Origin of the sequence: Mesorhizobium sp. M0848, from assembly GCF_040319805.1 — a bacterium.
In the GTDB taxonomy this organism is placed as follows: Bacteria; Pseudomonadota; Alphaproteobacteria; order Rhizobiales; family Rhizobiaceae; genus Mesorhizobium.
In genome coordinates this window covers 278,347-393,689 of record NZ_JAMYOM010000001.1, presented here as the reverse complement: position 1 = coordinate 393,689, position 115,343 = coordinate 278,347, and the positions used below count along the sequence as shown (strand labels likewise).

The 115,343-nt window shown below is 59.9% G+C and carries 87 protein-coding genes and 1 pseudogene (2 of these 88 only partly in view); 47 read left to right on the top strand and 41 right to left on the bottom strand.

What is annotated here, in order from left to right; all coding sequences use genetic code 11:
• Positions 1-622: the beginning of a DNA cytosine methyltransferase gene (locus NKH95_RS01870; RefSeq protein ID WP_352890835.1), read on the bottom strand. The gene continues 1,742 nt to the left of window position 1, outside the view; only the first 622 of its 2,364 coding nucleotides appear in the window; the start codon lies at positions 620-622; its stop codon lies off the left edge, out of view.
• A gap of 190 nt (positions 623-812) precedes the next feature.
• On the opposite strand from NKH95_RS01870, the gene NKH95_RS01865 reads away from it, so the two are divergent.
• From NKH95_RS01865 to NKH95_RS01850, 4 genes are all read left to right on the top strand, one after another.
• On the top strand, positions 813-1,106 hold the full coding sequence (locus tag NKH95_RS01865; protein WP_352890833.1) for a helix-turn-helix domain-containing protein: 294 nt from the start codon (positions 813-815) through the stop codon (positions 1,104-1,106).
• A 118-nt stretch (positions 1,107-1,224) separates the two neighbouring features.
• Positions 1,225-2,364 (top strand): hypothetical protein, encoded by a 1,140-nt coding sequence (locus NKH95_RS01860; RefSeq protein WP_352890831.1) that lies wholly within the window; start codon positions 1,225-1,227, stop codon positions 2,362-2,364.
• Positions 2,365-2,390: 26 nt separating this feature from the next.
• Positions 2,391-2,750 (top strand): hypothetical protein, encoded by a 360-nt coding sequence (locus NKH95_RS01855; RefSeq protein ID WP_352890829.1) that lies wholly within the window; start codon positions 2,391-2,393, stop codon positions 2,748-2,750.
• Positions 2,747-3,037: a hypothetical protein gene (locus NKH95_RS01850; RefSeq protein ID WP_352890827.1), complete on the top strand. Its 291-nt coding sequence runs from the start codon at positions 2,747-2,749 to the stop codon at positions 3,035-3,037. Before NKH95_RS01855 ends, NKH95_RS01850 begins: the two co-directional genes overlap by 4 nt.
• 419 nt (positions 3,038-3,456) lie before the next feature.
• Here the strand turns inward: NKH95_RS01850 and NKH95_RS01845 are convergent, their stop codons facing one another.
• Positions 3,457-3,918: a hypothetical protein gene (locus tag NKH95_RS01845; protein ID WP_352890825.1), complete on the bottom strand. Its 462-nt coding sequence runs from the start codon at positions 3,916-3,918 to the stop codon at positions 3,457-3,459.
• Between the two features lie 229 nt (positions 3,919-4,147).
• Here NKH95_RS01845 and NKH95_RS01840 point away from each other — a divergent pair, with 229 nt between their 5' ends.
• A complete protein-coding gene (locus NKH95_RS01840; RefSeq protein ID WP_352890823.1) occupies positions 4,148-4,831 on the top strand; it encodes a hypothetical protein in 684 nt (227 codons plus the stop codon).
• Complete coding sequence (locus tag NKH95_RS01835) at positions 4,831-5,211, top strand: hypothetical protein (protein WP_352890821.1); 381 nt, start codon at positions 4,831-4,833, stop codon at positions 5,209-5,211. The genes NKH95_RS01840 and NKH95_RS01835 overlap by 1 nt, the downstream gene beginning before the upstream one ends.
• 103 nt (positions 5,212-5,314) lie before the next feature.
• On the opposite strand, the gene NKH95_RS01830 is transcribed toward NKH95_RS01835, so the two are convergent.
• Positions 5,315-5,908, bottom strand: coding sequence for an SOS response-associated peptidase (locus tag NKH95_RS01830; RefSeq protein ID WP_352890869.1), 594 nt, complete (start codon positions 5,906-5,908; stop codon positions 5,315-5,317).
• A 66-nt stretch (positions 5,909-5,974) separates the two neighbouring features.
• Complete coding sequence (locus tag NKH95_RS01825; RefSeq protein WP_352890819.1) at positions 5,975-6,238, bottom strand: DUF982 domain-containing protein; 264 nt, start codon at positions 6,236-6,238, stop codon at positions 5,975-5,977.
• 209 nt (positions 6,239-6,447) lie between these two features.
• On the opposite strand from NKH95_RS01825, the gene NKH95_RS01820 reads away from it, so the two are divergent.
• The 6 genes from NKH95_RS01820 to NKH95_RS01795 all read left to right on the top strand — a co-directional run bounded on the left by NKH95_RS01820 (position 6,448) and on the right by NKH95_RS01795 (position 16,634).
• Positions 6,448-7,986, top strand: a complete 1,539-nt coding sequence (locus tag NKH95_RS01820; RefSeq protein WP_352890817.1) for a hypothetical protein — start codon at positions 6,448-6,450, stop codon at positions 7,984-7,986.
• The gene (locus NKH95_RS01815; protein WP_352890815.1) at positions 7,904-8,395 is read left to right on the top strand and encodes a hypothetical protein; all 492 of its coding nucleotides are present in this window, start codon (positions 7,904-7,906) and stop codon (positions 8,393-8,395) included. Before NKH95_RS01820 ends, NKH95_RS01815 begins: the two co-directional genes overlap by 83 nt.
• A 172-nt stretch (positions 8,396-8,567) precedes the next feature.
• Positions 8,568-9,194, top strand: coding sequence for a hypothetical protein (locus tag NKH95_RS01810; RefSeq protein ID WP_352890813.1), 627 nt, complete (start codon positions 8,568-8,570; stop codon positions 9,192-9,194).
• A gap of 609 nt (positions 9,195-9,803) precedes the next feature.
• The gene (locus NKH95_RS01805; RefSeq protein ID WP_352890811.1) at positions 9,804-14,651 is read left to right on the top strand and encodes a protein NO VEIN domain-containing protein; all 4,848 of its coding nucleotides are present in this window, start codon (positions 9,804-9,806) and stop codon (positions 14,649-14,651) included.
• 2 nt (positions 14,652-14,653) lie between these two features.
• Positions 14,654-16,375 carry a UvrD-helicase domain-containing protein gene (locus NKH95_RS01800; RefSeq protein ID WP_352890809.1) on the top strand — a complete coding sequence of 574 codons (1,722 nt, stop codon included), beginning with the start codon at positions 14,654-14,656 and terminating at the stop codon, positions 16,373-16,375.
• Between the two features lie 115 nt (positions 16,376-16,490).
• Positions 16,491-16,634 carry a hypothetical protein gene (locus tag NKH95_RS01795; RefSeq protein ID WP_352890807.1) on the top strand — a complete coding sequence of 48 codons (144 nt, stop codon included), beginning with the start codon at positions 16,491-16,493 and terminating at the stop codon, positions 16,632-16,634.
• Positions 16,635-16,893: 259 nt separating this feature from the next.
• On the opposite strand, the gene NKH95_RS01790 is transcribed toward NKH95_RS01795, so the two are convergent.
• From NKH95_RS01790 to NKH95_RS01780, 3 genes are all read right to left on the bottom strand, one after another.
• Complete coding sequence (locus NKH95_RS01790; RefSeq protein ID WP_352890805.1) at positions 16,894-17,511, bottom strand: hypothetical protein; 618 nt, start codon at positions 17,509-17,511, stop codon at positions 16,894-16,896.
• Positions 17,512-17,756: 245 nt separating this feature from the next.
• Positions 17,757-18,914 carry an ImmA/IrrE family metallo-endopeptidase gene (locus NKH95_RS01785; protein WP_352890803.1) on the bottom strand — a complete coding sequence of 386 codons (1,158 nt, stop codon included), beginning with the start codon at positions 18,912-18,914 and terminating at the stop codon, positions 17,757-17,759.
• Entirely contained in the window at positions 18,911-19,207 is a 297-nt protein-coding gene (locus NKH95_RS01780; RefSeq protein ID WP_352890801.1) for a hypothetical protein, read from the bottom strand. Before NKH95_RS01780 ends, NKH95_RS01785 begins: the two co-directional genes overlap by 4 nt.
• A 175-nt stretch (positions 19,208-19,382) precedes the next feature.
• On the opposite strand from NKH95_RS01780, the gene NKH95_RS01775 reads away from it, so the two are divergent.
• The 4 genes from NKH95_RS01775 to NKH95_RS01760 all read left to right on the top strand — a co-directional run bounded on the left by NKH95_RS01775 (position 19,383) and on the right by NKH95_RS01760 (position 22,227).
• Entirely contained in the window at positions 19,383-19,634 is a 252-nt protein-coding gene (locus NKH95_RS01775; protein ID WP_023723761.1) for a multiubiquitin domain-containing protein, read from the top strand.
• Positions 19,594-20,799: a ThiF family adenylyltransferase gene (locus tag NKH95_RS01770; RefSeq protein ID WP_352890798.1), complete on the top strand. Its 1,206-nt coding sequence runs from the start codon at positions 19,594-19,596 to the stop codon at positions 20,797-20,799. The genes NKH95_RS01775 and NKH95_RS01770 overlap by 41 nt, the downstream gene beginning before the upstream one ends.
• Positions 20,796-21,203, top strand: coding sequence for a ubiquitination-like system serine protease family protein (locus NKH95_RS01765; protein WP_352890796.1), 408 nt, complete (start codon positions 20,796-20,798; stop codon positions 21,201-21,203). The genes NKH95_RS01770 and NKH95_RS01765 overlap by 4 nt, the downstream gene beginning before the upstream one ends.
• A 298-nt stretch (positions 21,204-21,501) precedes the next feature.
• Positions 21,502-22,227 (top strand): hypothetical protein, encoded by a 726-nt coding sequence (locus NKH95_RS01760; RefSeq protein WP_352890794.1) that lies wholly within the window; start codon positions 21,502-21,504, stop codon positions 22,225-22,227.
• A gap of 230 nt (positions 22,228-22,457) precedes the next feature.
• On the opposite strand, the gene NKH95_RS01755 is transcribed toward NKH95_RS01760, so the two are convergent.
• From NKH95_RS01755 to NKH95_RS01745, 3 genes are read right to left on the bottom strand one after another with little or no spacing between them, the layout of a single operon-like run.
• Positions 22,458-22,790, bottom strand: coding sequence for a hypothetical protein (locus NKH95_RS01755; protein WP_352890792.1), 333 nt, complete (start codon positions 22,788-22,790; stop codon positions 22,458-22,460).
• Positions 22,787-23,635 carry a helix-turn-helix domain-containing protein gene (locus NKH95_RS01750; protein WP_352890790.1) on the bottom strand — a complete coding sequence of 283 codons (849 nt, stop codon included), beginning with the start codon at positions 23,633-23,635 and terminating at the stop codon, positions 22,787-22,789. Before NKH95_RS01750 ends, NKH95_RS01755 begins: the two co-directional genes overlap by 4 nt.
• Positions 23,636-23,646: 11 nt before the next feature.
• Positions 23,647-24,024, bottom strand: coding sequence for a hypothetical protein (locus NKH95_RS01745; RefSeq protein WP_352890788.1), 378 nt, complete (start codon positions 24,022-24,024; stop codon positions 23,647-23,649).
• Between the two features lie 189 nt (positions 24,025-24,213).
• Here NKH95_RS01745 and NKH95_RS01740 point away from each other — a divergent pair, with 189 nt between their 5' ends.
• On the top strand, positions 24,214-25,131 hold the full coding sequence (locus NKH95_RS01740; RefSeq protein WP_352890786.1) for an NADP-dependent oxidoreductase: 918 nt from the start codon (positions 24,214-24,216) through the stop codon (positions 25,129-25,131).
• Between the two features lie 61 nt (positions 25,132-25,192).
• On the opposite strand, the gene NKH95_RS01735 is transcribed toward NKH95_RS01740, so the two are convergent.
• Complete coding sequence (locus NKH95_RS01735; protein WP_352890785.1) at positions 25,193-28,585, bottom strand: TM0106 family RecB-like putative nuclease; 3,393 nt, start codon at positions 28,583-28,585, stop codon at positions 25,193-25,195.
• Between the two features lie 408 nt (positions 28,586-28,993).
• Here NKH95_RS01735 and NKH95_RS01730 point away from each other — a divergent pair, with 408 nt between their 5' ends.
• The 4 genes from NKH95_RS01730 to NKH95_RS01715 all read left to right on the top strand — a co-directional run bounded on the left by NKH95_RS01730 (position 28,994) and on the right by NKH95_RS01715 (position 33,911).
• Complete coding sequence (locus NKH95_RS01730; RefSeq protein ID WP_352890783.1) at positions 28,994-30,448, top strand: FAD-binding oxidoreductase; 1,455 nt, start codon at positions 28,994-28,996, stop codon at positions 30,446-30,448.
• 270 nt (positions 30,449-30,718) lie between these two features.
• Complete coding sequence (locus NKH95_RS01725) at positions 30,719-31,525, top strand: FAD-dependent oxidoreductase (RefSeq protein ID WP_352890781.1); 807 nt, start codon at positions 30,719-30,721, stop codon at positions 31,523-31,525.
• A 10-nt stretch (positions 31,526-31,535) separates the two neighbouring features.
• Positions 31,536-33,248 carry a thiamine pyrophosphate-dependent enzyme gene (locus NKH95_RS01720; protein WP_352890779.1) on the top strand — a complete coding sequence of 571 codons (1,713 nt, stop codon included), beginning with the start codon at positions 31,536-31,538 and terminating at the stop codon, positions 33,246-33,248.
• 333 nt (positions 33,249-33,581) lie between these two features.
• Positions 33,582-33,911, top strand: coding sequence for a hypothetical protein (locus NKH95_RS01715; RefSeq protein ID WP_352890777.1), 330 nt, complete (start codon positions 33,582-33,584; stop codon positions 33,909-33,911).
• Between the two features lie 370 nt (positions 33,912-34,281).
• On the opposite strand, the gene NKH95_RS01710 is transcribed toward NKH95_RS01715, so the two are convergent.
• Positions 34,282-40,002 carry a hypothetical protein gene (locus NKH95_RS01710; protein WP_352890775.1) on the bottom strand — a complete coding sequence of 1,907 codons (5,721 nt, stop codon included), beginning with the start codon at positions 40,000-40,002 and terminating at the stop codon, positions 34,282-34,284.
• Positions 39,995-48,790: a hypothetical protein gene (locus tag NKH95_RS01705; protein ID WP_352890773.1), complete on the bottom strand. Its 8,796-nt coding sequence runs from the start codon at positions 48,788-48,790 to the stop codon at positions 39,995-39,997. The genes NKH95_RS01710 and NKH95_RS01705 overlap by 8 nt, the downstream gene beginning before the upstream one ends.
• Before the next feature lie 825 nt (positions 48,791-49,615).
• Between NKH95_RS01705 and NKH95_RS01700 the strand changes: the two genes are divergently transcribed.
• Positions 49,616-50,860: an endonuclease/exonuclease/phosphatase family protein gene (locus NKH95_RS01700; RefSeq protein ID WP_352890771.1), complete on the top strand. Its 1,245-nt coding sequence runs from the start codon at positions 49,616-49,618 to the stop codon at positions 50,858-50,860.
• 214 nt (positions 50,861-51,074) lie between these two features.
• Here NKH95_RS01700 and NKH95_RS01695 read toward each other — a convergent pair whose 3' ends face one another.
• From NKH95_RS01695 to NKH95_RS01685, 3 genes are all read right to left on the bottom strand, one after another.
• The gene (locus NKH95_RS01695; protein WP_352890768.1) at positions 51,075-51,545 is read right to left on the bottom strand and encodes a hypothetical protein; all 471 of its coding nucleotides are present in this window, start codon (positions 51,543-51,545) and stop codon (positions 51,075-51,077) included.
• Between the two features lie 195 nt (positions 51,546-51,740).
• On the bottom strand, positions 51,741-53,474 hold the full coding sequence (locus tag NKH95_RS01690; RefSeq protein ID WP_352890766.1) for an amidohydrolase family protein: 1,734 nt from the start codon (positions 53,472-53,474) through the stop codon (positions 51,741-51,743).
• 419 nt (positions 53,475-53,893) lie between these two features.
• Complete coding sequence (locus tag NKH95_RS01685; protein ID WP_352890764.1) at positions 53,894-54,211, bottom strand: hypothetical protein; 318 nt, start codon at positions 54,209-54,211, stop codon at positions 53,894-53,896.
• A 540-nt stretch (positions 54,212-54,751) separates the two neighbouring features.
• Here NKH95_RS01685 and NKH95_RS01680 point away from each other — a divergent pair.
• Positions 54,752-55,156 carry a hypothetical protein gene (locus NKH95_RS01680; RefSeq protein ID WP_352890762.1) on the top strand — a complete coding sequence of 135 codons (405 nt, stop codon included), beginning with the start codon at positions 54,752-54,754 and terminating at the stop codon, positions 55,154-55,156.
• Complete coding sequence (locus NKH95_RS01675) at positions 55,153-56,535, top strand: hypothetical protein (protein ID WP_352890760.1); 1,383 nt, start codon at positions 55,153-55,155, stop codon at positions 56,533-56,535. Before NKH95_RS01680 ends, NKH95_RS01675 begins: the two co-directional genes overlap by 4 nt.
• A 232-nt stretch (positions 56,536-56,767) precedes the next feature.
• On the opposite strand, the gene NKH95_RS01670 is transcribed toward NKH95_RS01675, so the two are convergent.
• Positions 56,768-58,084 (bottom strand): tyrosine-type recombinase/integrase, encoded by a 1,317-nt coding sequence (locus NKH95_RS01670; RefSeq protein ID WP_352890758.1) that lies wholly within the window; start codon positions 58,082-58,084, stop codon positions 56,768-56,770.
• 593 nt (positions 58,085-58,677) lie between these two features.
• Between NKH95_RS01670 and NKH95_RS01665 the strand changes: the two genes are divergently transcribed.
• Positions 58,678-64,215, top strand: a complete 5,538-nt coding sequence (locus NKH95_RS01665) for a trifunctional serine/threonine-protein kinase/ATP-binding protein/sensor histidine kinase (protein WP_352890756.1) — start codon at positions 58,678-58,680, stop codon at positions 64,213-64,215.
• Here the strand turns inward: NKH95_RS01665 and NKH95_RS01660 are convergent.
• The 6 genes from NKH95_RS01660 to NKH95_RS01630 all read right to left on the bottom strand — a co-directional run bounded on the left by NKH95_RS01660 (position 64,184) and on the right by NKH95_RS01630 (position 70,008).
• The gene (locus NKH95_RS01660) at positions 64,184-64,558 is read right to left on the bottom strand and encodes a response regulator transcription factor (RefSeq protein ID WP_352890754.1); all 375 of its coding nucleotides are present in this window, start codon (positions 64,556-64,558) and stop codon (positions 64,184-64,186) included. The two genes, NKH95_RS01665 and NKH95_RS01660, sit on opposite strands and share 32 nt — an antisense overlap.
• Positions 64,559-64,572: 14 nt before the next feature.
• Positions 64,573-64,992, bottom strand: coding sequence for a response regulator transcription factor (locus tag NKH95_RS33415; protein ID WP_502895151.1), 420 nt, complete (start codon positions 64,990-64,992; stop codon positions 64,573-64,575).
• A 232-nt stretch (positions 64,993-65,224) separates the two neighbouring features.
• Positions 65,225-65,863 (bottom strand): response regulator transcription factor, encoded by a 639-nt coding sequence (locus NKH95_RS01645; protein ID WP_352890866.1) that lies wholly within the window; start codon positions 65,861-65,863, stop codon positions 65,225-65,227.
• A gap of 880 nt (positions 65,864-66,743) precedes the next feature.
• On the bottom strand, positions 66,744-68,300 hold the full coding sequence (locus NKH95_RS01640; RefSeq protein WP_352890748.1) for a DHA2 family efflux MFS transporter permease subunit: 1,557 nt from the start codon (positions 68,298-68,300) through the stop codon (positions 66,744-66,746).
• Positions 68,297-68,821, bottom strand: coding sequence for an isoprenylcysteine carboxyl methyltransferase family protein (locus NKH95_RS01635; protein WP_352890746.1), 525 nt, complete (start codon positions 68,819-68,821; stop codon positions 68,297-68,299). Before NKH95_RS01635 ends, NKH95_RS01640 begins: the two co-directional genes overlap by 4 nt.
• The gene (locus NKH95_RS01630; RefSeq protein ID WP_352890744.1) at positions 68,818-70,008 is read right to left on the bottom strand and encodes a type III polyketide synthase; all 1,191 of its coding nucleotides are present in this window, start codon (positions 70,006-70,008) and stop codon (positions 68,818-68,820) included. The genes NKH95_RS01635 and NKH95_RS01630 overlap by 4 nt, the downstream gene beginning before the upstream one ends.
• 335 nt (positions 70,009-70,343) lie before the next feature.
• On the opposite strand from NKH95_RS01630, the gene NKH95_RS01625 reads away from it, so the two are divergent.
• Complete coding sequence (locus NKH95_RS01625; protein ID WP_352890742.1) at positions 70,344-71,129, top strand: alpha/beta fold hydrolase; 786 nt, start codon at positions 70,344-70,346, stop codon at positions 71,127-71,129.
• 128 nt (positions 71,130-71,257) lie between these two features.
• A complete protein-coding gene (locus NKH95_RS01620) occupies positions 71,258-72,124 on the top strand; it encodes an MBL fold metallo-hydrolase (protein ID WP_352890740.1) in 867 nt (288 codons plus the stop codon).
• A gap of 171 nt (positions 72,125-72,295) precedes the next feature.
• On the opposite strand, the gene NKH95_RS01615 is transcribed toward NKH95_RS01620, so the two are convergent.
• Positions 72,296-72,646, bottom strand: a complete 351-nt coding sequence (locus NKH95_RS01615) for a DUF1330 domain-containing protein (protein ID WP_027043691.1) — start codon at positions 72,644-72,646, stop codon at positions 72,296-72,298.
• A gap of 178 nt (positions 72,647-72,824) precedes the next feature.
• Here NKH95_RS01615 and NKH95_RS01610 point away from each other — a divergent pair, with 178 nt between their 5' ends.
• Positions 72,825-73,337, top strand: coding sequence for a hypothetical protein (locus NKH95_RS01610; protein WP_352890737.1), 513 nt, complete (start codon positions 72,825-72,827; stop codon positions 73,335-73,337).
• Between the two features lie 22 nt (positions 73,338-73,359).
• Here NKH95_RS01610 and NKH95_RS01605 read toward each other — a convergent pair whose 3' ends face one another.
• Together NKH95_RS01605 and NKH95_RS01600 are read right to left on the bottom strand one after the other, a co-directional pair.
• The gene (locus tag NKH95_RS01605) at positions 73,360-73,755 is read right to left on the bottom strand and encodes a hypothetical protein (protein ID WP_352890735.1); all 396 of its coding nucleotides are present in this window, start codon (positions 73,753-73,755) and stop codon (positions 73,360-73,362) included.
• A gap of 179 nt (positions 73,756-73,934) precedes the next feature.
• Positions 73,935-74,156, bottom strand: a complete 222-nt coding sequence (locus NKH95_RS01600; protein ID WP_352890733.1) for a hypothetical protein — start codon at positions 74,154-74,156, stop codon at positions 73,935-73,937.
• A gap of 289 nt (positions 74,157-74,445) precedes the next feature.
• On the opposite strand from NKH95_RS01600, the gene NKH95_RS01595 reads away from it, so the two are divergent.
• From NKH95_RS01595 to NKH95_RS01585, 3 genes are all read left to right on the top strand, one after another.
• Positions 74,446-74,718: a hypothetical protein gene (locus NKH95_RS01595; protein WP_027043693.1), complete on the top strand. Its 273-nt coding sequence runs from the start codon at positions 74,446-74,448 to the stop codon at positions 74,716-74,718.
• A 1,216-nt stretch (positions 74,719-75,934) separates the two neighbouring features.
• A complete protein-coding gene (locus NKH95_RS01590; protein ID WP_352890731.1) occupies positions 75,935-76,777 on the top strand; it encodes a formate/nitrite transporter family protein in 843 nt (280 codons plus the stop codon).
• A gap of 217 nt (positions 76,778-76,994) precedes the next feature.
• On the top strand, positions 76,995-77,669 hold the full coding sequence (locus NKH95_RS01585) for a sigma-70 family RNA polymerase sigma factor (RefSeq protein ID WP_352890729.1): 675 nt from the start codon (positions 76,995-76,997) through the stop codon (positions 77,667-77,669).
• Between the two features lie 190 nt (positions 77,670-77,859).
• Here NKH95_RS01585 and NKH95_RS01580 read toward each other — a convergent pair whose 3' ends face one another.
• On the bottom strand, positions 77,860-78,504 hold the full coding sequence (locus tag NKH95_RS01580) for a response regulator transcription factor (protein ID WP_352890727.1): 645 nt from the start codon (positions 78,502-78,504) through the stop codon (positions 77,860-77,862).
• 286 nt (positions 78,505-78,790) lie between these two features.
• Positions 78,791-78,928, bottom strand: coding sequence for a hypothetical protein (locus tag NKH95_RS01575; protein ID WP_352660892.1), 138 nt, complete (start codon positions 78,926-78,928; stop codon positions 78,791-78,793).
• A 91-nt stretch (positions 78,929-79,019) separates the two neighbouring features.
• On the opposite strand from NKH95_RS01575, the gene NKH95_RS01570 reads away from it, so the two are divergent.
• Together NKH95_RS01570 and NKH95_RS01565 are read left to right on the top strand one after the other, a co-directional pair.
• Positions 79,020-80,087 carry a helix-turn-helix transcriptional regulator gene (locus tag NKH95_RS01570; protein WP_352890724.1) on the top strand — a complete coding sequence of 356 codons (1,068 nt, stop codon included), beginning with the start codon at positions 79,020-79,022 and terminating at the stop codon, positions 80,085-80,087.
• Positions 80,088-80,183: 96 nt separating this feature from the next.
• Complete coding sequence (locus NKH95_RS01565) at positions 80,184-82,472, top strand: FdhF/YdeP family oxidoreductase (RefSeq protein ID WP_352890864.1); 2,289 nt, start codon at positions 80,184-80,186, stop codon at positions 82,470-82,472.
• Positions 82,473-83,287: 815 nt separating this feature from the next.
• Here NKH95_RS01565 and NKH95_RS01560 read toward each other — a convergent pair.
• A complete protein-coding gene (locus NKH95_RS01560; protein WP_352890722.1) occupies positions 83,288-83,575 on the bottom strand; it encodes a hypothetical protein in 288 nt (95 codons plus the stop codon).
• Positions 83,576-83,597: 22 nt separating this feature from the next.
• On the opposite strand from NKH95_RS01560, the gene NKH95_RS01555 reads away from it, so the two are divergent.
• The 4 genes from NKH95_RS01555 (at position 83,598) to NKH95_RS01540 (ending at position 89,637) form a co-directional block, all read left to right on the top strand.
• Positions 83,598-84,326 (top strand): alpha/beta fold hydrolase, encoded by a 729-nt coding sequence (locus NKH95_RS01555; RefSeq protein WP_352890862.1) that lies wholly within the window; start codon positions 83,598-83,600, stop codon positions 84,324-84,326.
• A gap of 380 nt (positions 84,327-84,706) precedes the next feature.
• Positions 84,707-87,880: an efflux RND transporter permease subunit gene (locus NKH95_RS01550; protein WP_352890720.1), complete on the top strand. Its 3,174-nt coding sequence runs from the start codon at positions 84,707-84,709 to the stop codon at positions 87,878-87,880.
• Between the two features lie 101 nt (positions 87,881-87,981).
• Positions 87,982-89,127, top strand: coding sequence for an efflux RND transporter periplasmic adaptor subunit (locus NKH95_RS01545; RefSeq protein WP_352890718.1), 1,146 nt, complete (start codon positions 87,982-87,984; stop codon positions 89,125-89,127).
• Between the two features lie 276 nt (positions 89,128-89,403).
• A complete protein-coding gene (locus NKH95_RS01540; RefSeq protein ID WP_352890715.1) occupies positions 89,404-89,637 on the top strand; it encodes a hypothetical protein in 234 nt (77 codons plus the stop codon).
• A 164-nt stretch (positions 89,638-89,801) separates the two neighbouring features.
• Here NKH95_RS01540 and NKH95_RS01535 read toward each other — a convergent pair whose 3' ends face one another.
• From NKH95_RS01535 to NKH95_RS01525, 3 genes and pseudogenes are all read right to left on the bottom strand, one after another.
• Positions 89,802-90,122, bottom strand: coding sequence for an ATP-binding protein (locus tag NKH95_RS01535; RefSeq protein WP_352890713.1), 321 nt, complete (start codon positions 90,120-90,122; stop codon positions 89,802-89,804).
• A complete protein-coding gene (locus NKH95_RS01530) occupies positions 90,119-90,250 on the bottom strand; it encodes a hypothetical protein (RefSeq protein WP_352890711.1) in 132 nt (43 codons plus the stop codon). The genes NKH95_RS01535 and NKH95_RS01530 overlap by 4 nt, the downstream gene beginning before the upstream one ends.
• Before the next feature lie 240 nt (positions 90,251-90,490).
• Positions 90,491-91,111, bottom strand: a pseudogene (locus tag NKH95_RS01525) (response regulator transcription factor); the annotation flags it as partial.
• Between the two features lie 490 nt (positions 91,112-91,601).
• Here NKH95_RS01525 and NKH95_RS01520 point away from each other — a divergent pair.
• The gene (locus tag NKH95_RS01520; RefSeq protein ID WP_352890709.1) at positions 91,602-91,898 is read left to right on the top strand and encodes a hypothetical protein; all 297 of its coding nucleotides are present in this window, start codon (positions 91,602-91,604) and stop codon (positions 91,896-91,898) included.
• Positions 91,899-92,166: 268 nt separating this feature from the next.
• Positions 92,167-93,693: a Do family serine endopeptidase gene (locus NKH95_RS01515; RefSeq protein WP_352890707.1), complete on the top strand. Its 1,527-nt coding sequence runs from the start codon at positions 92,167-92,169 to the stop codon at positions 93,691-93,693.
• Between the two features lie 255 nt (positions 93,694-93,948).
• Here NKH95_RS01515 and NKH95_RS01510 read toward each other — a convergent pair whose 3' ends face one another.
• Positions 93,949-95,007, bottom strand: coding sequence for an AraC family transcriptional regulator (locus NKH95_RS01510; RefSeq protein WP_352890705.1), 1,059 nt, complete (start codon positions 95,005-95,007; stop codon positions 93,949-93,951).
• A gap of 1,429 nt (positions 95,008-96,436) precedes the next feature.
• A complete protein-coding gene (locus NKH95_RS01505) occupies positions 96,437-97,339 on the bottom strand; it encodes a hypothetical protein (protein WP_352890703.1) in 903 nt (300 codons plus the stop codon).
• Between the two features lie 76 nt (positions 97,340-97,415).
• On the opposite strand from NKH95_RS01505, the gene NKH95_RS01500 reads away from it, so the two are divergent.
• Positions 97,416-97,850, top strand: a complete 435-nt coding sequence (locus NKH95_RS01500) for a hypothetical protein (RefSeq protein WP_352890701.1) — start codon at positions 97,416-97,418, stop codon at positions 97,848-97,850.
• Between the two features lie 932 nt (positions 97,851-98,782).
• Here NKH95_RS01500 and NKH95_RS01495 read toward each other — a convergent pair.
• Both NKH95_RS01495 and NKH95_RS01490 read right to left on the bottom strand, forming a co-directional pair.
• Complete coding sequence (locus NKH95_RS01495) at positions 98,783-101,923, bottom strand: efflux RND transporter permease subunit (RefSeq protein WP_352890699.1); 3,141 nt, start codon at positions 101,921-101,923, stop codon at positions 98,783-98,785.
• Complete coding sequence (locus NKH95_RS01490) at positions 101,920-103,092, bottom strand: efflux RND transporter periplasmic adaptor subunit (protein ID WP_352890697.1); 1,173 nt, start codon at positions 103,090-103,092, stop codon at positions 101,920-101,922. The genes NKH95_RS01495 and NKH95_RS01490 overlap by 4 nt, the downstream gene beginning before the upstream one ends.
• A gap of 219 nt (positions 103,093-103,311) precedes the next feature.
• On the opposite strand from NKH95_RS01490, the gene NKH95_RS01485 reads away from it, so the two are divergent.
• From NKH95_RS01485 to NKH95_RS01470, 4 genes are all read left to right on the top strand, one after another.
• Entirely contained in the window at positions 103,312-103,836 is a 525-nt protein-coding gene (locus NKH95_RS01485) for a hypothetical protein (protein ID WP_352890695.1), read from the top strand.
• A 577-nt stretch (positions 103,837-104,413) separates the two neighbouring features.
• The gene (locus NKH95_RS01480) at positions 104,414-105,703 is read left to right on the top strand and encodes an HlyD family secretion protein (protein ID WP_352890693.1); all 1,290 of its coding nucleotides are present in this window, start codon (positions 104,414-104,416) and stop codon (positions 105,701-105,703) included.
• Entirely contained in the window at positions 105,700-107,286 is a 1,587-nt protein-coding gene (locus NKH95_RS01475; protein ID WP_352890691.1) for a DHA2 family efflux MFS transporter permease subunit, read from the top strand. The genes NKH95_RS01480 and NKH95_RS01475 overlap by 4 nt, the downstream gene beginning before the upstream one ends.
• A gap of 41 nt (positions 107,287-107,327) precedes the next feature.
• Positions 107,328-108,827, top strand: a complete 1,500-nt coding sequence (locus tag NKH95_RS01470; protein WP_352890689.1) for an efflux transporter outer membrane subunit — start codon at positions 107,328-107,330, stop codon at positions 108,825-108,827.
• A gap of 140 nt (positions 108,828-108,967) precedes the next feature.
• On the opposite strand, the gene NKH95_RS01465 is transcribed toward NKH95_RS01470, so the two are convergent.
• A complete protein-coding gene (locus tag NKH95_RS01465) occupies positions 108,968-109,264 on the bottom strand; it encodes a hypothetical protein (protein WP_352890687.1) in 297 nt (98 codons plus the stop codon).
• Positions 109,265-109,656: 392 nt separating this feature from the next.
• On the opposite strand from NKH95_RS01465, the gene NKH95_RS01460 reads away from it, so the two are divergent.
• A complete protein-coding gene (locus NKH95_RS01460; RefSeq protein WP_352890685.1) occupies positions 109,657-109,998 on the top strand; it encodes a hypothetical protein in 342 nt (113 codons plus the stop codon).
• Positions 109,999-110,324: 326 nt separating this feature from the next.
• Here NKH95_RS01460 and rpoH read toward each other — a convergent pair whose 3' ends face one another.
• From rpoH to NKH95_RS01440, 4 genes are all read right to left on the bottom strand, one after another.
• Entirely contained in the window at positions 110,325-111,221 is an 897-nt protein-coding gene (gene rpoH, locus NKH95_RS01455; RefSeq protein ID WP_352890683.1) for an RNA polymerase sigma factor RpoH, read from the bottom strand.
• A 126-nt stretch (positions 111,222-111,347) separates the two neighbouring features.
• Positions 111,348-111,722 (bottom strand): response regulator transcription factor, encoded by a 375-nt coding sequence (locus NKH95_RS01450; RefSeq protein WP_352890681.1) that lies wholly within the window; start codon positions 111,720-111,722, stop codon positions 111,348-111,350.
• A gap of 114 nt (positions 111,723-111,836) precedes the next feature.
• Positions 111,837-112,508, bottom strand: a complete 672-nt coding sequence (locus NKH95_RS01445; protein WP_502895150.1) for a response regulator transcription factor — start codon at positions 112,506-112,508, stop codon at positions 111,837-111,839.
• Positions 112,505-113,941 carry a sensor histidine kinase gene (locus NKH95_RS01440; RefSeq protein ID WP_352890679.1) on the bottom strand — a complete coding sequence of 479 codons (1,437 nt, stop codon included), beginning with the start codon at positions 113,939-113,941 and terminating at the stop codon, positions 112,505-112,507. The genes NKH95_RS01445 and NKH95_RS01440 overlap by 4 nt, the downstream gene beginning before the upstream one ends.
• 391 nt (positions 113,942-114,332) lie before the next feature.
• On the opposite strand from NKH95_RS01440, the gene NKH95_RS01435 reads away from it, so the two are divergent.
• Both NKH95_RS01435 and NKH95_RS01430 read left to right on the top strand, forming a co-directional pair.
• On the top strand, positions 114,333-114,914 hold the full coding sequence (locus NKH95_RS01435) for an HdeD family acid-resistance protein (protein ID WP_352890676.1): 582 nt from the start codon (positions 114,333-114,335) through the stop codon (positions 114,912-114,914).
• Positions 114,915-115,178: 264 nt separating this feature from the next.
• Positions 115,179-115,343 carry the start of an oxalate decarboxylase family bicupin gene (locus NKH95_RS01430; protein WP_352890674.1) on the top strand. It continues 1,062 nt past the right edge of the window, so the window shows 165 of its 1,227 coding nt (coding positions 1-165); its start codon is at positions 115,179-115,181; its stop codon lies beyond the right edge, outside the window.

Sequence of the window (115,343 nt, the reverse complement as noted above, 5' to 3'; positions counted from 1 at the left end):
ATCGGACTGCGTTGAGTTCATCCAAAAACATCCGATCCACAGTGGCGATTGCATCGAGGAACGAGGGAAACGCACCGTTTTGCAGCCCATGCAACAATGCCTTCAGTGGGGTGTCACCCAACACGTTGGCCGCATGCTGTAAATAGAATGTTAGAAACTCAGCCTCGTTCGTGAACTCTGTCAGATCCGTAATGCGACCGATGGGGTGGTCTCCGTGACCGACTTGTACAGCATTGCGGTTGAGTGTCGCTATAGGGGCCGCCTGATTGTCGAGCGCCAGAATCGTGCGAAAGTATTTGCCGTCACCCAACAGATCGAAGCCGAGACTGAGCCCTCCACAACCCGAAAAGATGTCAACCACGAGACGGGGCTGCTTCGGTGGTTTCGCAGCTTCTTCATCGACTCCGTCGACTTCGATCTTGGTCCCGGCGGTCGGCAGCACGAACACGTTGGACGGCTCGCGTCGGCCTGCGAGCCAATTTTCATACTTTCGAGCGGAGTCGCTCCGTACATGCTCACCAGCCAGGTGGTTTTGGAGGGTGGCTGTACCCACTCCAATTGCAGCTGCCGCAGCCTTCAAGGCCGTACCACGCTTTTCCATTGCTTCGGCGACACGACTCATAAGTGAGCCGGGCGCCGGAGGCGTAGGATTATGATTCGTCATCTTCCCCATTTTCGCATGATACCCAACCTTTCGGGCCGGGGTGAAATTTTTTGCCGTTAAAACGGGGCTTTGCGAGGTGCCCCAATGGCGGGCGTATACACACTGCCAGTGTGTAGCGTATTGTGCGATCTGAGGCAAGATTCTGTATATGGGGACGAATGATGAACTTCTGGCTGCCGGCCAAGAAATAAGACGGTGCAGGATGTCTCAAGGCTTGAGCCAGGAGCAGCTTGCCGAGCGAGCTGGATTGCATCGGAATTACATTGGTTTCCTTGAGCGTGGAGAGCGTAACGCGAGCCTGAGAACGTTGTTGGCCGTGGCCACCTCACTTGGCGTCAGTCTCGGCGAGCTCTTCGCCAACGTTCCAAAAGCTGATACCCTCAAGCTGACCTCCAAAAATAGACGCAAGGCTTTGATTCGCCGACCTGAGCCAAGACAATGAACAATGCTCCCTTTGGGTATGCGATTTGGCCCTGATTTCATTCTGGAGAGATCGACCCGAGGAGATTCGACGGCTGGATCTGCGGCAAATACTTGCGCTAGCCGGAGACGGACATCTCTTGGACGAAACGGAATGTTCAGTCGAACTTCGAGCTTTTCTTTCAGAAGTTGAGGCCGAGGAATTAGAACGCTACGTGACTGAGTGTCTTGCGCCGACCGCCGGCAGAAGTCGCCAAAAGATCCGCCGGCGGTTTGATGACAGCGGATTTGTGCTTCAGGATGTCGTCAACGAAATCGGCCGCCGCCTTGATTTCGCGGTGACCAACGGCGTTTATCAGGGGCGACCTCACCTGACGGGGTTTGACGGGATATGGCGTGACGGGTCAGGTACCGACCTCGTCATCGAAGTCAAAACCACAGACACATACAGCATTTCTTTGGACACCGTGGACCGATATCGTCGCGACCTTATCGAAAAGGGCGTAATCGCTGACGGTAGTGCAGTGCTCTTCATAGTGGGACGCGACGACACAGGCGCCCTTGAGGCTCAAATCCGCGGCTCGCAACATGCGTGGACGATGCGTATGATCGGCGCCGCCAGCCTCATCCGACTGCTTCACGTAAAGGTCAATGCCGAGTCGCCATTCGTCGTCGACAGGATCCGATCGATAGTAAGGCCGATCGAATACACACGTGTAGACCGAATTGTCGACCTGATGTTTGAAGTGCGCGCTGATACGGATGATCCGGCGCCGGAGCCTGAGAGTTCCGATATCATCCAGTCCTCCGACATCCAAGGAACTTCACCAAGATCTCATCGGGCATCTGCTCCGACAGCCGGAATCGAGTCACTCAGGCAGGCCGCCGCCGACGTGGTTTCTGAATACCTGATTGTTCGTCTTACCAGGAGGCGGCGATCATCTTTCGAAACCGCAAATGACGCCGTGCGAGCGGTCGTCTCGGTCTCCAAGCGATATAATCGCGACTACCAATCTTATTGGTATGCATTCTACGACACCCAGCGAGCTTACCTGACTGATGCGACGTCAGGATATCTCGTCCTTTGTGCGGCCGATACTGGTCGCGTGTGGACGGTGCCTGTCTCCGTTATCGAACCTCTTGTGAGAAGTATGAACTCGACCACCCGGGCAGATGGCCAGATATACTGGCACGTGCTGACCAAGCTGGCCGGCCATGACTGCGTGCTGGTCGCAGGAGATCAGGAACTCACTCTTACGCCCTACGAGGCCTCGCGGTAAGACGCAAGCGGAGTTTGAGTACTCGCTTGTTCGGTAACGACGGCTACAATCTGATCGTCCTTAAGCGAGTTTGGGGCGACCTGCAGATCCGAGCCGCCGGCCTTGCGCTTGCACCCGGTTTCCGCGATCCTGACAAGATGCGACGTTCACCTCTTGGATTTTTGCTGGCGCTGGGAAAAGGACGGTTGGCCCAAACCGGAGCGGAGGATTGGGAACCGGTGTCGACGGTCGCCACAGGCTGTGTTCCCGAGGTGTACTACCCGCCAGAGGAGTTGGAACGGCAGCGTGAGAACACGAGGCGAGCAACCGAACACGCCACCGCCTACATCACCGCAGAATTGGAAAAAGGCAAAAGGGCGCAGAGAACGGCGCCACAGCAGATATGACCCGCATATCCTTTGCCGAGGAGCTTGAAAGCGCCGCAGATCGCATAAAGGACATGTCGCGGCCGGATCTGCAGATCATCCTTCGTCGCGCGGCTTTGATGCTCGGGAATGTTGCTGGCGTTTGCCTGGAGCCGGCGACTGAGGATGCACTTAACGACATAGCTGCCGAGATGAAAGTGGGCCGATCCGACCTCATACAGATTGTGTTGCGCGAGTGGCTGGAGACGAACGCCTATCTCCCCGTGCGCGCCATTGACGAGGAGAGCGAAACCGACGGAAGTGCGTAGTGGTGATGGCGCCATCCTCATTCGTCTTGCCGGACGACGCGTGCTCACTGGCTAATCTCCGCGCCGGCGATCGGCGGCGCTCTAAGGAAGAACGGCGTATAAACCGCAGTCCTGCGCGCGGCCGCAACAGCGGATCGCTGTCGCGCGTAGGACGGAGGAAATTCGCCCCCGCCGCAGGCGGTGAACGGGACAGCCGTAGGAGCGTCAGCATAGCGCCGGCCGCAGGACGGGACGCGGGACCGACTGTCCCCGTCCGCGGCGGTCCGCATGTTTCTTGCGTCAGGATGGAAGCCGACCGGCCGAGATCGCGCAAAGTTCCAGTTCTCGACAGTCCGGTCGCTGATCGGCGACGATGCGATAGGATTGACCAGTACCACCGACGGGTTTGCAGAGAAGAAATCGATCGGGTCTTGCTCCTCTCAATTGCGTGGCAGCTTATGAATTTCCAGCCTGACAGGCCCGCCCCTGTCACAACTCGTGCAGAAAAGCGCGCGCTCGACCGAACTGAACAGAGCGCCTCCTCCATAGCGCTTGATGAGGCCGGCAGGCTTCACCGTTGCATGGTGCGAACAGGATCTGCACCAAGCCCGCAACACATGCCATTCGCGAAGATCTCCGAGCGCCACATCGAGGCCGGCGTGAACGCTGCCGTCGATGATGGTCTGTGGCGAGATCTTCATCTCGCCTGGTGTCAGGATTTTCTCCATGACATGCCGACTGTTGTAGTGGATCAGCAACATGCCCGGCCGACGCCGGATGGCGGCTTGCCAGGCTGCCTGGCTGACCGTTGAATCGGGGGAACGCGAAATGGTTTCTGCCAAAGCCTGCTCCTCGCGATCCCAGACCTCGATCCGAAAATTGTCTTCCGCTGTTTTCGCCATAGCTTCGCCGGCCAGCGCGATTGACGCCGAGCCATGGTCCTTTGCTGCTCCAGATCACACTGAAATAAGGAACATATTCCTGTCTCGTCAAGGGCGCGCTTGACTCTTTGTTCTCATTTTGTTCACATTGGCCGGGTTAGACCATAGGAGGCGAGCCATGGAACTTCGCTTGAACATTGAGGACGCAACACCCCAAGAGCTCGCACGCGGCATCGCGGCAGCCGAAGCAGTGTTTTCACGCGCCGGCATTACGGCTTTGCAAGGCGCGGAAGGGCTGTTTGCGTTGGAAGGGTGGGATATCAAAGGCTTTCCGGAAGACGACGAGCCTACCGAGGACGAGAACCGGGCCGCCACAGTCTGGCTGGAGGCCGACGAGGCTGCGGCGGCGGCATGTTGTGCGGGCTGGCCGGAGGACAAGGTTCCCCACCATCAGGTCATGGAACTGATCAACGTTCCCCGCACGAAGTTGCAAGCCGAGGCGATTCCAGACACCTGGCCAGAACGGAAGCAACTCTATCCTGACGTCGTCAAGCGGCTGGAGTTCACGCCCGGCCCCGACCGCCAGATCGATTTCGATATTGCCTTCGTTCTCGGTTGGGTTCCCGAGCGGCCGACGCTGGATCGCGTTGAGCCCCTTTCGGAAGATGGAGACCGTATCCCCTTCTTCACCAGCGACCTTGCCCAGGTCGAAGAGATGGCTCGCAAGGCGCTCAAGGATTGGACAATCGAGATTGACCGGGATCCCTGTGATGCCCACGTTTTCGACCCTGCGGCCGGCGATGACGATGATGAATTGCGCATCGCGGCTTGGCGTGATTTCGACGGCTCCTTGCATATGGAGAAGCCGCCGGCAAATCCTGCAGTCGCGCTGACGCTGGCAATGATGCGCGGCCAGTCAATGCATTTCGAATAGTGGTCAAACGCAGTCGGGGCTCACCAACGCCATCGGTCATAGACCGCGACTGGCCACATCAGGTTGCGCTGCCGGATGACCTCTGCACCGACCCGAACTTCACCATGATCGCGACGTTCTGCCAGGAACGAGGGCTTAAGCACCAGACGCGGCATGTGCAGGCGATATGGCCGAACGGCAAATATGAAACCTATCGGCTCCATTGCTTCACCGATGCGGCATCAGCAAAGGCGTTCCTTGATCACTTCGAGGGACTGATGTTCGATCCGAGGCGGGATCGGGAGAATGGAAAGGTGCGAGGCGTCTGGCGCCGCACGGGCGAATACACGCCGGTTCTCGACCTCGGGCCGCTCAGCGTGCCGGAGATCTTGCGCAGCTAATGCATGTCGCCCAAAAGTGTGGCCCGGGTTTGCGGCAACGACATGCACAAGCAAAGACCCAAAGCGTGTCCCCTGAATCCGTTCAAACGCGATGCGCTTTAAGTCACGAGCTTTCGGGGCGAACTGTCTCGACCGAGAGCGATCCGGCCGGAAGCGGCCGCAAGAGCTCAGCCTCAGGCTTTGTCAAATTGATCCAGGCCGCCCAATTCTCGGGCTGAAGGACCACAACCTGCCGATTGTGATATGGCACGACATCCGGTCCGGGATCCGTTGTCAGCATGGTGAAGCTGGGCGGCTTGTTGCCGACAGCTTCTTGCCAAAGCCCTGCGACGGCCATGAACGGAGAGCCGTTTAGCGTGAAGCGATGTTTCGCCTTCGGATATTTCGTGCCTGTAAATTCGAAGAATGCGGACGCGGGAATGAGGCAGCGTTTGCTGTTTCCGAATTGCCGGCCTTCGGAGCGGAAGTTGAACACGGGGCCGCCCTTTGGTCCGGCAGGCGGAAATCCGAACGTCATCGAGGCGAGTTCGATCGCATCGCCGGCAGCGCGCATTATGGGTGCCGGATCATTGATGCGGACGTCGTCTGCCTTTGGCAAATCGAGTTCGCTCTGAGAGCTGGGGATCTTGAGCGCCAGGGACGCCATCATCCGGCAATACTCAGCCCAAATGACATGCTGTTCGTAATCGTTGCACATGGACGGCTCCAGAATGGGGCGATTCACACTAGGGCATACTGAGACGCGATGGAAAGCGGCTGGCACTCAACCCCACGGATCCCGTTCAACCAGAATATCGGCCTCCTTTGCAGCCTCAAGGAAGGCCTTGCGAGCGTCGCGGGTTTCTTTGAGCCCCTCGAGAACGCCAAGGCAGGCTTTGCGGGCTGCGACATGCCTCTTGCCGGTTATCGCCGGCCATCGGTTCAGCAATATGTCCGCTGCCTGGGCTACTCGCTCAACGGTATAGACCGTGTTCCGAGACCTGCCGAGGGCCACGCGTACAGGCTTTTCAAACCGTTGGCCTTGCATGCAACCTCCTGAGCGCGAACACGACTCAATTCGCCATCAGGAGATAGGTTCCTGTTCTGGAGCGAAGCCGACACAGTACGGCTCGGTAGGACGCAATTGACGTCGTGCGCAGGCCGCTCTCTGCCATTTCCTGCGATGCGCACAGAACGGCCCTGACTGGTCAATTGCCGACGGATTGTCTACCAGCAACCTGATTGGAGGGGATGGCCATGCGATGGGATGACAAGAAGACGCCGGCGCTGTGGGGGTTGTTCTATCGGCTCGGATCGGGTGCCAGCCGAGGCAAGGGGCGCAGGATCATTGTCTTCGAGTCAGATGCTGTTTCCACCGGGCTCGTTCACGAGGCAATCGACGAACTTCGCGTCGAGGAGAACTTCAGGCTCGCTACCGCCGAGGACCTGGTTGCTATTGCTGCCCTCGTCGGGAGAGCAGTAAAGAACGGCGACGCCGCGACGGCCGGACTGATCAGCGGACTGCAGGGCGTGGTGAACCAACGATGGGACCTCGCGAGAGAGCTTGCGGCTGTTTCCTTGGCATACGGGCAGCGCCGACGACAGGTGATGCTGGCGCTCCCACAGCTGGTAGCCTCTCCGGAGATGCTCGATGCGATTTGCGACGTTCTTGAGGATGACGATCTCACCTATCTGGGCAGCGATCTCAACTTCGCCTCGCTTTCGGTGCCGACACGCGATCAGATCCGGCGCTTGCTGACACTTGCCCACAAGGAAATCGGTCGCGATCTCGCCGCCGTCGCGATGCGTTCGATGAGCAGACTCCAAGGCTGGTCCTCTTGGTTGAAGCTCCTCGGTTTTCTCTTCATCCATCCGGAGCTTGCTGGGCCGAGACGACCGATCAAGCCCCACTATGACACCGACCGGCACAATGGGCCTCTGCCGCCGGCGATGTCGGAGTTATGGGACGTACTGATCTCCGACGCACGGGTGCGAGATGTCGCCCGAATGGTGCAGGACCTTGATGGCGTGCTGAGGAACGCACCACCAGATATGCGAACCGTCTATTCGAACGACATGCTTTCGCTGATCGGGAACAACGGCGACCTGCGCAAGGCCGCGATCGAAGCTCTGTTATGGTTCGGAAGGGGACGGAGCGGCGACTTCGCCCTCTACACCGTCACGGAGATGGTACGTTCGGACGACGCTGCGCTTGTGCAGGAACTGACGAACCATCCCGATCGCGAAACGCAGTATCGCGCCAAGCAGGTCGCGCTGGCCATCGATCAGGAATTTGGTGAGGGGCGTGCATGGCCCAAGCCGAAACGGATCGGGGTCGCCGATCGCCTCTATGGCCTAACCCTGTCGCAAAACGACGGAGCGCAGAATGGGCGCACATGGTTGGGCGACAATCTGCTGGAGAGCATGATCGAGCGGACGGTCTTGGATCTCGAGACGCAGGTCGCCAAAGAATACCCTCTTCATCACGGTGTCGGGGAAGAGAAGCTGATGGAGCGCTTCTTTACTATGCCTGTCGGATCGGTTCGAGGCTCTCGATCTGGCCTTCCTGGACACAGCCAGAGCCTTGGGTCGTGGACGACGAACGAGCGTCCGGCTGCAGTATCGCTCGATCGACAAGTCGGAGGAGGGCAAGCCCGGCATAGCCAGAGCTGGGCAAGAAGGACCATCGAAGACTTTCGCGGCGGATTTATGCTTGATCATCGATCCGCACCTGAACGGAAAACCGCTAGGACGACGTGCAACGCTTGTGCAGGCGAAGCGCCTCTATCCGCGTGATCGAGCCGATGCGTCCAAGGGCTGGAACCACTCGTACCAGTTGGATACGCAACAGACCACCGATCTCGTCCGTCAGACAAATTCGTCGATCTTCCTTTTCCAGGGGCCGGGGCTCGGCGGCCGCGGTCTGCCCGTGCTGCCCGCCCAATTGGTGAGCGACCTGGCGTACAACCAGAGCGCCACAGGAAACGTGCTCGCCGCGGATGCCGTCGGCACCGCGTCGCGGTCGTTCGCGGACTGGTTCACCTACGACCTGCTGGCACTGCGTGTCGGCGACCCGTACGCGCCTCTCGTGGCCAAGGCTGAAAAATCCTTGGGGTCCATGCCCTACGACCTTTTCCGCTACGGCGCCGTGGAAGTGCAGGTGATCGTGGACGAACCAATCAAGGGCGGTGACATCGAATCATAGGCGGTGCAGATAGCGCCGGAGGCGAGCAGATCGCGAGCCTGATCTGGGTGGGGTGCAGATAGATGAAGATCCCTGGCAACAGTGCCAAGCGGCGACCGCTGTTGCGCGGATCTGCTCAGCGTGCCGCAGCGTGTCACTCCCTCTAACTCACATGTCTATTTGGAGCATAGGTATGGTCGGTGAGATCGATTTGGTGAATGTCGGGGCGGCGTCTGGAAGGTTCTTTCGGCTCTACCACGCGCACTGTGTCTCACCGAATCCTGATACGCTGTTTTCGTTGCTTGAGGCCGGACACAGTCTGAACGATCGACTGAAGGTTGGAGTAGACCTCGATTTCTTCGATGTTCAGGAATTTACGGCGCTCAAGTGCCTTAGGAACTACTTCCATCACCAACAGGAATTGCGGCACGTCATCAGGCTCGTTCCGATCGGGGACTACCCGATCGTGGCGGATTTGATGACATTGTGCCTCGTGCCGGGCGATATCGTCACCGCGGCGATTGAAGAGACAAGAGGACGGCGCCAAGAAGAAACGCGGCAAGCCTGTCATGACGTGTTCCACTGGTATGGCACGCTCGTGAACATCAACCCGTCCCTGTTCAACTTCGTAGTCTTGGCTTACGAGCGTCTGAAGAATCGAGGTGTCCCACTAGCTGGAGAAGCGGTTGAAGAATTCGAGGCCAGTTATCACCGTGAAGAAGAGAATGGCCTTCCGCACATTGTCGACGGAAGACTGGCGACGCTGGCTGGAGACATCAACGAACTCTTGACTGACATTATGAACACTAAAGGGTTCTAACGGCTGGAATAACGTTCATTCGCGCGGCGCGAACGGCTCCAGTTCACCTGCGGTCGCCAAACCGCCCAGTGCGCCGACAAATCAGGACTCGGAGGCCACCAGATTCGAGATTCGGCCGCGCCATCGTTCCGAGCCTGCGCCGGCCAGGCTTGGCTAGGCGCATGCTACTATTTCCAGTCGTCGCCCCAAATCATCACCGTTTGACCGGGCGCGATCCCGCGATACTGCCACACGGGCGGGAAGTACGTGATGGCCGACACGTTGGACCACGGTCATGTCGTTTTGAACAAATAAGCTTGGCCCATCTCCGCTTGTAGGTCGAGCATGAGGTTGACCACCTGGGCGTTGGGCGAATTCTCACTGTCATGCCCAATCGAATTTGTGCTTCCAACCAAGCATTCGCGAACTAGTCGGGTCGTCAGGGTCTGGCAGGAACTGTGGACCGTGTCACCTCGCCCTAATCTTTAAGCGTTGGCACCTTTCGCGGGGCTCGTAAGATTGCTACTCGACTATGTGGCGTTCTTGCTTGTCCCGTTGAGGGACGTCGGGGTCTTGGCGCTGCCAGCGGTTGGGGTGTTGCCGTTTGTTGGAAGACCTCGGGGGGTAAGCATGCTGAACGCGGAAGAGGTGACGGATCCCTCGAAGCCTATCACACTCAATTACGAGGCGGATCTGCTGGGCAACATCCAGCAGGCTTTGGCTGGTCTCCAAGGCTTCGGGATCATGGCGCTCGAGCTCATCCAAAATGCGGATGATGCAGGAGCAGATAGTCTGGTCTTCGACGTGACTGATGGAGGCTTGTTCGTCCGGAACAACGCGGAATTCTCGACATGCGGTCTTCGCGAGATCCGTTGTCCGTGGGAGCGGGACGGCGACCCTGAAGACCATAAACGCGCGTGCAATTTTCACGCGATCTCGCGCATGGGTAGCCGAAACAAGATCCGGGTCGCCTCGCAAATCGGACGGTTCGGCATCGGCTTCGTCTCCGTCTATCAGGTAACCGATGCCCCTATCGTGCGGTCGACAGGGATCGAGATGCAGCTGATCCCGATTGACGGCTCGGGCGTAACGACGGTGATTCCCCGGAGCCAAGGAACCGAGTTCGAATTATCATGGGCCGCCTTAGCGTCTGACACGCGCAAGGGCCTGAACGCATCGCCGACACCCCCTGATGTCGTCCCGCTCGTCGTCGATGCGATCGCAGAGGTCATGGTACGGGGACTCTTCTTTCTTCGCAGTCTCCAGAGGATCGAGCTTTTCAGAAACGGAGACCTCGTACGCTCTGCGTCCATCGCCCGGGATGGGGGTGTTGTCGACCTTGAGATCAAGCCGGAGGGCCGACATGAGAGATGGAAGATCCTGACGCGCGATGCGTCCGACCTGGCGACTGAGCGGGGAATATTTGACGACTTTCCGACGCTCCTTGAGCTGGACCGTTCGCCGATCGTAAGCATCGCCCTGCCGATCCACGAGGAGCCGGTGGAGGGCCTGCTCTATGCCTATTTGCCGACAGAGCAGGCGTCCGGTCTCCCGCTGCACATCAATGCCGACTTCTTCCCACATCCGACAAGGCGCACCATCACTTTGACGGGAGAGCAGCACGAGCGGTACTGGAACGAGCTGCTCCTCGATACGGCCGCCCGGGCACTAGCGGAGAGCTTCGAGGCGGTACGGGATCTCATCGGCCCGCGCAGGTTATGGGCGTTGGCCGCCTCTGCGTATGGCCTGAAGGACAAGCCGTCATTCAACTCCTTTTGGCTGGAGATGCAGGTGGTCGCGAAGACGTCGCGCAGTGTGCTGACCGTCGACAACGAAATGGCACTGCCGAGCGAGTGCCATCTTCCAGAACAGCTTCTCGCTGAGGGCCAGGCCGCGCTCGCTTCGATTGGCTTGAAGCTCCTTCATCCGGACCTCCGTCCTTTTTGGTCGGTATTTCAGACTCTGGCGGCGTCGCCCTTGCGTCTGGCCGCACTCGTCGCCGCCCTCGAGACTGCCGAGATCACAGCAGAATCGCCCCACCTCCGGAACCTTTGGGCTGCCGTCGATGCAATTTTGACCCAATCGAAGGGGCGCCCGGACCTTCCGACGCTGGTCGGCCGGCTGAAAGCCGTCAAGTTCATCCTCGACACCGAAGGCATGCCCGCTTCGATCGCCGACCTCTATCGTCCGACGGTGGGCATCTCGACGAAGCGAATCCATCGGTTTCTTCCACGAACGCCTCTGGTTCACCACGACGTCCTCGCGCTCGAGGCTCTTGCGGCATTGATTGACGTATACCGCTTCGACGACTTCGCCCGCGATTTTGCGACAGCGATCCCCGACGAAGAGACCGCAATCGCCGTGATTGGCCTCGGCGATGACGGTCAGCGGGAGCTCTACGATCTACTGCCCGCGTTCGTTCTGGATGGCGTTACCACGGCCTCCTGCGCCCGCGTGGCAAACACACCGCTCCTGCGAACACGTTCGGGATTCGTGGAACCCTCGCGCGGGCAGCTGCCGGGCGGGTTCGTAGATCCGGTCGGATATTTCGAGCTCGTCGACACGCGCTTGATGTCCGACGCCGTGCAGGCCTTTGCCAAGGATCATCTTCGCGTCGATGTGCTCACATTCCAAGCATATATCGACGACCATCTCGAGGACATCCTCAAGGAGGAACCGAGCCAGGAACAGTATATTGCGCTGCTGAATGAAATCCTGAAGCATCGCGCTGAACTGGATGCGGGTGGTGGCCTGCGGTCGCTAGCTGGCCTGCCCTTCGTCCGCACCCGGACCGGAACATATGTCCGGCCATCCGAGTGCTACTTCTGGTCGCCGACGATCGATGCGCTGCTGGGTGGCGACGAGCGATATTTCGTAGACGAGAATTGGATGCCTCCCGGCCAGGCTGCCGCTCGATTCCAGGATGTTCTGGAAGGCCCGCTGGGCATGCGCAGGACGGTCTCCATCGAGCATCTCGTCTCTCGCATCGATGCTGTAGCTTCGACTGGCACCATCGACGAGATTGCAGACCGGACCCAGCCAATCGTCCGCCATATCCTGGACCGCTTCGCTCGCCTGACCGCTGAAGAGCGCACTGCGCTCGAGCAGCTCAGGACGATCTCATGGCTGCCAGCTTCGCTGAACGGAGAGCGCGTTGGCGGAAACCGTTTTGCCCCGACTCTGCTCTATCGATCGTTCCGTGCCGCGGGCTATGCGTCGCAGGTAAACGTTGTTGATTTGCCAATCCTGCGAGGTGGTGGGCAGACCAGTCGTTCGCTTGTCGACTTCCTCGACTTCCTGGGACTGAAACCCGAGCCTCCGACAGAGGTCATCGTCGCCCACCTTGAACACTGTATGGAGAACGGCACTCCTGCGTCCGACGTCGTCTACGCCATGCTGAGCGAGCGGCTGGGCGGCGAAGGTGCGGCGTCCATCGATAGGCTGTCCGGAACCGCGTTCATCTACGATCCAGAGTTGGACGAGTATTTCCGTACGGATCAGGTCTTTTGGGAGCCGACCTATTTCCGAGGTTACTGGCACGCCCCCAGCCCTCGAATGCGGTTGCGCGAACCGCTGTATCGTCATCTCGGTGTCGAAGACGTTCCAACAGCCGCGAACTATGTCGCACTTCTAAAAGGCATCGCGACAAAGGCGATCATCAGCGAGATCGACGCGGATGTGCATCGGCGATGCCTCGCATGGCTCGCCAACGCGCTTGAGCGGGACGACCAGGATGCTCTGACGGAACTCCGGGCCGTCGGTCAAGAGCCTGTTCTTCTCAACCTGCTCGGCGTGACCATCTGGCCTGATGAAGCCGCTTGGCTGGATTCGCCTGTCCTTGTCGAACCATTCGCCGGCGCCCTCGACGAGCGACTTGTGTCGCCGCCCGCAGTGTCACGGATCGCGGCTACGCGCCTCTATAGGGAACTCGGAGTCGCCGGGCTCTCGGAAATCGCACGCCTCGCATTGGCCGAACTCCCTGATGGGATTCCTGCACCAGAGGCGACGGAACGTCTGCAGGCGCGCGGCGACCTTCTGCTTTGGCTGGCACCGAACGTGGAGTTTCATGATCGGCTGCGAAGCATCCTCTCTCGTATCGAGGTACAGACGGTAGAGCGGCTTCAGGTTCATGTTGAGATCGTCGAATATGATCCCGTCGTGCGTTCCCCCGTGAGTCAGGCCGACGCCTATTTCGACGCTAAATCTTCCATCCTCTATGTCCGGGCTGGACCAGGAGAGAGTTTCGACTGGTCGGCCGCCTTCAAGGCAATTTTCTCGCCGTTGGAGCAACTCACCATCGGGGTCGACATGCCGCCGGTGATCATGACGGCAGCCTATCTTGTGACCATGCCGACCAGAGATGGCGCGGAGCGTGCACTCAGGAATGCGAACTATCATCCGCCAGAAGGGCCATACGAGCATCTGCCGGAGACTGAAGAGCTCCGAGACACCCAGGACGATGACGTCGTTCAGGTATTTGAGGACGATGAGGAAGCACCCGGCTCTGGGGAAACGCAAGGCCCTGTCGACGAAAAGCCGTTCGACAAGGGTGCTGCAGGAGAAGGGGCAGGTGATGGTCACGCTGAACATCTATCGCCGCAGAAAGAAGACGAAGAAGCCCAGACTGAAGAGGTCGCGGGCACCGATGGGACGGGCGATGCGACCGGCCCGGAAGCGGCGACGCCGCCTCGTACCGGTGAAGGCGGTGACGCTGAATCCGAGGACGCACCCTTTTTGTCCAAAGCCGATCAAGGCGGGTTCGGAGCTGAACCGGGCGAATCCTCGGACGATGAAACATCTGGCGGCAGAGGCTGGGGGGCGCGACCGCGCGACCGGCAAGGTCCTTCAAGGGCCGAACGCCAGGAGCGGCGGTCTCGCCTGCTATCCTATGTGAATGCCACGCCTCGAGAGGACGGTTCCGGCGACCAACGAATGTCGGCCGAGGACATCGGTCCGCTGATCGACGACGGGGCAATCGAAGCAGTCCTCAGGTACGAGAAGCGGGCGGGCCGCGATCCGATCGAGCAGCCGCACAATAACCCGGGCTTCGACATCGTGTCGGATTTGCCGCGTCGTCTGATCGAGGTGAAAGGCCTCGAGGGGGAGTGGACGGAGCGTGGCGTGAAACTGTCACACGTACAGTTCGCGATGGCCCAGGCCTATCCGGGTGAATATTGGCTCTACGTGGTGGAGCACGCGCGTGATCTCAAGAACCAACGGGTTCATGCGATTGCCAATCCCTTTTCCAAGGTCGTCGAATACTGGTTCGATCATGGGTGGAAGGGTGTGGTCGAAGAGGTCGTTGCGGCGGCAGACCTCAACCTGGAGATTGGCGTCAGGTTGAGGCATCCCCTGTGGGGTATCGGCACCATCGAACAGATCAATCGCCACGGGCTCGCGATCTCACTTCTGATGAATTTCGGTGATGAGTCAGGCAAGCTGATCCCATTCAACTCCAGTCTCGAATTCGTGGACTGACGATGGCGATCTGCATTCCACCGCTTGATGATGCATCGACCGAATCCTCAGGCGAAAGGCAACTCTATGAGGGGTTCCGGAGGGGGCTGGGTGACGACTTCCTCGTTCTTCATTCGGTCAAGTGGATCGCAAAACCGCGCGGAACGGGGCCACGCGACGGGGAGGTCGATTTCCTCATTTGTCACCCGCGCCACGGCCTTCTGATCATCGAGGTGAAGGGCGGCGGTGTGGTCCTTGACTACGCGACCGGCCGCTTCACGTCGGTCGATCGGCGTGGTGAAGAGCACGCGATCAAGAACCCCTTCGAACAGGCAATGAAGGGGAAATTCGCGATCCTTGAGAAGCTTAGGGAGAGCCCGTTCTGCCAGAGGCTGGGCTTGGGACGGTTCTCGCTGGGGCATGCCGCGTTCTTCCCGGATGTCGACCGTGTCGACAGGCTCGTGGGGCCAGACGCGCCTCAGGAGATCATCGGTGGCCGGCAGGACCTGTCTTCGATATCGCAGTGGGTCGAGCGGGCCTTTGCATATTGGCAGGATGCCGGCAGCCAGGGGCGATCTTCGGAGTTGGGAGCACGTGGCGTCGAAACCTTGCGGCGGATATTCGCTCGTGTATCGACGACCCGACCGTTGGTGTCGGCACGGCTCGCCCAGGAAGAGCAGAACCGCATCGAGCTCACAGCGCGACAATCCGCGATACTGGACGTGCTGTCGCGGCAGCGACGCGTGATGATCGCGGGCGGAGCGGGTACTGGAAAGACGCTCATTGCCCGCGAGAAGGCGGTACGATCCGCTGGAGAAGGCCTGAAGACGCTTCTTGTCTGCTACAATCGCGGGCTCGCCGATCATCTTCGCGAGCAGTGTGCGGGCATCGAGGGGCTCGACGTCGCCACCTTCCATCAGCTCTGCAAGCGCTGGATCGACAAGGCGAAGGCCGAACTGGGTCGCGATCTGATGGTCGAGGCGCGACACGACTATCCAGGGGGAACGGAGTTCGACCATCACCAGCCAATCGCCCTGGCGCTCGCCATCGACGCATTCGGGCCGCACTATGACGCGATCGTTGTGGACGAGGCCCAGGATTTTGGTGACGAGTTCTGGATGCCGATCGAGATGATGCTTTCGGATCATGCTCACGGTCTTTTGTACGTGTTCCTCGATGAGAACCAGGACATCTATGGCCGCTCGGCGGCCATACCGATCCCCGGCGAACCGATGCTGCTCGACAGGAATTGCCGCAACACCACGACCATTCATGCCGCTGCATATCGATATTATCGCGGTGCCAAGATCGAGGCCCCGAGAATCGAGGGAGTGGACGTCGAAGTGTTGGCCGAGCCGGACGTCACTCGTCAGGCTCGCGCCATCGCCGCGCTGATTACTCGCATGGTCGCGGAGGAAGTCATTGCGCCACACGACATCGGCGTCCTCCTGTGCGACGGCCGGGCGCGCTCGACCTTCGAACGTGCGCTCGCGGCGACTACCATTCCGAAAACCGCGCGATGGGGCCATATCGAGGGGTATGGACCGGGCTCAATCACGGTGGATACTGTGGCCAAGTTCAAAGGGCTGGAGCGGTCGATCATTATCCTTTGGGGTCTGGATGCGTGCGATCCGGTCGCCGACCGAGAGACACTCTACGTGGGCATGTCCCGGGCGAAGTCACTGCTTTTCCTGTGCGGTACCGTTCAGGCCTGTAGCCGGGCACTCAGCACCGCTGCGACTTAGGCGGCAGCATGCGGGCAACAGTGGCACCGCAGGCTGGGGCGAAATTCAATCCAGACATTGCGCCCCAGCCTGGATCGATCACTGCCCTGGCGTCACAGCGCTGATGAGCCTCAACATGCTGATCGAGACGGAAGGACGCAACTACACGCCGGCCAAATATTCGGCGTGGCTCGATGAAGCCGGATTCCGGCACATCGAGACGGTATGGTTCGACGCACCCGCCGCGAACGGCGCCGTGATCGGCCGCAAATCTGATTGAACAGTCGCACGCGTGATCTTCGAAGGTGAGCTTTCAGGAATCAGCAAAGCAATCTCAACGGCCGATATGAGGGCTTCAGATAGGCAGCTTTGGGCCGAGACCAGTCCGTCCGTTTTCGGACAAACACTGGCTGAAGCGGACGGTCCGCTGACGCCGAGATACGAAAGGCATTGAAGAGTGCGCGATCGCAGACCGCGAAGCTCGGCAACAATGGTTGTGGTTGGTCGCGAGCCGCCGCCAAGTATTGCGACATTCAAATTCATGGGCGCCGCTCAAACGCCAAGGCGGCAACGTTTTCATTAAACTGTTCGATACGATTGCAGAGCTGCGCTGCTTCGTCTCGGGTGTAGCTGCTGGCAGGATCTCCTTGTAAAATGCGTTCAATGTCATATCGAATGCCCATTTTCCCGAAGGGCCCGTACAGAACGTTATCCAACCTATGAGAAAACGCGATGTTTTCCGGCTGACCGAGCATCATATCGCGAGCCGCTGTGAGACTCGCGATTATCACCTCAACTTCTTCGTCCGTCTCCTGCAACCCGGACGCCAGTGCGGCCATCGTAGCGGAATCACCTTTGCCCTCAGCGACCTTGCGCAGTTCGCCCCACATACCGGTATGAAAGAAAGAGAGCAGGCCTGCTTTACCGGCGTGCTCGTAGTTCGCCTTAGAGATAACGAAGCTCTGCAAATCACGTAGCGCTATTTCGTGGGCTTCGAGCGTACTGCCAATGCGGTTCACACTTCGCGTTATTCGTTTCTCCCAGCGCTCGCGGATGCGATCAGCTAGCGGGGGATGTGAGTGTCGGTAGAGTTCGGTTAAGCCAGAGCCCGCGACAGGAATAAATGTTTCGATGGCTGCCTCTACCACACGGCGCATTATGCCACGCCCAAGAAATGCGACTTGAGGGGGTACTATCGGTCGGTAATGTGGACCGGGTATAATTTCTGGCTCAACTGGCTTTTGCGAGCCCAAAGTCTTCGGGAATGAAACCTCTCTAGCCATAGCCTGCCCCATTTATGATGAAGGACATTATCATGGATAGTTCAACTGGCGCCGACAATGTCCGCCTCCGAATACCCGAATGACCGAAATGAGGTGCAAACCGGCCACATGGCGGCCGGTTATACCAGCTGCTGCCTGTTCAACGCTTCCCGCACTTCGCTCCGTCCGAGTAACTTGCTGAAGCGACGGTAATCGCCATAGCGATACTGCCAGCGGCCGGCAGCAATGGCGGGATGTACGCCTGCCCTGTTTGCTACCAGCCGCAGATCGTCCGCAGTGCTATGCTCCGAGATATGCTCGTTCCAGTACTTTTCTGGAATTAGCGCGTTGCTTGCAAAGGCGTCAGCATGCGCTTCGATCCCGTCGACAGCGCTTACTTCGAGGTCGTCCAGAATGACTTTTCGTTCTTCGCTCAAATGGCAGCAGACATGGGCGAACTCGTGCAGCAGGGTGAACCAGAAATTGTCGACCCTATCGTGGCGTAGGGTAACTGCAATGACAGGCGTTCCGTCGCGGCGACACATAGCAGCTCCGTCAAGATAGGTTCCAGGTAGATGTTCGAGAACGACGAAGGCAACACCCAGACTCGCTAACTTGCTCCTCACTAGAGAAGGCCAGTTGGGCTCGGCGCTCACCTTAGCCAACTGGCGGGCAGCTGCCGCGTCGAGTGTCTTGCGGGGTTTCACCGACACCTTGTCTGCCATCACCAGTACAGCGGCACACCACGCTTCGACCGCCCCAAAATCGGTTTTGGCGTTTGTGCGCTCGGTGCGTGTCTTCCGAAGCATCGCAACAGCTGGCCCGAGATTGCCGGCGCGCGAAACAAAGGCCGAGAGTTCCTCCCTCGCCTTCATCACCCCGAGTTTCCGAAGCTTTTCGACCGCCGCAACCGAGGTAGCGGAAGGTCGAGACTTCGGCTCATGGCGTGTCGGCCCGATCAGTGACTCCACTGGAATCGATAGATGCTGGCTCAATGCCCGTATCTGGTCGACAGTCAGTTGCCTCTGGCCGTTCAGGACCTCGGAGACACGCGATTTTGTCCCCAGATAGGCAACGAGGTCGCGTGGCTTTAGCCCGGTCTGCCCCATGCGGAAGCGAATGGCATCGGCCGGTGTGACCGCCGCGACAGCATGATGTGTCCGCTCCCAGTTTTCCACGAGCACCTGAAGCACATCGAGCTCGTCGATGGAATCCTGGTCGTCGCGCACCATGAGTACGCGCGCGCGCGCCATAGCCTTGTCGTAGTCGCCCCTTGTCCTGATCGGTCGTATCGTCATGCCGCTCGTCTCCCTGTTGTGCCGGTCTTGCGCCCAGCCGTCGCCCCCGCAAAGGCAACCAGAACCATACCGGTGTCGTATTTGATGATGAGCTCGACACAGTGAGCCTCCCCCATGGGAATGCGCACCCCATCCGTGCCGCAGCTCGCGAAAGGAAACTGGGCTACGAACTCGGCTTCGGTTCGCCACTGCGTGACAGCAAGCTCCGAAAGCAGCGCCGAGACGGCGCCGGCCATGCCGTCGACCCCGCATTTGGCGAGGCCCTCCAGCTTCGCGATACCCATCAGCCGCATTTGACGATCCACATGGTTCCCAAATAGGGAACGATCACTTGCGCCGAGCGTGCAGCTGTGGCATACCCAGACTCATCGTTCCCAGTAGTGGAACGAGTAACACCAACCGGGACGCGAGCCAAGCTGGTTCGCGCACCAGACTCACAAGCCTAACATTCGTGCGAGGTAACCAGTTATGGCCGGAAAGCCCGAGAAGACAGTCACCATCACCGTCAATCAAGACGATCATGAGGTGGCGAAGGAGAAGATCTCGTACGACGAGGTCGTCGCACTCTATCTTTCAGATGGAGGGGCTGGCTCCAACGAATACCTGATCAAGTACTCGCGGGGCCACTCCAACAATGTGAGCGGGACGCTCGCGCCAGGCAACGAGGTGATGGTAAAAGATGGCATGCGGTTCAGAGTTTCGGGAACTGGCGAATCGTAATCGGTTCGTCCAAGACCTTGAAGAGCAAGGCTACCTACTCGATTTCGTGGGCGGCTACTTTCTCATCTACGGCCTGCCCTATTTGAATGAGCGGGGCGAACTTGCGTATGGAGATTTGGCAAGTCCTGTCGATCTGTCGGCGGAAGGAGTTCTCGATCCACCAAGCAATCACCAGGCTTGGTTCCGAGGGGCGCGCCCGCATGATCAGAACGGTCGTCAACTTCGCCTTGGTGGAGGGGCAGACAAGGTCAAGGTTGCCGAGGGCTTTGAGACGGACAGTTCGTTCTCGTACAAGCTCCTCGACCCGGCGGGTCAGATGCGTTCCTACAACTCGTTCGAAGAGAAGGTGCAAACATATATCGATACGATCACAGGCCCCGCATTGGCAGTTTTTCCGGATGCGACGCCGCTGCGAGCCATCGAGGTCAAAGCGGCCGAGCAGGGCACACCTCTGCGTTTCCCTGATACGCTGTCTTCAAGGTATCATATGAACGACGTGTCGAGGCTGCTTGAGGGAAAGAGAGTCGCCATCGTCGGGCTCGGCGGTACGGGCTCGTACATTTTGGACTTTATCGCCCGCACGCATCTGGCCGAGATTGCATTGTTCGACGATGACAAGGTGCACGTGCACACCATTTTCCGCTTTCCAGGGTTTATTCCGCGAGCGATCAGGTCGCGAAAGGTCGAGGCCCTTGGCCAGCAATACGGACAATGGCACGCCAACATCACAGCTGTCCCGGAACTGGTGACCGAGGCAAACATAGAGCGGCTTCGAGGCTTTGAGTTCGTGTTCGTAGCAATTGACCACGGTCCGTCCCGCATCTTCATCGCTGACTGGTTGAGCGCCAATGGGATTCCCTTCGTAGACTGCGGGATGGGGCTTAACCGGGTACCGGTCGGTTTGAACGGCGTCGTCAGGGTCACCGGCGTAGATCGGGCGGCTTATGAAGCAACCGCGCGAACGGTCTTCTTGCCTGGTAGCGATCCAGAGGGAGGCGAATATCGCCGGCAGGGCCAGATTGCAGAATTGAACGCTCTCAACGCTGCTTTGGCAGTGGTTCGGTTCAAGCAGCACTTTGCGATCTATGACCGTCTGGATGAGGCTGCCTCGATCATTTTCGAGACATCATCCTTCGAGATCGACCGGCCGGTGACTGCGAAATGAGCTATCGCTATCAACTGGTCGACCGCATCCCCACTGATATGCGGGAGAGCGTCGTCTACCATACCGAAGAGTTCGAACTCGCCGGGTTGCTGTGCGCTTGCGGGTGCGGTCATCGTATCACCCTTCTGGTGCCTGATAGCCATCAAGTCTGGGGCGAAGGTGGTTTTGCGACGATTCGACCGTCCGTTGGCGTCTTCGACGCGCCGTGCAAGTCGCACTACGTTATCAGCGCTGGCGACGTTCAATGGCTCCCCGCCTTCACCGGAGCCCAGGCGGCCAGGATCATGCATTCACAGATTGCTCGACATGTTGCGTGCGACGCTAAGCCAGTCTCGCGGTGGCAAAGGGCAAAAACGGCAGTGCTCAGCCTGCTCAGCAAAATGCGGGCCTTCATCGCAAGGTGACGCTCCCAACGATTTGGTAGCTTGGGTGAGACGGTGAGCGGCCCCTGATCAAAGTGTGGGTTCGGCCGAAGCCATTGTTCCCTATGAGGCGATTTTGGTCAGCTTGCCCAATGAACGGCGGCTTTCGTGCGCATTGACCATCCAACTATGCGTCTTGAATCGAGGCGCAAAGCTGTCGTTCACATCGCGCCGGAGGAACACATTGTTGAACGCGCTTTGCCCGCTAATGCATTCTCTTTCACGCTTCGCTAGTCTGCATCATACTGCGTTTGAACGTCGTGTTCGGCCGTGAGGAAATATGACGGACGGCAAGCGGGACAGCGAAAACGGACTTTGGCCCCACGCGGGAGAGGTCAGCGTTAGCGATGCGGACATCCTTGCGGATATGATCGCGCGAGTGCCGCTCGGCGAGGACACAGCCCTGACGGCCGATTCCATTTACGAGGCGTTCGTCGAAGCCAAGAAGGCGAGTGACGCGTGGATTATCTATTACATGATCTCCGTGGCGCTGCTGCTCATGGCCGCTGCCCACGCGATCACCAAGCTGCCCTTGCTAGGCGTCGAACTCAGTGGCCCGTTCATCGGGCCCGCGGCGATCCTCTACTTTTCCGTGTGCACCGCAGTCTACACCAATCATGAACTTAAAATGCGGCTCTATCGAACCTTCTTCCAGAATCGGCTCAATGCCGTAAGCGGGCCCGATCGCGCAAATATCTTGTTGCGCTATCCGCTCGCCTTTTATGGGGGTGAGTATCTGCCTTGGGCCGCCCGCCCGAAAGGCTTCGTGGTCGGCTGGAAGCACATAGTGGGTTCCCTGCCATCGCTGGGGATCTCGGCGCTCGGCTGGCTGCTTGCAGTTTTCGGCCTGATGGCGCTTCTGGGCTATGCCCTCTATGGTGTCTATAGTGACCCCGTTCTTCCGCTTCTCGTAAAGGTCGCAGTCGTGGCGATGTTTTTCGGTTCGGTGACGGTGAGCGGCCAGCTTCTGCGCCCCGCGAAGGTCAAGCATCCCTATCGACGCTGATCGACCGCACGAAATTTGCCGAGTGGCGATAGCCCTCTTTGCCGCCTCGGCTCAACTCCGGTGCACATTGAAGCGTTCTAAAAAAGCTGGAAAAGGATCGGCTGGATCTTGGCATATGAGAGTGTAGGCCGCGGTCCTCCCGCAGCCATGTCAGCTTCTGGATGACTACAGAAGCCGGCGGAACGGCCGAGATGAAGCGCTGAGATTGCCAGGCGGCTTCACCTACTGCATCACGGTTTGTTGATCGCGTAGATGAGAGCTAAGCCGAATGAAAGGGCGAGCAGAGCCAAACCGGCGATGACGGTTCCGGCCGCAGCCGCGTAGCCGCCCATGCGGTCGCTGATCATTTCGCCCTCGAGCGTGTCGACGTCGCCGCTGTCGTCCTCAAATCCCGCACGCGGGGCAGACTTTGGTTTGCGCGTTATTTTGAGCACGACATCGTGACGTCGGCGCTTGGGAAGTTCGCCGACGAGCGGCCAGGCCAGTACGAACGCCGATAACAGGCCGCATAGGGCAGACAACCAGTCGGCATTGCCCGTGACCCAGGTCCAGACCGCTGTCACGACGCTAGCACTTCGCCGTCCTTGAGCAACTGCGTTGCCGGCAAGGCAAAGACGACCGAGCTTTCATTGCTCGTATTGCCGACCTCGACAGTGCCGGTTCTGCTGACCAATGCGACGCTGTCGTTGATCAGCGTTTTCCCACTCCCCTCGCGCAGTGCCACCGCGCGTATCTCGACCCCGGCCCCGACGACCGCGATCACGACAAGCGGATCGTCGGTGGCCTTGATCCTCGTTCCAGAATGCGGCGCCAGCGACAGGAAGCGCGAACCGACGAGGCGCGTCGGCAGCTTGTCCAGACCAAGTCCGGCATTGCTTAAGGCGGCTCTGAGCCACGTCGTGACCTCCTTTGAGAGCAGACTCAATGCGACCGCTGCAGCCGCCTCACCGAGATCGGCTTCCCGCACCTTGGCCTTGGGTCCCTTTGACGCCTTGAACATCCGGACCTCTACATCATTCGCAACGGGCTGGCGCGCATCGGTGGGTAGAAATGACGGCTCGATCCCCAGCGCTTCGCAGATACGCGAAACGGTCGTCCAGGTCGGACCATCACTTCCCCGGCCGTTCTCGATCATGCTCAGCGCATTCTGCGAGAGGCCGATGCGCTTGGCGAGTTCGTCTTGGGTTAAAGCCTTCGCCAGCCGCGCCTGTTTGAGCGTCAGTCCGAGTTCGAGCGATGGGGCGGTGATTCCATCCTCAGTAGAGAAGCCAAGCTCGTTAACGACGCGGTCAAGCGAGATGCGCAGCGTCTCGGTATTGCCCGCCCGGTCTGCACGTCGGGCGAGCGAACGGCGCGCCTTCTTGGCGCTCGCGGGAACAATCTGGTCAAGGTCGGTCATGTCGGTCATCTCAAATCTACTCATAGTTGCAGCACGCGCGGCCGCACCACGCTCTGCCACCATTGCTCGTCCGAGCCGGCCGGAAAGCGGTCACATGCCGCGAGCGCGATGAGCTCGACCGTGCCATCGGGCGCCACGGAGGCCGTGAAAGCGACGCAAGGCTCGTCCACTGTCCGAAACACCGTCCAGTCCTCTTCCTCGCGCCAGACCGCGCGGGTTTCGAGATAATCGATAAGCTTCTCATCGCCGCGCGCCGGGAGCTGGACCTCCAAATATTCGAGCCATAGTGAGCGCAGTCGTTCGCGATCGGCATTGCGCCCCGCCAAGCTCGCCGCGCGTCCTGCAGCGACGACATCGTCGGCGAAGCCTCCCAAACCGGTCTTCTTGAACCGCCGCACCTCGACCAGGTCGCCCTCCTAAGATATATATAGTTCTTAATATTGCAAGCAGGGCTACGTGGCGCGCTGTCTCTGCCATGGCGCAATGGTACCATCATTCCCGCCAAAATCTCGGTCCTGTTTCATGACCAGAGCCGGACATATCTACTGGCCAGCGCCACGTGACAGATGACCGAGGAGACAATTCCGATGAGGGCAATCGTAGTAACGGATCAGGCTGCGGGAACGGCCGGAATGAAGCCCGCTGAGCGGCCCGAGCCGCAGGCAGCGATAAACGACGTCGTCGTTCAGATTCATGCGTCGGGATTCGTCCCGACCGAACTGGCGTGGCCCTCGACCTGGACTGATCGCGTTGACCGTGACCGAACGCCGTCGATCCCTGGGCATGAGCTGGCCGGAGTGATTACCGCCCTCGGCTACGGCACGACGGGACTGTCGGTGGGCCAGCGGGTGTTCGGCCTCACCGATTGGTATCGCGACGGCACCCTAGCGGAGTATGTGGCCGTCGAGGCCCGTAACCTCGCGCCACTGCCAGGCGACGTCGACTTTGCGGTAGGCGCTAGTTTGCCGATCTCGGGCCTGACTGCGTGGCAGGGTCTGTTCGACCACGGCCGCCTTCGGGCCGGGCAGAGCGTCCTTGCGCACGGTTCGGCCGGCGCAGTCGGATCGATGGTGACACAACTCGCACGAGAGGCCGGCGCCTACGTCATTGGCACCGGACGCTCTGCCGACCGTCAGAAGGTGCTCGACTTCGGCGCGAACGAGTTCGTCGACCTTGAGAACGAGGCCCTGGAAGACGTCGGCGGCGTCGATCTGGTGTTCGATGTCATCGGCGGCGACATCCAGAAGCGGTCCGTGGGCCTGATTCGAGCCGGAGGAACACTGGTGACCGTCGTCGGGCCACCCGACGCGCAGCCCGCCAATGGCCTGGCGGTCGACTTTGTTGTCGAGTCCGATCGTACTCAACTGAGTGAGATCGTCCAGCGGGTGCGGGACGGACGACTGCGGACGAACATCGGCAACATCTCGACCCTCGACGATGCCGTTTCCGCCTTCAACCCGACCGAGCGACGCTCGGGGAAGACGATCATCCGCATTCGTCCGTGAGCGACATTACCATCATCGGCATCAAATGCGCGGCCTCCATGCATGCGCCACTACGAGGAACTTATGGATCGACCACATCGGCCATTTCCAGATAGCGGCAGAAGCCGTTGGCAAGCTGCATCTGGCGCGGCGTCCGACATTCTGGTTCGAACACCGCCGGATTGGCCACGAGAATGCACAGGGCCTTGGCGCGGGAGGTGGCCACGTTGAGACGGTTCGCGCTGTAGAGGAATTCCATGCCACGCGGGGCGTCGGCATGACTGGAGGTCGTGATGGAATAGATCACGATGGGCGCCTCCTGTCCCTGGAACTTGTCAACTGTCCCGACCCGCGCGCCGGGGAGGCGCGCCTGGATTTCAAAGACCTGCGCGTTGTAGGGCGCGATAACCAGGATGTCTTTCAGGGTGAGCGACGCCTCATTGCCCTCGCGGTCGCGCCAACGTGCGCCCGAAGCAAGGATCCCCAGCACAATGTTGCGGATACGGTCGGCTTCCTCCGGGCTGGAATTCTGGTTGCCGCTGTGCTGCACCGCGACATAGCGCAGGCCGCTCCCGCCAAGCGGGCCGTCCACCAGGATGGCCTGGTTCTCGAGACCGGGACGGGGCAGGAGGCGGCTTTCGTAGAACAGTTCGGAGGTGAACCGGCAGATGTCGGGGTGGAGGCGCCAGGTCTGGTCAAGGAACAGGCCCTCGTCCTCGGCGATGGTCTGCCGCCCGCCGAGAAGATGGTCGAGGGCAGAGACCTCCGTACCCTCGGGGTGCGAGCCCTGCATTGGCTGCTCAAGCTGCTGCGGATCGCCAAGCAGGACCAGGCTGGCTGCGGCTGGCGATATGGCAAGCACGTTGGCTAGCGACATCTGCGCGGCCTCATCCACGAACAGCACGTCGACGAGGCTAACTGCATCGGGCCGGGCCCACAGGAACCCCGTGCCGCCGAGGACGTTGTAGCCGCTTGCAAAGGCGCCGAGGGCATCGGGGTTCTTCGTGGTGAAGGTGAGGTACGGGACATTGTCTTCCGCATCCGTGACCTTGTGCAGGCACTGCAGGTCGAAGCCTTCCTTCGCTGCTTCCTCGGCGGCCTTCACTAGCAGGTTGCGAATGACCTTGTGGCTGTTGGCGGTTACCCCGACGCGAAGGCCGGCCCTGACCAGCGCAAGGATTGCGTAGGCGCCGATATGGGTCTTGCCCGCGCCAGGTGGTCCCTGGATGGCGAGCACGCCCTGCAAGGCCGGGACGAGGCGGCAGGCCGCATCGACTGGGCTCTCGCCCGGATGGCGCAGCGCCGCGCCGCCGGCATCGGGCGGCCGCCGCAGCAGCAGATCGCGCGCCGCCTTGTAGGCACCGGGGCCGCCGATGCCATGATGGGCCACGTACTCGCCGATCTGCACCAGGGACTCGGCCAGGACCGCCGTGTCGATGTAGGTATGGGCGAAGATCGCTTCGGGGTGAAAACCGGCCGTATCGCCCCTTTTCTTGATGTCGATGAAGCGATGTTCCAAGTCGACGGCCTCGACCTTGCCGAAGCGCTCGCCGCCGACGCTGCGCAAATCCTCCCCGCCGCGAAACTCCGCGTCCTGCGCGGGAAATCGATAGCGGTTGACAGGGGCCTTGGCGGTTCCGCCCACGGTATCCACGAATTCGAGGCCGGCGATGCCTGCCCGCTCGTCCTCCAGCTCGTCCGCGGACAGCGCCGCCAGCCGGAAATATTCCCACCAGGTGGCCTTCTCTTCCCGGCGATGCCAGTCGAGCACGTTCGCCAGCACGTAGAGTGCCTGCTGCTCGGCGCTACGCTCCGCGGCGTCCACCGGAATGCCATCGGTCAACTTGGCCACAACTGCGTCGATCCGCGCCTGCCAGGCTGTAATATCCGGCGGAGCGTCCTCTCCAGGCGGTGCCGGCCGGGGAATCTCCACACCTGAGGCGATCGCGCCAGTCCGCAGGCCCTCGAGCCAGTCCCGAAGCCGCTCCGTCGAGACACAGTCATCTTGGTTGTAGCCCGTCACGACGGCCTGATCTTCCGCATTGATGCCGCCTGCATCCCCGAGCTCCAGGCGGGCCTGGACCTTGCTCAAGGCATAGTTGGCATCGGGCAGCGACACCGCGCGCATGAATTGGTAGAGCGGCTCCAGCTTCTTGATGGAATAGCTCTCGACGCTGGCGCGGATGGCGTGGCGGACCACCGCGTAGAGATCGACCAGGACCTGCCCGCGCAGCAGAGCGTCGATCTCTTCCTCGCGCGTGGCGTAGCGCCCCATCAGGCGTTTGAGCGCGCCCACCTCATAGGCCGCGTAGTGATAAATGTGAATGCCGGGATGGTGCGCTCGCCGCTCGATGACGAAATCGACGAAGCGTTCGAAGGCGGCCTTTTCATCGGCCGGCGTGAGACACCAGTCGGCGACGTAGGTGAGCGCGCCCCCTGCGTCCTTGAAGGCATAGCCGAAGAGATATTCAAGGCCGCCTTCGCCGACGAAGGGGTCGCCTTCGAGATCGAAGAAAATGTCGCCGTCGTCCGGCACCGGCAGGCGGCACAGGCCAAAGCCCGGTTCTATCGGCAGCGCTTCATGGAGCACCTGCCCGGCCGCGCGCCCTGCGACTTGGATCCGGGCCTGTTCCCGGATGCGATTGTAGGACGAAGCGGCGCCACGCTCCGGCTTCCACGGGAGCGGCAGGGTGAGCTCGGCCAGCGCGGTCATGGTGGCGACGTCGTGGCCGGCGAGCTCGCCGCGCTGCACGGCCGTGATCCCGGCCACAAGGGAGAGGTGATCGTCCTGGTGGCGCTGGTCGTCGCATCGGCCGCGCCAGCGGCAGACATCGCAATGAGCGACCGGCTCCGGATAGGTGCCGCCGTTTCCGTTCAAGGACGCGACGAAGCGTTCGCGGACATTGCGGTAGTAGGCGGCATAGTCACTGGCCCGAAAGGCCTCCGGCTCGAAGCCGGTAAGGGGCGCGACAACGTAGGCGTATTCTGGCACGAGGCCCTGCACCTGCCCGACGAGGTCGGAATAGAGGCAGAGCTGCAGCACCGTCCCGCCCTTGGTTTCGCGGGCGAGCTTGGTGTCGACGACTTCATAGGACCAGTTGCCGAGATCGCTTGGCGTCTCGACGCGCCGGAGGATGTCGGCCCGGCCCGTGAAGGGCGGCGCGCGCAGCGCGGCCTGCACGACGATCTGCGCGCCGGCGCGCATCGCCGCGATCGTGGCGGCCACTGAGCTGTCATCAACGCCCTTGCCCTCGATGACCGTGACCATAAAGCCGGACGCCCGCAGGTGATCGACATAGGCCGCCTCGTGCGCTGCCCCGCGCTGCTGCAGGATCTCGAGCAGGGGGTCCCAGATCTTCGGCTTCTCAAGCGCGCCATCCGCCACCTGGAGGTCAAGCGCCGTCAGGTGGCCGCAGTTCAGGTGGCCCACCAGGTCGGAGGCGCTCAACTGTAATTCGGAGCCGATTCTCAGCATGAGCAAAGTCTACGCGGATTGGTGGCAGCCCGGCAATTCGGCTGGTTTGCCACGATCGCCGCGCCGTTCCCCTCCGGTCTCGCTACGGCACCGGCCGAAATCAGAAAACAACTATGGCGTTCCTTGAGAAATATATTATCATTGCAGAAAAACAAATTGGAGGGACCTTACTGGAAATATGAATTGCCAGCAAAGGGGTGGATACTGAGCATTATAGATCTGCTTGCAGCGCGAGCCGTTGTTTTGCCTACGTGGCACCTCGGCGGTTGATTCAAAAATTCACGTAGGGTTGCATATCGGTCGCGATATTGCGGTATCGTCGCGCAACCGTAACTTCGTCTCGCGTAGTAAAAATAGAACCAACTGGTAGCAGGCCACTCGCATTGCACGAGTTCGGGGAATTGATCAATGGAAACCCCTTATCTGTTCCCATGGATGGCCGGTAGCCCCCGGGACCAGCTGACCGAGCCGGAAGACATCGCTACAGAAATCAGGGCAGCAAAGGCCCGGAAATTGCCGCGGCTTCCCAACATTCCAGGATGCCGAATGCTCCGCCCTGGAGACGTCGGCTATGCCACTCGGCTCAAGGTTTATAACGCGAGAACCCAGGTGGCGCCGGCATTATTTGCCGTTTGTTCAACTGTCGAAGCGGTCGCCGCCGTCGTTAGATGGGTGAAGGACAATGGTCTGGCCTTCGCCGTGCGCAGCGGTGGGCATTCTTACGAGGGCTACTCCAACAGCAGCAGCGTTGTCATCGACATCCGCAGTCTCAACAAGGTCACGTTCGACAAGCCCAATCTCACCGTTACGGTCGGGGCAGGCGCCACTATCGGCGATATCCAAAATTTCCTGAAAGGCAAACGCGTTGCATTTGCAGCAGGTTCGTGTCCGAGCGTCGGAATTGGCGGCCATGCCCTGGGGGGAGGCTATGGGTTGCTTTCCCGCGCTTACGGGCTCGCCAGTGACAATCTTCAATCCCTGGACATGGTCAGTGCAGCTGGCGCAACTATTACGGCCACCAAGACAATAAATCCGGATCTCTATTGGGCCAGTCGCGGCGGCGGCGGCGGCTCGTTCGGCATCGCCACTGAGTTCACCTTTTCGGTGCATCCTATTGGGTCTGTGATCGTCTTCGGTCAGTCGTGGTCACTCCCGGCCAGCCGGGCGCTTCGCATCGTCGATGCCTGGCAGCAATGGGCACCAGTGACCCATAGAGGGACGACCGCATTGTTGAAGATCGCGAAGATTGATCCGAACACCGTGTCGCTGCGCTGCCTTGGTCAGAGTATTGCGCCAGCGGACATCATTGACAGGGATCTCCGGGCGCTCGAAAGAATCGAACCCCTGAGCAAACCGCGCACATTCAGAACAATGAGTTTCTGGAACGCCGTGCAGTACTTTGCCGGCAGTGACCCAGACCCGGCTTACCAAAAGGAGAAGTCCGATTTCGTGCCTGCCTTGACGACATCAGGAATGACAATGTTGTTGGCCCAGATGACGGGGCAATCCTCCACACATATTGCGACGATCCTGAATGCCTATGGCGGCGCGATCGACGCTATGGGCGAAGGCGAGAGCGCTTTTCCTCACCGAAGAAGCATCCAATACATGATCCACTACTATTCCGGGTGGGATAGCACTACCAGCACCCAAGCTCGCGTGACCGAGGCCAATGCCTTTTACCAAGCAATGCGTCCCCATGTGCCCGGGAAAGCCTACGTCAACTACATCGATGCCGATCTTCCTAACTGGCAGAACGCGTATTGGGGCCAGAATTTTGGACGACTGAAGGCCGTCAAACGCGCTTTCGACCCGACAAACCTATTTCATTTCGCGCGAAGTATCCCGCTGTCAAAGAGATAATTGGCTTCTTAGACATACCTGGGGGACAAGGACATGATGGCGAGGACAATTCTACCGTCACCGGACTTCAACTGTACCGCACCTGAATGTATCTACAAGGCGGGGGTCCGCCCATATCGCAAAGGGTCGTTCAGACTCAGCGCAGAGACGATCGGGCCCAAATTTGTAGTCCACAACTATGGTCATGGAGGTGCCGGGATCACCATGAGTTGGGGATGCGCAGACGCCGTTGTGAAGATCGTAGGGCAACACGCCGCACCGGGCACACGCGTGGCGGTGGTCGGCGCCGGCGTCATGGGCCTTACGGCCGCGACGCTTCTGACGAAAGACTACACGGTCAGCATCTATGCCGATCGCCTGAGTGGCACGACATCAGACGTCGCGGGCGGACAATGGGCGCCCTCCGTGGTCGAATTTGACCAATCGAATGCCGCCGCGAAGCAGCAGTTCGAGGATATTCTTCGCGTTGCGTATCGAATGCACGAGCAACGGATTGGCCAAAATTTCGGCGTCTCATACCGGACCAACTATACCAAAAAACTGAGCGCGACCTTCGACAAGGTGCCAAAGGACATAATACCCGCACCCGACGACTACCCGCAATTGCCGTTCGCGAAGCTCAAGTCCAAAGGATACGGCTACAAGACACTGCTTGTGGAGCCTCCGGTGTTCCTCACTCGGCTGAGAGCTGATTTGCGCACGGCCGGCGTAGTCCCACAACACAAGGTCTTTGGCAGCGCTGCGGACGTCACCAATCTTGCAGAGCCGACCATCATCAACTGCACAGGCCATGGTGCCGGCGTATTGTTTCACGACAAGGACATCGTGCCGATCAAAGGCCAGCTCGTGCTCCTGAAAGCCCAACCGGGGCTAGATTATCTTTACAGCACTGACCAGACCTATGTTTTCCCGCGGTCAGATCATGTGGTGGTCGGCGGGTCGTACGAATGTGGAGTCGACGATGAAAATCCGGTTCCGTCGATGTGCGAGCATATCCGGAAGATGGCCGAGGACGTTTTTGCTGGCCTCGCATTCACTACAGCTGACGATCGCCCATGGTTGATGCGCAACAAGTGAGGCCACGCGGATGGTTTATACAGTCGCCAATTATATTATCGATCGTCTGAAGAAGCAGCAAGCAGACGCGCTTTTTGGTGTCCCCTCAGTCTATTGCGCTGACCTGTACGATGCCGCCGAAAGCACGCCAGGATTCTCAGCAATTGTCACTAGCAGCGATCTGGAAGCTGGCTATGCCGCGGACGGCTATGCGCGAATCCGCGGACTCGCCGCTGTCGCAGTGTCCTATGGCGTTGGCACCCTCAGTCTCGTCAATGCCATCGCCGGAGCCTTTGTCGAACGCAGCCCTGTTGTTGTGATCAACGGAGGGCCGTCGGAAAGGAACATCAGCGATCAGACCAGCACGGGAGTTGTGTACTCCCACTCGATGGGACGAGCTCATACCGATCTCGACGTATTCCGACCTGTAACGGCCTTCTGCGAACGGGTTACGACGCTCGCGGCGGTCCCCGCCAAAATTGACCAGGCGATCAGCACTGCCATTACCCGGAAGCTGCCTGTCTATCTTGAGATTCCACAAGGTGTTCTTGCATCCGCCTGTGCGCCTCCGGCAGGAAAACTGAATCTCACAGTTCCAGCGGGGGTCGCTGCCAAATCAGCCAAGGCAATCGTTCAGGCCATAAAGGCAGCCAAAGCACCTGTGTTGATCGTCGGTGTCGAGGTACAACGATACGGCATTGCCACGACCATGCTCTCGGTCATCGACAAGCTCAAGATCCCGTGGACGACGACGCTTCTTGAGCGCACAGTTTTGCTGGAAGCACATCCGCAATTCATAGGCGTCTTCAACGGCGAAAAGGCACCATCACCTCTCAAGGCCGCCATAAGTGGCGCCGACCTGATCGTGTCGCTGGGGGCTGTCTTCGGCTCAGGCCATGCCAGCATCATGATTCCGCAACACAAGAAGACAATCCGCGTGTGGGATGGCAATATCTATAGCTTCGGCGGCGCCGCAGAGCAGCTTAGTTTCACAGAACTGCTGGCACAGCTTGACAAGAATACGATGATGGAGACGGGCCAGCCAACGGCTCCGCAGTCCGGGCCCTACAGGGTGCGCGAGCAGGGCGAGGCCGCGTGGGACGGCGATCGGGACCTTGTCCCGCAACCTCCGCGCGCGCCATCTGAGCCCGCGCCTGTCATTGCATCCGCAGCAAACGGCATGACCTACGACGATCTATTTCGTGTCGTCGAGCAACTCGCTGGCCTTGATCCTTCATACCTGACGATTGCAGATACTTTTCTTGGAATCTATTCGGCCGCACGTATTCAGATGAGTGGCCAAGATTGCTTCATGGCGAACGCAATCTGGGCCTCGATCGGGCATTCCGTTGCAGCAGCGGTAGGTGCTGCCGTCGCCAAAAGAAAGCGCCCTCTCGTGATATGCGGCGATGGCGGCTTTCAAATGACCGCACAGTCTTTGTCGACGATGGCGCGCCTGAAACTCAATGTCATAGTCTTGATCGTCGACAATGGTCTTTACGGTTATGAGCAGTACCTTCTCGATAGGCGCTACTATAGCGATCCAAAACACGATCCCCTGCCCTTCTCTGTCATTTCGCGCTGGGATTATCTCGAGCTCGCACGTGGCATGGGTATCGCGCAGGTTGCAAAAGCGAATACTATGCCCGAGCTGAAAGCCGCGATTACCGCGGCCAAGGCCCAACCCGGCTCCGCAGTCATCCAGGCGATTGTTCAATCGCGTTCGTTGCCAGTAGGTCTCTAGCGCAGGATCTTATCCCGACACAGTTCAAGAAAGGCCTGCAACCTTATGTACCTGTTTGTCACCTTCGCCCATGATTAAGACACGCAATCCTTCGATAGAAAGGGCAAGTGTTCGCAAGACTCTCCCAAACCAGAACTCTGAATGCCTAAGCGGTCTTCTGCCCTATCTCTCATGCATACGCTCCCTGACCGCTCGGGAGAGCGTGGATCGAAACGGCGTGATGCAAATGCATAGGATAAGGCGCTGCACAGCCCGTCGACCTCTGAAGCAAGGGTTGTTAGTATCAGCACACTCTACGAGTGCTCAATATGTTCTAGAACATGGGAGGCGACGATGTCGACGGATGTGTATCGGTTTAAGCTGACGGAAAACGTCGGCAATCATACTATTTTGATTTTAGTCAATGACTGGCCCGGTCCATTCAACGACTGGGAGGAGGGGAAGCCGATTTCGGGCTGCCTCATTGAGGGGGGAGGCAAATTGAAGACCGATGACGCAGGTCAGCATTGCGTCGCAGCTGGGTCAGACACAGTTGATATTCTTATTCTGCGAAATGCGTCCTGGGACACAAAACCGGGAGATCAGGGCGACGCCGAATTGTTTGCCTACACGAATTCATCGCCCTACTACACTTGGGAATTGATAGACATCACTCAAAAATAGAGTCAGCGTTTGCCGATGGGACAAGCGCCCAGGCGAAGTTTATGCAGACCGCGTGAGGGCTAGACTAGCGCCACGACCTGCCGGCCGGCAACTCGGCACTGGGTTCAGCTATGGAGTGGGAGCGCGATAGCGATCCGCGATCAGGCAAAAATGACTGTTTTATCTAAAAGGAAATACACGAGCATTAGGGCATCCCGGCGCGCTTCAAATGAATCGCCGAGGGCGCGATTTCGCTGAGAGTCAGTACCTCAGAAGCTGCCAGAGCGGCATCCGATCCGAGACGCCTGTGGCGACGGCGATAGTTCGAGTCAGAGCCCCAATGAGAGGCACCCTCGGTTACCTACTGTCCGGCCTCGACGCAAGGCGTGCCCTATTCGCCTATCTCGGGCGGCGGCTTTCCGACCGTGGTCTTCAGTCGCGCAAGCGGCATACGGACGAGGAAGCTCTCTCCAGCGCGAGCCGAAGGCGCCTCTGTCGCGGTCCCGTAGCGCGGCTCGTCAGTATAGCTTCCTGGCCGAGAAAGCTCCGTCTCGGCGGCAGTGACGAACCATTGCTCGCCGGCTTTGTCGTACGCCGCAGCCGGGATGACGAATGAGCGACTCCACTCCGCTCTCGATCCGGCACAGCAAGGCTCTACCTCCGCCCTTTGTACCTCACTCTCCGAGTGATCGCCCTCGCCATCCGGACGGCGACGGCGAAGGGCGAATTCCATCTTCGGCAGAATTGCGCTGTTGTCCGTGATGCCAGACACCGAGGCCTGGATGCGCACCATCTTGGTCGCCTTGTTCGTATACCGCTGGCCTGTAACGCGTAGCTCGCGATCGGGAAGGATGCGGACCCATTGCGTTACCGGTTCGGAGACCCGCAGATGAGGCGCCGCATGCGGCTGATACCGGACGAGCCCGAGACGGACGAAAGGCGTGACCGCTGCGCAGGGGTCGATCCGGATATCGGCGTACCATGTCTCCTCCTGAGGATCGAAACGCGGGGCGAACGTGAGAAGCGATACGATCATCGTGCGCGCCGGCGATTGGCCTCCTGCACCCTCAGGAACGGGGAGCGGCATCACGACGTCGCGCACGAAAACTGCCGTCCTGGGCGAAGCCGGCCCGGAGAACTGGTCCTTGCCATCGTCCCGGGCTGTCGGCAGTTCGGGGAAATTATCCCGTGACATGAGCCAACCCTTCAGGCCGTCATCTTGTCGAGTCGGATCAGCACCCCATCGCGTCACGTAGGCGCCGCCGGGCCCGAGATCCGCATCCTGCAGATAAAGTTCGTTTGTTCCGTCGCTAGGCAACTTGAGCAGGTCGATAGGGTCTCGTCCCGGAGCTAGATCACGAAGCGTGTCGGCACGTAGATCGGCGGAAGCGAGCCAGGGCAAGTTCGGTGGCCAAGTCACCAAACCCAATCGCTCCCCATCTCCCGACGAAAACCAGGGACGTGCAAGTCTGACCCGGACCATCATGCTCCGGTGTGCAATGAGAACCTCACTAGCTCCCTCACTCTCGGGGCTTGGCGTATAGTTCCAAACAAAGGAAGGCTGCGGCTCCCGGCCGGACGGCCTCGAAGGCCTAACCGTTGCATTCAGCCATTGCGCCTGGATGGGCCGCGCAGCGACTGCGGCCGCCTTTGCGTCGTCGCGCTCACCAGGAAGCCGTGGGGGCGCGACGATGTTTGGCACCGCTTCGCCGTATCGAGTGGCAAGCATGCCACCATGCGGCGTAGCCGCCTGCGCGTAGATGCTGATGTAGCGCGCGCGCGCGTCGGGAAAGGCAGGCGGCCGCTCTGCTCGCAATCGCTCATCGCCAGGCTTCGGACAGCCGTTGTCCGCGAGACGGGCGCGGCGCTGGACATCCAGGAGTTCAGGCGCGGAGTTGGGTGAAAAGCCTTCTATGCGGAGCAGTCTGACCGTCTCGGGACGAAAGATCGGATAACCGTCGGCATCAAGAGCAAATCCATACAGATCGCGAACGCTCATCGGTGTTACACCGTCTGGCCGTGGCCAAAGTCCGCGGGCAATGTCATCACGCGAGCGCCCGCGGTCCGGGTCGTCAAACCGTCCCCGTGCCGCAGCGGCGCCGATCGCTGTGATCTCGACCGCCCCAACGGTCGGGCCGAGGGCACTCAGCTTGCGCTGGATCGACGTTCCGATGAGACCACTGAGCAGGACGGGCGTTGCACCGTCCTCGTCGGTCGCCGGAATATCCACAACCACGGCGGGCGCGAGACAGGTTTTGCCGCCAAGCACCGCTTCTATTGTGTCGGGATTGAGACGGCGTATGACCAGCCCGGCGGCGTCGGTTGACGGCAGTGCTCGCGGCAGATCGACGGCGTAGGTGGCATTCAGCATTGTGACTGCCGCGACTTCGCGTATGGGCTGCTTGAGCATCGACGCGAGCATTTTTTCGGCGAGGACGACGAGGTCGGCAGAGTAGCCGACAGGAAGCCCGCCGAGGCCTGTGATAGCCCGCTCGCCGCCACTGCCTCCTCTCGTCGCGAGTGCCGCGAGTTCTTCCAAGATGGATCCAGGCTTCTTGATAGGGGACAGGTCCTTGGCCGTCGTCGCGAGTGCCAGTAAGGTTCCAGTGGCTTCAAAAATGTGTGCAAGAAAGGCTTTGCTGGGAAGCGCCCAGACCCCGATCGAGAGTTCCTCGCCAGGCGCTATACGGACCTCAACATAAGCCGCCTTCAGGGTTGGGGCGCCCTTATAAGGTTGGGTTCCGGTGACGGCAATGCGGTCTTTGCCTGGCGCGACTTCCACGCGTACAAGGTCGAGAACCAGCGGCAAGGCATCCGGATAGCCCTTAGGGACAGGCTTGCTGGCCGCATCGGTATCGCTCGGATAGAGCTTGACGGGGACTGTCGCAATCGGCTCTCCGTTCTCTGCGCCCTTGAACCAAACCGCGACTATCAAGCCGGTTGCGCCAGGGTCAGGAAAATACGGTGTCCGCTCAGGCTCCGTATAACCTCCCTTCGGCAGGGCTCGAAAGACGGCCGCTCCAGATGGGGCGTTGACCGCGGAAAAATGGATCGTCCGTTTCAGCGAAGGATCATTCTTGAAGATGACGATTTCGTCATCCGCGCGGCGCAAGATTTCGCCTTGATCCGTTTGCCCACGCCATGGCACGACGCGCTTGCCAGGTGCTGCCTTGGGGGCTGGCTCGGCCGCTGCGGCTCGAAAGATCGGCAGGCCACCCCAGGCCGCCCGATAGTCGAAGCCCTTGAGCCCGCCCTTGGGACGTGAGGTGACTGCCAGTGCCCGCCAGGCCACGCGCTTTTCGACCCAGACCGCCGGTTGAGCGTCCGAGCCATCGTGAGGCGCGGAGGGAACGATCTCCGGGGAAAGCGGGCGAGGGTATTGCTCAGCCTCGTCAGGTGCGGTCACCTTTTCGTCGTCCATCAGCATCCGCGGCTCGGCAAGTTTTAAATTGCGATCGACGCCATCGTTCTTGAGCGTGTCGAAGGCACCATGCAGCCCCGCGACGTCCAGCGGCACTGCGGGAATAAGCAGCACTCGCCGGTCGAAGCCAACGCCGGCGATGCCCTTGTCCGTCGCCGTGTTTTGCGGGAGCGCCGCGACGAGACGATTTTCAGGATCCGTGACGGCACGCACGACCATGGTGGCGGCCTGCGGGGCGGGGTACCGCCCAGCGAGCAGCACGGATGTCTTCTGGCCTGCCGCAGTCAGCGTGCCAAAGAGTGCGTCCGGCACAGCGATCGCGGGCGCCTCGATGCGCTCGTGACGTTGAAACCTCTTCCCTGCGTCGCGGGCTTCAGGCAGAACGAGGCTGCCGTTTCCATGGACGATGCGACTCAGTTCGTAGTGGCCAAGCGCGCGCTCAAGCGGCATCGACACACCGCCGAGAAAGACCGGGCGCGCCGCCAGGTGGTAACACCAGCCGTAGCGAGCCGGCGGCGGTGTGAGCGCCCCGCCAAGCTCATTGCGGGTCGGAAGGTCATAGGTGATGTTGAAAGGCAGGTCGGCGGAATCGAGCGAATGCGTCTCGAGCCCACACGCCAGCCCTGGTGGATCGCCGCGCCACGCACCGACGATGTCCTCGGCGAAGGCCGTTGCCGTTTCAACTCCGCTTTCCCAACCGGGCTCCTTCTCAGCCCATTCGCGCAATGCCGCTGGCGCATGGAAAAGGCCGTCGTCGGCCTCCCGGCGCGCATCCGCGCCGTCGAGGTAGAGAGCGTTGATTCGCCTTTCCAGTTTGGTTCCAGAGAAATCGCTGAGCCCGGACTCGGTAAGTGCCAACGAGTACTTGACCTTGCGATGCATCAGGGTATGCCAACGGCTTCGCGCGCCAGCACCATCTTTGGTTGAACGCACGCCGACGTCGAGCTTGTAGCCGACGGTCAGGTCGGCAGCGTCGAGAACGAGGAGCGCGTCCTGCTTATCGCGCTCAACTTGGGATTCACTTGCGCAATAGCGCGCAATTGCGTGAGCTTGCCGACGCCGGTCGGCAAGGGCCAAACCCGCAGTCCGCCGCGTCTCGGACGCGTAAGCCAATGTCGGCTGTTGTCTTGATTTGTTGTCGAGCGCGCCCGTACTGGTAATCGAATCAAGCGTCAGAATTTCATAGCGAGGGGCGGCGTTGAACGGTGCGTTCCTTTTGCCGAATGAGAGTGTTTGCCGTAAATCGATGATAGCGTCAATGCTATCGCAGGCACCAAGCTCGCGCGGATCCTCCTTTGCAGAAAGAGCATCGAACTCCTCGCGATTCGAAGGATAGAAATGTCCCGCCTGGCCGCTGTCACCGGCCTTGCGAAGACGCTGCTTTGCTAAAGTCCAGATCGTGGGCGGTACCGCGACAGGATTTCCACGTCCCGCACTCTTGAACTTGAGCGAGGCGCCCAGCAAGGCGAAGCGCGCCTCGAGCTTGCGCGGTTGCGGCATCTGGCCCAAATCGATCGGCGTGCCGCCATCTTCGGGCAGGAGATCGACGATGTTTTCCTCGACAAAGGGAACGGCTGAGCCAAGCAGCAACCCCTCAAGGTCGGACGCGAGACATTCCGCGTCGACGACGAAATGAAACAGACGCCCGAGCGAGGGGTTGCTCTGGAGCGCGAAGAACCGGCGTCGCGCCATCTCGTCCGTCGTGAAATCCTCCGGGGCGGCGCCTTCCAGTTTCGCAGATCGGCGGGTGTCCGCCTCATGCGTAGCGGGCCGCGAAGCCAGGCGAAAAGCAGCGACGGCTTCGGATGGAAAGAAGCCGGGAACCGAGTCTGCTTCGATTGCCTTCAGAGCCTCCTCCACCATGTCGGCTGCCTGGCTTTCGCCGGTCTCCATGACGGCGACAACTTGCTTCAGCGCGGCTGTGGCGGCCGTCGAGGTCGAGGCTTTTTCGTAATCGCGGCGAGCTGCCGCGATCGCATCCGCACGCAATCGGCTGCTCTTTAGATCTGCCCATGCGTCATCATTGGCTTGAGCCTCGTCATATGCGCCGAGCGCACGAAGCGTCAGGTTTTTGGGATATGGGCGCGCCGGATGCCCCAAGGCCTTGCTTCGCGGCAGTGGACGACCGGGCCGCAATGCTCGAAAACCAATAACCGCGGCACGTTCAACCGTCAGCCCCATCGCAACGTCGGCTCTTCCCGTGCCGTGGATGTCCGGCGTACGTTGGGTGGCATTGGCGTCCTCGGGCTTGCGCGTCAATCGATCGCGGGTTGCGTTGTTGCCTTGATCCAGCAGCTCCTGGATCGCCACCAGGCCTGAGGCGCCGCGCATGGCTTCCTGCCAAAGGACCGACAGAACATCGAGGTCAGCCGCAACTATGCGCGTCTCCATTGCCAATGGCAGCGCAGCAGCATCAAAATCACCAGGCGTTGAAGAAAGAGCCGGGCGCCACCCCTTAACCCCCAAGGGCGCAACCCTGATCGAAATTGGCGGCCGTTCAGGCGATGCTGACGTGATCCCGAGGAGGTTGGCAATTTCTTCTGGCCATCTTGCGAGGTCTACTGTGTTGATGTCCGTGTCCGTGGCGGCCATAGGGGAGAAGGCCAGCGTGACGCGAGCCTTGTCGCCAAAAATGCCCGCGGCGACGACCTGGCACGCGACTCGGACGTTGATCGATTGCGCGTCAGTCATTAGCGAACCCCGAGATGTCGTTGGCGAAGTAGGTGAGATATCGAGCCCAGTCCTCGACCTGCGAGACCGCTTGGCAAGCGACTGTCGCGATTTCGGCGTCCGCTCGAGTACCGGCCATACCGACGATGAAAGGCGGGCGTTTCGCGAGACGGAGGGTATCGCCGCTGCTACCCGCCCCGCCTCCTCCGCCAAACCCTTTGCCGATGCGGCGCGAGACACCGACTTTGAACTCGACTTTGGTGATCCCAAGCGAGAATGAGTATGTGAACGTCGCACGACCGACGAGATTGCCGCCAGCGTCTTGGCCTACCCGCACAACAAGCGTTGCGGCAACGCCAAAGCAGGCGATGTGCGCTTCGCCGCCAGCGTAGAAGAAGCCGTCAATGACGACGAAATCCTGATCGTCCTGCATGTATTTGCGCAGATAGATTCCTGTGGAGATGCGTCCCTGGCCGCTCAAGGGCCCGAATTGGAATGCGCCGCCGCCACCAAATTCGAATGAGGCTGCAAAGCCGGTAATTCGCTTGGCGCTCGACGTCAGGGACAGGAAGCCGCCGCCTGTGTATGGCAGGATGGAGAGCAGAACAGGGCGGTCTTCCGCGCCGATCGAGGCAGTAAACTCGGCCTCGCTGTTGTCGAACGGCAAGCTACAGGAGGCCCGGATAGCGACGTTCGAAAACGACATCGCGGCGATCGAGATGATCCCGAGATCCAACGTGTAACCCGCTTCGATGCCGGGACGACCTGCGAGCGGTCTGACGAACGGACCGCTGGCACCAGGGTTCATGAGCGCTTGCAGTGGCTGCAGGAACGCGGCCGTCGGACCGAGCTGGAAATCCTTGTAGGTAAGGTCGAAGTGAGAGCCTTGCTCGCTCCCGCTGGTGAAGCGGGCGCCATCGAAGATTAGCGTCACAATATCAAACAGATTGATGTCAAACGCTTCGATCCGGCACTCGGCCTTCAACACGGGCGCCCGACCAGCGTCGAGCAGGTCGTAGACCGCGCTCGCTGCGATGACGAGCCGACTTTGATCTCCTGGAATGAAGATCGGCTTGGATGTGGGGAACGGGGAGAGGTCGGATTCGAGGTCGTACTCGACCGAAATCTGTGACGGCACGAGAGAGCGAAGCCTCTCGTCAATGACGCGCCGCGCTCCTTCGAGATCGACGAGGCGCTTGAGGTCTCCGCTCAGCACGACGTCGGCAGCCTTGCGAAGATTGTCGAAGAGAAGAGCAGCCGAAGAGCGTCCGTGCCCCCAATCGTCGAACAGAGCTGCTGCTTGCTCGATTGCATTGGGCGGGTTTCCCAGCCAAGCGGCCACGTCGGGCAGCTGGGCGAGACGGTCGAGCTCTATCCTCTCGGCGCGAAGGTAGTCCCTTGGATCCGCCTGTTTTGGATCGTTCTCGTCTGGCAAGCCGGCCCGTCGTGACTGCGGATAGCCGACCGCAAGCAGCTCGCGCAGCTTCGCCTTGGTCAATCCAGCCAAATCGTTCAGGATTTCGTCGGGCGTTGAGCCGGCGTTGGGGGTGAACGGACCTCCGCCGAGCGACTTCCAGATGCCGTCACGGGCGTCGACGAGCCGCGATTGAAGGTTCGCGAGCACTGCCGTCGCGGACGAGAGCACCACTGCTCCTGCCGCGAGCAGACGCTCGACGAAAGATCGACTGGCTGCGAGCCGGAAGGCGACCGCGTCTATAACGGGTCGCTCGAAGCCGGCACAGATCTGGTCGGCCAACGTTATTAGATGGCCCTCAACTAAAGCGGACGCGTCGCCAAGCGCCTGAGCGAAGCGCTCGATATCACCGATTGTTTGCAGTGGTGGGTTTGCGACGGCGCCGGACAGCCCGGTCTGCAGGACGGTCATTGCGTCGGCGAGCCCCTGCGTTACCATCGCATCGAGCGTTTGCTGGAGCGGTGGAAACAGCTTGGCCGCATCCCGAGTCGCCCGGAGAATGCTTTGGGCCTCCGATGCCTTGAAGCGCCCCAGTGCCGTCGCGTCCTTTGCCATGTCGGCCGCCGCCTGTACCGCCACCGCGACTGACTCGCATACATCCTGCGCCGCAGGCCAGGGTGCGGACGAAAGCGAAGCAACATCCTTCAGCAGTTGCGCAAGCGGCGGCGTTTGTGCGGCCACCGTTCTGGGAAGCGCTACCAGCGCCTGCACGAGCGCTACGCGATGACGCGGCAGTGCGACCAGAGCATCGAGTGCGGCGCTGAACTGAGTCGGATCGGCGCACGCGTATGCTGGCATAAGTCCTTTGATGATTGTTCCTGCCTGGAGAACGCTGGCCTCCAGTGCCACCGCAGGCGCCATCGCGCCGAGGAGCGAGCCGCGTATGGTCCGCGTCGTGGCTGCGAGGGCTGGCTGAGGTGGGTTGAGCCCCTCCAGTTCTTGCGCCAATGCTTCCAGTTTGGCGGCCACGTCATTGCGTGCGGCTGCGATGAGTGCCGTGGTTGGCAAGAGCTCATCCGCAAGCGACTGCATCACCCTGGTTGCCGTGGCGCAAATCTCGTCGATCTTGTCGAGCGCTTGATCGGCAGCGGCGCCTGCCGCGTTGATTGCCGCGCGGCCCGCGTCGACGGCGGCGGCGATCACGGCCGTCGCACTCGCCTCGGCGGCCGCCTGCAAGTCGGCGGCCGCGGCCAGCAACTGCCCGACCATGTTCAGACCCGCCGAAAACATGGTTCCCGTGATGCGCTCAGCGTCGGTCATTGCCCCAAGACGCCATTCATCGAGTGCCTGAGCGAGGGCCTTCTGGAGATCGGTCGTCTTTGCGCCGATGGCGTCATTCATGGCTGCGATGAAGGCCTGGGCGATGGGCGCTGCGAGGTCGTCCGGCGAACGTCGGGCGCACAGGCCTTCCAGGATTGTCACCGATGCCGCCGCCAGCGCAGTCTCGACTGCGGTTTCGAACGCCTCGACTGTGGCAGAACCCATGTTGACGCCCTGCTGGCCCGGCAGCGCGAAGACGAGGCGGCGCCAAGCGCGGAATTGCGTGGTGCCTACCGCGAACAGTTCGCTGACCTGATCGCAGACACGCTTCTGAAGATCGCCCAGCTGTTGCTTCAGTGCACCGGCTTCCGTGCCGGCGATCTTGGCTGCCTGCGCGGCGAGACCTTCGAAGGCGACGTTCACGGTATCGCGCAGCGCCGCAAGCGCCGGAGAAACGGGATCGGCCGCCACTCGCTCAATGGCCTCGAGAAACAGGCGGCCTGTCGCATAGATGTCGGCGAAGGCGTTGAGAAGCGCCGAGGCACCATCAGCGGTACCGGCGACAGCGATCGCATTGTCGAGTGCGCCAGAAAGTCCCGTCCACGCCTTGGCGAGGTCCGGATAGAGGTAGCCCAGACGCCCCACCATCTTCCGCTCGGTCGCCGCATCGAATGGTGTCTGATCGGTCCGCGTAGCAAGGTAGAACTGGCGTGCCAAGTCGGTGAGTGCCTCGCGCATCGGCAGGAGGACCAGATCCCTGACCTTGGCGGCTGCGGCGGCACGGGCGTTTGCGGAGGTGCTATCGAGATCCTCCGCGACCGAAGACACGTAGTGAGTAAGTTCCTTGAACCTGGGTGTGTCGCTCAAAGTCGCGGTCAGAAACGATATCACTTGGCCAATCGTGAAGATCCCAAGCAGCCTTGACGATTGATCGAAGAAGGTAGACGGGTCCGGCGTATCCATTCCGGTGGAGGCCGGTCTATTCAGCGCGACAGCTTTCGTGGATGTGGACCCGCCGCCAATTGGTCCGCGCGATCGCGAGACGCCCTTGAATGTCGTGTCCGGCCGCGCTGGTCCGCCGATGCGATCACCGGCGCGACGGATGTCGAGCTTGGTTTCGCCACGGATATCAATATAGATATCCGTCTTTGCGGCGCGCTCATCCGCACCAGGTGTCGCCTTAGCCTTAAGGCGGTCATCGGGCGGAAAGCCAAAGGCACGATACTCGTGATCGAAGATTATGGGTGTCCACGACACGCCGCCGCCCGTCATGCGTTCGATCTGGGTTATGCGGACATTTCCGCTCGCCATGATTGGATAGAATGGCGGCTGGTCAACGCCGGCCATCAGTGGCGTGGACGTGAACGTCTCGTTGTGGAAGCCGAAGCCTTTTTCGCGATCGACGGTGATGAGGTCTGTTTGACGACCTTCGGATTTGATCGTCCAATCCAGCGTCTCGAAGCTGGTGGCATCCGGCTCCTGTTCGGCCGCGTAGCGGCGCTTCGAGCCGCCAAGCGGCAGGACCGTGCGCCAGTTTGGCGGTGTGACGTCGGCAAGACCATTGTACCAGACGGTGAGGGCCTTAAGGGCTTGCTCGTCATTTACCGCCGTGTTGTCGACGAAGATAAGCGGCATGCGCGCCGGCGTTCCGCGTTGGTCAATCTGCAGTTCGAACTGAACCTCACCGCCTTCGCCGGGTGAAACCCGTGGCCAAAACACGAGACCTGGAAGCGTTTGCGTGGGTTTGTCTACCGGTCGCAAATAGATACGGCCGCTGCGGGTCTCGTGGGTGCCGTCCTGCTCCGGGCTCGAATCCGCGGGGTCCAACAGATCGGGCGTGACGCGGGTCAGGATGTCGACGCGACCGGGCGGCCAAGTCCGGCCGCCGTTGGGCTGACCAGCAGCCGGATACTTTTTATCGGGTTTTCCGATGCGCAGGAAGAACCGCTGCACCAGAAAGGCAACCGGCGGTCCCTTCGGCTCGACCGGCATCATGCGCCGCTCTGTCAGTTTGACAAGCGAGGCCCTGTGACCGAGCGGGAACAGAAATCCTTTGTAGACCGCCTCGACGCGGACGTCGCGCCCAAGCACCGTGGCCTGGCTCCAACGCTCCAGCGCGAACGCGTCGAACAACGCACCATCCTTAACCCGCGCCGAAGCCGGCGGCGAAAAGTCGGTGTCGGCGACGAACGTACCGCCAAGCGCTGTCAGAGAGAGTTCGGTAACGCCCAAGGCCTTCGGGCGGTAGATTGTCGACCAATCACCAACCGGGTTCGTGCTGCTTGCCGGCTCGCCATTGAGTGTCTCAAGCACAGCGTCGCGCAAGCGGAAACCCGAGGGAACGGGCGCTTGGCTTGCATCGAGAATCGCACCCTTTTCGTCCCGTGCACCGAGGACCGGGAGGCCGTAAAGGGAGGACAGGGCGACGATCTCATGGCGATCGCCCGCATCGAGACCAGTGCGGAAACGCTCAGGTGCGACACAGTCGCCCGGATTCTGGGCGCAGTAGTCATCAGTGGCGTCACTCCCGCCCTTGCCGTAGAGCGGCTCCGCGCCCCCGTACGGGTCGCGTGACGTGACCGATCGTGGCATGGCCCACGGAGCCCAAGGACCGTGAGGCGGGGCACCGCCTTGGCTGTCGACAAGGGCCTCAGGTCGAAAATCGGGCGACCAAACGGCCCGCACGCTGGCGGCTCCTGCAGCCTCGTCGAGCCAGGCAAACCAGAGAGGAACCGGGCCATCGGATCGGAGCTGGAAGTCCGCCCCCGCCCCCGTCACCGGCAGCCGCACCCGGAACCGGGCATCCTGAGCCGGAGATAGCAATACACGGAAAGGCATCTCGATGGCGGTCTCGTCCCAGCGCGGGGCTTTCACGGACGCCACGATCTCCGCCATGCGCAGACGACTCGTAACCGTGCCAAGTCGACCGAGCGCCGGTGGACAGTACGCGTCGGCGTTAAGGGCCCGGTTTTCGTCGTGGCGGACCGCCCAGCTGTCGCCTCGCGTTAAGCCCTGGTATAAAAGTTTTGCCGCCTCGTCGCGCGTCTCAACGCGAGCCCATGACGGCGGGAGTAAGCCGCCAGGACCAGCCTCCTCCGTCGATGCCGCCCAGGCGGCGAGCGGTTCGAAAAGGCGCTCTGCCCGCCGCACGACCGCAAGGTCGAAAGCGCCCCAGTTCGTCAGCGCCTCGAAGGTGAATGGGAAACCGCCGGCCGGCTCGACAGTCGGCCCAGCGTCCGGTCGACCGCCATCGAAATCATCGAGTGGAACCCGAAAGACGAGTCGCGAAGGCCCAGACAAGCGCGCTTCTGCAGGTCTGACAAACCCCTCATCCATCTGTTCACGAGCGAAATCGAAGGCCTGTAATGTGGCGAGGATCGCCGCGGCCGTGGAAGTGTCTCCACCAGATCGTTCGAGACGGGCGAGCGTGCCGCTTCGCCCAATGTATCGAGACGTAGCGAGTTTCGGATTGGTTATGCCCGGGAGCCAGGTAGGCCCCGCGCTAATGGCGGCCGCGATGTCGCTTGGCAAGTTCTTGACTTTCAAGCGCTCGGATTTGGGCAAGCTATAGAAAGCATTGAAGGCCGCGTAGTCGGGATCGCGTCGATCGCGCGCCTGTTCTCTCGCGACGATGAAAGCGAGCTGTACTTTATCCGTTGGCGGATCGGGCACGTCAGCGGCGATACCTGCGGGCCAATCGTGCGGTGCCGGCAGGGGGCCAGGTCCAGGAGAAAGTGCGTGCATCAGTGCCGATGGCAGTTCAACCTGCGGCAACCCTCGCAATGCCTGCGCGCGCTCATCGGCTGACTGAAAGTTTATGTCTTGCGATTGTCGCACGATCTTACGGGCAATGCGCGACGCCTGAACGTCTAGCCAGTCCGGGCCGATGTAAAGGCGCTGATCTAAAGGGAGCTTTTGTGCATCATAGTCGCTCCCGAAGGTCTTTCGAAATTGCGAGAATTCCGATGTCGGTACAGCATTATCCTGCGCTTGACTGACACGGTTTCGTGCGTCCGTTCGTTCGGCAAGCGTGCCTGACCGCAAAGCACTGGCTAAATCCTTGACCTCCTGTGTCAACGGCGGATCGGGAAGGTCGGGCTCGGCAGCAAAACGGCGCAGGAAGGCGCGTTCCCCTATGTGCTGTGGCGGAAACTCGACGATGAGCAACGGCCGCGGATCGTAGGCGGAACCATAACGCAGCGGCGAGCTTCCAGAAACCGACGGATCCTCGCACAGTCGTTCCTCCTGCTGTTCCGGTAGGGGCCGACTATACGGGACAGCGGCGGCGAGGCGACGGTCTGGGGTGACGCGCCAACCTGCCTTCCCGCGTTCCAAAATCATATCACGGAAGCCGAAGCGGAGCGAGGCGAGGTCTTCCGGCCGCCTTACCCGCAAATTCGCGCGGTTGAGCGCTATCCGGACAGGGGCGCCGTCGGTGGGCGCTCCACCGATCTCGACCAGCGCTTCGGCCTGAGGCGGTTCGAAGGCGGGGGGCAGGGAGTCGGCTGCTTCTTTTGTCCAAGCTCCACGTAGCGATAAGCCGCCGATTCGGAAAAGGACCTCTGCCTCGTTGAAACTAAGCTCGCAGATCGGTTGCGTGAAGGCAGTTCGGGGGCCGGCCGGCTGCGATCCGAGCCAGTCGGGCGCGCTTTCCAGTGCGAGTTGCGCCACGAAGTATTCGAGTTTGCGAGTTGTTCCGGTTCCCGACGCGCCCAGCCGGATGGGTGGGACGCGTGGACGAACGCCTGGGCGCGGCGCAATAGCTGGCAGAGGAGCGATGAAGAATTCACCGTAGCGTGTTTCGACCGGCACCTGACGCGCCATAGGCGTCAGGGCGGCGGCTCGACGCGGCGTTCCACCCAGTCTTTGCCAGACAATTCCAAGGCAGCGGCCGAACACCGTGTTTTCAGACCCCTTGGCCGCACGACGAACTACGAGCTGCATCGGGGAGCGAAGGGCGACGTGCAGATCCATCGTCGAAGTTCGGCGCCACGCCATGTGCTGCCATGCCATCCAGCCGTCGCCCTGGCCTGGCAGATCCAGGACAAGGGTCGCCGTATCCTTCGCGGCGCTCTGACCCATTTGCACTTCGCCCGTCCAAAGGGGTATCGGTCCAGGAGCGGCTTTGACGCGCGCGATCCCGTAGAGGGCACGGCCAGCCTCGGCAGGCAGCGGTGGGGGGGCTTCATCGCCCTCGAAGAGGCTGCGGACGTCAGCTGTTTCGCTTCCAGCAGGGTCTAGCCGAAGCGGCACAACGCCGTTGGCCGGCCCGGCCGCCAACACACCGAAGTCTATCGCGCCGACAGCTGCGTTAAGCTTATCGCCGAGCAGCAGCAAGATGCTTCCCTTCTTCGGCGCGATACTCCACGCACCGGTGCTCTTGTAGCGAAGTGTCACCTCTGGTGCTTTTGCAGCAAATGCGACGGTGTTATCGAAAAGCGCCTGGAGGAAGGCCCGCGCCTGGCTATCCTTCAGCGTCGAGGCGATCTCCTGGTCGCTACCGCCGAAGAAATCCGAAAGGCTATCGGTCCGGAGGACGATTGTGCCGAGCGTGGCATTCGCGAATTTCAACGATATCGAGAGCGACGCGTCGACCGGAATCTCATTTGCGATCGGCTTGAGCGCAATCTCGACCGAAAGCATGAAGCTCGGGCCACCTGGGAAGCCGCATTCTGCAATCGTTGCGCGCCAGCCCTCGCGCGTCCGAGCAAGGACAAAACGCGAAAGCCTTGCGGGGTTGGCTGGGTCGGCGAAACTAGATGCAGGGAGAATCAAACGTTGGCGGTCAGCGTCTGTGAAGGCTTGATGCCGACCAGCACCGTTGCCGGATGATTGGCCCGGGCGCGTCCACTCAACGACAAGAGCTCGCCGTTCTTGTGTTTCATAGAACACGTCTACGGGTGGGACGGAAATGACGTTTGACAATGGTTGAGCAGCGGCGGCCAGAGGCACTGAGGCGGCGCCAACCAGAACGGCTCGACGAGTGATTTTAACGGAAGATTTCGTGCCGTCATTGTTGCTATCGACGACGCGTGATTTGTCGTGGCGTTCGGACACTATCTTGTCGTCATTCATAGGGCGCGTTCCGGTCGAAAGACGGAAAACAAAAGGCACGCACGGCTCTGTCTCCTAACAGAACTATGCTCTCTGAAGCTCTGTACACCAACGCAGGACAATAGTTATTTGCGATAGTCCTGAGCATCGGCAACGGCAGAAATACTGGCGGCGCTGTGCTGATGACATCGCCTGCTCAATAGGGACATGCGGTATGTCAGACCCCCCTAATGTTTATAAGAACACGAGTCATCAACGTTGCGCAAGACAAATTGACGTTGGGGAAAGACGCAGCTCTGTTTGCACCGGTATTGATTCGTCGGCAGGAAGATCGCCAGATCGGCGAGGATATAGTCGATTTAGATCGACATCCCTCGCCTTCGAGGATAACCGATAATTTCGCAAGACACTGCTTTCACAAAAGCAATGCTGACGCAATAAATCCATCCCCATCTGAAGTTTATTCGGCTGGTGTTTTTCTAAATTAATTTACAAATCCGACGAATTTTGCTTTTAATGTGAATGTAATCCTTGATACACCAAAAATTCATTCATCTAGTCGAAAAAATATCTTGGTACTGATTTCAGCTCGGATGCAACAGGCGTCCACTTTTCACCCACCTCATATTATCTTGGGTGGGGAAAGGCGGTGGCGCCGAAACGGATGTCCAGAGGAGACAACAGATAATCCGTAGCGACAACGCCCGGTGCGGGTAAGGTCGCCCTATCGATTTGATCGACGAGGGCAGCTACAACTGGCGCTGGACAACGACAATATTCAGGAGAATTATGATGACCAGAGATGACGCCCAGTAGATATTGCGGATACTTGGTCGGAGGTGCGACGTGCGTGTTTTTGCGATAGCTGCGATTCTCGCGTCTCTTATGCCGGCGTGTGCGCTCGCACGCGACATTACCGTCGTCACGTGGAATTTGGGTTGGCATGTCGATCGAGCCACTGCAGCGACTTGGATCTCGAAATGCGATGGTCTGTTCGAAAAGAACGCGACTACGGGTGTTTGGACGCCCTCGACGAGCGGGGCTGGAATTCCGGGTTGGCAGGTCAATTTTCGCGAAAAGGTCGAATGGGACTGGACAAGATTTCCGGTCTGCGACGTCTACAAGGATCGCACCTTCAATACGGTGCCTGTGACTGTTCGCGCATATGACAAACGATTACAGCAGCTGAACGATTTTCTCCAAAACACCATCCCTGCAGACATCTATGCATTTGAGGAGGTGAGTGGTGAGCAGGCTGTTCGAGACGCGCTGCCGGATGGAGGAGCGGGATACCAAGTTTGCACCTTCGTGGATTTCAAGGTTCAACGTCTTGCCGTCGCATGGAGGGCAGAGCTAGGTGATTCAGTCGCATGCACCGTCGAGCCCGCGCTAAGGCTCCCTGACAATCCGGAAGAGGACCAGCCACGTCCAGGCCTGTCGGTTGACCTGACGATCGATGGAGAGTTGGTTCGTGTCTTGGTCGTACACTTGAAATCATCCTGCGTTTCGCCGCTGGAGGCCAGCGGAGACCTTACCGACGATCAGGACCGCGACTGCAGGATTTTGCAGCAACAGATCGTGCCATTTGAAAATTGGGTCGAGGACCGCTTCGGCGGGGCAGATAAAGTAATTCTGCTCGGAGACTTCAATCGGAATTTCTGGCACGAGGTGCATGAAACAGGTCCAGTCCGCACGGATGGCAGCTCACCGCACACTCCGCTGCCTGCCGGAGTATTGGCAAGGGACCTGTTCGGCGAAGTGTTCGATGATGACCCGGCCACCACAACGGTGACCCTGCTCCCCGAAGAATGCCCGGTAAACGCTGCTGCAATGGCGCTTTGTCTGAAGGGTGAGACCCAGATTCTGAACGCAGCCGAGAGAAAGCAACTCGGTCACTCTGAGAATCTTGGCTGCCGCAATCCCTTGGGTCTCGATCATATCCTGATTAGCCGAGGGATCAGCTCCGCTCATGCGGCCGAGCATATTGCAGTCGGCGTGTTTGGTGGGACCAAGCCGGCCAGTACAGCGCATCCAGATCCACTGCTCGCCATCTCCGACCATTGTCCAACGCTGGCCAGGATCACGCTTTAGCATTACTCGCCGCGAGCAAAATTGGGGTGCCTAAGTCGAAAAATCGCCGCCCCCGGTCTTGAAGGGCTTGCGCACACGCCTTGGGCAAACCATTCCCGGCATGCAACTCTCTGCCACATACGCGGGTTTAGGACCGGGCTCGTCACCAATCGACCGGGCGGAGATCGGGCGACACGACGGTCCGATGGCCGTATCCGCACTGAACAAAGTAGGCTTACGTCTTCGATTCGGGCGAGCAGATTGTGACGTCGACGCAGGCCCGGACAAGAATGCCTTCATTGCCCCCGCCGTTTAGAGACAATTTGACCATGTCGATGCCTCGCACAGCGATGTCCTGATAGCTATTGGTCCCCGGCACAACTACGTTTGCGACTGTCGCCCCGGCCGAGTTCAGCGCCTGGATATCGACTCTGCCCGCAAAGGTGCCGATCCGCATCTTCACCTCGGACACGCTAGTAGGGAGATCGATTTCCGCTCCTTGGTCAAAGAACTGCAATCCGATCTCAGCAGCTGTCGCATTCGCAAACCACTGGCTTGTGGAGTTGGAGTGGAAGTGAAAACCGCCCAGGTCAAAATCCGGGGGGAATGGCGCGTTGTCCGCCATGAAGCTGAAATCCGCACAAAGCGGGCGCACTACTCCCGGCATCAAACCCTCCATGTTCTGGGCAAGACCAAGCAAATCCACCGAATGATGCCCAAGGTCATGTGGAGGATGAGCTCAAGTATGCAACGAGTCAACTATCATCGAAAGGAAAGAATATTCGCCGAAATATTTTCCTCGCCCATATCACGGCTGGGGGTCTTGCCGTCCAGTCCCAGGCGACAAAACCATCGAGGGCCAATATTAAATTGTCAACGCAGTTCACCAATACTTCCCCACTCAAGCTGCATCGAAGGCCATCAGCCACGCGTCAGGGAGTTGCCTCTTGGTGCAGTAGCGCTGCAAGCGGCCGCGAGTCTTTTCCCCGTGACCCAAGCCCAGATACCGAACGGCGTTGCGCCAGTAGATGTTCTGCAACTGGCTCGCCGTGAAGCCGGCGAAGCGAAGTTGGGCGTCGAGATTTGAGAGATAGTTGTTGTTGTCGAGTTCCTTGGCGATCATGGTCCAGTCGGTGCCGTACATCAGGTGACGCACGTCTGGATCGTAGGCACTGCGGAACGCTTCCAAACGGCGGCGAATCTCAGGCCGCTCTTCTTCTTGGCTATCCGGGATAGTCAGTTCGCTGAGATAGCTCAAATCGGCGAACAGGAAGTCACGGCCATCGTCCTTGATAGTCTCGCCGATGATGTCCTCCCAAACGGGCCCCGAGTACTTATCTGCCTCGCATCTTAGTCCTTGGGGCGCATTGTCCCCAATGTCGAGTGCTTCGTCGAAGCCGCCGAAATGGGCTAGATTGATTCGAAGGCGAGAATATTTCGGGATAGCCAGCTGTTTCCGCCACCACTTGGGGCTTGCACGCTGCCCATAGCCGCAGACTGAACCAAGGCTATTTTCCGCATGCGCCATGATCGGCACGTCCTCGGCCGCGCACCAATCGTATAGCTCCATCAGCGCGCGTTCAATTCGCTCACCGCTTGCGCCCTTTGGCTCTTTCGGAACCTTGAGATTGCCGTTCTCAAGGGGCTGAAATCCCATCGGCGGATAGAGTTTGACGCCGACGAAGCCGCAATCGCTGATGGCATGCTTAACCAGCTTCAACACGTTGTGGTCTTCTGCCGAGCGGCGCGGGTCGAAGCCCACCATGCTGTGCATGTGCATACCGGTGGTGGATTGCGCTATGGTAACCTGCAGCGCATCCATGACGTCCACTTGTTCGGTGATGGACGAAATTGGCGCCCTGCCTAACCAACGATGCATATCGAGAAAGCTCGGCGTGATCATCTGCACGCAGCGCTTGTCTGCGAAGACCCGGATATATTCCCGCGCAATAGCCTCGCGGCTGCCAAGCAGAAGGCGGGCGAAGTCTATGTAACGTGCGATTTTCGAACCCTTGCCCTTTAGCGCTCGGGCCACCTTGACCGCTTTGGCTTTGTCGAGTGGCCCTCCACGTGCCTTGGCCGTCACAATGCCGGCTTCGGCGTAGATCTGGTCGAGCAGCGCAGGATAGTCGGGGACGGCCTGGTCGCCGGCGATCGATTGAACGACCTTGTTTGCGGTTCGCTGACTTTGATCAAGTGCAAGCAGAGCATCGGCAACCGCCTCGGTCTGGCGATTTTCCATGTCCTCTGGCTTCTCCATCGGCTGACCGCGGCGCAGATTGGCGGCTTCCTGCTTCGCAGTAATCGTACCAGCACTGAGGATCAGAACCAGCAGCACAACCAGCGCATCGACAATACCGCCGGCCTCGGCAACTTTTAGTCCCGGGAAGACCTCTTCCCGGTGCTCACCGAGCACGACATATCTGACAAATCCTTCAACCGACACGTCCGAAGCATTGAAGAGGTGGCAGTGGACATCGATGATGTTGCCGCGCCCGTCTGCAACGCAGCGTCCTGGGGGCAGCGGCCACGATGCGCAGGCGGGCAGGATCGCGGTGCTTGCTGTACCACCCAGCCACTGCAGCAGCACCCGTCGACTTGGGATGCCCGCAGCGTCCCCAGTCAAGTTGAGCATTGGCCGCCCCCATTCCCCATGCGCGTCAGAAAAAGCCTGTTGTCGATCTATGCAATTGCTCAGCACCCATCTTCATGAGTCGGTGAGCCATTGGCAGTTGGATGTGATCAATTTGTCTGACATGAACCCCACAATGAAATGCGACGCTCGACTGTAAACGACACTCTGCCTTCAAAGCGCAGTGTCGCCCCCGACGTCAAATTCCCACTGCCCCAGAACCGCGCCATCACCGTCAATGGTCATCAGGGCCTGGACGACCCGGCCGGGTAGGCGCGCGCACCGTCGCGACCTGACCAATGCTGACGCTCGCAGGCGGGTTGACCGATGTGAGGCGGCTCGGCCGAATTGGAGGAGACTATTGAAAATAGTCGGCCCAGGAACGCTTCCGGTACGAGGCGAAGTTTCGTCTGCGAGCCATCCTAGCCGAGAATTTCTGTGGAGCCTTCAAAAACCCCTTCAAAATCCCCCACATGGTACAGGACGCGCAAAGTCTTGAGATAGCTGGGCCGCCCGGAATCCGGCGGCGCAATGGCAAACGTCTGATCAAAGTCCGGGTGACTAGTTGAGGTGACGTGAAGGCGCGTCGACGGACAATCGGCGAGGTTGACAGTAAAATCGCGTGCTGCGTCTCTTGCAATAGGTTCGGTAAGAAGAAAGGACCCAATCGGCGCTTCGATTGTTAGTGTCAGGTCTGGAGACCTGTTAACAAAATGTATGGTCGAAAATTGTACGGGCATGCTGTCCTCCTTTTGAAGTGGACTTCACAAACGCTCCTCAAAAAACATAGATCAACCGTCACGCTGAGGCTATCGAAAGTTACTAGACATTCGTATATTTCTAGGCTCGCGACCGCAGGAGCTCAATGCGTGCATCGAGCATGGGCAGCATGTAGCATGGACAGAGTACTTCGTCGCCGTATCGTCTGTGCACCAATCTTATGACAATTATGCAGTATTCCCGCCGAACGAGGTCGGTTTTCCCGCATCCTTGTTATAGAAGGGAATATTATTGTTTGAGGCTCGTCAAGACAGGGCCAGAGAATAGCTTGACGGGCCGCGCCAACGATCAAGCATGATTGCCACGCGGTCACGGAGCGTTGAAGCTTTCATGTGGAAAGGACAACGTTTCTTTTGGCTGTGAAACGGGTTCGAAACAGGCTGGAGCCCATCGCGAACCGAGGCCGAATATCTTCTTGTCAATACATATAAAAAGTGCTCAACTTCAACTACCCAGATAGCTTATAATTCTTCGCCAGTGTACATCGAGCAGGGATAGCTATGGCCATCACTTATCTTGTGATTCAAGACTACCTTAACAAGATTGCGGCGAAGGGAAACCTGGATCCCGAAGGCAGCGGACATGGGGTGTTTTGGGACGGCGACTACGCCTCTTTTAGCACTGGAGTCGTGCCTGGCAAGAAGTGCTCGGGAGTGCCGGTGCCAATCCTGAACCAGACCGATCTAGTCAATTCTGCCTTCTACCAGATCCTGAAAGCAGGCTGGTGCACGATGCCGGCGATGCCGCAGATGCCGCGCAAGGGGCCCTACGTGACCGATACGGGCTATTCGATCAAGCTCGACAACGGAACGGTCGTGACCGGCGCGCAAGTTCTTTCCGACATCGAGGACTGGCTGAAGGCAGGGGCACCGGAATTCGCCAGTGTTGGGAAAGGGACGTCGTGAACCGGAAATTATGGAGCTTCCTGGCATGTGCCCTATTCGCGGCCGCACCCGGCCTGGCTCAGGCAGAATGCATGGCGCCGGATGAGTGGTTCGCCGGCGCCACGGTGCCAGAGCCGCTCAACACCGAGCCGCGACGTGGTGAAGAGTGCGAATTCTACCAACGTGCCTGGCAGCACTTCCTTTATGCAACACAGGGCGACTTGGACAACCCCGCCTTCATCTCCTACCCATCCTATACCGATGTGTTCGGGGAGGACCGTAGAGCTGGGCTGTTCGCATCTGTTGACATTAAGGCGCATGCCGGGCCGCACATCATGTCGTTGGCGCCGCGGCTGATGAAATCTAAACAAGCCAACAACGCCGAAGACATCTTGCAGGCTGGGTCGAACCAGCTGCTGATCGACCAAAACGGCCATCCAATCTTCTACAACATCTTTATGAACAAGGCTTTTGCCAACCTGATCGAGACCAAGAAGTACAACACCGCAGAGCTGCAGAAGGCTGACCCAAAGGAGGAACTGCCTGCTGGTGTAGTTGAGTTCAAGGCGGCCTGGCAGATCGTAGATGAAAAAAGCCCACCAACGGATCGTATCGTCGTAGTGGCCAACGTGCCATGGTTGATTGCCGATCCGAAGAAACCCGGCAAGCTGATTGTCGACGATACGCGCAAGCTGCGACAGGTCTCCGTCGCTTTGATCGGCTTGCACGTCGTCTTCGTCACCGACGAGCACCCGGAAATGATCTGGGCGACTTTCGAGTATGATCGCAACGCTCCATCGAGCGCGGGAAACCCGACCGCCGTCGACGCATCCTATTGCCAGAACTCCGAGGAGCCGAAGGACGACACAATCGTGGCCGACGATCAGCCCTACATGCTTTACCAGACAGGGGCTCAAGGGTCCGACGTAAACCAGAAGCCGCAATCCATCACCGTGACCGACGACGCGATGCAGGTGTTTGCGGTGACGCCGAAGACATCGATCGCCCGCGCGTTTCCGTTCTCCAGTTGCGCGCCAGGGTTCAACCCGAATATTGCTGTGACCGGACTGGATGAGGATGTTTTCGACCTGAACAAGAGTGTGAGGTCAAAGAACAAAAAGCCATGGCTCAGCAGCTATAGCATGGTCGGCACGGTTTGGATGGACGAACCGCGCAATCCGAACGAGGGACTGGCTTTTGAGGAGGGCCAAGCGCTCGACTATTTCCAACTGCGGGGCGAAAATCGGCTGTCCAGCGTGTCGATGGAATCGTTTACTCAGACGAGTTCTCCCAACTGCTTCAGCTGTCATGACACCAACAGCAAGGGCAAGCTCGGCCCGATGCGGATAAGCGTCTCGCATATGTTTCGCAGGTTTTCACTGACCCTGCCGGATCAATAGATTCCAAACGGTCAAGTTCGCGCCCAACGCAAGCGCTCGTAGAATGGATTGAACGCACTGCCTCGCCAAAGAGTGACGGTGGCCAATTTCTTGAAAGCTAGCGTTAGCTGTGGCGCTCCGGCGCAACAGATCGGCTTTTGACCTCCGAGCGTAGTCGGCTTTGTCGACGTCGAGAGGTGAGGCTGTTCAACAATGCGCGTCAAATGCCGCACACCGTGCAGGTTTTAAGCCGCTAATCCTTGCCGCTCACCAGATCAGAAAGCAAGCGCTTGCTTGGAAGTGTGAGCCAGACGCATGTGCAGCGCTTAGGTTCTTTCTGTCGCGACCGCCCGGCTTCGAGCATCCGACGCGAGATGGCCTCCTGCTGCTGGCGCAGGTGGTCGCTCAGCAGTTTGTTTCGTGTGATGTAGCCTGCGTTAACACCGGGGATCGAGTGGTTCATCAGAAGGTGAACGTCCAGATCCGCAACGCCCGCAGTTTGGGCGATTGTGCGGAAGGTCTGCCGCAGGTCATTCCCCCATTTCGACAGATCGCTGCGTTTCTCCTTGTGCTCGATGATGTGGCCGCTTTGGCTATCGGCTGGGAAGAGCCATTCACGCGATTGCTCGCCATAGAGAGCCCGACCAATGCGCATCACTCGAATCAGACAGCGGACCATTGCTCGCGAAAGCGGTATGTCGAATGCTTTGACCTCGCCGCCTTTCGGCCTAGGTATGTGCAGGACACGGGCGCGAAAGTCGACATGCTCGACCCGCGCCTTCCTGATCGCTTCAGGGCGATGGCCCGAGAGCAGCATGAACAAATGGAGCTCCCGACGAACTGGGTTCTTCAATGCTGCGAGTTGGGTGAACCAGCCCTCGAGATCCGAAAGCCCGAGCGCGGTATTGCGCCGATGTTCGGCATTCCAGTCTATGGCTGAGACCGGGTTGTCCGCCGGCAGTGTGCGGGCGACCTTGCGAGCGTGATTGTAGACGGCGCGAAGCGTTCGCATGCAGCCGTTGGCGATGTAGGCGCCGTTCTCCTTGGTGAGTTTCTCGTGCCGCACGGTCACAAGGGAAGGATCGTCGCCGAGCTTGGAAAGGGGCTCGTCTAGCCAGGCGACCAAGAGCCGCTCGATGTGATCACGATAGTTGTTGATCGTCCCATCGCTGCGGCCTTTGTTCTTCATATGCCCGTCGCGATAACGCTCCCAGGCAGTGCGCAGCGTGGGGTTCGAGATCGAGGGTAGATCAACCTCAGCAGTATCGCCGCGCGACTTGCGCGTCGAGGCGCGAGGGTCCACGCCGTTGGCGATCTTGCCGAGAATATCCTTGGCCTTCGCCCGCGCCGCACGCGTTGTGAGTTCTCCAACTTCGGCAACCTTCATCCGGACGGAAAGACGCTCGCCCGCCTTCATTCGATCACCCTGGACGACGAACGTTTTTTTGCGTTTGCCTACAAGCACCATGAAGCCCGGCAGGTCGGTGTCCCGAGCAAAATATTGACCTGAAGCCGCCTGGTGAAGGCATGCTACGGCGCGGTCTGTAAGGGCGATTCTAAGGTCTACCATGAGAACTAGTACGGGATTAGTACGGCAATTGCGCCATGTTCGATATGTTGGTTTCCCTACGCTATCATAGCAGCGCAGTACGAAAACTACAACAACTTGAATAAGTTACACCACCAGAAATCGCACAACGACCGGCATTGGGAAACAATAAGAAAGACCTTATGACAAATTCGTAGTTAGAATCTCTGAAGATGTTGGCGTCTCGCCCCGATTGGAACGCGAGGCACTCACTGTCATGTAGCGAGTACTCCCCTTGCCGTGCTAACATAACGCGAGATGTTCAGGTTGAAGACGTTTACCTCAATCTCGTCCATGCTCACGCGCCTAGCATAGCGCTCGATGCCATCTTCTGGGCGCTGTTTCCCGTTAACAAAACGACCATACCAAAGTATGGTGAGCTGTATCCCCCGTAGAATTGCTGCGGGCGTCGAAGTGTCTACTGTCGGCTGTACAATAGCGCTCCGCGTATGGCGGATTCGGTCGGAGGGGACTCGTGCCGCAGAGGCCTGAGACTGTCGGGCGATGGGTCCGTTTGCCACGGTGGAGGGATCCGATGACCGGGCGCGCGAAAAAAACGCGCAGAGAGAAAGAATATGACCCAGTCGTTTCGGATCGTCGGCGAGGAACACGTTCGATTTGTGTGTGGGGACGTAGAAGTCGCCCGCCACTGCGATGCGACCGGCACAGCTTCAGTGCTGATCTTCTCAGCTGCCGCCGAACGTATGGCTTCTGCCCTCTCCCGGCACTTCGCCCACGAATTTGCCTTGCGCGACGAGCTCGACCCCGCCTGGGCCGTGCGGCCGCTCGCGCTCGATCACGCCCACGGATCGACCGCGCTGGTGCTCGAAGACCTCGGCGGCGACTTCCTCGCCCGCTTGATCGACGGCCCGATGGAGACGGGGCGCTTTCTGACGCTCGCGGTCGGGGCGGCGCGGGCGCTCGGCGGAGTCCACCATCACGGGCTGATCCACAAGGACGTGAAGCCAGCGAAGATCGTCGTCACCGCGGAGGGAGAGGTCCGCCTCACCGGGTTCGGGATCGCCTCGCGGCTCGGTCGCGAGCGGCAGGCGCCGTCGCCGCCCGAGACCATTGACGGCACGCTCGCCTACATGGCGCCAGAGCAGACCGGCCGGATGAACCGGTCGATCGACACGCGCAGCGACCTTTATTCGCTCGGGGTCACATTCTACCAGATGGTCACCGGTGAACTGCCCTTCGTGGCGCCGGACCCTATGGAGCTGGTGCACTGCCACATCGCGCGACGGCCCGTGGTGCCGCACATGCGGGTGGCGACCGTTCCGCCGATGGTCTCGGCCATCATCACCAAGCTCCTCGCCAAGACGCCGGAGGACCGCTACCAGACGGCCCTCGGGCTCGAGCGCGATCTCCTGCGGTGCCTCGCGGACCGGACCGCTACGGGCCACGTCGAGTCATTCCCGCTCGGTGCGCACGATATCCCCAACAGGCTGTTGATCCCGGAGAAGCTCTACGGCCGCGAGCAGGAGAGCGAGGTCGTCATCTCCTCATTCGAGCGCGTCGTCCGCACCGGGCATCCCGCGCTGTTGCTGGTCGCCGGCTACTCCGGCACGGGCAAGTCAGCCGTCGTGCACGAACTGCACAAGGCGCTAGTGCCGCCACGGGCGTTCTTCTCGTCCGGCAAGTTCGACCAGAACCAGCGCGATAGTCCCTACGGCACGCTGGTGCAGGCATTTCGGCAACTGGTCCGCCCGCTGCTTGGCAAGAGCGACGAAGAGCTGGCGTGTTGGCGCCAGGCCTTTCTCGATGTGCTCGGCCCGAACGGCCGGCTGATTACAGACCTGATCCCGGAGCTAAAGCTCATCATCGGCGAGCAGCCGCAGGCACCCGAGCTTTCGCTTCAGCAGGCACAGGCGCGATTCCAGCTTGTCTTTCAGCGGTTCATCGGCGTCTTCGCGCAGCCGGAGCACCCCCTGGCGCTGTTCCTCGACGATCTCCAGTGGCTCGACATGGAAACGCTTGATCTCATCGAGGATATCCTCACAAGATCGCAGCTGAAGCATCTCCTGTTGATCGGCGCGTATCGCGACAACGAAGTCTCGGCCAGCCATCCGCTGATGCAGAAGCTGGCGGCGATCAAGGCGGGGGGCGGGAGAGTGACCGAGCTCGCGCTGGCCCCGCTCGGCCGGCCGCAGCTCACGGAGATGATCTCCGACACGCTGCATAGCCCGCAGCACGACTGCGCGCCGCTCGCCGAACTCGTCCACGAGAAGACCGACGGCAATCCGTTCTTCGTGATCCAATTCCTCTCGATGCTTGCCGAGAACAGCTTGTTAGCGTTCGATCACGAGCGGTCGCGCTGGGTGTGGGACGTCACGCGGATCAAGGCGCAGGGCTACACCGAGAATATCGTCGATCTGATGGTCGAGAAGCTCGGCCGGCTGCCGAAGGACACCCAAGCTGCATTGCAGGAGCTATCGTGCATCGGCAATGATGCTGATATGGCGACGCTGTCGCTGCTGCTCGGCGCCGATGCGGAGCGGATCGACGCGATCCTCTGGCCGGCCCGGCGTCTCGATCTGATCCAGCGCACAGCGACCGGCTATCGCTTTACGCACGACCGGGTGCAGGAGGCGGCCTATCTCCTCCTCCCAGAAGCCGAGCGCGCAGCGGCGCATCTTCGGATCGGACGGCTTATGGCGGGCGCCGCCCCCGTCGAGGGGCGCGAAGAGGCGATCTTCGACATCGTCAACCAGCTCAATCGTGGCGCGGGGCTGATTACCGCCGACGCCGAGCGCCAGCGCGTCGTCGAGCTGAACCTCGTCGCCGGGAAACGCACCACGGCAGCGGCGGCCTATGCCTCGGCGCACGCCTATTTCGAGACCGGCGTTGGCCTGCTGACCGTGGACGATTGGACAGTCCGACCGGATCTAGCCTTCGAGCTCACGCTTCATCTCGCCGAATGCGAGTTCGTAACGGGCAACCCATCGCTCGCCGAGGAGCGGCTGGTGGCCCTCCTTCCGCAGGCCACCGGCCTCTCCGATCTCGCGGCGCTGACGCGCCTGCGCGGCGAGATCTTCGTCACTTTGAACCAGCAGAGCGCGGCGGTGGAGGTCGCGCTCGACTATCTGAGGCACGTCGGGATCGACTGGTCGGCGCATCCGACGAAAGCAGAAGTCGAGACGGAATACCGGAGGCTGCGCGATGCGCTCGGCGATCGGCCGATCGATTCCTTGCGTCACCTGCCGCCGATGACGGATCCGGTCGCCCGGCCGACGATGGAGGTCCTTCTACAGATGGCGTCGCCGTCGGTCCCGACGGACGCCAACCTCCTTTGTCTGGTCGCGTGCCGGATGGCCAATCTCACCCTCGAATACGGCAGGAGCGACATCTCGGCGGCAGCCTATGTCTGGTCCGGCATGGTCCTCGGGCCTTATCTCGGCGACTACAAGGCGGGCTTCGAGGTCGCGAGCCTGGGGCTCGACCTCGTCGAGCGGAGCGGGCTGGCGCGGTTCCGCGGGCGGGCCAACATGCTGTTCGGCGCGCACGTCAGCCCTTGGACGCGGCCGATGCGCGATGGCCGCGTGCTCTTGCGGCGTGCCTTCGAGCAGGCCAACGATGTCGGCGACGTCATCTTCGCCGGGTTCAGCTGCGCCAACCTGCTGTCCAACCTCTTGGCGTCTGGACACGACCTCGAAGCCGCTCAGCGGGAGGCGGAGGACGGCCTGCGGTTCGCACGGGACCACCAGTTCAGCTACGTCGTCGACCTGATGACGCCGCAACTCCAGCTGATCCGCGCGCTGCGCGGGGCGCTGCCGGCGCTCGGCCGTTTCGAGGCGGACGTTTTCAGCGAGGACGCGTTCGAGCGTCGGACGCGATCGCTGCCCATCGCGAACTGCTGGTACTGGATCCGTAAGCTGCAGCTCGGCGTCTTTGCGCGGGAGCATGCGTCGGCGATCGAGGGCGCGGCGAAGGCTGAGCCGCTTCTCTGGACGTCGGCGTCCTCGCTCGAGATCGTAGAATATCACTTCTATGCGGCGCTCGCGCGGGCCGGAATTTGCGACGACGCCGGGCAGGAGGACCGCGCCGTCCACGTGGCGGCGGTCGCCTCCCATCACGGGCGGCTCCTCGAGTGGTCCGATCATGAGCGCGCGAACTTCGAAGACCGCGCCACGTTGGTCGGCGCCGAGATCGCCCGGATCGAGGGCCGGGTCGTCGATGCGATGCGCCTCTATGACCGCGCGATCGACCTCGCCCAGAGCCACGGGATCGTCCATCACCAAGCGCTCGCGAACGAGCTGGCCGCGCGGTTCTACGCGAGCCAAGGGTTTGAGACCATAGCCCGAACCTATCTGCGCGAAGCGCTGCAGCACTATGGTCGCTGGGGAGCCGCCGGCAAGGTTCGCCAGCTCGAGACGACTGCGCCTTATAGCCATGGCGACGGCGACCCCGCCGAACGTCCGACGAGCACGGGGGCGTCTTCGGTCGAAAGCCTGGACCTTGCCACCGTCATCAGGGTGTCTCAGGCCGTCGCAGGCGAAACGGACCTCGACCGACTCATCGACACGTTGATGCGAACCGCGATGGAGCACGCCGGCGGCGAAAAAGCGGTGCTCCTCCTGGTTGACGGGCCAGAGCATCGGGTCGAGGCCCAAGCCTCGGTCGACGCGGACGGGGTGATCGCACGCTCGCGCGACAAGACGGATCTCGTGGTCCCGTTGCCGGATTCAATCCTGCGCTACGTAGCGCGCGTACGCGAAAGCGTGATCCTCGACGATGCGTCGAAGCCCAACACGTTCTCGAACGACATCTATCTCGCCGAGGGCAGCGTGCGCTCGCTTCTGTGCCTGCCTCTCGTCAACCAAAATCGGCTGATTGGCCTCCTTTATCTCGAGAACAATCTCGCTCCGCGGGTGTTCACCAGCAGGAAGGTGGCCGTGCTCAAGCTCCTGTCGGTGCAGGCGGCGATATCGCTCGAGAACGCCCGCCTCTATCGCGACATCGAGGAGCGAGAGGCAAAGATCCGCCGCCTAGTGGAATCCGACATTATCGGCATTCTGATATGGGACCTCGATGGACGCCTGATCGAGGCCAACGACGCGTTCTTGACTATGCTGCAATATACCCGTGAGGACCTGCGCACAGGCTTGCGCTGGTTCGACATGACGCCGCCTGAATGGCAAGAGGAACACATTCGGGTCGAGGCGGAGGAATTGCGGACTACGGGCGCGATGCGGGCGCGGGAGAAGGAATTTTTCCGAAAGGACGGCAGTCGCGTGCCCGTCCTGATCGGCGCCGCGGCTTTCGAGACGCAGCCCGACCAAGGGGTCGCCTACATCCTCGACCTGACGGATCTGAAGCGGGCCGAAGCCGATGCGCGCGAGAACGAGCGGCGCTATCAGGAGGCGCAGATGGAGCTGGTCCACGCAAACCGCGCCTCCACTCTCGGCCAGCTGGCCGCCTCGATCGCGCACGAGGTCAACCAGCCGATTGCCGCGATCGTCACCAACGCGCAGGTTTCGCTCCGCGAGATCCGGGGGGGCGCGCCGGATCTCGCGGAGGTCACGAGAGTGTTCGATAAGATCGTCAAGGACGGCCTCCGTGCCGGCGCAGTCGTCGGCCGCATTCGCAACCTCATCCGCAAGTCTCCACCGATCGAGGACGCGTTGCAGATCAACGCCCCTGTGCGGGAGGTGATCGAGCTGACGCGCGACGAGCTGAACAGGCATTCGATCACGGTCGTGACCCGCTTTGCCGAGGACCTGCCCAACGTCATCGGCGACCGCGTGCAGATCCAGCAGGTTATGCTCAACCTCATCATCAACGCCGTGGAGGCGATGAGCAGCGACGACGCGACCTCACGCGAGCTCCTGGTGAGCACGGGACTGATCGCGGCAATTGATGTGCAAGTGACCGTCGCAGACACCGGCCCGGGCCTCGCGCCGGACATCGACGGCAGAGAGTTCGACGCCTTCGCCACGACGAAGGCCGCCGGCCTCGGCATGGGACTGTCGATCTGCCGGTCGATCATCGAGGCGCACGGCGGGCGGATCTCGGCCAGTTGCAACATGCCGCGCGGTGCGGTGTTCGTGTTCACGCTGCCCGCCGCGCGCGACGCAGAGCTCAGGGAGGCGTCGCCAGCGCCTGCTCGATAAACCCGGTTAACACCTCCGCGTCGAACGGTTTGCTGATGAAGCAAACGGCGCCGGCGGCCATCGCCCGTGCTCGCGCCTTGTCCTCCGGGTAGGCGGTCATGAAGATGATCGGGATCCGGTACCCCTTCTCGATGAGGTGGGCCTGCAGGTCGAGGCCGCTCATGCCGGCCATCCTGACGTCGGAGATCAGGCAGCGCGTGTCGTCCACGGCGGCCGAGCACAGATAGTCCTCGCCCGAGGCGAAGCTCTCGACCGGATAGCCCGCCTGACGCAGCAGCTTGCATGTCGCGCTGCGGACGGAGTCGTCGTCGTCGACGATCGATATGAGACCCTGATGAAGCACGTCGTGGACCTAGTTTATCGCATCGCCATACGCACGATCCGCGTCTTTAGGCGGAACTGCACGGCAAGTGCTGCATTCGCAGCGCGTCTTCGCGGATCAGATCCAGGCTGTCGACCATTCGCACGAGCTCGGCAAGGGAGTGCGCGCTCATCTTCCGCGTCGCCTGCCCCCGGGGCATCTTGATCGTCGCCGCAGCGATCCCAAGCTCCCACGATCTGCTTGTTCATCAAGCTGTCGGTGGTAAGGAGCATGACCTCGCGCTCCCGGCCGGTCAACGACTGGAAGCGGCTGCGTCGCGCCTTGAGCCCGCTCGCCTCGGCATGGGAGGCGCGGCTGCGCTCGATAGCCGCCGCGACTGCGTCGATAAGGTCTTGATCCCGGAACGGTTTGGTCAGGAAGTCCAACGCGCCGCCCTTCATTGCCCGCACGGACATCGGGACGTCGCCATGCCGGTCATGAATATGATCGAGACCTCGACCCCCAGCCGGTTGAGCTCGTTCTGCCGGTCGGGGCCACTGCGGCGGATACCTTTGAACTGAGCAAACGCCATGCCAACCTTGTTTGAATAGGAATCGGCGGCAGCTCGCCCTCTGAGGGGCCACGGCGAACAGGCATTCTGCCAATTTGGCTCTGGCCGATCGCGAATGGAATCATACATTGGTGTGGTCATTCTCCGGCTTTCATGCGTCCGAGCGCTTGTGCCATGATGACCAGTTCGGCGAGCGTTCTCGCGCCCATCTTCCGCATTACATTACCGCGATGGATCTTCACGGTGATTTCGCTCAGGCCCAGCTTGCCGGCGACCTGCTTGTTCATGAGCCCGGCGGTCACCATCGCCATGACCTCACGCTCGCGGTTGCTGAGCCTTCCATAGTTCTCGTCGAGCGCTGACACCGAACTCAGCGCAGCACGTCGTTTCCGGTCGTGCTCGATGGCAATGTTCACCGCGTCGAGCATATCCTGGTCTCGGAAGGGCTTGGTCAGGAAGTCGACCGCTCCCGCCTTCATCGCCTGTACGGTCATGGGGATGTCGCCATGGCCGGTCATGAATACGACGGGCATCTCGATCCCCGCACTGCTCAACTCGCCCTGGATATCGAGACCGCTAAGTCCCGGCAAACGAACGTCGAGCAGGAGGCAGCTGGGGACATCCGGCAATTTCGCCTTGAGCAGTTCGGCGGCAGATCCGAACACCATTGCGCCCAGACCCACCGAACGAAACAGGCGGATCAGCGCTTCGCGAAGCGACTCGTCGTCTTCGACGACGACAACGAACGCTTCTTCGGAGGGATCATGCGCCCGCATCAGACGCCATACCGTATGAAGCTGGAAACCGGTCTGTTCATGCCCAAAGTTCTCAACAAGATCGTCCGTTCGCAATCCCGTGATCGGCCGCGATGAACGCCGTTATTATCCTAACACGAACAGTCCGGCGGCGCCGGCTAGAGAGTGCATAATACCCTACGCCTCTCAGGCCGTTATGGGCTTCTAGTATCTCTAAACTTCTTTAGTAGTTCGGGAATTAAAAGTGCGGGGATAGCTGACTTATGACATATCCTTGTATCTCCGTGCATCCGTGTTCACGTAGAAAATCCAGGTAGTCTTTAGTCTCGACGCCCTCTGCCTTTGTCGTCGTGGCGCTGCCATGTAGAACCTGGCCCATAGTGCCTCGTTCGATTCGGAAGAAAACAATGCACCATCAAAGAACGGGATCAAACACCTAGGCACCAGCCCGGGATCAATCTGCCCCGGCGTGCGCGCTGCGGGTTCAGTCGTTGCGGGTAAATTCTCAGAAAACGGACCACCATGCAATGCGGTACCGGCACAATCCGCTCGCCACATCGGTTGCTGGAAAAGCTCTGGGAGGCGCTTAAACCGATCCCCAAGCGCGCCCAGCCAGCTCACGGTCTGATTTCCGGTTGGTTTCACAGTAAACGTCGCGGTCATACCGGATACCAAGAGAATGCCGTTGGTCACTTCGTCAATGGCTACACGGACCGGAACGCGTTGTGCAAGCTATCCTGCGCCCCTATGCGGAACACGTTCTTCCGCCGCGACGAAGTTCAGGCGGGTTCAAGTTTCAGCCTGCAACACCGGCGAACAACTGGGCTCCGTGCCCCAATGGGATCCATGACCTGGAAACGGACTCGAACTCGGCGGTCAGCACAATGCCAATCGTTTCTCGTTACGCCGTCGCTGCCTGAGGTTGTGTCGGCCGCCGTGTCGCCGGCACAAGTAAGGCAAGGGTAAACGCTAAGATCATGGCACAAGCCAGCATGGCCCACGCCTCATCAATGGCTTGGGTGAGCGCCGCCTTTTGGATAAGTGGCTGCACGATGGCTTCGACGGCGGGGGCGACATGCTTTGAAACGGGGCCGGTCACGAATCCGGGTGGCAGACCGATGAGCGTCGCAATCTTGCTGTCGCCTGCCAGGAGATCCTCGCCAAGGTTTTTCGCAATCGTTGGAGATCGTCCCCAAATGACCGTGTCGATCAACGCCAGGCCGATGGCCCCGCCAAGATTGCGCATGAGATTGAATAAGGCGCTGGCGTCAGGGAGATTTTCTGGTGAAATGTCGCCAAGCGCCAGCCGGGTAGGAGGCAACAGGCATAGCATGATGGCGGATCCACGGATGACCTGTGGCCAAAACATGCCATCGAAGTCTGTCCCGGTTGTAGAGAAAGCACTCATCGCCAGGCCCGAGCCGAAAACCGCGAACCCAAGCATGGATAGAACTTTCGCGGAGGTGCGCGGCTCTAACCAGACGGCGACAGGCGATGTCGCCATTTGCGTGATGCCAGTGACGAGCATGATGAGCCCGATGGTCAGCGAGCCGTGATCGCGTACGAAAGACAGAAAGACCGGCATCAGATACACCGAGCCGTATAGTCCCATGCCAAAGATGAAGCTCAGTGCGCAGCCGAGGGAAAAGCTCCGGTCGCGGAAGAGGTGCAGGTTCAGGACTGGCGATCGCTGTCTTAGCACGCGGGCTCCCAGGGTAACGCCTGCTCCTAGACTGAGGACCAGCAGGAGCGGGGTAGGTCCTTGGAGCCAGCCGAGGGTTGGCGCCTCCTTCAGCCCGATCTCCAAGGAGGCCAGGCAGATTGCCATAAGAGCCAGACCCACGACATCCAGAGTGCGTAGCAGCGATCGGTCTAAGTTTTTTTTCGCCAGCATCGTCACGCCCAACGCACAGGCGATGATGCCGGGAGCCACATTGACCAGAAACAGCCAATGCCAAGAGGCCGTCTCTGTAATCCAACCGCCAGCTACCGGGCCTACGCTCGGCGCGAGGACCGCCAGCATTCCAGCGATCATTGTCGCAATCCCCTGGAGATGTATGGGGAACAGCAGAAAAACGGCGGAGAATACGAGCGGGATAAGTATTCCGCCGGAAAAGCCTTGCAATATCCGCCAGGCGATCAGGGTCTCGAATCCATGGCTTGCCGCACAGCCGATCGAGGCAACTGTAAAGACACCGACGCCCGCCGAAAACAGGATGCGCACCCCCAAGGCGCGTGTCAGAAATCCGGTCAGCGGGATGCCTATCACCTCGCTGATTAGATAGGCGGTCTGCACCCAACTCATTCGATCGTCGCCGATGCCAAGAGCAGAGCGGATTGCAGGCAGTGCAGTCGCGACAATCTGCACGTCCAGCACGGCCATGAACATGCCGAGGCACATCGCAGCAAAGCCTACCCATGTTGCGAATTGGACCCGGACCGTTTCGTTGGCGGTCATAATGCGCGACCGACTGGCCTCAGACGCGGACACCCAATGCCAAGAGCAATGTTCTCAGCCAGGATGCGCACAAACAGGATAGCCGCATTCAAAGCGGAAAATATCAGGGCATACCAGCCTAGATGGAAAGCCATCGGCAGCAGTGCAATCTCTGCGACGACCACCAAATAGTTGGGATGCGAAATCACCGCGTACGGTCCGCGCACAACCAGAGGCGAGTTCGGTAATATGATGATACGTGTCGTCCAGCGTCGTCCTAACGTCGCCAGGATCCAAATCCGAAGGGGTTGGACGGCGAGATAGGCAAGTAGGAACCCCACGTCGACGGAACGGCCCGGCGCCAGCAACCACAATCCCCCGAGCCAACTTGCGTGAAGTATAACCAGGAACGGGTAATGAGCAGGCGCCGCTTCCCACGCGCCTTTGTCGAGAAGCCTCTTTGTGTTGTGATAGGACAGGATCAGCTCTGCAAGCCGTTGGAGAGTTACCAATGCAAGAACCAGAACCGCTTCCATCGTCATGTCGCCCGCACGAGAGACACACATGATGCGCTGAAGCCCGGTCCCATGGCCAAAAGAGCGGTCCGCTTCGGCAGTCCCTCGGCAACTGCCCTCGCCAGAACAAACAGGACGGTTGGTGCCGACATGTTTCCGAAGTCGCTTAGCACCGTTCTCTCGTGATCAAGCGATCCTTGGTTTAGTTCCAGCGAGCGCTCAATTGCAGTTACCACCTTCGCCCCTCCAGGATGGCAGATGAAGCGTCCGATGTCAGCCGTGCCGAGCCCTATGCGTGCCAAGACACCTTCTACCGCTGGGCCCAAGTTGGTCGCTGCGAAAGCTGGCAGGTCCGGTGCAAGCAGGACGCCAAATCCCACGGGATCCATGTTCCATCCCATGATGCCGAGAGTATCCGGCCAGAGATGTTCGCCTGCGCCGTCGATCATTGCGATGCCTGCCTGACCAGAGCGCAGGACACACGCTGCGGCGCCGTCACCGAAGAGCGCCGCGGAAATCAGGTTGGTCTTGTCAAGAAGGTCCGAACGAAAGGCCAGCGAGCACAGCTCGAGAGACACCACCATGAGGACTGTCGACCCGGGCCGAGCCGCAGCCATGCGCGAAGCAATGGCCAGGCCGCTCACGCCGCCGGCACAACCAAGGCCGAATACCGGAACGCGTTCGATATCGGGCCGGAATCCCATCTGTCGATGCACGACCGCGTCCAGGCTCGGTGTCGCAATCCCCGTGGAAGAAATGAAGACAACGATATCCACGTCATTTGCCACGCATCCTGCAGCGTCGAGCGCCTTGTTTGCAGCCTCGACGAACAAACGGCTACCTTCCTCCACGTACACAGCAGTGCGCTCAGGCCAACCCTGCGGTTCGAGATACCAGGAAACTGGGCGCGCGACGTGCCGCTTACGTATGCCAGTGTTAGCGAAGACGCTCGCCATACTCGGTGAGCGCTCGAAAAGATCCGTGAAAAGGAGTTGCGCCATCGCGGCTGCTTCCTCCTGCCCGACCACATACGGTGGAAGCGCCGTGGCCAACGAAAGCAGGCCGACTTGGTGGCTTGCGCCGGAGGCGCCAGCCGAAATATCAACGTCGTGCTGCAAGGGGAAGGTGAAGTCAATCCTGTTAAGCATGGTACCATAACGACCCCAGTCGCCAACTGCAGCGCTGGACGCCGCCCTCAATTCGGGTTTGATCACTCAAGCGAAGCCCGGGCATACCTTCGTTATTCTCAATAGATATCTGCGGGTCTTCATAGAAGAGCAATAAATAACAAAATTAAATTATAAATTATACGCTATACCTTGGTTTTAATTGCCAGACAATTGCACAACTAATATATACCTTTGTATGGATTGCCCTCGCGAGCATCTGAGAATTACCGTGACGGCATATCTGCGCCAGCGCTTTGCCTAGCGCGTTGAAGCTATTTCTGCAGTCGCTGAAAGTCCCACCCGGAGCGCAGCTGCACATAGCCACGTACGACCGATTGGCGATTTCCCACATGTAACTTTCTCCATCAAGGACGAACATCATGCGCAAAACGATCAAGATCCTGGCACTCGCAGCAGCTGTCGGCCTTTCGGGCGCTGGAGCTGCGCAGAGCGCCGACGAACCGATGCCCACGATCGTCCTGGTACACGGTGCCTTCGCAGGATCGTCGAGTTGGAACGGGGTCATCGAAGAGTTGGAAAAGGATCGTTTCCACGTCATAGCGGTCGCCAATCCGCTGCGTGGAGTGGCCAGCGACGGAGCCGCTGTGTCAGCCGTGGTCAAGTCCTTGAAGGGCCCCGTGATCCTGGTCGGTCACTCATATGGCGGTGCAGTGATCACCGAGGCTGCGAACGGCAACGCGAATGTGAAGGCTCTAGTCTATGTGTCGGCATTCGCCCCCGAAACGGGCGAGACGAGTCTCGGCCTGACGGAGAAGTTTCCGGGTAGTACACTTGGCGACACGCTCGCGCCGCCGGTGGCACTGAGCAATGGGGTGACCGATCTCTACATTGAGCAGTCCAAATTCCCTCAGCAATTTGCGGCCGACGTACCGACGGAGCAGGCACGGTTGATGGCTGTGACCCAGCGGCCGGTGGCGCAGGCAGCTCTGACCGAGCCCTCGGGTGTAGCTGCCTGGAAGGCAGTGCCCTCATACTGGATCTACGGCACGGCTGACCGGAACATCCCGCCGGCCGCGATGGAGTTCATGGCCAATCGGGCCAAGTCGCGGGCCACGGTGGCCATTGACGGCGCTTCCCATGTCGTCATGGTATCCCATCCAAAACAGGTGGCTTCACTGATCAGGGATGCGGCCAGCGCAAAATAGCCGCTGGTCGATGGCGGGGAACGAGCCGGGCGTCACGTCGGCCGGAGCTGCCCCAACGTCCATTCCGCATCAGTCGAGCGCGGGCGGTTCTAGGACATACGGTAAAGTTATGAATAAGGATAATGACTATGACATCGAGCACACCTCACCTCAGCGGCCTCCAATGGGATGTGCTGACCGTCACGCGGCCGGGGCTTACCCGGGATCTGCCGCCGGGCAAGGAGAACCTGGCGTGGGTGGCAAACTCCTCGACGCTGATCCACGGCACGCGCGACGCGGTCCTGGTCGATACGTTCCTGACAGTAGAGCAGTCACGCACGCTGGTGGACTGGGTTGCTGTCAGCGGCAAGAAGCTCATCACCATCTATGTGACGCATGGTCACGGGGACCACTTTTTCGGCTTGGCGGCATTGCTGGGACACTTCCCGGAAGCACGCGCCGTCGCCGCGCCAGAGGTGGTTGGGGCCATGCGCAGCCAGTTGACCGAGGCGTGGCAGAAAGACTTCTGGCGCCGCCTCTTCCCCAACCAAATTCCGGAGCATCTGCGCATCGCCGATCCGCTTGAGAGCGGCACGATAGACTTGGAGGGCCACGAGCTGGATGTTGTTGACACCGGCCGCACGGACACCGCCCATTCCACCGTCCTGCATGTGCCGTCTTTGGGCCTGATCGTCGGCGGCGATGTGGTCTACAACGGCATCCACCCGTATCTCGGCGAGACCAATACCGAAAGCAGGCTCGAATGGATTGCAACGCTGGACAGGCTGGCTGCCCTGAAGCCGAAGGCGGTGATCGCCGGCCACAAGGTGCCGGCGAACAAGGACGACCCAGGCATCGTTGCCGAGACGCAACAATATCTGCGCGATTTCAACCGCCTCGATGCAATCACGTCCAACGCTCGAGAACTCTACGACGCGATGCTGGCGCTGTATCCGGGTCACGCAAATCCCGGTTCGCTGTGGGGCGGTGCAAACAGGGCCAAGCAGCGCAGCTAGGGATAGACGGGCGGCGCCACTTTCCGCGGGGGCTTTCAGCGTTCCAGAGTTTCCCAATCGCGTGCGCCCCGCACGAGCGAACATCAGAGTTAACGTCGATATCGCGCACGCGCCTGGAAACTCTGTATGGCGCCAGCACGTCGCTCGGGCTGACGAGACAAAGCAAACGTTTTAGGCTTTTTTGAGCGCCCGACGGATGTCCTTGGCAAATTCCTTGATCGTGAAGCCCTCGGGCAGCGAGTCGATCAGGACGAGGTCGGAGATGGCGCTGCGGACACGCAAAGGTGCGATCGCCTGATATGCGGCTGAATTGTACCAGGCGCTCGCAGTATCCCGGCTTGGGAACTCCATCAGCACGACCGAGCCCGGCCAGGCTCCCTCAAGCACGTCGACTGAGCCCTGCGCCAGCCACTTACCGCCATAGGGTGCAACGGTAGCCTCAACCTGCTCGAGATAGGACAGACCTTCATCATTGGGTACATCGCCAGGGATTCGCAGGTGGTTGATTAGATAGGTCGACATGGAAAATCCTCAATGAAACGTATGGTGTCGCGGCGACGAAGAAGAGGAGGGCGTGCGACATTGCCCTCGCACCGCTTCCAAATCACTCCGGACTGATAGTTGGCCCGTCGTTTGGAAATTTCGCGAGCACCGTCGAATCTATGTTCAGGTGCTGCCAAACCAGTTCCGGGGCGTATCGGTGAGCCAGTCGGATAGTCAAACCTCCTCGTATTCTGGTACCTTGAATACTGCCCGGACGCCGTTCGGTGTCCCGATGTCCTGGATGCATGTCCTTGGCCGCGCTCTCATAGCCGATATCGTCGGGTTTGAAGTCGGCCGTTTTCGCGCGAAGCGGCATAAAACATCGCCACGCGGCTTTGCCCATCCATCCAATATTGCCATTCGTCGGCGTTCTGTGCACGGGTCACCGACACAAGAAATGCCGATGCCTGGACGCCTCGATACTCGCCAAAGCAAAGCAAGAGGTCTTTTGAGAACGCCGCAGCGATTTCAATATTGCCCGATGCAACTCGCCCATAGGCGGGCAGAAAATAACCGACCGATCCGTGCCGACGCGAAAGATAGCGATCTTTCTGGGAAGATAACCGATGCGGGGGGCCGCAGGTTTGTCAGCCTGGGTACACAAGGCACGATGCACCTGTCTCCTTCGACCTGGCGGAGTAAGACAAGTGATCCATCTGCGCTGCTCTGAGCAGGCGGATACGAGGACGGCCTTACGAACAATAGTGCAAACGTCCATCGCTACCGACATAGGCGCCCGTATAGGGATCGTAGTTGGAATGCATGCGCGCGCAGTAAGAATTGTAGTAATAGTAGCCGGAATCGTCGTCATCGTCGTAAGATGGATAGTATGGGTAGGGACGGTACCGGCCGCCGTGATAAAAATAGGGGTGGGAGTAGCCACCAGAGTGATCTCCATAGGACATGTCGGAGCCGCCAAGTCCTCCTCCGTGCATTACGTACGGCATTCCGCCAAAATGGCCGCTGCCAAAGCCGCCCTCCCCCCCGCCATGGCCGCCGCCATGCGCGGCAAGACCCGCGGTTGCCGAGCTGGTCACGACCGCCGCACCCAAGACAATAGTTGCTAACATTGCTCCTGCCGGTTTCATGTTATTCTCCTCTCGAACGAAAGCCAGGGTGTGTCCGGGCAGAAAAGTGTACCTCTGATCCACGTTGAAAGAAACTATACTTGGGTTGCATTAGATTATATCTAATGCGATCAGATAATTGACGATTGTGTGCAAGCAGGTCGATCCGGCGCCCGCGTCAGAGAGGCACCAGCATTGAATCAATCCGAGAGCAGCTTTGGAAGCACGTTCAAGAGCACGCAGAGTTGGCGAAAAAGAGCATGAAAGCGGCTGGCGGCGCATTGGGTGAAGCCGGGGTTGATCGGCCTGTGAAGCACCTGCGTGGCAAGGAAGATCCGCGCCATGCCTTTCTGGGGGAGTTCCGTGAGGAAGGCTGAAGAGACTCTTTGAACGCCATTGCCCACTATGACATTGATAAGCATTTATCATCGCCGGCTATGGGACGTCGCGATTTTCTCTCGCCTGCGGCCGAGCGCACGACGTCCAGATCATGGTCGGCCCTCTGACATAACCCGGTCCATCCAAAGTGCCGTTCGTCGCCCCTCCATTGCTGCGACCGCATTCGTCATGGCATGGTCAGTCATCAACAGTCTTTCAGACAAAAGCCTAGCGGTTAGAGAAAATACACAAGTCAGGTCAGGGGGTTATTTTTCTACGCGCCAACGCAGTTTGTCGCTGGTACCACCATTGAGCCAGGGAAGGACCATACCCATGAACATCAAAGCTATCTGCCTCGGTGCAGCAATTGCGTTTTCGCCGTCCGGCGGCATTGCACTTGCCGGCACGCTGGGTGAGCCAGACACTATGAAGCCGTTCTTTACGGATGCCAGCATGAAAACCATGAAGCCGCTGAAGGAATTCAAAGACGTATTCATGGCTATGCCTGCCGAAAAGCAACAAGCGATGAAGAACGAATGCGCAGGCATGGTGCAGCCATACACCGCCTTCTGCGCGAATGTGAATACTCTCGGGGGCCATAACTAAGGCCCGGTCAGTCACGCTCAACCCCGGCCGCCGTGGCGTGGAAGACCAAGCCGAGTTGAGACATGGTCGCCAGCAACGACTAGATCATCAATCCGGACATCGAGCGCTTCCACCATGTGAGCGCCACGGCCCCCAACATCGCCGTGCCGGGTGTCAACCGCCCGGTCTACGAAGCTCATCCCGTGCAGGTTGGCGCCCTCATCGAAGAGGCCGCCCACACGATCGGCGAGGGAACGAATTGGAACTCGCAAGCCGTCGTGCGCGAAGGCGCGGCGGCTTCCTTCCAGCGCACGAGGTTCGTCCGTGAATGCCAGACGAGCGGTCTATCGAAACAAGCTTGGGAACGGACCGACAATCGCGCGAGCAACGCCTGGCTGCCGCCACCCGCTACGCCAGGGGCAGTCTGGTCTCCCACCAGGCGAGGCGAAGCTGCTGAGGCCGTGGTCCGTTCCGGCGACCGGGTGTGCCTTCGAACGCGACAACCAGAACCAGGCCGATTTTCTCGCCGCTCGGTTCCGCGCTGGTGAAGAACCTGCACATCGTACGGCCGTGCATGGTGCTGGCCGAGCACCTCGACCTGTCAGGCCGGCAAGATCGACTTCTGTGCGGATCATACCTGTCTCGAGCTGTTCTCGCGCTGCTTCATCAATCTGACGCATGTCGCGCACACCGTGGCACCCTGTGCGGATTGCGAGGGCAATCTCTAGATTGGTCCAACGCCGAGGATCCGCCTGTCGCTATCGAGGCGACCGCGGTCAGCAAGGGATCCTCATTGCGCAGCAACGAGTTGGTCGACAAGATGCCACGCATCGACGTGCCGGGCGACCGGTCGATTTCGTCGTGGCGGCACGTCGAACTTCTATGTCGAGCCGCTGTTCATGCGCGACGCGACGCAGATCACCGAGATGCAAGATCCTCACGGCCATGCTGGCGCGTCGATCGTCTTCGACCTCGTGGCGCGCCGCGCAGCGCCCATGGACTCGACGTCGCCATCGTCAACGGTCCGCTGCACGTCCTCGTCGGTGAGTGCGCGGCGGTTTCCGGACCGGCACCCGACCTGACCGCGGCCGACAAGGCATACCAAGGAATGTCTGGACCTAAATCAAGCGCCTAATCCGGTTGCCCTGCGTAGGATGTCGCCGCGAGATGCCGACGGCTATTCCAGTCCTGGTTAGCGGCGCACGGGAGACGTGCCTGACCCGAAAGGACGGCGATCATGAATGACAGCCTCTCACCGCTCGAAATCGCGCGGGCAATGGTGGATTTTGGCGCCGCCAAAGCCGCTCACGGCGTTCCCGATCTTTTGATCCGCGGCATGCTTTCCGGCGCGCTCCTCGCCTTCGCAACGAGCCTGGCCCTGCAGGGTGCGCTTCAAACAGATGTCGCGCTTGTCGGCGCTCTCATTTTCCCGGTGGGATTTGCCATCATCGTCATCCTCGGCCTCGAGCTCCTGACCGGGAATTTCGGACTGGTACCACTGGCCGTGCTGGCTCGCCGCACGACGGTCGGCCGAATGTTGGCCAACTGGTTCTGGGTTTTTGTCGGCAACATGCTCGGCTCCCTCGCCTTTGCCGGGCTGCTCTATGTCGTCCTGACCGATGTTGGCATTGTCGGGGCGGGTGCGCTCGGAGATCATCTGCGCGCGCTCGCCGAAGCGAAGACGATCGCCTATGAGCCGTATGGATATGATGGACTGGTGACCGGTTTCGTCAAGGCCATGCTCTGCAACTGGATGGTATGCCTCGGTGTCGTCATGGGAACGAGTTCAACGTCCGTCGTCGGCAGGATCGTCGGATGCTGGCTGCCAATATTCGCTTTCTTCGCGCTCGGTTTCGAGCACTGCGTCGTCAACATGTTCGTTATTCCCATGGGGATGATGCTCGGGGCCAAGATCAGCTTCGCAGACTGGTGGTACTGGAACCAGATACCCGTGACCCTGGGCAACATTGCTGGCGGATTCCTGTTCACGGGGCTTCCTCTTTATTGGACCTATCTGAGGGGCGGTGCGGAAGGCATGCCCGCCCCCGCGGCGAGGATGTCATTTGGCCCGGCCGAGTGATCGGCCTGGCACTCGCGCGAACACCTCCTTCCTAGGCATCGAGCTGCCCACATTGCATCGCGAAAGAATGCAGTCGTTTCGAAAAGAACCCCTCTGTCGGGTCCGCCATGGTAGCGCCGACGGCGCCCCAGCCGACAGCGTCGATTGGACGCAGCAGCAGTCAGGAGAGGCAGCCGCACATGCATTGGAGACCAGACATGCAGTCTCGAACTAGCGGATGGTTGTGGCTGTCTGGTGCCTGTCGGACTGGGTTCAGTCCGGATGGCGAGTTGCAATCGCCGCCATTGCGCACCGCCTGAAGACCATGAACACGACCCAACTCGAACTTCCGCCTAGTGTTTCGCGGCAGCCGCGTTTTCGCACGGCAAGCGTTGCGGAGGCCGAAATCGCCGACGAACGCAGGCGAGCGATCGTTGAGGAGATTCCACGGCTGCGCGGCTATGCGCGCGCGCTGGTGCGGGACCGCGATGCCGCCGATGACCTTGTGCAGGACAGCCTCGAACGCGCACTGTCGAGGATGGCGAATTGGACGGTAGGCGATACGCCACGCCGTTGGCTGCTCACGATCATGCACAATCTGTTCATCGACCAATTGCGGCGCGCCAAACGCCACGCCCAGGTGGTGACCACGATCTCAAAAACGATTGATGCGATCACTATGTCGCCAGAGGCCGAGAGGCTGATGTCGGTGGATGTATTCTCCGCGCTTCAGCAGATCAACCCCGAACGGCGCGCAGCACTCGTGCTTGTCGCTGTTGAAGGCCTCTCTTACGACGATGCCAGCAAGGCGCTGGGCATTCCAGCGGGCACGCTGGCGTCGCGGATCGTCAGAGGCAGAGAGGAGTTGCGATCGATCCTCGAAGGTGTTGCGCGGCCGCGACGACCAGAGTGAGCGAAGACTGAACGGCGCCGTTTTCATGACGAGCCCAAGGCACACCTTCCACGCCGGCGCGGCGTCACGGGGTGATTATCCGGCGAACGCCGGAGCGCAGTGTGGTCGGGTCGCGGCAACAGCATCGAGAACATCTGGAGGGGCGGGATCGGAAGATTTTCGTCCATACTGAATGACGACTTTGACATCGCTAGCGGTTTACGCTTCGAACGCCCAACCGTTCTGCAATCCGTACCAGGTCGGGCAAGGTTCGAACCGCCATCTTGCGCATGAGATGTCCGCGATGGATCTTGACCGTAATTTCGCTGAGGCCCATCTCACCCGCGATCTGCTTGTTCATCAAACCCTTGGTCACGAAGAACATGACCTCCTTTTCGCGAGAAGTCAGTGTTTTGTAGAGGGCTGATAGCGTTGCCGCTTCCTGGTCGGTTTCCCACCTTAAACGGTCCTTCTCGAGTGCGCCGAAGACCGCATCAAGCATGTCCTGTTCCCGGAACGGCTTGGTCAGAAAGTCGATTGCCCCGGCTTTCATCGCGCGCACCGACATCGGGACATCGCCGTGTCCCGTCATGAAGACAATCGGCATTTGAATGTTCGACTTTGCAAGATGAACCTGGAAATCGAGCCCGCTTACGCCGGGCAACCGGATATCGAGCACGAGGCAGCTTGGCGTTGCCGGCAGTTTGCCCTGTAGGAATTGTCTGGCGGAGGCGAACAACTCGACATGCAGCCCCACAGATCTGAACAGGCCGCTCAGGGCATCCCGCACAGCGTCATCATCATCGATGACATAGACGGTCGACGCGGATGGGCCTGGATTGGAACCTGCTGTCACGATAGCAATACGCCTCTCACGATTCCCGCTGCGGAATGGCACAGCGCCATCTTAGCATAATTTGGCAACGAGACCCGCCAGGGGAAGACGTAGGCGATCCTCGAAACCCACCTGGAATTCAACTGCACAGGTTGGCGGTAATCTTCCCGGAACGAACGCAAGTGCCGATTCGGAACGTAAGCGACTTTGCCCAGGAGCATGGAGATGGCAGCGCTTGAATAACCACGAAGAGGTCATTCCGGCTTGTCTTCGCATTAGCAGTTCATCGCGTCGGCTATGCACCTGATCATGGCGCGGCGTCAAAAGGCTTGCAGAAGAAGCCTGCCGCCGCCAAGCGGCCTGCCTGGATCGCCAGAGCGCCGAAGGCGCCGCCGCCAATAGTTGATACCTTCGTATGCGCAGCATAGCTGATGATATGATCCATTCAGACTGCCATTTAATGGAGCTGTTTTCCCACCCGTGTACCTTGGCCCCACAAGCAGAGGAAAACTCTGAAGGCAGAGGAGCTTGGTTCAATGCAGTTCGACTCATCGTCAGAACCCGAACATGACGATCGGCGGCCGGGAGAGGATCGGCCCATCCTCCCGCGACGCAAAGGCATAGCGCGAGTGATGCAAGCCGACGGTCAGCGCCGAACGCCCGACTTCGGCTCATCATTGTTCGATCCATCCGACGCAAGGCGCGATGCCTATCCGATGGCGCGAGATTCCGGGATGATTTCGATCCCCCTCACTCATATGAATGTCGTTCTCTCGGTGCCCACCGCAGCTATGCAGCGACCGCCTCGCGGTGGTCTGATGATGCATGCAAATGCCGCGGCAGACCCTGGTCCCGCGGCGGTGCCCAGAGGGGCCTTGGCGCAATGCGCCGAAGCGGACCGAAGCGCGATTGGCGGGCTGAGTATCTTGGACACGCCCCGGGATCTCGGCCTTGCCGAACTGGTCCCGCAACGGCATTCCTCTGATCCGGTCGTCGAGCGTCTTTCCCGAGCGCTCGAGGCGGCCGAAGGCAGTCATAATGGATTTGGCGACCTCTATGCCGACGCAGTCCGCCTTGCTATCGTAACCCGATTGCTCACGCTGGGTTCGGGTCCAGAGCCAGATCCGAGGGCACGCGCTACGGCGGCCCTGCCGAGATGGCGGTGGAAGCGGATCGTCGAATACGTCGATTCACATCTCGATAAGAAGATTGCGCTCGCCGATATGGCAGCAGTGGCGGGGCTCAGCCGAATGTATTTCGCCGCACAGTTCCGGGCGGCCACCGGCATTCGCCCGCATGAATTCCTACTGCGGCGACGGATTGACCGCGCCAAGCAGATGCTCAGCCAGACCGAGATGACCCTGGTCGATGTGGCGCTGAGCGTGGGCTTTCAGAACCAAGCCCATTTCACCACGGTCTTCGGACGTTCCGTTGGCGAGACACCCTATCGCTGGCGTTGCGGCAACCGCACGGATGTAGCAGATCGCCCCTGCGACAGCGATCCCGCCGTTAGGGGCTACCGGCCTCGTGGGTCGGATACGCGGCCCATTAAGCTGACCCCTACGGGAGAGTTGCCGCTCCGCAGCGTTGCCGGCGCAACCTAGGCGATATCGCTGGCAGCCCTCTGCGATGGAATGATGCTGTTGGTGGAATTCTTCTTGCCAGGAAGGATTCTTCAGCTCTCCGTAAAGGTATGTCCGATGGCCAATGATATCCGTCCTTACAATGCCCCGGCCGGCGGATGGGGAGCGCTCAGGGCGCTGGGCGAACACCTTGTCGAGCAAGGGATTCCGATCAAGGGGGCAGCCACTCTGGGGCGCATGAACCAGCCGGAGGGATTTGACTGCCCCGGCTGCGCCTGGCCCGACCCCAAGCACACCTCATCTTTCGAGTTTTGCGAGAACGGGGGCAAGGCGGTTGCCTGGGAAGCCACGGCGAAACGCTGCACGCCGGAGTTTTTCGCTGCCCATACCGTTGCCGAGCTTTCAAGCTGGAGCGATTTCGATCTCGAGATGGTTGGGCGATTGACTCATCCGATGGCCTACGACGCCGCATCCGACCACTACCTGCCGGTCGATTGGAACCAAGCCTTTGCAACCGTTGCCCGCCACCTCAACGGATTGGCGGATCCAAACATGGCCGAATTCTACACATCCGGCCGCACCTCGAACGAGGCAGCTTTCCTCTACCAGCTCTTCGTGCGGGAGTTCGGCACCAACAATTTCCCTGATTGCTCGAACATGTGCCACGAGGCTACCAGCGTCGGCCTGCCGCACTCGCTCGGTGTTGGCAAGGGTACCTGCCTGCTATCCGATTTCGATAAGACGGACTGCATCTTCATCTTCGGACAGAATCCAGGCACAAACAGTCCTCGTATGATGACGAGCCTGCGCAATGCCTCACGGCGGGGCGCAACCATCATGTCTTTCAATCCGTTCCGCGAGCGCGCTCTGGAGCGATTCCAGTCGCCCCAGAGCCCGATCGAAATGGCAACGCTTACGTCGACGCCGATCAGCGCCAAGCTTTATCAGGTGCGTGTCGGCGGCGACGTCGCGGTCGTGAAGGGACTCATGAAAATTCTCATGGAGGCAGACGATGCGGCGTGCGCAGACGAACTGCCGGCTGTCCTCGACTGGGACTTCATCAAGGGCCATACGACGGGTATCGAAGCTCTCGCCGCCGACCTGCGGGCAACGCGGTGGGAAGACATAGTGTCTCAGTCAGGACTCACTCGCGACGACATCGTATACGCCGCTCGCGCCTATATGCAGGCCGAACGAGCGATCATTGTGTATGGCATGGGTATCACGCAGCACCGGCGGGGCGCTCAAAGCGTGCAACAACTGGCGAATCTCGCGTTGCTGCGCGGTCATATCGGACGTGAAGGCGCCGGACTTTGCCCCGTGCGCGGTCACTCCAACGTCCAGGGCGATCGCACGGTAGGCATCACCGAAACGCCGACAAAGGAATTTCTCGATCGGCTTGAGCGCCGCTTCGGCTTCAAGGCGCCGTCCCAGCACGGCCACAACGTCGTGACCGCGCTGGAGGCCATGAAAGACGGCAAGGTGAAAGTGTTCATCGCCATGGGCGGCAACTTCGTATCCGCCATCCCCGACTGGGAGGTGACGCGCGCTGCCTGGCGCAGGCTCGACCTGACGGTCCAAGTGTCGACCAAGCTCAATCGCAGCCATCTCTTACACGGGCGCGACGCGCTGATCCTGCCTTGCCTTGGGCGCACCGAAATCGACGTCCAGGCCACAGGGCCGCAGTCGATCACGGTCGAGGATTCGATGTCGATGGTTCACGCGTCGGCCGGCCGCAATGTTCCGGCCTCAGAGCACCTGAGGAGCGAACCTGCAATCGTCGCGGGCATTGCGCGGGCAACAATGGGTGCACGTTCAGTCGTCGACTGGGAAAGCTTTACCGCCGACTACGACCTTATCCGCGATGCGATCGAAGACGTGTTCCCGATCTTCCAGGGCTACAATGCTCGCATTCGCATACCCGGCGGCTTCCATCTGACGTCAAATGCGCGTGAACGCATCTGGGCGACAGCTTCCGGCAAGGCAAATTTCCTTGTCTTCGACGGCCTCGGCGAGGATCCGCCCCTGGACAGCCTCGACGTACTATGGCTGACGACGGTGCGGAGTCATGACCAGTACAACACCACGATATATTCGATGTCCGACCGATATCGCGGTGTCTTCGGTCAGCGCGACGTGATCTTCCTCAATGAACAGGAGATAGAAAGGCGTGGCTTCCAGGCCGACGACCGCGTCGACTTGATCACTGTGTCCACCGACGGCGTTGAACGCCGCCTGTCCAATTTTCGGATCGTCCCCTATTCGTTCCCGAATGGCAGCTGTGCTGCCTACTATCCCGAGGCAAATCCTCTCGTGCCGCTCTATTCGCACGATCCGATGAGCTTCACGCCCTCTTACAAGGCAATTCCGATCCGCATTTCACGCTCGCGTGCCGAGGCGGGTTGATCATAGATGAGAACTCGCGCGCCTTCGGTTCTCCTCTCACGATGAACGTATTCCCTGCCGCTTCGAGATCGCGGGCATCTCTTGGGCGAACGTTCCTACACAAAAGCGAATGGGCCGAGTGGCAATAATTTTCGAGGTGTTGATCGTTGACTGACGTCTGCGAGATTTGCTTCGAGAGGAAACTGGAGTGGCGAAAATGAGTTCCTTGGACCAATACCGATCTGCCTCCAGGAGGCTCCGCAGCGGCGATCTTGGAGCCGCGTCGCGCTGGGTCGCTGCCAAGTGGCTGGACGGGTTCGGCCGCGGCAGCGATGACGCCAGCGGCAATGTCGAGCTGTCGCAGTTTGGGGTTTTGGAACCCTATATTGCCGAAGCAGTCGTGCTGGAGCGGGGAGTCGACTTCGTGTTTGCGAAATGGGGCGCGGCGCTAGGCGCGCTTTGTGGTGGGGACCGTGGTCGCCACAGGCTGTCCACGCTCCCTCAGCCCAGCCGTGGGCAGCTCCGCCGCCTGTGTGTACGGGCGGCGGCAGAGCAGTTGCCGCAAGCGCGACACGCGACCTGGGCACTCGATGGGCGGGTTTGGGAGTGTGCCATGCTAGCGCTGCCAACGGCCGGCGACGAGCTTTCCGCTACGCGACTTCTCGTCGCCCTTTTCTTTGCCCCTCATCCGATGTTTGCCGCCGCACCTCTTCCGCGCGGCGAAGCGTTGCTTTGGAGGCGAAGCTCCCACGCACGCCGCGCACGCACCATTCTGCCGAACTCCTGAGGCGCCCATCCGCTCCTCCCGTGGGCGCCCGAACTGGCGGTGGGTCGCATCAGCGATCCACCGCCCTTTTGGTGTTTCGGTCGCCGCGGACGGCTGGCGCGCCCATCACGTTCGCACCGGACCTGTCCGTGCGCGGCGACAAAGGCAAGGGCGTTTCTGAAAGACGCCGAACCGCGAAATCGAGATTGTCGCAACGAGCTGCCTCCGCAAACGCCTCGGCAACGCAGCTGACCGCAGGATTTGCTACGGCATCGCCGGCCCTCATCTCGGTCATCGGCGCGTTCGACTGTTTGCGAAAAGGAAGGAAGAAACCCGTGCGCGAAATCATCAATGCCATCGCGATTGCCATCACTCTCGGCCTGTCGGGAGTAGCCGCGGCAGACGCTGCCGAAAATCCCAAGCCCGTTCATATCATGGCGCGCAACGTCGTGCTCGTGCACGGAGCGTGGGCGGACGGATCGAGCTGGGCCGAGGTGATCCCGCTCCTTCAGGCAGCCGGCCTGAGCGTCACCGCAGTGCAGAATCCACTGACGTCGCTGGCGGACTCGGTCGCGGAGACGCGCCGGGCGCTGGCGCTGCAGGATGGACCAACCGTGCTGGTAGCGCATTCCTGGGGCGGCACCGTCATCAGCGAAGCGGGGGCTGATCCCAAGGTCACATCGCTGGTCTATGTGGCTGCGCGAGCACCGGATGCGGGTGAGGATTTCGTCGCTCTCTCCGCAAAATTTCCCGCAGGACCCGTCCGGGCCGGCATCCAGGTGAATGATGGTTTCTCCAAATTGTCCGAAGATTCATTCCTGAAATACTTTGCGAACGGCGTCGCGCCCAGGCAAGCGAAGATCTTGTATGCTGTTCAAGAACCCACCGCGGCGGCTATCTTCGGCGGACGAACCAGCGAAGCCGCATGGCATTCCAAGCCATCGTTCTATGCGGTGTCGAAGCAGGACAAGACGATCAACCCTGACCTCGAACGGTTTCTCGCCAAACGCATGCACGCGACAACCGTGGAGATCGATGCGGGTCATCTGTCGCTGGTTTCCCATCCCAAGGAGGTCGCCGAGCTCATTCTGGCTGCGGCCGGCCGATGACATCAGATTTAAAACGACCCCGGCGATGCGTGCGGGCGGGCCTGGCGGCCTGGGCGGACCGTCCCCGCGACCCGTCCGCTGCGCGCTCGCTCCAACATGTGGGCAGGATTGGTCTCGTTCGCTACTTCGCTACACTGATGTGCCCAAACCAATTCGTCCCCAGCAAAGCTGAGATGACTGACCAGTCGCGCCCGCCATGGGGGGGCGGATTGCGCTCGGCCATGAGGCTGGCGACGTCACAGGGCAACGCTCGGCGCCGGACATTCAAAGCAATGGGCGCAAAGTCATTTTGAAGGCACACACCAAAATCCGGCAATACGGCGACGTTCATCGCTCGAGCCGTTGCGATTAACGTCGCCAGGAAGGTCGTCGGCTGAGACATGGGCATCGTTCGGTTCGCGCTTCGATTTCCGCACACGTTCTATGTACTGGCTGCCTTGATTCTCTTTCTCGGCGCCGTCGCGAGTCGCGAAATGCGGTTGGACGTCTTTCCGGAAATCAACATTCCGGTGGTGACTGTAATCTGGAGCTATGGCGGCCTCAGCACGCCAGAGATGGAACAGCGCGTCACCACCTACAGCCAGTACGCGATCAGCTCCAACGTCAATGGCATCAAGAACATCGAGGCGCAGACCCTAGGGGGACTGTCGGTCCAGAAGATCTATTTTCAGCAGGATGTGAATCTCGATCTCGCGATCGCGCAGATCGTTTCGGCGACAAACGCCATTCGCGCCCTCCTGCCACCGGGAATCCAAGCACCGCTCGTGGTACAGTTCAACGCCTCCAGCGTGCCGGTCCTTCAGATCAGCCTGAGCTCCGACACCCTCAACGAACAGCAGCTCTACGACTACGGCATCTATCGGATCCGTCAGCAACTGGCCCCGATCCCGGGTGTCACGCTGCCAACACCCTCGGGCGGAAAATATCGCCAGATCATGGTCGACCTCGATCCGTCGAAGCTCCTGGCCAAGGGCCTGACGCCGCTCGACGTCGTCAGCGCGGTCAACGCCCAGAACCTGACCTTGCCGTCGGGCACCGCCAAGATCGGCAACACGCAGTATGTCGTGCGCACCAACGCCACGCCGGCAACCATCGACGAGCTCAACAACATTCCGGTCAAGGTCGTGAATGGCGCCACGGTCTTCGTCAAGGATGTCGGCCAAGTCCATGACGGATGGCTCGTTCAGCAGAACATCGTTCGCGAGAACGGCCGGCATTCGGTTCTGCTCAGTATCATCAAGAACGGCAATGCCTCGACGCTGGACGTGGTCGATGCCGTTCGGGATGCCTTGAAGACGGCGCGTGCCGCGGCGCCTCCCGGCATGGAAATCAGAGAGCTCTTCGACCAGTCGGTGTTCGTCAAGCAATCGATCGCCGGCGTGCTGCGGGAGGGCGTGATCGCGGCCGCGCTCACCGCCCTGATGATCCTGCTGTTTCTCGGATCGTGGCGATCGACGCTGGTCGTCCTGATCTCGATCCCGCTTGCGATCCTGTCGTCGGTCGTGGCTCTGTATTTCCTGGGCGAAACGCTCAATACGATGACGCTGGGGGGCCTGGCGCTGGCGATTGGCATCCTCGTTGACGATTCGACGGTGACGCTCGAGAACACCCATCGGCTGCTCACCGAGGAAGGACAGATGCTGCCGCAGGCGACGCTGCATGGAGCCGCCGGCATCGCCGTGCCGACCCTCGTGTCGACGCTGGCCATAAGCTGCGTGTTCACATCGGTGGTCTTTCTGGAAGGTCCGGCAAAATATCTGTTCACACCGCTCGGTCTTGCCGTCGTGTTCGCGATGCTCGCATCCTATGGACTTTCGAGGACGCTCACTCCAATCACCATCGGGTTGCTGCTCAAAAAAGAGCGCCACAGCGCCTCCACAGGCTGGTTCGGTAGGTTTCACGCCAGGTTCGAACTTGGTTTCGAGGCCATGCGCCTGCACTATGCCGAGTTGCTGGCCGTACTCCTCAGGCGCCGGTTCATCGTTCCCGTCATTGCAGCCCTGGTGCTCGCGTTGGGCATTGTGCTGTTGACGCTCGTCGGTCGCGATTTCTTTCCCGCGATCGACGGCGGCCAGATCCAACTCCATGTGCGCACCCCCGCGGGAACCCGGATCGAGGAGACGGAAAAGATCTTCCAGGCTGTCGAGGACAAGATCCGCGAGATCGTTCCCGATCGCGACCTCCAGCTTGTCGTCGACAATATCGGCCTGCCGGCGCGTGCCTACAATTTGGCGTTCACCGATGGATCGACCATCGGCGTGAATGACGGCGTGATCCTGGTCGCATTGAAAGACGGCCACGCGTCGACTGCCAACTATGTGCGCAAGTTGCGCGCGGCGCTTCCCAGCGCCTTTCCAGACGTTCTGTTCTACTTCCAGTCGGCCGACATCGTCACGCAGATCCTCAATTTCGGGCTGCCGGCGCAGATCGATGTTCGTACGGTCGGCTATGACCGCGCTACCAACCTGCGGATCGCGATGGAACTGCGGCGCCGCATCGCAGCCATTCCCGGTGTAGTCGACGCACACCTGCAGCAGGAAGTCGACGCGCCGGCGTTCTATGCCGATATCGATCGCACGCGTGCGGCGCAACTCGGCCTCAATGCCAGCACGATCGCCAGCAACATCAATGTGAGCCTGAGTTCCTCCGAGCAGGTATCGCCGAACTTCTGGACCGACCCGACCACGGGCATCCCCTACTATCTCGCCGTCCAGACGCCGGAAAACAAGATCGCGTCACTGAACGATCTCGGCAACACGCCTGTTTCCTCGACCATCAACACCGCCGGTGCAGAGGTTCCCGGGCAGCTCAGTAACGTCGCTACATTCAAGCGCGACAGTCTCCCGACCAACGCCAACCAGGCGAACGTTCAGCCGGTCTACGAAGTCTATGCAAGCGTCCAGGGCCGTGATCTGGGAAGTGTCTCCAGCCAGATCAGCGCGGTCGTTGCCGACCTGCAGAAGCAGCTTTCGCCTGGAAACAACATCCAGGTCATAGGCCAGATCCAGAGCATGAACGATGCCTTCTGGGACCTCGGCATCGGCATCCTGTTCGCCGCCGTGTTCGTCTACTTGCTGATGGTCGTGAACTATCAGAACTTCGGCGACCCCTTCGTCGTTATCCTTGCCTTGCCGGCGACCTTGTGCGGCATTGTGACGATTCTGTTCATCACGGGCACGACGCTCAACGTGCCTTCGCTGATGGGGGCGATCATGGCGGTCGGGGTCGCTTCGGCCAATTCCATCCTGCTCGTGACCTTCGCCCGGGACCAGCAGTTGGCGGGCAAGTCCGCGTTCAACGCGGCGATCGAAGCCGGTCATACCCGGATCAGGCCCGTGCTCATGACCGCGGCCGCGATGATCGTCGGCATGGTCCCCATGGCGATCGGCGGAGCGGGCGAAGAGCAGAATGCCGCGCTGGCGCGCGCGGTCATCGGGGGGCTTTTGTTTGCAACGCCCACGACGCTCCTCGTCGTGCCGTACCTGTTCACGATGCTGCGCAGCGGACAGGACGGCAAGACGGCTCACGGCGTCTTCGACGAGGAAATCGCATGAAGCCGAGGGACCATCTGGATCAGCCCGACGATACGGTGATGGATCGCGCAACGGAGCGGCCGCCGCGCCGAGGCGGAGGTTGGCTGCTTGCATTGGGCGCATTGACCCTGCTGGCGACGGGACTGGCCTATGGCGTCCAGGGATACTATTCGCGCAACCGCGAACTCGCGGCGGCCGCCGAACAGGCGCGTGACTTCATCCCGCAGGTGCGTGTGGCGGCGGTAAGGCCGAGCGACGACATCGTGCAAGTCAGTCTGCCCGCCACCACAACCGCCTACGACGTCGCCGACATCTTCGCACGAGCCAGCGGCTATATCGAGACGCGCGAGGTCGATATCGGAGACAAGGTCAAGAAGGGACAGTTGCTGGCCAAGATTGCCGTGCCGGAACTCGATGACCAGATTTTGCAGGCCCAGGCAACCTTGGGACAGCTCAAGGCGGCGTTGCAACAGGCACAAGCCAATCTCGATCTCGCAAAGGTGACGTGGCAAAGGGACAAACCCCTGGTGGACCAGGGCTGGATCACCAAGCAGCAGGGTACGATCGACGTCCAAAGCCTCAAGGCACAGGAGGCGGCTGTCGGCGTGGCGCAGGCCAATGTGAATGCACAGCTCGACCAACTGCGCGTGCTCGACCAGCAACAGGCGTACCAGCAGGTCGTCGCCCCATTCGACGGCGTCATCACTCAACGCAACGTCGATATCGGCAGCCTGGTGCAGGCCGACACGACCAACAGCACTTTCCTGTTCGCCATCATGCAGGGGGATGTGATCCGTGCCCAGGTCTACGTCCCCCAGGACCAGGCCTTTGGACTGACCCCGGGGGTCGAGGCTGTGCTCCAGGTCCCCGAAATCCCCGACCGTACCTTCCCGGGCACGGTGACGCGGATTGCCGATGCGCTGGCACCGGGCACGCGGACCTTGCTGACCGAAATCGACCTTCCTAACCCTGACGGTGTCCTCACGCCCGGCACCTATTGCACGGTCAAACTCCAGATCCCGCGCAAGACGCCCAGCTTCTCCGTGTCAGCAGATGCGATCATCTTCAACGCCGATGGGTTGCAGGTTGCCGTGGTCGAGGACGGCATTGCGCATATTCGAAAGATATCGGTGGCGCGCGATCTCGGAACGGAGGTCGAGGTCCGTGACGGCGTCAAGCAGGGTGACCTGGTGATCCTGAATCCGCCGGTCGAACTTGCCGAAGGCAGTAAGGTACAGATCAGTCCTGCAGCCGTCGGGCCAACCTAGTTCAGTTCACATTCAGCCTGGTTCAGTTCAAGGGAGCTCGGCGCGAAAATCGAGACTTCGTCCTTGGCGCCAAACACCAAAACTCCATACCAACTTATACCAGTGTGATACCTTGATTTACTACATATTACTTACGACAGTTGCTAGATAAGCGATGCAGGCCGAGAACAAGAGAGGCGAGACGACCCATCGCTACCCGAAAGTTCCCGAGTGCCTGTAGGCGGAATGCGCGGTTGACAAAATGGCCGCCTTCCTCAACGAAAAGGAGAGTTAATTATGCGTTCTATCCCTCTGAAGGCGGCGCTTGCCGCGATGATCGTCGCCATCCCACTCACCGGGGCCTTTGCCGCCTCGTCGCACGGTGGCCACGACGGCGATCACGGCCGTAACGGTGAGCATGGCAGCAGCCAATACGGCGACTTCCCTCAGGATGGATGGTTTGACGGCATCAACTCGTTCAAGGCTCACCCGACTGCGGGCAGGAACCTCCAGAAGTTCATGGCCGAGTAGAGAAGGCACCACCGTCCCGCCGCAGCCCCGCCGTCGCCGGGAATGGCGGGGCTGCAGCATGAGGTCTACAGCGTGCGAAGGCACAGAGACCAACCGCCTGCAGGCAAGCCTGGCTACCTGGGGTATTTCTCAGGCATGTCGCCTTCTCATGCCGCCGAACGAAATCATGAACATGCAGCGCCGCCAACAAATTTTTCGGCTTGCCAGTTCATTCGCATCGTCTGCCGGCATCGACTTGGCGCAACTGTTTTTGACCCAACCGTGCTTGGGACGACGAACAGGAAAATGCTGCCGTGCGGAAGATTGGGGGTGGCCCACAGCCGGCCGCCGTGGGTCGTGATGATAGAGCGGCATATCCATAGTCCCAAACCCATGCCCTCGCATTTCGTCGTGAACAGGGGATCGAAGATACGCTCGGCAAGCGCCGGATCGAGCCCAATCCCCGTGTCCTCGACCGCAACCTGCACATCGCCATTTTTTGTCAAGCCGGGTGCTGATCCGCAATCTTCTCTGTCGATCCTGCACCGGGCTCATCGCCTCGATGGCGCAGATCGAGACTGACGAGACTGAGCAGGTTCTTGATCAAGTCGTTGATGTAGACCTTAGGCTCCATGGGCGGGTTTTCCGGACGAGATCGCGAACACCTCTGACCACATCGGCGGCGCGCAGGGTATTGCCGATGATCCGTTCGATCGCCTGTGTCGCCTCATCGAGATCCACCGGATAAAGGAAGCATGTCCGAGTCTCCATTCTTGCTTGGTACAGAATTCGTATCCGATCGGCGGGTTGGACTACTACTTAGGTCCATCCAAAATAGCCGTGAGACTGGGTTATGGGAGCAGGGCGCAGAGCGCATCAGTTTGGCCATCCTGACAAGGTCTGCCAAGGATTGCGCGCCCATCCTTCTCATGACTTGAGCACGAAAAATCTTAACCGTGGATTCCACCATGCCAATCCTTCCGGCAACCTGCTTGTTCATCAATCCTGCCGTCACGAGATCCATGACCTCGCGTTCGCGCTCGCTCAGCGTCTGAAATCGGGTGAACGTCTCGATCGCCTGTCGACTGCGATCGAGGCGCATGCCATCCATCTCGATGGCTCTTGTGACGGCATCTAGCATTTGCTGTTCGCGAAACGGCTTCGTCAGAAATTCGTCTGCACCTGCCTTCATGGCGCTCACCGCCATCGGAACGTCGGCGTGGCCAGTCATAACCAGTCATGAATATGAGTGGAATACGGACGCCGGCCGCGACAAGGCGGGCCTGAAAGTCGAGACCGCTGATGTGCGGCATACGAATATCCAGCACGAAGCAGCTCGCAAGGTTCGGCAATTCCATGTCGAACACCTCGGTCGGAGACGAAAATGCCTTGCTTTGCAAACCGACCGATTCCAACAAATCGACCAGCCCTTCGCGCTCGAAACATCGTCGTCGACGACGAAGACGAACGCATTTTGGGTGGTCCGACCACAGATGGGTCAACAACCGCCGGGGCGGCCGCAGCTGCGGCCGTTCATATTTTCGGATCACCAGTACTGGACCGCACCAGGTGACGCTAAGTACGTGGATTCCCAGCGCACCGCACGAACTGACCTCGGTCCGCCGATACGACAGACCCCGATTGGACACGCAGCATCCACCGATGGGTACACTCTACGATCGCAACGGGAATAACCGCAAGAACGCGCCAGCAGCCGCAAAGCAGACAAAGCCGGCCCACAAACCAGCCGGTAGGCTGCTGTCGAACATGATGGAAGGCGGCCCCAATTGAAAACGGGCCGAAAGTGGCAAGCAGATGTCGAGCAGATAAACGTCGTTCCCGTTGGCCTGGGGGATAGAGCGCTGGCGGCCGCGAACCTGCAGAGACGATCACGCTGTGACGGTCTACGACGGACGGCTTCCAAATTCGAAGCCACCGATTTTCCGCGGCAGCGGCTGCGCCGAAATATGACGAGGAGACTACAAATGGACTGCAATCGAGCACTGTTGCAGATTTCATCCATTGGCGCCGGCGTTTTCCTGTCGATCTGTGTTGCCGGTTCCGTAGCGACCGCCGCAGCCAATGACCAGGACACTGTGGCCACCGTCGTTGCCGACCAAGTGCGAAGCCAAGGTTTCCCTTGCAAAAATCCGAGTTCTGCGGATCGCATTGAGGCCGAGTCCGTCCCAAATCAGACCGCCTATCTGCTCAAGTGCGAGGGAACCACCTACCGGGTTCTCTTGATTCCAGATCAGGCAGCTGAAGTGGCCAGGGTTGACTGAAGCCGTAATGCAGGTTCCAGCGAGGAGACACTTTCAAAATCGAAATGGTCGATCTTTCTCGAAAAAAACTGCGTTATCCCGCAAGTGACCGCCAGTCTTGCAAACAAAAACACAACCCAGAGGCAACCAGTATCAGCCTACGTAAATCGGCGCGATCGGAAGTTCATCCGCGAGGCTTGCACATCCGACCGGCCACACGCCGGATAGACGGTTTCCCAGGAGGAACACGCCACGGCGCCAAGACCAAAGCCTCGCTCGGATCACGATCATGTCAATTTTAAACATCCTGCGCAGGCACCGCGCGGTGCTGCTCTGCTCCGCCGTCTTGGTAGCGCCGCTCGCCACTGGGGTCGCTCCAAATTCAAGTTTGGCCGATACACAGGTGGGCTCGTCCTCGGTCGCCTCCGCGATAGGCACTTCGGCTATCTCCTATGCTACGATCGTGGCGGCCGACAAGCCGGCGGTGGTGACGATCACGTCGACCATGAAAACTTCATTGGCGCCCGATGACCAAACTCAGCGCTCAGACAGCGGGCTGTCTTCCGATGAGCGGTTGCCGGATTTCTTCGGCAATCGAGGAATCCCGATGCCTAAGGTACCCCCGCAAGAAGCGACGCAACTGGCGGAGGCGCTTGGTTCCGGCTTCATTATCAGCTCAGACGGCACCATCGTCACTAACAACCATGTCGTCGACGGGGCTTTGGATATCATGGTGACGCTTGACGATGGAACCGAGCTGCCGGCGGCCCTTGTCGGCCACGACGCAAAGTCGGACCTTGCGGTCCTGAAGGTAAAGGCTGGGAAGCCCCTCCCAACTGTTGGCTGGGGTGATTCCGACGGACTCAGGGCAGGCGATCCAATTCTGGCGATTGGCAATCCGTTCGGCATCGGAACCACAGTCACTGCGGGGATCGTTTCCGCTCGCGGGCGCGACCTCAACAGCGGTCCCTACGATGATTTCCTCCAGATCGACGCGCCGATCAACCACGGCAATTCAGGTGGGCCTCTTGTCAACACCAGCGGGGCTGTCGTGGGTATCAACACCGCGATCTACTCGCCCAATGGCGGCAGCGTCGGCGTCGGATTTGCGATCCCTTCCAATGAGGCAAGAAAGATAGTCGCCAAGCTTGTAAAGAACGGTTCGATTGAACATGGGCAGCTCGGCATCGAGATGCAGGCGGTTACAATGGACCTTGCCAACGCCCTCGGTCTGCCGACGCCTGAAGGTGCTTTAGTCGCTTATGTCGGCGATGGATCGCCCGCCGCTCATTCGGGCATCGAGACCGGAGACGTCATCACCGAATTTGCTGGTCAAACCATCAAGGAGCCCAAGACCTTGTCTCGAGCCGTGGCAGATCTCTTGCCGGGGAAAAAGGAGACGATGTCCATTTGGCGCAATGGGAAGACAGTCGCGTTGTCGGTGGTCGTCGGTGGCAGTGACGACAGCGTCAAACAGGTGGCCGTGGTCAACTCCTCCCATCCGTCGCATTCCAGTTTTCCAACACTCGGCCTGGCGCTTGGTGACCTCGATCAAGCCGTCCGGCAGGCCCTGGACGTGCCTTCGCAGGTGCGCGGCGCCGTGGTTGAGGGTGTCGACCAGGACCAGCCGGCAGCCACCTCAGGCATTGAATTGGGCGACATCATCGTCTCGGTCAATCGCGTGCCGGTACAGACTGCCGAGGAGACGAGCCAGGCCATCAGCGCCGCGACAAAATCCAGCAAGAAGGCGGTTCTGCTGCTGGTCAAGCGGGGTGAACAGCAGACCTTCATCGCCGTGCCATATGGCAATGGCTGACATAAAACATGCGGATGCCAAAGCCCGTAACGGGATCTCGGATCGCCGACCTGGCGCTCCCTTGGCGATAGCAACGAAGCGGAAAAGCGGAATGGGCGCGCGGTAACCGCGCCCGCCATTGCGCCAGAACCAGATCTCCGGTCAAGGACATGGCAGATGAGAGCCAGCACAAGGTCTCGATCGAAGACCGCTGGCTTCATAGCAGACGAGTTTGACGAGCCGCGGAATTCGCAGCCCAGATCGGCCGTCCAGGGTCTATCCGAAGCTCCGCCGATAGGCACTCGGCGTCAAGCCAGTCGCCTTGCGAAAAGCGGCCGTGAATGAACTGGTTTCGCTATATCCGACAGTCAATCCGATGTCCGTCACCGAATGAGCGCGCGTCGCCAGGAGACCCTTGGCATGCTCGATTCGACGGCTGGTAAGGTACCGATGCGGAGGCATCCCAAAAGACAGCTTGAAGGCGCGGCAAAAATAGCATGGGCTCAACCTGGCAAGCTGCGCGAGCGTGGCGAGCGGTACGGGTTCGCCCAAATGCGCCTCGATGTGTGCCGTGACTATCCGCTGCTGCCAAGCCGCAAGCCCGCCTCGAAGCTGAGGTTCGGCTCTCGGCGCCCCCTCGTGGAAACGGATCAGCTCATGAGCCAGGACGATGCCCAGTGCTTCCAGGTAGGGCCGATTTTCCGGGGTTGGACTTTCGAGCGACCTCATCAGTTTGAGGGCCGTGCCCAAAAGCGTTGCGTCCTCAAAGAAAAGCTTCGCCGCGAACGTCACATCTGTCATCCCGGCGTTGAACGGAACCTGCAGCTTGGCAGGATCAAGATAGACAAACATGAGACGCGCAAACGTCCGCGGCGCATGCCATTCAAGATATTCGCGACCGGCGGGCACCAAGGTAAGCCGGCGACCAAAATCCCGCAGTTTCGATCGAGGTAAACCTTCGACGAAGGTATCACCGTCTCGCCGCGTGCCCTGCTCGTAGACCACCAGCAAGTGCATGGGCGCGCGAAACCGGAATTCGAATTTGTCATGGCCGGCGGCTTGGACAACCTCGGCAACTATCCCATCCGAAATCGCCATGCGACTGCTTACGGCGTCGGCTGAAGATATCTCGACACGGCAATCGGCCCCATCGGCGCCCCGGCGCCGGAACTGCGCATGCGCCACGGAGTTGGTGCGTTGTGCCTTTCCACCGTTGAACAGAGCACGCCAATCCGCCAACAGGGATGGTCCCATTTGCTCCGGTCGCCGAGCATTGGCCGCGAAGGCAGCAATAGCGAGTGTATCGATGTCACTGGAGGCAGGATTCATCAACATGGCTTGGCGCACATCCTTCGGGTTATCCCATCGGATGTCAGCGTAAGCGCCGGCGATGATTTATCCCATTCTACATCCGTCGGCGGTTATAGAGTATTGGTTTAAACTACTCATACTTTGGTTTGTGATTGGACGTCGCGATCGATAGTAATGGTGGTTGTGCCGCGCGGACCAATTGGCGGGTTCTTCAATTGCGGCCGATCCCAGGTGATTGGTCGATTTGGCGCTATTGGACGTCACGTCTTGATGATCTTGAATGAGGTTCCCTGCATTGCCTGGATTTTTTGGCGTTCCGCGCGAAATCCGCAAGCTGGATGCAAAGTCGGCAAGAACGACGAAGCACCGGCGGCAAAAGGCACTAGGTTGTAGGTCGGCGCTGCGGTCGGTGGTTTCGATCCCATTTCCGTCCACCATCGTGGCAGCGCTCCAACTCGTGCCAGATTGATCCTGCGGGCCTCTCCCTCCCTCGCCCGCTGATCGATTGTGAGCGCTCTTCCCCCCGGGAGCGTTTCTCACCGCTCGAGTTCTTGGGCCGATGACATGCCGTCATCGGCCCATTTTTCCTCCTGCCTCCCGGGCAGAACCCGGTTCACGATCGGTCGCCGAAGCGTTGCCGGCGTCGGCACCTTCGGCGACGCGACTTGCTTGCGGCGCGATGCATCGCTCGATTTCGTAGACAAGGATCCGACGCCGCAAATGGCACTCGACTGCCTCATCGCGACGTCCTGCACAGGAAGGAATGGACAGCACCGTCGGCGGTTCGCCAAGCTCTGTCGAGGGCGCGGCCAGCTCAAGTCGACGGCGCGCTAGGTAGCCTCAACCGCAATCACCGCGTCGCGTGAGGCCTTGTCATCAAAACCCGTTAATGCCCGAAAACAGGCCGGAATCGGCCGAGGGATACTCGTCCCCGTTGTTATCGGGCTGCGATACGGGCTTCTTGGCCGATCTGGTTGTCGGTACTTGAACGTGCCTCGGCAACAATGAGTGGTTGCTGTTCGTTTTTCGTTCGACATGATCGAACTTCGCCTGCGTGTGTCCAGGAGGCGAACCTGCTGCAGCGGCCCAAGCGGTCGACAGGAGGACTGCCGCGACTGCAGCCGCGATTGAGAGCGAGCTCATGTGTTTCACCTGTTGTTCTGTTGCGCAGCCGGCGAAACTCGAATTGGCGACAGAATTGTCGCTCATGGCCGGCGGTGTATATATAGGTTTCGAAACACGTCTCGAGGCACTATACGAAACACATCCAACGGGGATGTAATTGGTTATCTTCATGGCCTTGGAGTATAATTCGGCCAACAAGAAGCAATGCGGAGCGTAAGACCCAGGCGTTCCTCGTCGTCGACTCTCACGATTGCTCCGAGTCCTCGCATGGCGGCCTCGCCTACCGCGAAGGATCCTGGTCATGTTCATCGACAACGCGGGCGCGCGCTCAGTCGAAGATCGGCTTTCCGATCGCGTTCGAAAAGATGTTGCCGAGATAGAAGTGGAGTTGTGCACGCACGCCGATGTCGCGGCCCGAGCTCTCATTGATGGGAATGATCGCCTCCACTCCGAGTTGGGCGTACTCGCCCACCCAGATGACGCCAGGATTGATCGTGCCCGTGGTCTCTCCAGCCGATGGTCCGTTCAGCGGCGTCTGCATCGCAAATTCCACCAGCGGCACCAAACCCTCGGCAAAGCGATGAGCATTCCCCTTGCCTGCGGATTGCGAATTGGTGAGCAGGCTGTATTCCAGGGCAAAGCCCCATTGCAGGATGTCTGGGTTGTCGACCGAGGTGGTACCGGTCACGGTGGTGGATTCGGTTGGCAGTGCGACTCCGAGGGTCGCGGTGACATTGACCGGGCGCAGCCATGCCATCGAGTCCGACACATCGCCGAAGCCCTTGCCCACGTAAACGGTCGGCGTCAGCGTGGAGAACGACTTGGCAATGTCGGACGACCCGGTACCGCCCAGCGCCAGCGTGCCGCCTGCCGAGAGCACGAACTCGTGCTCGGCACTGGAATAGAGTTCGTACTGTGTGCCAAGCACCAGATTGTCGAAGCCCGCCCGTGTGCTCCCCTGATCGATCATGCGGTAGTTCGCGGTGAACGAGACCGACCAATCCGGAGTGATGAGCTTGCTGTAGGAGAAAGGAAAGTCGACCTCGCGCGAGGCGGTGTCAGGCAACTGCGTCAATTGGGGAAAATTGAGGAAGTCGGCCGGGGTGGGAACGACGGTCGCCAGGGTAGAGGGAAAGAAACGGTCCCCAACGTAGGACGCCGACGCTTCCGAACTTGCAACGAGAAAGAACAAGAAGCTGGGCACCCTCAGGTGCCAGGCCCGGTTAGCCATACCACTCTCCTACCGAAAAATTCACCCTTCAGGCCAGGCGCTCACAATTGAAGGCGACGGTGATCAGGATTTGGCCTTGATCACCTCGAAGCGCCTGATGCCGAGCGCTTCGTCGTCCATGGGTTTCGCCTACATCCGCTGGTTGCAGGAATTGCGGACGATCATCCCCTTGGCCCCTCATGCATCGGACCGTCCGCCAGGGGCGCGGATGAGACGGGGGCGGTTCAATCTGGGCGTCGTCTTTCTCTACAAACCAGAGCAAGGCGATCAACGCATCCGAATAGATGGCGAGGCAAATCAAAAACGATCCTGCGCCGGCGTCAGTGGTCCAGCCCGCGAGCACGGCGAAAAGACAGGGCGGCACCATAACAGCGAAGAGTTCGAACCAGCGCGACTTACCGAGACACACGCGCCACGACAACGCATCGACCACCGGCGAGTCGAGCGGGCCCGTGCCGGCAGCAACTGCGGAGCCAGGCGCCGAACCATGCCGACCGCGACCCAGGGGTAAGGAGAACCCGAGCCGGACGGCGCCTATTGCGATGCCTTGCCCGTGAGGGCCAGGCCGGTCTCCCGCAGCACCCCGCAACCTCCGGCGGAGGACTTGTAGGGTCGCATCGACTTCCTGGGCGCCATGCATTGAAATCCTCGTGGTCGAGCGCCGAATGTCGCGCCCAAGCGAAGAAATATCTTTCGCAAACGCCGCTCTAGTTCGAGTTTCGCCCGTCGCGGTCCTTGGCTTCTTCAATTGGCTTCAATGCAAAGCCGAAGTGTCGAGCGCTGATCGCGCGCGGCCCTAACAGTGTTCACCGTTCTTGCCAGGAATGTCCGTCTGATGCTCACTCGAAAAGACGCCATAAGTAACCGTTTCACCAATTAGCTTACCCAACCATACCAGTGGATGATTTAAGCCAATGGCAAAACCTATGCATGCTTCCAGGAAAGAGAAGGAGCAAAGAATGAAATGTCTAAACTGCGTGCGTGAGGTGAAAATACCTCACCAGTACTACTTTTGCTCTCTGGGATGTTTCGACGAGACAACCCGCAACACCAAATGGAGGATGCTAAGCGATGGACTTCCGCCCACTGGTTTTCCTGCTGGTGGCCAGCCCCGCACTGGCTCAGGACCACACGTCCCACGTCCCGGCTGGCTCCCCCGAGGGCAACTACGGCCAGGGGCACGAGAAGTGGCACGACATCTACATGGGGATGCATAACACGCTGGGTGGCTCATGCTGCCACGGCGGTGACTGTCGGCCAACGGTCGCCAAGTTCGAGGGCGGAAAGTGGTGGGGTAAACTCAACGGAGTATGGACGCCGATCGAGCCGTCCAGAAGGGTGCCTGAACACCCCTACTCATGGAACGAAACAGCCCACATTTGCGCGGCTGGGAACACCGTCTACTGTTTCATACCCCCTGACAACGGAACCTGACCCTTCCGCTTAGCCGGCTGGGTGCGTCGTTTCGGAGAAGAGTTCGCCCTGCTCGGGTTCCACGGGCGGTGTTTTTGCGCCTCGCAAGCCACCCAGGAATTTGCCGAACCGCTCAAGATACAGGTAGACCACCGGCGTCGTGTAGAGCGTGAGAACTTGCGACAGCACCAAGCCACCCACGATCGTGTAGCCGAGCGGCTGGCGGATTTCCGATCCGGCGCCGGTGCCCAGCATCAACGGCACGCCGCCCAGCATCGCCGCCATGGTGGTCATCAGGATCGGCCTGAAACGTATGGTGCAAGCCCGGTAGATCGACTCCTGTGGACTGAGACCTTCGTTCCTCTCGACCTGGAGCGCAAAGTCGACAAGCATGATGCCGTTCTTCTTGACGATGCCGATCAGCAGGATAACGCCGATCAGCGCTATCACGCTGAAGTCCATATGGACCACCATCAGCAGCAACAAGGCGCCGATGGCGGCTGAAGGCAGTGTCGACAGAATGGTAATCGGATGGATCAGGCTCTCGTAGAGCACTCCGAGGATGATGTAGATCACCACCAGCGACACTCCGATCAGGATTGGTGTGCCTGACAGCGCAGACTGAAAGGCTTGCGCATTGCCCTGGAGGCTGGTTGCAAGCGAAGCAGGCTTTCCGGCATCGCGTTCGAACTGCTGGATAGCGGCGACCGCATTTCCGAGCGCCGCCCCGGGTTTCAGGTTGAAGGAGATCGTGACCGCCGGAAACATGCCCTGATGATTGATCACGATCGGCGCGGCCTTGGTCACGCTGGTCACCAGCGCGCTTAACGGCACCTGCTGCCCTGTCGAGGAATTCAGATAGATATCCTTGAGCGCTTCGGGCCCGTACTGGAATTCCGGACTGACCTCGAGAACGACGTGATACTGGTTGAGCTGGGTAAACATCGTGGAGACGATGCGCTGGCCGAAGGCATCATCGAGCGTGTTGTCGATAGTCGATGGAAGGATACCGAAACTCGACGCGACTTCGCGATTGACGGTCACATCGAGTAGTGGTCCTGCATTCTCCTGATCGGTGGCGACGTCGACGATTCCCGGCATGCTTTTAAGCTTGTCGAGGAAGATCGGCGCCCAATGGTTGAGCTCGTTGGAATCGGCATCGGCCAGAGTATATTGATACTGCGTCTTCGAAACCCGACCGCCGACAGTGATGTCCTGCGCCGCTTGCATGTAAAGCGCTATGCCTTGGGTCTTGGCGAGTTGGGATGACAGCCGGCTGATCACCTGATCGGCGCTGACGTCACGTTGGTTGTTGGGCTTCAAGGCAATGTACATCGTCCCTCGATTGAGTGTGCTCCCGCCAGTTGCTCCTATCGAGGCTCCGACTGAAGCTACCGCCGGATCCTCCAGCACAACGTCGGTTATCGCCTGCTGGCGCTCGGCCATAGCCGGGAACGAGATATCCTGATCGGCCTCTGTGACGCCGATAATCAGGCCGGTGTCTTGTTGCGGGAAAAAGCCCTTCGGGATGACAACGTAGAGATAGCCAGTGACGGCAATCGTTCCGAGCATGACGAGCAGCGTAATGAAAGTGTGCCGCAGGACGATCTTTAGGCCCCGTTCATACAATCCAAGCAGCGCGTCGAAGCCGCTTTCGCAAATATTGTAGAGCCGCCCGTGCCTGACATTGGGCTCATTCTTGAGCAGGCGCGCACACATCATTGGCGTTAGCGTCAGCGAGATCACCAGCGACAGGACTAGTGAGACGCTCACCGTCACGGCGAATTCCTGGAAGAGTTCGCCGACATAGCCTCCCATCAGAAATAGCGGAATGAATACCGCGATGAGCGACAGCGTAATCGAAATGATGGTGAAGCCGATTTCGCTTGAGCCCTTTAGCGCAGCCTCCATCGGTGTGAGGCCCTCTTCGACGTGGCGGACGATGTTCTCGATTACCACGACTGCATCGTCGACGACGAAGCCGACCGCGATCGACAAGGCCATGAGCGACAGATTATCGAGGCTGTAACCAAGCGCATAGAGCACGGCAAAGGTGCCGACGAGCGAAAGGGGCACGGTTACTGCGGGAATGACTGTTGCCCAGAAATTGCGCAGGAACAGGAAGATCACCATCACCACAAGAGCGATGGTCAGCATCAATGTGAACTGAACGTCCGCGACCGAGGCACGAATGGTTTGCGTGCGGTCTGAAACGACCGATACCTTGATGCCGGGCGGGATCGAGGCTTGCAGCTGGGGCAACAAAGCCTGAATGCGGCCGACCGTCTCGATCACATTGGCACCGGGCAGGCGCCGGATGGCCAGCAAGATAGCGGGCTTCTTGTCGAACCACGCGGCTACAAAGTGGTTCTCCGGCCCATCGATCGCGGTGCCGATGTCGCGGATGCGCACAGGCGAGCCGTTGCGATAGGCGACGACAATATCATTGTAGGGGTCAGGCTTGAGCAGCTGGTCGTTGGTGTTGAGCGTGAAGGTTTGACGCGGACTATTGAGCGTGCCCTTCGCAATATCGACATTGGCCTCGCCGAGCACGTTGCGAACATCTTCAAGCCCAATGCCGCGGGCCGCGGCGGCTTGCGGATTGATCTGCACACGGATCGCCGGCTTCTGCTGGCCGCCAATGCCGACAAGACCGACGCCGGAGATTTGCGAGATCTTCGGCAGCAGGATGTTTTCCGCATAGGCATCGACCGTCGTCAGCGGCAAGGTATCGGATGTCAGCGCGAGCACCAGGATCGGCGTATCCGCCGGATTAACCTTGCGGATGGTCGGCGGATAGGGGATGCCGAGCGGCAGATCGGGGCTGGCGGCATTGATCGCCGACAGCACGTCAACCGCCGCACTGTCGACGCTCCGGCTGAGGTCGAACTGAACGGTGAGCTGTGTGCTACCAAGCGCGCTGGTCGAAGTCAGCTGGGTCACGCCGGGGAGCTGGCTTATCTGTTGCTCAAGCGGGGTGGCTACCGACGACGCCATGGTTTCGGGATCGGCGCCGGGCAATTGCGCTGATACCTGAATCGTAGGAAAGTTTACGTTCGGCAAGGATGCGACCGGCAGAAGCTGATAGGTAGCGAGCCCACACAGCAGCAAACCCACCATCAGCAGGCCTGTCGCGATCGGCCGGTGAATAAAGGGGGCCGAGATGTTCACGGGATCGCTTGCTGCACTGCGCTTTGCAGGGCGGCTTCATCAGCGGCTTTGCCCTGGAGCACTTGGACGGGGGTGCCCTGCGCGAGCCTGTACTGTCCGTCGACCACGACAGTTTCGTTCGCCTTGAGACCCGAATCGATGAGAGCTTGTCCCCCGGTCAGCTGTGCGACAGTGACAGGCCGCATCTGCGCGGTTCCATCAGGTGCGATCACGTAAACATAGGAGCCGTTCGGACCTTGCTGCACCGCCGACCCGGCGATCGTCAGCCCCCCACTGCGGGTATCAACAAGCAAACGCGCATTCACGAGCGCGCCCGGCCAGAGTTGCTTCCCAGCGTTCGGAAACGTGGCCCGGAGGCGGATCGTACCTGTCGTCTGGACGATCTGGTTGTCGACAAGCAGGAGTTTGCCTTCGTCGAGCTTGGTCTTGTCGTCCTGGCTGTACGCAAAGACCGTAAGCGGCCCCTTGGCCATCTGCTTCTGGATTTGAGGGAGGGCTTCCTCGGGCAGCGTGAAGATCAACGAGATCGGTTGGATCTGCGCAACGTCGACCAGACCAAAAGTATCGGTCGGATGAATGATGTTGCCTTCGTCGATCTGCCGGATACCCGTTACACCGTCGATCGGCGAGGTCAGACGGGTGTAGCTCAGATTGATCTGAGCGGCCTGTAACAGAGCCTCATCTGCCTTGATTGTCGCCTGGAGCTGGATGACTTGAGCCTTCTGCGTGGCCACCAGCTGGGAAGTGGCGAAGCCTTTCGCCAGTAGCGGCGTGTAGCGGTCCAGATTTGCCTGCGCGTTGACGAGTTGCGCCTTGTCGCGATCACGGGTCGCGGCAATCTGATCGATTTGTGCCTGATAGGGATCTGGATCGATCTGCGCCAGCAGATCGCCCTTTTTCACTGTCTGACCTTGCGTGAATGCGATCTTCGTAATCGGTCCTGAAATCAGGCTGTGCACCACCACGTTGTTGTAGGCGATCACCGTTCCCACTCCACGAAGGTAGATAGGCACGTCGTGACTGGCTACTTTTCCGGCAACGACGGGAACCGCCGGCGCAGGAACAGAGGCCGCCGCAGGTTCGGAGGGATCGTAGACGTGCCTGGCTGCGAACCCAACGCCGCCGATCAAGATCAGCAGCGCGGCAACAATGACGGGGCGCTTGCGCATCGAAGGCTCCTACAAAGACGGGATCGCTTTTTTCAGCAGCCGGACGCCGACAAGGTGTTTGTGCCTGTCACACCCGTGCTGCCGCAGGTTGGAACCGTCACCAGTGGACTTGTCACCGGATCGACCAAATCGGGTGTTGGAATGCTAATCATCGGGCTCACTCCCAAGTTGCTGAGCTCCGAAGACCCCAGCGGAATCCCAACCGGGGTCCCAAGACCCGTGGACGATGTCCCGGACGATGTGCCCGTGGTGGTGGACAGTATCGATGTGGTGCCGGAAGGCGACGCGCTCGATGCCGTCGTGCCGCAGGTGCCCAATGCTGTTGAAGGCATCGGGTTCACAGACGTCCCACTCATGGTCGTGGTTCCGTCAACGCCTCCGCCATCGAAAGTGGAGAGGGCGGTCGTTCCGGCAACTTCGGAAGGTGACGCCAGAACACCAGGCGCCAGGACATTGGTACACCCGGAACTGCTCGTGCCTATGGAGCCAGATGTTGTTGGCGAGCCAGGCGCGGTCAAGCCACCAGGATCGAGTTCGACCGCGCCCAGAGGGATACCAACCGTATTGAGGGGCGAACCAACGGCGGAGAGGGGTGAAGTCATTCCTATTGCGGGCGTGCTGACCTGCGCCAGGCTCGGTCCGCTGAACAACAGCGCCGTTACAATTGCGATCAGCAAGAATGGCATCGCAACATCATTGTCATTTCGCATTGGAACTACCGTCGTTTCGTGTGTGTCCAGGTGAGGCATGCGTAAAGGAGCGTCGTCGGGCCGTTCGAACGCATTTCGCCCGGTCAGATCGGAGAGGATGCCAGATGGAGGGGAAGCGCTCTTCCGTAAAGGCGGCTGGATTTCCCTATTCGCACGCCGACCCCGAGCATTTGACGGTTCCTCGTCATTGGGCTGTCCCGGTGATGGTGACCAGGCCGAGGAAAATCCGGACGGCAATTCCAGTGAAGTGCAACGATGCGAGGCAAGCTTCGTTGTTCGGTAGCGATTCGTGTTGGCGGGTCCGATAACCGCATCCGCAAGGTGAAGTCTCCGCTACAAACCAATGTATGAGCCATTCAGACTTATGCTGCGCTCTCGTATACCTTTGTGGGATGGATCGTGTGATCGCCAACACTCTAATCTAACAGAAGGAGAGACAGCTAATTGCCCGAATAACGCATGGGTCGAAAAGAGCCGTGACCGCTAGTTCCTGAGTGGCAAGCTGGCTTCCGCCGAAGCCTGTGAGCGGCCTCGGGCCGACTGCGGTCGCTACAGGCGAAATCGTCAACATCGGGAACGTCTCAGGTCAGTTCGTATGAGAGAGGCGCCCGATGTCCCAGACCGCCAGGATCAGTGTACTCCGCCAAGGCAGCGGCGGGCCAGGGATGCCGTCGGCAAGCGCCCCTATCGGTGAGACATTTGCGGTCGCTCGCGCGCCGAACCGCACAACCGCCGATAGCCGCCCTGGTGAAGGCGATCATGGCCAACCAGCTCCTGGAGGTCCGCTGCCCGCGGACGAGCAGCCCGAGGTGACCGTCGCAAGCGAGCACGCGGGCGGACCAGGCGGCTCGGATACTGGTCACCGGAACCGCCGGCCAGCCGTCTTCATCATCGGTTTCATTGTCCTGGCTGCTCTTGTCCTCGGCGGGTCCTACTACTGGTACGCGAACCTCGACTTGGTGAGCACGGATGACGCCTATGTCGATGGGCGGGTTGTCACCATCGCGCCGCAGATTTCGGGCCTCGTCGTGTCGCTGGACGTGACTGACAACCAATATGTCCACAGGGGTGATCCGCTGATCCATATCGATCCGCGCTCCTACATGAGCGAGCGGAACCGGGCGCAGGGGGCCCTGGACAGCGCCAAGGCGCAAGCTGCCGGGGAACGGCTGGCGACCGAGATCTCTCGCAAGAATTTCCCCGCCCTGTTCCAACAGGCCCAGGCTCAATTGTTGACGGCACAGGCCAATTTGACAAAGGCGCAGGCCGACTATGACCGGCAGAGCACTCTGCCGAAAGCCGCGACGGCGCAGCAGGAGGTCGATGCCGCGTTGGCGGCGCTGCGCCAAAGCAAAGCGCAAGTCATGCAAGCCGAAGCCCAGGTTCAGCTGAGTTCGTCGGTCGAGCAGCACATCGGCGAGAGCGATGCGCAGGTCGAACAGCTGAACGGTCAAGTAGAGCAGGCTCAAGCGCAGCTTGATCAAGCCGAACTCAATCTCTCCTGGACGGTCGTGACGGCGCCGCAGGATGGCTGGATAACCCGGCGCAACGTGGAAATGGGCAACTACGTCACGCCTGGGCAGCAGATTTTCTCGATCGTTTCGCCGGACGTGTGGATCACGGCCAACTTCAAGGAAAACCAGCTTGATGGTCTGCGGCCCGGCCAGAGCGTAAAGATCGACGTGGATGCCTATCCTCGGCTCGACCTGCGTGGCCATGTCGACAGTGTCCAGATGGGGTCCGGCTCGAAGTTCACCGCCTTCCCACCCGAAAACGCCACCGGCAATTTCGTAAAGATCGTCCAACGCGTGCCGGTCAAGATCGTCATCGACAGCGGTCTCGATCCCAAGCGTCCGCTGCCGCTCGGCATATCGGTGGTTCCGATGGTATCGGTTCGATGAGCAGCGCCCCAGCCGAGGCCAGCGCGACCTGGAAGCCCCGCTACAATCCCTGGCTCATCGCGGTTTCGGTGACCCTTGCCGCTTTCATGGAAGTCCTCGACACGACGATTGTCAATGTTGCCTTGCCGCACATCGCCGGTAGTCTGTCGGCGAGCAATGACGAGGCGACCTGGGCGCTCACCTCCTACCTGGTGGCAAACGGGATCGTGCTGACCATTTCTGGCTGGCTGAGCGATCTCTTCGGGCGCAAACGTTATTTCCTGATCTGCATCACGATGTTCACGGTCTTCTCGTTCTTGTGCGGGACGTCGACCAGTCTGGGCGAGCTGATCGTCTTCAGGCTGCTGCAGGGTTTCTTTGGCGGCGGCCTGCAACCGAGCCAGCAGTCGATCATCCTGGACACGTTCCCGCCGGCCAGGCGCGCGGCCGCATTCGGCGTGACGGCGATCGCAACCGTCGTCGCCCCGGTCCTCGGCCCGACGCTGGGCGGCCTCATCACCGATCAGTCGACCTGGCGCTGGATCTTCTTCATCAACATACCCGTGGGCATCCTCGCGGTTTTTTTGAACGCTATACTCGTCGAAGATCCGCCTTGGGTGAAGAACAGGAAGGGGCGGGGGCTCGACTACATTGGCCTGTCGCTCATCACGCTTGGTCTCGGATGCCTGCAGATCATGATGGATCGCGGCACCGATGATGATTGGTTCGGTTCACCCTTCATCGTGTTGATGGCGCTGCTCGCTTTCCTGGGAATCGCGGGCGCGATCGGCTGGCTGCTGATCGCCAAGAAACCGATCGTCAATCTCGACGTGTTCAAGGACAGGAATTTCACCGCCGGCTGCGCAATGATCGCGGCGATGGGCAGTATTCTCTACGCGAGCGCCGTCGTCATCCCGCAACTCGCGCAGCAGGTCCTTGGCTATACCGCAACCTGGGCAGGGCTCATTCTTTCCCCAGGCGGCATCATCGTCATCGTCCTCATTCCGTTGGTTGGACGCCTCATGACAATCGTCCAGACGCGGTTCGTCGTGGCGGCCGGTTTTCTGGTGATGGGCTTTGCGCTCTTCTTCTCGAGCCATTTGGCACCGAACATCGATTTCCCGACACTCGTGCTGATGCGCAGCTTGCAGGCGGCCGCGCTGGCGTTTTTGTTCGTACCCATCAGTACGACCACCTATCTCAGTTTGCCACGCGAACTGAGCGGCGACGGGGCTGCCCTCTTTTCGATGGTTCGCAACGTGTCCGGTTCGATAGGGATTTCCGTCGCAACCTCGCTCGTCACCGAGCGGAGCCAGATCCGGCAGTCCTATCTGTCGGAATGGGCCTCGCCCTTTCACCAACCCTACGACGCGCTGGTTGATCAATACGAACGTGCGTTGACGGCGACGGGGCATGCCGCGGGATCGGTCCATGGAATGGCGGTTGGAAAGGTCTACCAGGTCTTCCAGACGCAAGTTGCCGTCCTCGCTTATTCAGACGTCTTTCTGTTTTTCTCCTTTGTCGCCTTCCTCGCCGTTCCATTCTGCCTCCTGCTATCCGGCAAGAAGGCAGCCGATGGCGAGGGCGCCAACCACGCGGGTTGATCATGGGTCAAAATTTGCGCACTGTTACAGCGATTTCAGCCATGTTCGCGCTGGCAGGTTGCACTGTCGGACCGGATTTCGTCCGGCCCGATCCGGACTTGCCGAAACGCTGGTTTGCGGACGGCGCGGCAACTGCGCCGGTGGACTCCAAGGGATCCGGCGCGACGGTTCTCGAGCCCGTCGACCCCGCTTGGTGGCAGGCCTTTCGAGACGCGGCCCTTACCTCGCTCATGCAGCGCGTCGCCGACGCCAACCTCGATGTGAAGACCGCGACCGTCCGGCTCGCGGAAAGCCGTTTTCAGCGCGCTGCCGTGGCCTCCGCCCAACTGCCTGACCTGAATGGCAGCGCCAGATATCAGCATCAGAATCTTAGCGATGTGAGTGCCAAAGGCAGCCTGATCGATGGTCTGCTTGGTTCGCCGAGCATTTCTTCCGCAAAGCCGGCCGATCTGTTTACCAGCGGTTTCGATGCTTCGTGGGAACTCGATCTTTGGGGGCATGTCCGCCGCCAGGTCGAAGCTGCGGATGCGCAGGTTCAGTTTTCCGAGGAACAGCGGCGTGACGCGCTCGTATCGAGCCTCGCTGAAACCGCACGCGACTACATCCAGCTGCGCGGCACGCAAACCCTGATCAGGATCGCCAACCACAATCTGAAGATCCAGCAGGACATTTTGCAGCTGACGCAAACGCGTCAGCAGAAAGGCTTGACGACCAGTCTGGACGTCGAGAACGCCGCCGCGCAGGTCGAAGCCATCCGTGCCCAGTTGCCCAGCCTGCAACAGCAGGAAGCGCAGCAGATCAACGCAGTGAGCTTTCTGCTCGATCTGCCGCCCGATGCGCTACGCGGCGAACTCGCGACCGGCAAACAGGTGGTGCCGATGCCTGCCCGGTTTCCGGCCGGCATTCCTTCCGATCTCGCGCGCCGGCGCCCGGACATTCGCGCCGCGGAAGCGCAGCTTCACGCGGCCACCGCCGACATCGGCGTGGCAGTGGCCGAATTCTATCCATCCATTCAGCTGAATGGATCGGTGGGCTTCGACGCCCTCAAGGTCGGGAGCCTGTTGACGGCCAGGGCGATCACAACCAATCTCGGCCCGAGCATTTCGATACCGATTTTCCAGGGTGGCCGGCTGAGGGCGACACTGGAACTTCGCAAGGCCCAGCAGGTCGAGGCGGCGATCGCCTACCACAGGACGGTGTTGCGAGCCTGGCACGAAGTTGTCGATGCCCTCATCGACTACCGCACCGAACGGCAGCGACGCGCCCGACTGGCCAGGCAGGCCGAGCATCTGCGACAGGCCTTGTCGCTGGCTCGTGACCGCTACAATGACGGAGTCACCGAGTTCACCACCGTGCTCGACACCGCACGCACATTGCTGCAGGCCGAACAGGATCACGCGCAGAGCACGACCAACATCTCGATCGACCTTGTCAAATTGTACAAAGCGCTCGGTGGCGGATGGGAATTGACGTATCCGAACGCGCCGCCCGAGCCACCAGTCAGCGCTCAACGACCTTCGAAGGCAAGGAAACCGGCATGACCATGTCAAAGTTTGCTGAAAGCCGGTGCTAGATCACTTCCTGGGTCTCATCATGGCGTTGGAAATCGGTCAAGCCCCCAATGGGCGGACTTGACCGTTGAACCGCTTCGATCCGAACCCCTCCAGCCGGCGAGGTTGGATCACGGGCAAGAGTGCCACATTCCACTGGGCCCATCGTAACTTTGATTTACGGCATCGAACGAGCAGTAAGCAGCATCGGTGTCGTAGTTCCACCAAGGCTGGTAGTGATATTCCCCGTCGCTAAAAAGGACCTTGTGGTGCGGGTGCTGGTGCTGGCGATTGCCAATGGCACCACTGCTAAAGTCCACGGCATGACCATTGCTACCGTTGCCGTGCGCCATGGAGACCGTCGCCGAGCCGACCGCCAGCACCATGCCTAAAGTAATCTTCGCCAATGTTGTTGTTGATTTTCTCACGATAAGCTCCTTTTGGGGAAAACGAGGTTGTTATAGCAACACATATATTAATCATGTGCCGCGCTCTATAAATAACGCCTATGTTTGATAGGCGTATATCTTGCACCTATAAACATGACCCATTGGGTGAATGGTGATATCGGCGGTGCGAAACGAAATTCCAGTCGGGCCGAGGTTCGGCGGGCTGGCCAGGCAAATCCTTCGGTGTTCGAATCCGGGCCCCACTGGCACCGTGGGGTCCGGATTCGAAGAGGCGTGGTGGATCACGGACAATATGGGTAAAAGCCGAGATACCCTTCGTATGGATACGGATACGGGTAACCGCAGTAGCCGTCGTCATAATAATCACTGCCGAAACCGCGGCCTCTTCTGAACCTGTGGCCGTCGCGGGCATGGACGCCATGGACATGCGCCTCACCGCCCATGCCTGCGATACGACCGCCACCGGCAACGCCTACGCCGTGCTCACCGCCAAAGCCTCCGAAATGGCCGCCGCCAAAGCCCCCGAAATGGCCACCGCCACCCATGCTTTCGGCATGGCCGCCGCCGAAGCCGCCGCCGCCAAAGCCTCCGCCGTGACCGCCGCCACCACCGCCGTGCGCCATCGATATCGTTGCCGAGCCGGTCGCCAGCATTGCGCCCAGGGCATCGTCGCCAAGATTGTTGTTGTCTTTTTCATGATAAACTCCTGTAGTTCAAGCTTTCTAAGTCGTCGAAAGCTGAATCTAATGTAGATACAGGAGAGATTTCTCAGTATAATACGCTTGTTTGGTGCATATATATCTTATAACTACACACATTGCTTTTTGATCGCATGGCAGTGCCGGCAATTCGCCCTATGGGCGGGCAGCGCTTCGATCCTGGCGGGTGCGGAGTACGCAGCTCCGCGATTGCCGGCCATCTCGTGGCAGCTCACACGAAGCGGCCGGAATTGCTTAAGGCCGGCTGCATCGCCCTATTGGTTTTTGCGATTTCCCGGAACCAGGCGGGCGCAGACGTGTTGCTAGGCGCCGATTTGCGCTCCGGTCAGACCGTCCTGTCATTCGGCACCGTCGTCCATCTATTCCACACTGATAACGGTCTGGATTTCATCCCGTTTCGCATAGACAACCTTCACCGCATTTTGCAGTTTTTCGAAGGCGCGCATCTCAATCTGGCGCACACGCTCGCGCGAAACGCCGAATTCGTTGGAGAGATCCGCCAAACTCCTCGGGTCATCCGCAAGCCGACGCGCCTCGAGGATACGCCGTTCGCGCGCGTTGAGCACGCCAAGCGAGTCGATCAGCGCCCTGCGCCGGTTGGAGGCTTCCTCGAACTGAACAAGCCTGTACTCCTGGTTGTCCTCGCTCTCGACCAGCAGATCTTGCCATTCGCTTTCGGGCTGACCTTGCAGGGGCGCGTTGAGCGATCTGTCGCCGCCCATGCGGCTGTTCATGTAGACAACTTCTTTTTCCGTCACGCCAAGGTCGCTTGCAATGAGTTCCACCTGATCTGGATGCAGGTCATTGTCGTCCAGCGCCGATAGGCGAGCCTTGAGCCGCCGCAAATTGAAGAACAACTTTCTTTGATTGGGCGTCGTACCGATCTTCACCAGTGACCAGGAGCGCAGGACATATTCGCGAATGGACGCCTTGATCCACCAGATCGCATAGGTCGCCAAACGAAAGCCGCGCTCCGGTTCGAAGCGATTGATCGCCTTGATCAGACCGATGTTGCCCTCTGATATTACCTCCGACATCGGCAGCCCGTATCCACGATAGCGCATGGCAACCTTGGCAACGAGGCGAAGATGCGACACCACCAGCTGGTGAGCGGCCTGCGGATCGTTGTCCTCGCGCCAGCGTTGCGCCAGCGTTTGTTCCTGCCCCTGCGTCAGCATGGGGAAATGTTTGATCGCGTCGAGATAACGGTGAAGCCCGCTTTCGCTCGAAAAATTTGTTATTGCTGCGTGTGCCATGAAGCACTCCTTGCCTACATCGCAGGAGATCAGTCGCCATAGACGTTCGACGTTGGCTTCTCTGTTCGACGCTGCCGCTGTTGCCGCGCTCGTTCGCTTGAAGGGCGAAGGTGCACCCAGGTGCCGTTAGCGCGTGCCATGAAGCACAGAATCGATGCAGCTGATCATGGCCTGGCTATCCAACGGCTTGCGGAAGAAGCCGATGGTGCCCGTTTCCCGAGCGCGTTTGCGGACACGTTCCTCGGGAAAGGCGGTGATCAAAATGGTCGGTATGTGATAGCCATGTTCGATCAAATGATCCTGCAGCTCTATTCCTGTCATTCCGGGCATCTGGATATCGCAGATCAAGCACGACGTATTTTCCAGATTAGATGAATTTAGGAAATCCTCGGCCGATTCGAATGCAAATGCGATGAAACCCAACGATCTAACAAGGCTTGCGGTCGCAAGTCGAACGGACTCATCGTCGTCGATGATCGAGATCATCGCGTTACGGGTCAATTCACTACCTCCGTGCTTGCCGATGACCCAAGCATTGCTGTTTCAACGACTGTTTCTCAGCGGAGGTTGCGCCTGCGATCGTGAAAGCGAAAGTTATACAGAGGTGTAACAAATTTACTTCCCGGGAGCGTCTACCCCCAGGGCGCCGGCCATCTTCACCAGGTCGGCTAGAGTTCTGGCACCCATTTTCTTCATCAGGCGACCGCGGTGGATTTTCACCGTAATTTCACTGAGTTGCATCTCGCCAGCGATTTGCTTGTTCATCAATCCAGTCGCGACAAAGGCCATTACCTCACGCTCCCGGGGGGTCAGGGTGCGCAGAAGGCTTTGCAGTTCCGACTGCGCGCGGTCTCTCTCTCTTCGTTGCCTGTCGCGCTCCAGTGCGCCGGCGACTGCATCCAGAATATCCTGATCTCGGAAGGGCTTGGTGAGGAAATCGACAGCCCCGGCCTTCATTGCGCGCACAGACATCGGAATGTCTCCGTGACCGGTCATGAAAATGATCGGCAGATGAACGCCTGCCTTGGCCAACTGCGTTTGAAAATCGAGTCCGCTGACCTCCGGCAGCCTGACATCGAGCACAAGGCAGCTCGGACCGTCGGGAAGCCGACTGCTCAGCAGTTCAGGAGCAGAACCGAAGAGCTCGACGCGCGTACCAACAGATCGGAAGAGGCTGCTCAAAGCTTCACGTAAGGACGGATCGTCGTCCACGACCAGAACGGTCGGGGGCACGGCGCCGTTGTTGCCTTGTGATTGGGAGGGAAAGACAGGGCGTCGGATCATCATCCGGATTCCTTTTCGACGCCTGGCAGAGAGAACTGGAATATTGCGCCACCACCTGGATTAGGCACGATCCACACACGGCCGCCGTGTGACTCAATGATCGACCGGCAGATCGACAGCCCCATGCCTATTCCATCCGCCTTGGTGGTGAAAAAAGCCTTGAACAATTGCCGGGCACTATCGGGATCGATGCCTGGTCCAGAATCTTGGACCCTCACATTTGGCTGATTTAATCCATCGATCGACGTCGTGACGAGAATTTCCCGTAAGTCGCTCTTACAAGGGGCCATTGCCTGAATCCCGTTGATCAACAAATTGATCAGGACCTGTTGAAGCTGAATACGGTCGCCAAGTGCGGGCAGCGGCCGGTGAGCCAGATCCAGTTTCAGGGTGATACGATTTGCAACCAACTCGTGCCGCACCAATACGAGGGACTCGTTGACGATTTCGTTCACGTCGACAAGGGCCATCTGGATGTCGCCTTTCTTGGACAACGCCCTAATTCGATGGACGATACCGCTGGCGCGTTGGGCGTCAGCGATACTCCGCATCACCGCGCTGCGGATCTCATCCAGATCGGGCTTGTCGCGATCGATCCATCGTAGGGACGCCTCGCCGTTCATAACGATGCCGGCAAGCGGCTGATTTACCTCGTGCGCGATCGAGGCGGTCAATTCGCCCAAGGTGGTGAGACGTGTCACATGGGCGAGTTCAGCCTGAGCCTTCAGCACTTCGGTTTCGGCTCGCCGGCGCTGTGAGATGTCCGTATTCGTTTCGAGCACCGCCAACGGTTTTCCATCGGCATCCCTCTTCAGCGACCATCGGCTTGAAACGACGACGACGGATCCGTCCCGCTTCGTGTGCAAGAGCTCACCTTCCCAGCGGTCGGAACTGAGAAGTTCCCGATTGATCTCGTTCACTCTCGTTGGAAAGACGGTCTGCAGGAACTGATGGCTGGACTTTCCCGCCGCGTGTTCGGCGGACCAGCCGTAAATGGCCTCAGCACCACGATTCCAATAAGTGATCAGATCATCCATGCTGCGTACGAAAATCGCATCATGCGTCAAATCGAGCAGTTGGGCCTTTTCAGAAAGGTCGGTCGAGGTCGACTGGTTTCTAAGGACAAGAAGGCTGGTAATGGCGATGGCCGAGATGCTCATGAGGCAGCGGCTGAGCGCGCCTCCACTGGCTTCGTCTCCGTGAACAACCCAGAAGCTCAACAAAGTGAGCGCTGCACAGCCGAACGAACACAAGACAATGCCACGCCCACGGAAGGCCGCACCTGCGAGCAGAATAACGACCACATAGAGGACCGCTACCGCTCCAGAAAATGGATCAATTGTATCGACAACGAATATCCCGGCCGCCAGAAGGATGGCCAGAGGGGCCACCAGCCGCGAATTGCCGGATGCTGGCGGAGATAGTCTGTGCCGCATAAGGTCTCTGCTCGGGTTCCTGGTCGACGCTTGCGCTGCTGATCGACTCTCCGTGGCGCGCCGTCCAACCTAGGCAACTGAATCCTTTTTGCTTGTTCGAAATTGCGGTCGTCGGTGCCTGATTGCACCTTTGTCACTGCAACACCTCGCCGCGAATCCCTAGAGACCGAGCGACCCATCAACGACACAGGCTTGGGAGCGAGCCCAAGATCTGGCTGGAAACCCGCAAATCAGAGCCGGCCAAGGCAACAACGAGCAAGTCCTGGCAGCGACGAGAGCGCTATCACGAAACAGGATTATGTCCGGTTCAACGCCCTTGGGCGGAACCCACCGCTCGCCGTCTTGCATCTCCACCCGGCGGCGTTTCTCGACTGAACTGAAAGAGGAACTCATGGCACATGCGATCGAACGGTCCCGCAGTCTCGGCTCAACCTTCCCGGAGTTGCGTGCAAAAAGCCGGCTTTTTATAATGCTTGGCATCGCGCTGCTGAGCCTGGGCTTTCTGGGATTCGCGAACTTGTTCGCCGCTACGGTGCTATCCGTCTTCTATATTGGCGTGTTGATGTCGGTCGCCGGCATCGCGCAGGTCGTGCACGCTTTCAATATTCAGGGATGGAGATCGTTTGCATTCTGGCTACTGAGCGGCTTCGCCTATGCAATCGCCGGCATCGCCGCATTCCACAATCCACTGCTTGCAGCCTCGGCCTACACGCTCGTGCTGGCAATCACACTCATTGCGGCAGGCATGCTGCGGTTCTGGGTAGGCCTCCAGTCCAGGCGCCATCTGGCCTGGGGCTGGGTTGCGTTTTCAGGGGTAGTCACGCTTCTTGCGGGCCTTGTCATCCTCTTCGGGCGGCCACTCAATACTCTGACGGCGCCAGGCGCGATTCTGGCAATCGACCTGACCATGCAAGGCGCGACGCTCTTGGCATTCGGTTTTGGACTGAAGAGCAGCGCGCTTTCGTGGATGTAAAAATAGAAACTGGCAAGCGTGATAGCTTGAGCGTCCCATTTGCCGAAGCCACCTGCGACGATCGCGAGCAGCGTTCCTCCGTACCGCTCTACCTCTGACCGCCACGATCATCGTGCGATTCAGCTATTGCGTGCGTCAACAAGAAAGACCCCGTCAGCGCCAGATCGATACCGTGTGTCTTGCGCGCCAGGCGGACACTCATGCGGTCCGTGTCCCAACCAATTGGCGCCGTCGAAGAGCCCCCGTAGCAAGGAATGAAACAAAATGAGCATAGCCGCCGATAAGATATCCCGTCGAACCTTGCTGGCTGCGACTGCGGCTGGCGGCTTGTTCACGACGGCGACACTGGCCCAGGCGCAGAAAGGCGACCCGATAGCCAACGGTCGCGGCGGCACCAACCCTGGTCCGATGAATCCTTCCCGAATAGCC

What these genes read in the sequence shown, in the direction of transcription:
- NKH95_RS01865 (WP_352890833.1), top strand. Translation starts at nt 813, where the DNA reads ATGGGGACGAATGATGAACTTCTGGCTGCCGGCCAAGAAATAAGACGG.
- NKH95_RS01850 (WP_352890827.1), top strand. Translation starts at nt 2,747, where the DNA reads ATGACCCGCATATCCTTTGCCGAGGAGCTTGAAAGCGCCGCAGATCGC.
- NKH95_RS01845 (WP_352890825.1), bottom strand. Translation starts at nt 3,918, where the DNA reads ATGGCGAAAACAGCGGAAGACAATTTTCGGATCGAGGTCTGGGATCGC.
- NKH95_RS01830 (WP_352890869.1), bottom strand. Translation starts at nt 5,908, where the DNA reads ATGTGCAACGATTACGAACAGCATGTCATTTGGGCTGAGTATTGCCGG.
- NKH95_RS01825 (WP_352890819.1), bottom strand. Translation starts at nt 6,238, where the DNA reads ATGCAAGGCCAACGGTTTGAAAAGCCTGTACGCGTGGCCCTCGGCAGG.
- NKH95_RS01820 (WP_352890817.1), top strand. Translation starts at nt 6,448, where the DNA reads ATGCGATGGGATGACAAGAAGACGCCGGCGCTGTGGGGGTTGTTCTAT.
- NKH95_RS01810 (WP_352890813.1), top strand. Translation starts at nt 8,568, where the DNA reads ATGGTCGGTGAGATCGATTTGGTGAATGTCGGGGCGGCGTCTGGAAGG.
- NKH95_RS01805 (WP_352890811.1), top strand. Translation starts at nt 9,804, where the DNA reads ATGCTGAACGCGGAAGAGGTGACGGATCCCTCGAAGCCTATCACACTC.
- NKH95_RS01800 (WP_352890809.1), top strand. Translation starts at nt 14,654, where the DNA reads ATGGCGATCTGCATTCCACCGCTTGATGATGCATCGACCGAATCCTCA.
- NKH95_RS01795 (WP_352890807.1), top strand. Translation starts at nt 16,491, where the DNA reads ATGCTGATCGAGACGGAAGGACGCAACTACACGCCGGCCAAATATTCG.
- NKH95_RS01790 (WP_352890805.1), bottom strand. Translation starts at nt 17,511, where the DNA reads ATGCGCCGTGTGGTAGAGGCAGCCATCGAAACATTTATTCCTGTCGCG.
- NKH95_RS01785 (WP_352890803.1), bottom strand. Translation starts at nt 18,914, where the DNA reads ATGACGATACGACCGATCAGGACAAGGGGCGACTACGACAAGGCTATG.
- NKH95_RS01780 (WP_352890801.1), bottom strand. Translation starts at nt 19,207, where the DNA reads ATGCGGCTGATGGGTATCGCGAAGCTGGAGGGCCTCGCCAAATGCGGG.
- NKH95_RS01775 (WP_023723761.1), top strand. Translation starts at nt 19,383, where the DNA reads ATGGCCGGAAAGCCCGAGAAGACAGTCACCATCACCGTCAATCAAGAC.
- NKH95_RS01770 (WP_352890798.1), top strand. Translation starts at nt 19,594, where the DNA reads ATGGCATGCGGTTCAGAGTTTCGGGAACTGGCGAATCGTAATCGGTTC.
- NKH95_RS01765 (WP_352890796.1), top strand. Translation starts at nt 20,796, where the DNA reads ATGAGCTATCGCTATCAACTGGTCGACCGCATCCCCACTGATATGCGG.
- NKH95_RS01760 (WP_352890794.1), top strand. Translation starts at nt 21,502, where the DNA reads ATGACGGACGGCAAGCGGGACAGCGAAAACGGACTTTGGCCCCACGCG.
- NKH95_RS01750 (WP_352890790.1), bottom strand. Translation starts at nt 23,635, where the DNA reads ATGACCGACATGACCGACCTTGACCAGATTGTTCCCGCGAGCGCCAAG.
- NKH95_RS01740 (WP_352890786.1), top strand. Translation starts at nt 24,214, where the DNA reads ATGAGGGCAATCGTAGTAACGGATCAGGCTGCGGGAACGGCCGGAATG.
- NKH95_RS01735 (WP_352890785.1), bottom strand. Translation starts at nt 28,585, where the DNA reads ATGCTGAGAATCGGCTCCGAATTACAGTTGAGCGCCTCCGACCTGGTG.
- NKH95_RS01730 (WP_352890783.1), top strand. Translation starts at nt 28,994, where the DNA reads ATGGAAACCCCTTATCTGTTCCCATGGATGGCCGGTAGCCCCCGGGAC.
- NKH95_RS01720 (WP_352890779.1), top strand. Translation starts at nt 31,536, where the DNA reads ATGGTTTATACAGTCGCCAATTATATTATCGATCGTCTGAAGAAGCAG.
- NKH95_RS01715 (WP_352890777.1), top strand. Translation starts at nt 33,582, where the DNA reads ATGTCGACGGATGTGTATCGGTTTAAGCTGACGGAAAACGTCGGCAAT.
- NKH95_RS01710 (WP_352890775.1), bottom strand. Translation starts at nt 40,002, where the DNA reads ATGACTGACGCGCAATCGATCAACGTCCGAGTCGCGTGCCAGGTCGTC.
- NKH95_RS01705 (WP_352890773.1), bottom strand. Translation starts at nt 48,790, where the DNA reads ATGAATGACGACAAGATAGTGTCCGAACGCCACGACAAATCACGCGTC.
- NKH95_RS01690 (WP_352890766.1), bottom strand. Translation starts at nt 53,474, where the DNA reads ATGCTCAACTTGACTGGGGACGCTGCGGGCATCCCAAGTCGACGGGTG.
- NKH95_RS01685 (WP_352890764.1), bottom strand. Translation starts at nt 54,211, where the DNA reads ATGCCCGTACAATTTTCGACCATACATTTTGTTAACAGGTCTCCAGAC.
- NKH95_RS01680 (WP_352890762.1), top strand. Translation starts at nt 54,752, where the DNA reads ATGGCCATCACTTATCTTGTGATTCAAGACTACCTTAACAAGATTGCG.
- NKH95_RS01670 (WP_352890758.1), bottom strand. Translation starts at nt 58,084, where the DNA reads ATGGTAGACCTTAGAATCGCCCTTACAGACCGCGCCGTAGCATGCCTT.
- NKH95_RS01665 (WP_352890756.1), top strand. Translation starts at nt 58,678, where the DNA reads ATGACCCAGTCGTTTCGGATCGTCGGCGAGGAACACGTTCGATTTGTG.
- NKH95_RS33415 (WP_502895151.1), bottom strand. Translation starts at nt 64,992, where the DNA reads ATGTCCGTGCGGGCAATGAAGGGCGGCGCGTTGGACTTCCTGACCAAA.
- NKH95_RS01645 (WP_352890866.1), bottom strand. Translation starts at nt 65,863, where the DNA reads ATGCGGGCGCATGATCCCTCCGAAGAAGCGTTCGTTGTCGTCGTCGAA.
- NKH95_RS01640 (WP_352890748.1), bottom strand. Translation starts at nt 68,300, where the DNA reads ATGACCGCCAACGAAACGGTCCGGGTCCAATTCGCAACATGGGTAGGC.
- NKH95_RS01635 (WP_352890746.1), bottom strand. Translation starts at nt 68,821, where the DNA reads ATGACGATGGAAGCGGTTCTGGTTCTTGCATTGGTAACTCTCCAACGG.
- NKH95_RS01625 (WP_352890742.1), top strand. Translation starts at nt 70,344, where the DNA reads ATGCGCAAAACGATCAAGATCCTGGCACTCGCAGCAGCTGTCGGCCTT.
- NKH95_RS01620 (WP_352890740.1), top strand. Translation starts at nt 71,258, where the DNA reads ATGACATCGAGCACACCTCACCTCAGCGGCCTCCAATGGGATGTGCTG.
- NKH95_RS01615 (WP_027043691.1), bottom strand. Translation starts at nt 72,646, where the DNA reads ATGTCGACCTATCTAATCAACCACCTGCGAATCCCTGGCGATGTACCC.
- NKH95_RS01605 (WP_352890735.1), bottom strand. Translation starts at nt 73,755, where the DNA reads ATGAAACCGGCAGGAGCAATGTTAGCAACTATTGTCTTGGGTGCGGCG.
- NKH95_RS01600 (WP_352890733.1), bottom strand. Translation starts at nt 74,156, where the DNA reads ATGCTTATCAATGTCATAGTGGGCAATGGCGTTCAAAGAGTCTCTTCA.
- NKH95_RS01595 (WP_027043693.1), top strand. Translation starts at nt 74,446, where the DNA reads ATGAACATCAAAGCTATCTGCCTCGGTGCAGCAATTGCGTTTTCGCCG.
- NKH95_RS01590 (WP_352890731.1), top strand. Translation starts at nt 75,935, where the DNA reads ATGAATGACAGCCTCTCACCGCTCGAAATCGCGCGGGCAATGGTGGAT.
- NKH95_RS01585 (WP_352890729.1), top strand. Translation starts at nt 76,995, where the DNA reads ATGGTTGTGGCTGTCTGGTGCCTGTCGGACTGGGTTCAGTCCGGATGG.
- NKH95_RS01575 (WP_352660892.1), bottom strand. Translation starts at nt 78,928, where the DNA reads ATGGATCATATCATCAGCTATGCTGCGCATACGAAGGTATCAACTATT.
- NKH95_RS01570 (WP_352890724.1), top strand. Translation starts at nt 79,020, where the DNA reads ATGCAGTTCGACTCATCGTCAGAACCCGAACATGACGATCGGCGGCCG.
- NKH95_RS01565 (WP_352890864.1), top strand. Translation starts at nt 80,184, where the DNA reads ATGGCCAATGATATCCGTCCTTACAATGCCCCGGCCGGCGGATGGGGA.
- NKH95_RS01560 (WP_352890722.1), bottom strand. Translation starts at nt 83,575, where the DNA reads ATGGCATTGATGATTTCGCGCACGGGTTTCTTCCTTCCTTTTCGCAAA.
- NKH95_RS01550 (WP_352890720.1), top strand. Translation starts at nt 84,707, where the DNA reads ATGGGCATCGTTCGGTTCGCGCTTCGATTTCCGCACACGTTCTATGTA.
- NKH95_RS01540 (WP_352890715.1), top strand. Translation starts at nt 89,404, where the DNA reads ATGCGTTCTATCCCTCTGAAGGCGGCGCTTGCCGCGATGATCGTCGCC.
- NKH95_RS01530 (WP_352890711.1), bottom strand. Translation starts at nt 90,250, where the DNA reads ATGGAGCCTAAGGTCTACATCAACGACTTGATCAAGAACCTGCTCAGT.
- NKH95_RS01520 (WP_352890709.1), top strand. Translation starts at nt 91,602, where the DNA reads ATGGACTGCAATCGAGCACTGTTGCAGATTTCATCCATTGGCGCCGGC.
- NKH95_RS01515 (WP_352890707.1), top strand. Translation starts at nt 92,167, where the DNA reads ATGTCAATTTTAAACATCCTGCGCAGGCACCGCGCGGTGCTGCTCTGC.
- NKH95_RS01510 (WP_352890705.1), bottom strand. Translation starts at nt 95,007, where the DNA reads ATGTTGATGAATCCTGCCTCCAGTGACATCGATACACTCGCTATTGCT.
- NKH95_RS01505 (WP_352890703.1), bottom strand. Translation starts at nt 97,339, where the DNA reads ATGGCTAACCGGGCCTGGCACCTGAGGGTGCCCAGCTTCTTGTTCTTT.
- NKH95_RS01490 (WP_352890697.1), bottom strand. Translation starts at nt 103,092, where the DNA reads ATGCGCAAGCGCCCCGTCATTGTTGCCGCGCTGCTGATCTTGATCGGC.
- NKH95_RS01480 (WP_352890693.1), top strand. Translation starts at nt 104,414, where the DNA reads ATGTCCCAGACCGCCAGGATCAGTGTACTCCGCCAAGGCAGCGGCGGG.
- NKH95_RS01475 (WP_352890691.1), top strand. Translation starts at nt 105,700, where the DNA reads ATGAGCAGCGCCCCAGCCGAGGCCAGCGCGACCTGGAAGCCCCGCTAC.
- NKH95_RS01470 (WP_352890689.1), top strand. Translation starts at nt 107,328, where the DNA reads ATGTTCGCGCTGGCAGGTTGCACTGTCGGACCGGATTTCGTCCGGCCC.
- NKH95_RS01460 (WP_352890685.1), top strand. Translation starts at nt 109,657, where the DNA reads ATGGACGCCATGGACATGCGCCTCACCGCCCATGCCTGCGATACGACC.
- rpoH (WP_352890683.1), bottom strand. Translation starts at nt 111,221, where the DNA reads ATGGCACACGCAGCAATAACAAATTTTTCGAGCGAAAGCGGGCTTCAC.
- NKH95_RS01445 (WP_502895150.1), bottom strand. Translation starts at nt 112,508, where the DNA reads ATGATGATCCGACGCCCTGTCTTTCCCTCCCAATCACAAGGCAACAAC.
- NKH95_RS01440 (WP_352890679.1), bottom strand. Translation starts at nt 113,941, where the DNA reads ATGCGGCACAGACTATCTCCGCCAGCATCCGGCAATTCGCGGCTGGTG.
- NKH95_RS01435 (WP_352890676.1), top strand. Translation starts at nt 114,333, where the DNA reads ATGGCACATGCGATCGAACGGTCCCGCAGTCTCGGCTCAACCTTCCCG.